The 115,052-nt window shown below is 64.5% G+C and carries 95 protein-coding genes and 1 pseudogene (2 of these 96 running past the window's edge); 43 read left to right on the top strand and 53 right to left on the bottom strand.

Going from position 1 to position 115,052, the window contains the following annotated elements; genetic code table 11:
- The 4 genes and pseudogenes from R6258_RS12390 to R6258_RS12375 form a co-directional block, all read left to right on the top strand.
- Nucleotides 1-223, top strand: the final stretch of a protein-coding gene (locus R6258_RS12390; RefSeq protein ID WP_318450700.1) for a TRAP transporter substrate-binding protein. 794 nt of this gene lie to the left of the window's left edge; the window shows 223 of its 1,017 coding nt (coding positions 795-1,017); its start codon lies beyond the left edge, outside the window; its stop codon occupies nucleotides 221-223.
- Nucleotides 223-783: a TRAP transporter small permease gene (locus R6258_RS12385; RefSeq protein WP_318450699.1), complete on the top strand. Its 561-nt coding sequence runs from the start codon at nucleotides 223-225 to the stop codon at nucleotides 781-783. Before R6258_RS12390 ends, R6258_RS12385 begins: the two co-directional genes overlap by 1 nt.
- Entirely contained in the window at nucleotides 784-2,094 is a 1,311-nt protein-coding gene (locus tag R6258_RS12380; protein WP_318450698.1) for a TRAP transporter large permease subunit, read from the top strand.
- A pseudogene (locus tag R6258_RS12375) lies at nucleotides 2,061-2,219 on the top strand (putative quorum-sensing-regulated virulence factor); the annotation flags it as partial. The gene R6258_RS12380 and the pseudogene R6258_RS12375, both read left to right, overlap by 34 nt.
- On the opposite strand, the gene R6258_RS12370 reads toward R6258_RS12375, so the two are convergent.
- From R6258_RS12370 to R6258_RS12360, 3 genes are read right to left on the bottom strand one after another with little or no spacing between them, the layout of a single operon-like run.
- On the bottom strand, nucleotides 2,196-3,605 hold the full coding sequence (locus R6258_RS12370) for a Na+/H+ antiporter NhaC family protein (RefSeq protein WP_318450696.1): 1,410 nt from the start codon (nucleotides 3,603-3,605) through the stop codon (nucleotides 2,196-2,198). The pseudogene R6258_RS12375 and the gene R6258_RS12370 overlap by 24 nt on opposite strands.
- Before the next feature lie 32 nt (nucleotides 3,606-3,637).
- A complete protein-coding gene (locus R6258_RS12365; RefSeq protein ID WP_318450694.1) occupies nucleotides 3,638-4,927 on the bottom strand; it encodes an FAD-binding oxidoreductase in 1,290 nt (429 codons plus the stop codon).
- A 5-nt stretch (nucleotides 4,928-4,932) separates the two neighbouring features.
- A complete protein-coding gene (locus R6258_RS12360) occupies nucleotides 4,933-5,730 on the bottom strand; it encodes an IclR family transcriptional regulator (protein ID WP_318450692.1) in 798 nt (265 codons plus the stop codon).
- 285 nt (nucleotides 5,731-6,015) lie between these two features.
- Between R6258_RS12360 and R6258_RS12355 the strand changes: the two genes are divergently transcribed.
- Nucleotides 6,016-6,366, top strand: a complete 351-nt coding sequence (locus R6258_RS12355) for a VOC family protein (RefSeq protein ID WP_318450690.1) — start codon at nucleotides 6,016-6,018, stop codon at nucleotides 6,364-6,366.
- An 82-nt stretch (nucleotides 6,367-6,448) separates the two neighbouring features.
- Here R6258_RS12355 and R6258_RS12350 read toward each other — a convergent pair whose 3' ends face one another.
- Together R6258_RS12350 and R6258_RS12345 are read right to left on the bottom strand one after the other, a co-directional pair.
- Nucleotides 6,449-7,696 carry an AGE family epimerase/isomerase gene (locus R6258_RS12350; protein ID WP_318450688.1) on the bottom strand — a complete coding sequence of 416 codons (1,248 nt, stop codon included), beginning with the start codon at nucleotides 7,694-7,696 and terminating at the stop codon, nucleotides 6,449-6,451.
- A 36-nt stretch (nucleotides 7,697-7,732) separates the two neighbouring features.
- A complete protein-coding gene (locus tag R6258_RS12345; RefSeq protein ID WP_318450686.1) occupies nucleotides 7,733-8,596 on the bottom strand; it encodes an SDR family oxidoreductase in 864 nt (287 codons plus the stop codon).
- A gap of 532 nt (nucleotides 8,597-9,128) precedes the next feature.
- Between R6258_RS12345 and R6258_RS12340 the strand changes: the two genes are divergently transcribed.
- Entirely contained in the window at nucleotides 9,129-11,195 is a 2,067-nt protein-coding gene (locus tag R6258_RS12340) for a cellulose binding domain-containing protein (RefSeq protein WP_318450684.1), read from the top strand.
- A gap of 72 nt (nucleotides 11,196-11,267) precedes the next feature.
- Here the strand turns inward: R6258_RS12340 and R6258_RS12335 are convergent, their stop codons facing one another.
- Complete coding sequence (locus tag R6258_RS12335; protein WP_318450682.1) at nucleotides 11,268-11,564, bottom strand: YciI family protein; 297 nt, start codon at nucleotides 11,562-11,564, stop codon at nucleotides 11,268-11,270.
- Between the two features lie 168 nt (nucleotides 11,565-11,732).
- Between R6258_RS12335 and R6258_RS12330 the strand changes: the two genes are divergently transcribed.
- Entirely contained in the window at nucleotides 11,733-12,512 is a 780-nt protein-coding gene (locus R6258_RS12330; protein ID WP_318450681.1) for a sulfite exporter TauE/SafE family protein, read from the top strand.
- On the opposite strand, the gene R6258_RS12325 is transcribed toward R6258_RS12330, so the two are convergent.
- Entirely contained in the window at nucleotides 12,496-13,287 is a 792-nt protein-coding gene (locus tag R6258_RS12325) for an IclR family transcriptional regulator (protein WP_318450679.1), read from the bottom strand. The genes R6258_RS12330 and R6258_RS12325 overlap by 17 nt on opposite strands.
- A gap of 129 nt (nucleotides 13,288-13,416) precedes the next feature.
- Between R6258_RS12325 and R6258_RS12320 the strand changes: the two genes are divergently transcribed.
- The 7 genes from R6258_RS12320 to R6258_RS12290 all read left to right on the top strand — a co-directional run bounded on the left by R6258_RS12320 (nucleotide 13,417) and on the right by R6258_RS12290 (nucleotide 19,303).
- The gene (locus R6258_RS12320; RefSeq protein ID WP_318450677.1) at nucleotides 13,417-13,941 is read left to right on the top strand and encodes a 2,4'-dihydroxyacetophenone dioxygenase family protein; all 525 of its coding nucleotides are present in this window, start codon (nucleotides 13,417-13,419) and stop codon (nucleotides 13,939-13,941) included.
- A gap of 62 nt (nucleotides 13,942-14,003) precedes the next feature.
- Nucleotides 14,004-14,978: a tripartite tricarboxylate transporter substrate binding protein gene (locus R6258_RS12315; RefSeq protein ID WP_318450675.1), complete on the top strand. Its 975-nt coding sequence runs from the start codon at nucleotides 14,004-14,006 to the stop codon at nucleotides 14,976-14,978.
- Between the two features lie 30 nt (nucleotides 14,979-15,008).
- A complete protein-coding gene (locus R6258_RS12310) occupies nucleotides 15,009-15,479 on the top strand; it encodes a tripartite tricarboxylate transporter TctB family protein (RefSeq protein ID WP_318450673.1) in 471 nt (156 codons plus the stop codon).
- Nucleotides 15,479-16,984: a tripartite tricarboxylate transporter permease gene (locus R6258_RS12305; protein WP_318450672.1), complete on the top strand. Its 1,506-nt coding sequence runs from the start codon at nucleotides 15,479-15,481 to the stop codon at nucleotides 16,982-16,984. Before R6258_RS12310 ends, R6258_RS12305 begins: the two co-directional genes overlap by 1 nt.
- Before the next feature lie 22 nt (nucleotides 16,985-17,006).
- Nucleotides 17,007-17,705, top strand: a complete 699-nt coding sequence (locus tag R6258_RS12300) for an SDR family NAD(P)-dependent oxidoreductase (protein WP_318450670.1) — start codon at nucleotides 17,007-17,009, stop codon at nucleotides 17,703-17,705.
- Between the two features lie 69 nt (nucleotides 17,706-17,774).
- Nucleotides 17,775-18,563: an SDR family oxidoreductase gene (locus tag R6258_RS12295; protein ID WP_318450668.1), complete on the top strand. Its 789-nt coding sequence runs from the start codon at nucleotides 17,775-17,777 to the stop codon at nucleotides 18,561-18,563.
- A 50-nt stretch (nucleotides 18,564-18,613) separates the two neighbouring features.
- Nucleotides 18,614-19,303 carry an RraA family protein gene (locus R6258_RS12290; protein WP_318450666.1) on the top strand — a complete coding sequence of 230 codons (690 nt, stop codon included), beginning with the start codon at nucleotides 18,614-18,616 and terminating at the stop codon, nucleotides 19,301-19,303.
- 76 nt (nucleotides 19,304-19,379) lie between these two features.
- Here R6258_RS12290 and R6258_RS12285 read toward each other — a convergent pair whose 3' ends face one another.
- The 7 genes from R6258_RS12285 to R6258_RS12255 form a co-directional block, all read right to left on the bottom strand.
- The gene (locus R6258_RS12285; RefSeq protein WP_318450664.1) at nucleotides 19,380-20,396 is read right to left on the bottom strand and encodes an amidohydrolase family protein; all 1,017 of its coding nucleotides are present in this window, start codon (nucleotides 20,394-20,396) and stop codon (nucleotides 19,380-19,382) included.
- A gap of 47 nt (nucleotides 20,397-20,443) precedes the next feature.
- Entirely contained in the window at nucleotides 20,444-21,322 is an 879-nt protein-coding gene (locus tag R6258_RS12280) for an amidohydrolase family protein (RefSeq protein ID WP_318450663.1), read from the bottom strand.
- 14 nt (nucleotides 21,323-21,336) lie between these two features.
- Nucleotides 21,337-22,398: a 4-oxalomesaconate tautomerase gene (locus R6258_RS12275; protein ID WP_318450661.1), complete on the bottom strand. Its 1,062-nt coding sequence runs from the start codon at nucleotides 22,396-22,398 to the stop codon at nucleotides 21,337-21,339.
- On the bottom strand, nucleotides 22,391-23,062 hold the full coding sequence (locus R6258_RS12270) for a 4-carboxy-4-hydroxy-2-oxoadipate aldolase/oxaloacetate decarboxylase (protein WP_318450659.1): 672 nt from the start codon (nucleotides 23,060-23,062) through the stop codon (nucleotides 22,391-22,393). The genes R6258_RS12275 and R6258_RS12270 overlap by 8 nt, the downstream gene beginning before the upstream one ends.
- A complete protein-coding gene (locus R6258_RS12265) occupies nucleotides 23,059-25,044 on the bottom strand; it encodes a TRAP transporter fused permease subunit (RefSeq protein ID WP_318450657.1) in 1,986 nt (661 codons plus the stop codon). Before R6258_RS12265 ends, R6258_RS12270 begins: the two co-directional genes overlap by 4 nt.
- Nucleotides 25,045-25,068: 24 nt before the next feature.
- Complete coding sequence (locus R6258_RS12260) at nucleotides 25,069-26,004, bottom strand: TAXI family TRAP transporter solute-binding subunit (protein ID WP_318450655.1); 936 nt, start codon at nucleotides 26,002-26,004, stop codon at nucleotides 25,069-25,071.
- A gap of 85 nt (nucleotides 26,005-26,089) precedes the next feature.
- A complete protein-coding gene (locus R6258_RS12255; protein WP_318450653.1) occupies nucleotides 26,090-26,734 on the bottom strand; it encodes a TetR/AcrR family transcriptional regulator in 645 nt (214 codons plus the stop codon).
- 366 nt (nucleotides 26,735-27,100) lie between these two features.
- Here R6258_RS12255 and R6258_RS12250 point away from each other — a divergent pair, with 366 nt between their 5' ends.
- The 4 genes from R6258_RS12250 to R6258_RS12235 all read left to right on the top strand — a co-directional run bounded on the left by R6258_RS12250 (nucleotide 27,101) and on the right by R6258_RS12235 (nucleotide 31,694).
- The gene (locus R6258_RS12250; RefSeq protein ID WP_318450651.1) at nucleotides 27,101-27,730 is read left to right on the top strand and encodes a cell wall hydrolase; all 630 of its coding nucleotides are present in this window, start codon (nucleotides 27,101-27,103) and stop codon (nucleotides 27,728-27,730) included.
- 309 nt (nucleotides 27,731-28,039) lie between these two features.
- Entirely contained in the window at nucleotides 28,040-29,593 is a 1,554-nt protein-coding gene (locus R6258_RS12245; protein ID WP_318450649.1) for a DHA2 family efflux MFS transporter permease subunit, read from the top strand.
- 35 nt (nucleotides 29,594-29,628) lie between these two features.
- Entirely contained in the window at nucleotides 29,629-30,792 is a 1,164-nt protein-coding gene (locus R6258_RS12240; protein ID WP_318450647.1) for an HlyD family secretion protein, read from the top strand.
- A 152-nt stretch (nucleotides 30,793-30,944) separates the two neighbouring features.
- Complete coding sequence (locus R6258_RS12235) at nucleotides 30,945-31,694, top strand: siderophore-interacting protein (RefSeq protein WP_318450645.1); 750 nt, start codon at nucleotides 30,945-30,947, stop codon at nucleotides 31,692-31,694.
- A gap of 86 nt (nucleotides 31,695-31,780) precedes the next feature.
- On the opposite strand, the gene R6258_RS12230 is transcribed toward R6258_RS12235, so the two are convergent.
- On the bottom strand, nucleotides 31,781-33,049 hold the full coding sequence (locus R6258_RS12230; RefSeq protein ID WP_318450643.1) for a M20/M25/M40 family metallo-hydrolase: 1,269 nt from the start codon (nucleotides 33,047-33,049) through the stop codon (nucleotides 31,781-31,783).
- Between the two features lie 84 nt (nucleotides 33,050-33,133).
- Nucleotides 33,134-34,039: a LysR family transcriptional regulator gene (locus R6258_RS12225; protein WP_318450641.1), complete on the bottom strand. Its 906-nt coding sequence runs from the start codon at nucleotides 34,037-34,039 to the stop codon at nucleotides 33,134-33,136.
- Between the two features lie 119 nt (nucleotides 34,040-34,158).
- On the opposite strand from R6258_RS12225, the gene R6258_RS12220 reads away from it, so the two are divergent.
- The gene (locus tag R6258_RS12220) at nucleotides 34,159-34,908 is read left to right on the top strand and encodes an NAD(P)H-dependent oxidoreductase (protein ID WP_318450640.1); all 750 of its coding nucleotides are present in this window, start codon (nucleotides 34,159-34,161) and stop codon (nucleotides 34,906-34,908) included.
- A gap of 299 nt (nucleotides 34,909-35,207) precedes the next feature.
- Nucleotides 35,208-36,182: a stealth conserved region 3 domain-containing protein gene (locus tag R6258_RS12215; protein WP_318450638.1), complete on the top strand. Its 975-nt coding sequence runs from the start codon at nucleotides 35,208-35,210 to the stop codon at nucleotides 36,180-36,182.
- A 184-nt stretch (nucleotides 36,183-36,366) separates the two neighbouring features.
- On the opposite strand, the gene R6258_RS12210 is transcribed toward R6258_RS12215, so the two are convergent.
- Nucleotides 36,367-36,831, bottom strand: a complete 465-nt coding sequence (locus R6258_RS12210) for a hypothetical protein (protein WP_318450636.1) — start codon at nucleotides 36,829-36,831, stop codon at nucleotides 36,367-36,369.
- A gap of 143 nt (nucleotides 36,832-36,974) precedes the next feature.
- On the opposite strand from R6258_RS12210, the gene R6258_RS12205 reads away from it, so the two are divergent.
- Complete coding sequence (locus R6258_RS12205) at nucleotides 36,975-37,631, top strand: response regulator transcription factor (RefSeq protein ID WP_318450634.1); 657 nt, start codon at nucleotides 36,975-36,977, stop codon at nucleotides 37,629-37,631.
- Nucleotides 37,628-39,049 carry a sensor histidine kinase gene (locus R6258_RS12200; protein ID WP_318450632.1) on the top strand — a complete coding sequence of 474 codons (1,422 nt, stop codon included), beginning with the start codon at nucleotides 37,628-37,630 and terminating at the stop codon, nucleotides 39,047-39,049. Before R6258_RS12205 ends, R6258_RS12200 begins: the two co-directional genes overlap by 4 nt.
- A gap of 10 nt (nucleotides 39,050-39,059) precedes the next feature.
- Here R6258_RS12200 and R6258_RS12195 read toward each other — a convergent pair whose 3' ends face one another.
- Both R6258_RS12195 and R6258_RS12190 read right to left on the bottom strand, forming a co-directional pair.
- Nucleotides 39,060-39,668: a cyclodeaminase/cyclohydrolase family protein gene (locus R6258_RS12195; protein WP_318450630.1), complete on the bottom strand. Its 609-nt coding sequence runs from the start codon at nucleotides 39,666-39,668 to the stop codon at nucleotides 39,060-39,062.
- On the bottom strand, nucleotides 39,665-40,699 hold the full coding sequence (locus R6258_RS12190; RefSeq protein WP_318450628.1) for a ribonuclease Z: 1,035 nt from the start codon (nucleotides 40,697-40,699) through the stop codon (nucleotides 39,665-39,667). Before R6258_RS12190 ends, R6258_RS12195 begins: the two co-directional genes overlap by 4 nt.
- 113 nt (nucleotides 40,700-40,812) lie before the next feature.
- Here R6258_RS12190 and dauA point away from each other — a divergent pair, with 113 nt between their 5' ends.
- Complete coding sequence (dauA, locus tag R6258_RS12185; RefSeq protein WP_318450626.1) at nucleotides 40,813-42,543, top strand: C4-dicarboxylic acid transporter DauA; 1,731 nt, start codon at nucleotides 40,813-40,815, stop codon at nucleotides 42,541-42,543.
- A gap of 158 nt (nucleotides 42,544-42,701) precedes the next feature.
- Nucleotides 42,702-43,148 carry an SgcJ/EcaC family oxidoreductase gene (locus R6258_RS12180; RefSeq protein WP_318450624.1) on the top strand — a complete coding sequence of 149 codons (447 nt, stop codon included), beginning with the start codon at nucleotides 42,702-42,704 and terminating at the stop codon, nucleotides 43,146-43,148.
- A gap of 52 nt (nucleotides 43,149-43,200) precedes the next feature.
- Here the strand turns inward: R6258_RS12180 and R6258_RS12175 are convergent, their stop codons facing one another.
- The 13 genes from R6258_RS12175 to R6258_RS12115 form a co-directional block, all read right to left on the bottom strand.
- The gene (locus R6258_RS12175) at nucleotides 43,201-43,911 is read right to left on the bottom strand and encodes a DUF3581 family protein (RefSeq protein ID WP_318450622.1); all 711 of its coding nucleotides are present in this window, start codon (nucleotides 43,909-43,911) and stop codon (nucleotides 43,201-43,203) included.
- A gap of 170 nt (nucleotides 43,912-44,081) precedes the next feature.
- Entirely contained in the window at nucleotides 44,082-44,804 is a 723-nt protein-coding gene (locus R6258_RS12170; protein ID WP_318450620.1) for a glutathione S-transferase, read from the bottom strand.
- A gap of 123 nt (nucleotides 44,805-44,927) precedes the next feature.
- Nucleotides 44,928-47,156, bottom strand: a complete 2,229-nt coding sequence (glgB, locus tag R6258_RS12165) for a 1,4-alpha-glucan branching protein GlgB (protein ID WP_318450617.1) — start codon at nucleotides 47,154-47,156, stop codon at nucleotides 44,928-44,930.
- On the bottom strand, nucleotides 47,153-50,488 hold the full coding sequence (treS, locus tag R6258_RS12160) for a maltose alpha-D-glucosyltransferase (RefSeq protein WP_318450615.1): 3,336 nt from the start codon (nucleotides 50,486-50,488) through the stop codon (nucleotides 47,153-47,155). Before treS ends, glgB begins: the two co-directional genes overlap by 4 nt.
- A 20-nt stretch (nucleotides 50,489-50,508) precedes the next feature.
- Nucleotides 50,509-52,542, bottom strand: coding sequence for an alpha-1,4-glucan--maltose-1-phosphate maltosyltransferase (locus R6258_RS12155; RefSeq protein WP_318450613.1), 2,034 nt, complete (start codon nucleotides 52,540-52,542; stop codon nucleotides 50,509-50,511).
- Nucleotides 52,543-52,623: 81 nt separating this feature from the next.
- Nucleotides 52,624-54,816, bottom strand: a complete 2,193-nt coding sequence (gene glgX, locus R6258_RS12150) for a glycogen debranching protein GlgX (RefSeq protein WP_318450611.1) — start codon at nucleotides 54,814-54,816, stop codon at nucleotides 52,624-52,626.
- A gap of 92 nt (nucleotides 54,817-54,908) precedes the next feature.
- A complete protein-coding gene (locus R6258_RS12145) occupies nucleotides 54,909-55,466 on the bottom strand; it encodes a DUF2934 domain-containing protein (RefSeq protein ID WP_318450609.1) in 558 nt (185 codons plus the stop codon).
- Nucleotides 55,467-55,551: 85 nt separating this feature from the next.
- Nucleotides 55,552-58,350: a malto-oligosyltrehalose synthase gene (gene treY, locus R6258_RS12140; protein WP_318450607.1), complete on the bottom strand. Its 2,799-nt coding sequence runs from the start codon at nucleotides 58,348-58,350 to the stop codon at nucleotides 55,552-55,554.
- Complete coding sequence (gene malQ, locus R6258_RS12135) at nucleotides 58,347-60,476, bottom strand: 4-alpha-glucanotransferase (RefSeq protein ID WP_318450605.1); 2,130 nt, start codon at nucleotides 60,474-60,476, stop codon at nucleotides 58,347-58,349. The genes treY and malQ overlap by 4 nt, the downstream gene beginning before the upstream one ends.
- Complete coding sequence (gene treZ / locus R6258_RS12130; RefSeq protein WP_318450602.1) at nucleotides 60,473-62,284, bottom strand: malto-oligosyltrehalose trehalohydrolase; 1,812 nt, start codon at nucleotides 62,282-62,284, stop codon at nucleotides 60,473-60,475. The genes malQ and treZ overlap by 4 nt, the downstream gene beginning before the upstream one ends.
- Nucleotides 62,281-63,570: an alpha amylase C-terminal domain-containing protein gene (locus tag R6258_RS12125; protein ID WP_318450600.1), complete on the bottom strand. Its 1,290-nt coding sequence runs from the start codon at nucleotides 63,568-63,570 to the stop codon at nucleotides 62,281-62,283. Before R6258_RS12125 ends, treZ begins: the two co-directional genes overlap by 4 nt.
- An 88-nt stretch (nucleotides 63,571-63,658) precedes the next feature.
- Nucleotides 63,659-65,269: a glycogen synthase GlgA gene (glgA, locus tag R6258_RS12120; protein WP_318450599.1), complete on the bottom strand. Its 1,611-nt coding sequence runs from the start codon at nucleotides 65,267-65,269 to the stop codon at nucleotides 63,659-63,661.
- Nucleotides 65,270-65,714: 445 nt separating this feature from the next.
- On the bottom strand, nucleotides 65,715-66,575 hold the full coding sequence (locus tag R6258_RS12115) for an SHOCT domain-containing protein (RefSeq protein WP_318450597.1): 861 nt from the start codon (nucleotides 66,573-66,575) through the stop codon (nucleotides 65,715-65,717).
- A 686-nt stretch (nucleotides 66,576-67,261) separates the two neighbouring features.
- On the opposite strand from R6258_RS12115, the gene R6258_RS12110 reads away from it, so the two are divergent.
- From R6258_RS12110 to R6258_RS12090, 5 genes are all read left to right on the top strand, one after another.
- The gene (locus R6258_RS12110; RefSeq protein WP_318450595.1) at nucleotides 67,262-67,672 is read left to right on the top strand and encodes a hypothetical protein; all 411 of its coding nucleotides are present in this window, start codon (nucleotides 67,262-67,264) and stop codon (nucleotides 67,670-67,672) included.
- Complete coding sequence (locus tag R6258_RS12105; protein WP_318450593.1) at nucleotides 67,638-68,849, top strand: hypothetical protein; 1,212 nt, start codon at nucleotides 67,638-67,640, stop codon at nucleotides 68,847-68,849. Before R6258_RS12110 ends, R6258_RS12105 begins: the two co-directional genes overlap by 35 nt.
- A 48-nt stretch (nucleotides 68,850-68,897) precedes the next feature.
- Nucleotides 68,898-71,774, top strand: a complete 2,877-nt coding sequence (locus tag R6258_RS12100) for an EAL domain-containing protein (RefSeq protein WP_318450591.1) — start codon at nucleotides 68,898-68,900, stop codon at nucleotides 71,772-71,774.
- A 100-nt stretch (nucleotides 71,775-71,874) separates the two neighbouring features.
- Nucleotides 71,875-72,645 (top strand): PEP-CTERM/exosortase system-associated acyltransferase, encoded by a 771-nt coding sequence (locus tag R6258_RS12095; RefSeq protein ID WP_318450590.1) that lies wholly within the window; start codon nucleotides 71,875-71,877, stop codon nucleotides 72,643-72,645.
- 102 nt (nucleotides 72,646-72,747) lie between these two features.
- Nucleotides 72,748-73,974 carry an EAL domain-containing response regulator gene (locus R6258_RS12090; protein WP_318450588.1) on the top strand — a complete coding sequence of 409 codons (1,227 nt, stop codon included), beginning with the start codon at nucleotides 72,748-72,750 and terminating at the stop codon, nucleotides 73,972-73,974.
- A 28-nt stretch (nucleotides 73,975-74,002) separates the two neighbouring features.
- Here the strand turns inward: R6258_RS12090 and R6258_RS12085 are convergent, their stop codons facing one another.
- Together R6258_RS12085 and R6258_RS12080 are read right to left on the bottom strand one after the other, a co-directional pair.
- Nucleotides 74,003-76,351, bottom strand: coding sequence for an ATP-binding protein (locus R6258_RS12085; protein WP_318450586.1), 2,349 nt, complete (start codon nucleotides 76,349-76,351; stop codon nucleotides 74,003-74,005).
- Between the two features lie 17 nt (nucleotides 76,352-76,368).
- On the bottom strand, nucleotides 76,369-76,881 hold the full coding sequence (locus tag R6258_RS12080) for an oxidoreductase (protein WP_318450584.1): 513 nt from the start codon (nucleotides 76,879-76,881) through the stop codon (nucleotides 76,369-76,371).
- A 122-nt stretch (nucleotides 76,882-77,003) separates the two neighbouring features.
- Here R6258_RS12080 and R6258_RS12075 point away from each other — a divergent pair, with 122 nt between their 5' ends.
- Both R6258_RS12075 and R6258_RS12070 read left to right on the top strand, forming a co-directional pair.
- Nucleotides 77,004-77,684, top strand: a complete 681-nt coding sequence (locus R6258_RS12075) for a response regulator transcription factor (RefSeq protein WP_318450583.1) — start codon at nucleotides 77,004-77,006, stop codon at nucleotides 77,682-77,684.
- 340 nt (nucleotides 77,685-78,024) lie between these two features.
- Entirely contained in the window at nucleotides 78,025-78,780 is a 756-nt protein-coding gene (locus R6258_RS12070; RefSeq protein WP_318450582.1) for a Crp/Fnr family transcriptional regulator, read from the top strand.
- A gap of 97 nt (nucleotides 78,781-78,877) precedes the next feature.
- Here the strand turns inward: R6258_RS12070 and rmuC are convergent, their stop codons facing one another.
- Nucleotides 78,878-80,449, bottom strand: coding sequence for a DNA recombination protein RmuC (gene rmuC / locus R6258_RS12065; RefSeq protein WP_318450580.1), 1,572 nt, complete (start codon nucleotides 80,447-80,449; stop codon nucleotides 78,878-78,880).
- A 249-nt stretch (nucleotides 80,450-80,698) separates the two neighbouring features.
- On the opposite strand from rmuC, the gene R6258_RS12060 reads away from it, so the two are divergent.
- A complete protein-coding gene (locus R6258_RS12060) occupies nucleotides 80,699-82,651 on the top strand; it encodes an FAD-binding monooxygenase (RefSeq protein ID WP_318450577.1) in 1,953 nt (650 codons plus the stop codon).
- A 37-nt stretch (nucleotides 82,652-82,688) separates the two neighbouring features.
- On the opposite strand, the gene R6258_RS12055 is transcribed toward R6258_RS12060, so the two are convergent.
- Nucleotides 82,689-83,159, bottom strand: a complete 471-nt coding sequence (locus R6258_RS12055) for a MarR family winged helix-turn-helix transcriptional regulator (RefSeq protein WP_318450576.1) — start codon at nucleotides 83,157-83,159, stop codon at nucleotides 82,689-82,691.
- Between the two features lie 125 nt (nucleotides 83,160-83,284).
- Nucleotides 83,285-84,238 carry a DUF808 domain-containing protein gene (locus tag R6258_RS12050; RefSeq protein ID WP_318450574.1) on the bottom strand — a complete coding sequence of 318 codons (954 nt, stop codon included), beginning with the start codon at nucleotides 84,236-84,238 and terminating at the stop codon, nucleotides 83,285-83,287.
- A gap of 188 nt (nucleotides 84,239-84,426) precedes the next feature.
- Here R6258_RS12050 and R6258_RS12045 point away from each other — a divergent pair, with 188 nt between their 5' ends.
- On the top strand, nucleotides 84,427-85,380 hold the full coding sequence (locus tag R6258_RS12045; protein WP_318450572.1) for an aldo/keto reductase: 954 nt from the start codon (nucleotides 84,427-84,429) through the stop codon (nucleotides 85,378-85,380).
- Between the two features lie 172 nt (nucleotides 85,381-85,552).
- On the top strand, nucleotides 85,553-86,566 hold the full coding sequence (locus R6258_RS12040) for an SDR family oxidoreductase (RefSeq protein WP_318450570.1): 1,014 nt from the start codon (nucleotides 85,553-85,555) through the stop codon (nucleotides 86,564-86,566).
- A gap of 46 nt (nucleotides 86,567-86,612) precedes the next feature.
- On the opposite strand, the gene R6258_RS12035 is transcribed toward R6258_RS12040, so the two are convergent.
- Both R6258_RS12035 and R6258_RS12030 read right to left on the bottom strand, forming a co-directional pair.
- Nucleotides 86,613-87,104, bottom strand: a complete 492-nt coding sequence (locus R6258_RS12035) for a GNAT family N-acetyltransferase (RefSeq protein WP_412176375.1) — start codon at nucleotides 87,102-87,104, stop codon at nucleotides 86,613-86,615.
- A gap of 53 nt (nucleotides 87,105-87,157) precedes the next feature.
- Nucleotides 87,158-88,051, bottom strand: coding sequence for a LysR family transcriptional regulator (locus R6258_RS12030; protein WP_318450566.1), 894 nt, complete (start codon nucleotides 88,049-88,051; stop codon nucleotides 87,158-87,160).
- Nucleotides 88,052-88,187: 136 nt separating this feature from the next.
- Here R6258_RS12030 and R6258_RS12025 point away from each other — a divergent pair, with 136 nt between their 5' ends.
- A complete protein-coding gene (locus R6258_RS12025; RefSeq protein ID WP_318450564.1) occupies nucleotides 88,188-88,772 on the top strand; it encodes an NAD(P)H-dependent oxidoreductase in 585 nt (194 codons plus the stop codon).
- Between the two features lie 34 nt (nucleotides 88,773-88,806).
- Here the strand turns inward: R6258_RS12025 and astB are convergent, their stop codons facing one another.
- The 5 genes from astB to R6258_RS12000 are packed head-to-tail and all read right to left on the bottom strand — an operon-like array spanning nucleotide 88,807 to nucleotide 95,067.
- A complete protein-coding gene (astB, locus tag R6258_RS12020) occupies nucleotides 88,807-90,198 on the bottom strand; it encodes an N-succinylarginine dihydrolase (RefSeq protein ID WP_318450563.1) in 1,392 nt (463 codons plus the stop codon).
- A complete protein-coding gene (gene astD, locus R6258_RS12015; protein WP_318450561.1) occupies nucleotides 90,195-91,676 on the bottom strand; it encodes a succinylglutamate-semialdehyde dehydrogenase in 1,482 nt (493 codons plus the stop codon). The genes astB and astD overlap by 4 nt, the downstream gene beginning before the upstream one ends.
- 21 nt (nucleotides 91,677-91,697) lie before the next feature.
- Nucleotides 91,698-92,735, bottom strand: coding sequence for an arginine N-succinyltransferase (gene astA, locus R6258_RS12010; RefSeq protein ID WP_318450559.1), 1,038 nt, complete (start codon nucleotides 92,733-92,735; stop codon nucleotides 91,698-91,700).
- The gene (locus R6258_RS12005) at nucleotides 92,735-93,799 is read right to left on the bottom strand and encodes an arginine N-succinyltransferase (RefSeq protein ID WP_318450557.1); all 1,065 of its coding nucleotides are present in this window, start codon (nucleotides 93,797-93,799) and stop codon (nucleotides 92,735-92,737) included. Before R6258_RS12005 ends, astA begins: the two co-directional genes overlap by 1 nt.
- A gap of 53 nt (nucleotides 93,800-93,852) precedes the next feature.
- A complete protein-coding gene (locus R6258_RS12000) occupies nucleotides 93,853-95,067 on the bottom strand; it encodes an aspartate aminotransferase family protein (protein WP_318450555.1) in 1,215 nt (404 codons plus the stop codon).
- Nucleotides 95,068-95,797: 730 nt separating this feature from the next.
- Here R6258_RS12000 and R6258_RS11995 point away from each other — a divergent pair.
- The 4 genes from R6258_RS11995 to R6258_RS11980 are packed head-to-tail and all read left to right on the top strand — an operon-like array spanning nucleotide 95,798 to nucleotide 103,141.
- Entirely contained in the window at nucleotides 95,798-97,297 is a 1,500-nt protein-coding gene (locus tag R6258_RS11995) for an ATP-binding protein (protein ID WP_318450553.1), read from the top strand.
- Nucleotides 97,294-100,059: a Z1 domain-containing protein gene (locus tag R6258_RS11990; protein ID WP_318450551.1), complete on the top strand. Its 2,766-nt coding sequence runs from the start codon at nucleotides 97,294-97,296 to the stop codon at nucleotides 100,057-100,059. Before R6258_RS11995 ends, R6258_RS11990 begins: the two co-directional genes overlap by 4 nt.
- Nucleotides 100,052-101,035 (top strand): PD-(D/E)XK motif protein, encoded by a 984-nt coding sequence (locus R6258_RS11985; protein WP_318450549.1) that lies wholly within the window; start codon nucleotides 100,052-100,054, stop codon nucleotides 101,033-101,035. Before R6258_RS11990 ends, R6258_RS11985 begins: the two co-directional genes overlap by 8 nt.
- 3 nt (nucleotides 101,036-101,038) lie before the next feature.
- Nucleotides 101,039-103,141 (top strand): AIPR family protein, encoded by a 2,103-nt coding sequence (locus R6258_RS11980; RefSeq protein ID WP_318450547.1) that lies wholly within the window; start codon nucleotides 101,039-101,041, stop codon nucleotides 103,139-103,141.
- 75 nt (nucleotides 103,142-103,216) lie between these two features.
- Here the strand turns inward: R6258_RS11980 and R6258_RS11975 are convergent, their stop codons facing one another.
- Nucleotides 103,217-104,899, bottom strand: coding sequence for a DNA cytosine methyltransferase (locus tag R6258_RS11975; RefSeq protein WP_318450546.1), 1,683 nt, complete (start codon nucleotides 104,897-104,899; stop codon nucleotides 103,217-103,219).
- A 42-nt stretch (nucleotides 104,900-104,941) separates the two neighbouring features.
- On the opposite strand from R6258_RS11975, the gene R6258_RS11970 reads away from it, so the two are divergent.
- From R6258_RS11970 to R6258_RS11960, 3 genes are all read left to right on the top strand, one after another.
- Nucleotides 104,942-105,409 (top strand): DNA mismatch endonuclease Vsr, encoded by a 468-nt coding sequence (locus tag R6258_RS11970; protein WP_318450545.1) that lies wholly within the window; start codon nucleotides 104,942-104,944, stop codon nucleotides 105,407-105,409.
- A gap of 177 nt (nucleotides 105,410-105,586) precedes the next feature.
- Nucleotides 105,587-106,381 (top strand): SDR family oxidoreductase, encoded by a 795-nt coding sequence (locus R6258_RS11965; protein WP_318450543.1) that lies wholly within the window; start codon nucleotides 105,587-105,589, stop codon nucleotides 106,379-106,381.
- An 88-nt stretch (nucleotides 106,382-106,469) separates the two neighbouring features.
- On the top strand, nucleotides 106,470-107,120 hold the full coding sequence (locus R6258_RS11960) for a class I SAM-dependent methyltransferase (protein ID WP_318450783.1): 651 nt from the start codon (nucleotides 106,470-106,472) through the stop codon (nucleotides 107,118-107,120).
- 10 nt (nucleotides 107,121-107,130) lie between these two features.
- Here the strand turns inward: R6258_RS11960 and R6258_RS11955 are convergent, their stop codons facing one another.
- Genes R6258_RS11955 through fabV form a run of 3 tightly spaced genes read right to left on the bottom strand, consistent with a single transcriptional unit; the run spans nucleotide 107,131 to nucleotide 109,996 of the window.
- A complete protein-coding gene (locus tag R6258_RS11955) occupies nucleotides 107,131-108,096 on the bottom strand; it encodes a GlxA family transcriptional regulator (RefSeq protein WP_318450541.1) in 966 nt (321 codons plus the stop codon).
- Nucleotides 108,086-108,745, bottom strand: a complete 660-nt coding sequence (locus tag R6258_RS11950; protein ID WP_318450539.1) for a DUF2959 domain-containing protein — start codon at nucleotides 108,743-108,745, stop codon at nucleotides 108,086-108,088. The genes R6258_RS11955 and R6258_RS11950 overlap by 11 nt, the downstream gene beginning before the upstream one ends.
- A 45-nt stretch (nucleotides 108,746-108,790) precedes the next feature.
- Nucleotides 108,791-109,996 carry an enoyl-ACP reductase FabV gene (gene fabV, locus R6258_RS11945; protein WP_318450537.1) on the bottom strand — a complete coding sequence of 402 codons (1,206 nt, stop codon included), beginning with the start codon at nucleotides 109,994-109,996 and terminating at the stop codon, nucleotides 108,791-108,793.
- Between the two features lie 219 nt (nucleotides 109,997-110,215).
- Between fabV and R6258_RS11940 the strand changes: the two genes are divergently transcribed.
- A complete protein-coding gene (locus R6258_RS11940) occupies nucleotides 110,216-110,626 on the top strand; it encodes a hypothetical protein (RefSeq protein WP_318450534.1) in 411 nt (136 codons plus the stop codon).
- Nucleotides 110,627-110,642: 16 nt separating this feature from the next.
- Here R6258_RS11940 and R6258_RS11935 read toward each other — a convergent pair whose 3' ends face one another.
- From R6258_RS11935 to pcaQ, 5 genes are all read right to left on the bottom strand, one after another.
- Nucleotides 110,643-111,137, bottom strand: a complete 495-nt coding sequence (locus R6258_RS11935) for a glutathione peroxidase (protein WP_318450532.1) — start codon at nucleotides 111,135-111,137, stop codon at nucleotides 110,643-110,645.
- A 230-nt stretch (nucleotides 111,138-111,367) separates the two neighbouring features.
- On the bottom strand, nucleotides 111,368-112,018 hold the full coding sequence (gene pcaG / locus R6258_RS11930) for a protocatechuate 3,4-dioxygenase subunit alpha (protein WP_318450530.1): 651 nt from the start codon (nucleotides 112,016-112,018) through the stop codon (nucleotides 111,368-111,370).
- Nucleotides 112,015-112,767, bottom strand: a complete 753-nt coding sequence (gene pcaH / locus R6258_RS11925; protein ID WP_318450528.1) for a protocatechuate 3,4-dioxygenase subunit beta — start codon at nucleotides 112,765-112,767, stop codon at nucleotides 112,015-112,017. Before pcaH ends, pcaG begins: the two co-directional genes overlap by 4 nt.
- A 280-nt stretch (nucleotides 112,768-113,047) precedes the next feature.
- Complete coding sequence (gene fdhA / locus R6258_RS11920; RefSeq protein ID WP_318450526.1) at nucleotides 113,048-114,235, bottom strand: formaldehyde dehydrogenase, glutathione-independent; 1,188 nt, start codon at nucleotides 114,233-114,235, stop codon at nucleotides 113,048-113,050.
- Between the two features lie 118 nt (nucleotides 114,236-114,353).
- Nucleotides 114,354-115,052: the 3' portion of a pca operon transcription factor PcaQ gene (pcaQ, locus tag R6258_RS11915; RefSeq protein WP_318450525.1), read on the bottom strand. The gene runs 225 nt beyond the window's last position; only the last 699 of its 924 coding nucleotides appear in the window; the start codon falls outside the window, past its right edge; its stop codon occupies nucleotides 114,354-114,356.

The raw sequence follows: 115,052 nt of genomic DNA, 5'->3' as shown, positions 1-115,052 counted from the left end.
CAAGGAAACCGACGTCCACAACTGGGAAGTGGTGAAAGCGCGCCTGGAACAGAACTACGCCCAGCTGCGTGACCATCAGGTTGCCATCCATGACCCCATCCCGGCCGAGTTCCAGGCCGGCCTGGAGAAGGCGGCCAAGCCGGTGGTCGAGAACTGGGTCGAGACGGCCGGGGATCGCGGCAATCGCATCCTCGAGCAGTATCGTAGCCAAGAGAGCGAGTGATGGCGGCCTCAGAGTCGCCCGGGGACGCCGCAACCGGCGGCAATCTCAACCCCGTCGTCGCGCTACTGAGCCGGCTGTCCAGCGCCCTGGCGGCGCTGGGCGCCGGTGTCGCCATGCTGCTGGTGGTATATATGCTCGGGCACATCCTGTTCGAGATCGGTCTGCGCCTGTTCGGCCGTTCCACATTCATCCTCGACGAGTACATCGGCTACAGCGTGGCGGCGATGACCTTTCTCGGCATGCCCTACGCCCTAGTAAAGGGCGGGCTGATCCGTGTGTCTCTCGTCCTGGAGCGTCTGCCCCAGGGCTGGCGCTGGCCGCTGGAGCTATTCGCCAGTATGTCTGCGCTGCTCGCCTTCGGCTGGCTGGCCCGATACTGGACGCTGGCCGTGGAGCGCAGCTATGCACGCGGCATCATCAGCGAGACGATGGCCAGAACCCCGCTGTGGATCCCCCAGTGCGCAGTCCTACTGGGCTTGTACCTGCTCTGCTTCACGCTCGCCGTGCGTGCGCTGCAAATCCTGGCACAGCGCCAGATCTTCAAGCCCGGAGGCCAATGAATGGACATGCTACTCACTGGCGCCGGAGTCATCGCCTTGTTGCTCGGCGTCCTGGCCTTGGGCAGTTGGGTGTTTTCCGGCCTGGTCATCGTGGCCATGCTCTCGCTATGGGGGCTGGGCGACTTCGACGCCCAGCGGATCGGCCTGATCCTCTCCAAGATCCTGTTCCGCGCCGCCAACAGTTGGGAGCTCTCGGCTATCCCACTGTTCATCCTGATGGGCGAGCTGATCTTTCGCTCCGACATCTCCGAACGGTTGTTCCGGGGCCTGACGCCGCTCACCCGGCACCTGCCCGGCGGCATTCTGCACACCAACGTGCTGGGCTGCACCCTGTTCGCCGCCGTTAGCGGCTCCAGCGCCGCCACCACTGCCACTGTCGGCAAGATCACCACCCAGGAGCTGGCCAATCGCCACTACGACCGCAACCTGTCGATCGGCTCCCTGGCCGGCGCCGGCAGCCTGGGGCTGCTGATACCGCCGTCGATCGTGATGATCGTCTACGGCGTCCAGGCCGAGGTCTCGATCAGCAAGCTGTTCATGGCGGGAGTACTTCCCGGGCTGCTGATCGCCGTGCTGTACATCGGCTACGTGGCCATGCGCAGCTTGATCGACCCGAGCGTGGCGCCCCGCGACGATGGCGATGCGACCGGCATCGGGCGCGCCCTGCTGAATCTGGCACCGGTACTGGGACTGATCGTGATCGTCCTCGGTGCCATCTACAGCGGGATCGCCACGCCATCCGAGGCGGCCGCGGTCGGTTGTGCCGCTACCTTGGTGCTACTCCTGTGGGAACGCCAGCTGACCCTGAGCCTGTTCATCGACGCCCTGCGCGGCGCGCTGATCAGTTCGGTGATGGTCTGCAGTCTGCTCATCGCGGCCGCCCTGCTATCCACCGCCATGGGGTACCTCCACCTACCGCGCGATTTGGCTAGCTGGATTGCCGACCAAGCGTTCTCGCCGGTGGCCCTGCTGCTGGCCATGGCCCTGTTTTACGTGGTGCTGGGATTGTTTCTGGATGGAATCTCGATCACGGTGATGAGCCTGCCGATCACGCTGCCGATTATCGTCCAGGCCGGTTACGACCCACTGTGGTTCGGCGTCTTTCTGGTGATCATGGTCGAGCTTGGACAGATCACGCCGCCGGTCGGCTTCAATCTGTTCGTGCTGCAGGGGCTGACGGGGGAAAGCATCGGCCGCGTGGCGCTGGCGGCTGCGCCGTTTTTCGTCCTGATGTGCATCGCGGCCTTGCTCATCTGCCTCTGGCCCTCGATCGCTCTTTGGTTGCCGACCGTGCTCTCGGGCCGTGCCTGAACTGGTTCGCGCGGGAGGGATTCCCGCGCGATGAGGTCGGCCAGCTGCTCGAACTGATGCACGAGATCGATCATAACGGCCTGAGCGAGCTGCTCGATCCGCTACGTCAGCGTGATGCCGATTAGCAAATAGGCGGCGAGGGACAGCAGTGCCACCGCGAGCGCGAAGGGAATCTGCGTCTTGATATGGTCGATGTGATCGGAGGCTGCGCCGGTCGATGCGAGCACCGAGGTATCCGACAGAGGTGAGCAGTGATCGCCGAACACCCCGCCCCCGGCGACTGCCGAGACGGTGACGTAGACCAGCGGGGTGATGGCGTCAGCGCTGAAGTTGAAGGCCAGGGGCACCGCCAGGGGCATCATGATGGCGAAGGTTCCCCACGAGGTGCCGGTGGAAAAGGCGATCAGCGAGGCGATCAGGAAGGTCATGGCCGGCAGCAGCGAGGGTGTGAGCCAAGCGGAGGTGGCCTCGACGATATAGTTGGCCGTGCCCATGTCCTTGGAGAGCTGATTGAGCGAATAGGCCAGAGCCAGGATTATTATCGCGGGCATCACCCCTTTCATGCCCGAAATAGAGGTCTTCATGATGTCGTTGAAGGGGATGCCCTGCAGCCGCATGACGATGCCCAGGAACACGGCGGCGGCCAAGAAGGCTTCCATGGTCTTGGCCGAGCCCATGACGATGAACGTGCCCACGGCGACGCCGATCACGATCAGCACCGGTGCGAAGAAATTCAGCAGCAGGCTGGTACGCGCCCCTTCGTAGGCGGGGATTTCGGTCAGCTCTTCACCGATCAGCGGCTCGGCGCCGTCGCGCAGTACCTTGCCCTCCTCCTGGGCGCGCCTTTCCGCCTTGCGCATCGGCCCGAAAAGCGGAATCACGCCGATGATCACCAGGCCGACGACCAGCACGGAAAGCCAGGCGTAGAGATTGAATGGAATGGCATGGAGAAAGACGCCCATCGCCTGCGTGGCATTCTCGATGGGGCCCATGCCGATCAACAGCCCGGAAATGAACACCGCCCATCCGGTAATGGGCACCAGTACGCTGACCGGCGCCGAGGTGGAGTCGGCGATGTAGGCGAGCTTCTCGCGGGAGACGCGATAGCGGTCGGTCAAACCGCGCATGGTGCTGCCGACGAACAGCGGGCTGAAATAGTCGCTGAAGAACACGAACATGCCCATCAGCCAGGCGATCAGCTGTACGCGGACGCGTGTCAGGGCGCGGCGTTCGACCCAGGCGGTGAAGTTCTGGATGGCACCGGTACGCTGGAAGAAGGCGATCACCGTACCGATGAACAGTTCCAGCAGCAGTATCCAGGAAAAACTGGTGGTCCCGAGGGTTTCCTTGAGCAGGGTCGGAAAGCCCATCAATCCGTTGCCCAGGGCGATGACGCCCGCGAAGCACGCCACGGCCAACGAGAACACCGTATTGCGCGTCATAAACGCCAGCACGATGGCCAGCGCCGCCGGCATGATCGATATCAGCCCAACATGATCTTGAGGATCCATTGCAGTCTCACTTTTTATTGTGGTCGAGGGGTTCAGGTCTCGCTTTGCGCCTTGCGACGCTCTATTTCACTGGTCAGATAAAAGCCGAGGCGACGCACGGGATCGGGCGGCATCCAGCTGGCCGTGCCGAATAGCGACGCGATGTCCTCCACCGGCAGGCCCATGGCATGGCGGGCCAAGGCGTCGCCAAGATAGGTGCCCTTGACGATCCCGCCGCCGTTGCAGCCTGCGGAGACGTACAAGCCCGGCTGGATCTCGCCCCATAGCGGCGCGCCGTTATGGGTGAAGCCGGTGGTGCCGCCCCACATCTTGTCGAAGTGGAGCGGTGCGAGTTCGGGGTAACGCGCCTCGAGGCTCGCGCGCAGCTTTGCCTCGATGCGCGCGTTGTCCGCTTCGCGCTCGTAGCTGTAGCGCGAGCGAATCATCAGGCGCCCGTCGCTGGTAGTGCGTAGCGTGCAGCCCAGCCGGTGCGCCGGAAGCAGGCCCCAGGTCTCGGCCGCGATGCGCTCGCGGTGCGGTGATGCCAGTGGCGGCGTGACGGCGGCGTAGGTGTAGATGGCGGTCAGCCGCGCCCGGTCGGCGCCGAGGGCACGCGAGAAGGCGTTGTTGGCGAGGATCACCCGGGTGGCTCTCACCTCGCCCTCGGGGGTCGTGATTCGCCAGTCCTTGCCGTCGGCGACGATACCCGTGGCCGGGGTCCGCTCGTGAAGCTCGATTGCTTCGTCCAGGCTATCGGCCAGCCCGGTGATCAACGCCGCCGGCTGGACCAGGTAGCAGTCCGGCGAGTAAAGGCCTTCCTGGTAGTAGCGAGTGCCGATGCGCGCCTCGAGCTGCTCGCCATCCAGCGGCTGATAGCTGAGCCCGGCGGCCTCGAGGAAGTTGCGGTACTGGCGCAGCGAGCGCCGGCCGACATCGCTACGCGCCGCGCGATAAGTGCCGCTATGGCGAAGCTGGCAGTCGATGCCCTGCCGCTCCACCCGCTCTCGCAAAGTGGCCATCGTCTGGCGACTGAGCGCGTTCAGTTTGGCCATGCGCGCCAGTTCCTCCGGGCGCGCATCGTTGGCGAGCGCCACCTCGAGCATGAACCCCGAGTTGCGCCCGGGGCTGCCCTCACCGACCACGTCGGCTTCCAGAATCTTGATGCGGTCTTGAGGGCGCTCCCGCTGCCAGGTCATGGCCGCGGAGATACCGGTATAACCGGCACCGATCACCACGACGTCCGCCACCGCCTCCCCGCGCAACGGCGGATGCGGTTTACGTTCCGCTAGCCAGTCGTTCCAGCCGCAGGTGCGTTGATGAGAGGGATGGGTGAGGCGTGGCATCGGGTTCAATCCAGGTAAAGCAGGCCATGGGCCTGATCGATCATCTCGCCGACTTCTTCCCGCATGCCTTGCAGCACCTCCTGGCGGTGCGTGTCGGTCATGCGCGACTTGAGCATCGAGCAGCTCATGGCGCCCAGCGGGTGGCCGCTGTGGTCGAGAACGGGGACCGCCAGGCCGGTGTACTCGGGCAATTGGGAGCCCTCGACGCCGCGGGCGAAGCCGTGGGCGAGCACGTGATCGATCTCCGCCTCGATGCTGGCGATGGACAGCGAGAACTCGTCACGCAGGCGCTCAGCGTTGTTGACGAGAATTTCCTGGCGCTCGGCCTCACCCAGATAGGCGAGCAGGGCGATCGAGGCCTGCCCGACGCCGAGCGGCAGGCGACCGCCCGTGGCCCGCACGAAGCTGCCCACGGGATAGGCGCCGTTCTGCACTTCCAGACAAACGGCATTGACGCCATCGCGAGCGAACAGATAGAAGCTGTCTCCCAGGCGCTGGGCCAGGGCCAGCAGTCTCGGCCGCGCCAAGTCGCGCAGCCCCGCGCCGTTGCCCGCCTGAGCGCCCAGTACCAGCAATTCGTAACCGAGCATGTAACGGCCACGAATCGGCGCAGAACGCAAGAAACCTTGCGCCTTGAGCCCCTTCAGCAGGCGATAGAGCGTGGGGCGGCTGAAATCCATGGCGTCCAGATAGTCGTCGACGCTCGCACCGCGATATCCGCCGCGTGCGGTGATCTGCAGAATCTGCATGGCATGGGCCAACGTGCTCGGCCCCTGGGCGGGGGCGCTATCTTTCGCAGACATGGCTTTCGCGGGCATGGCTTTTGTCGTTATTGGTTGATGTGCCGAAGAACATAGCAAGACAAATTTCCGACTTCATCTCATTAAGTGAGACAAGACGATATTGGCAGACGGCAGCGTTGTCTCAGCGGCAGTTATTGTCAGCATCTCAAGAAAAGCTGATCTAGGCTGGATAGCGTTTCGAGTTATCCAAAAACAGATTTGAGTCGAAGGCGAATCACTGGAATGGCTCGCTAATCCGATAATGACGATTCGAATAACGAGACAATTAAAGGCCAGGTTAAAAGCATGAAAGTGAAACGCATCATGTCCAATGCCGTGACATCCGACCTCAGCAAGGCGAAGGCCTTTTACGGCGATCTATTGGGCCTTGAACTGCTTATGGATCATGGCTGGTTTCAGACTTACGGTTCAGATGAAAAGATGACGCTTCAGGTGAGTTTCGGGTCCGAAGGCGGCTCGGGGACGCCCGTGCCCGATCTGTCCATCGAAGTCGACGACATCGAGGCCGCATTGGCACGATTCAAAGAGGCGGGTGTGACTATTGAATATGGGCCCGCAAGCGAGCCTTGGGGCGTGCGGAGATTCTATGTTCGCGATCCTTATGGAAAGTTGCTCAATATTCTGCAGCACGAATAGCCGATCCTGACGAGCGCTGCCGTCACGCGCTCGAGTGCGCGTGGCGGCCTTAGTCGATCTCTCCGAATGGGCTCGCCTCGCCCTACAACCCCTCGGCGGCCAGCGCCAGGTTGGGCGCCAGGGGCAGCCGCGGCAGCAGCGTGGCCTGGTAGGCGTGGTAGAGATCCGGCTTGACGTCTCCCTCGTCGGGGTCGATGGCCAGTTGGCCGTCGAGCTCCTGCTGCCAGCCGCCCCGCGCGCGATCGATGAAGGTGACATCGACGAAATCCCAGAGTTGCCGGTACCAGCGCTCATAATGGGCCTCGTTGGTGCGCCGGAGAAACGCGGCCGCGGCGGCCAGCGCCTCGGCGTGGGTCCAGTGGCGCCGGCGGCGGGAATTGGGCCGGCCCTGCCAGTCCACGGTATAGACCAGACCCGGGGCGTCGTCGCTCGCCCAGCCATCGCGCAGGCTGGCATCAAACAGCGCGGCGGCGTCGCCGAACAGCCAGGGCGGTGCCGCCCGGCCGCGGGACTCCAGCGCCGCTTCCAGATGCAGCATCAACCGCGACCACTCGAAGCCGTGCCCCGGCGTGGCGCCATAGGGGTAGAAACCGTCGTCGGGCCGGTCGGCGTTGTAGTCCGGGCGTTCGGTCCAGTCGCCGTGGAAGTGTTCGAGGATGCGGTAATCGCGGGCGGCGGCGTGACGATGGATCAGCCGCTCGACGATGGCCAGCGCGCGGTCGAGCCACACCGGCTCGTCGCGCACATCGGCCAGCGCCAGGCACAACTCCACGCCGTGCATGTTGCTGTTGCCGCCGCGGTAATCGCTCAGTTCGCTCCAGTCCTGGCTGTAGCGCTCGACGAAGGCCTGCTCGTCGGTCGACCAGAAGCGGGTATCGATCACCCCGACGGCCTCGTCGAGCAGCGTGGCCGCGCCGGGGATGCCGGCGTGCGTCGCGGTGGCGGCGCCGAGGGCGACGAAGTGATGGATATAGCACTGCTTGGTGTGATCGCCGGTGGTAGCGGGGTCGGCCGCGAACCAGCCGCCGTGACGCTCGTCGCGCAGCACGCCGGCAAGCGCCTGGATGGCGTGCTCGGCCAGCGCCGCGGCCCCCGGCACGCCCTGCAGCGCCGCCAGGGCGTAACTGTGCGCCATGCGCCCGGTGATCATGGTATCGGCCTCGGCGCCCTCGGGTATGCGTCCGTTGCCATCGAGCGCCGCGAAACCGCCGGACGCCAGGCGCGCCTGACGGTGGAAGTCGAGCAGCGCGAGCCCTTCGCAGGTCAGCCAGTGGTGATGGGTGGCGCTATCGAGCCAGCGCCGGGGCTTTTGAGCAGTCTTGTGGGTCATCGAACCATGCCTTGTGTCGTCGAGCGGGGCTCGGCCTTAGCCGTTGACCACGGTACCACCGTTGGGGTGGATCGTCTGGCCGCTGATGAACGAGGCGTCCTGGCTCGCCAGGAACACGAAGACCGGACCGAGTTCGCTGGGCTGGCCGGCGCGCCCCATCGGCGTCTGCTGACCGAAGCCTTCCAGCATTTGCGGGTCGTGAGCACCCAGGGTGGCGGGTTGCAGCGGCGTCCACACCGGGCCGGGCGCCACGGCGTTGACGCGGATGCCCCGCCCCACTACCTGGTTCGACAGGCTGCGGGTGAAGCTGACGATGGCGCCCTTGGTGGCCGAATAGTCGACGAGGATCTCGGGGCCGATGTAGGCATTGATCGAGGCATTGTTGATGATCGAATCGCCTTCGCCGAGATGCGGCAGCGCCGCCTTGGCCAGATAGAACTGGCTGTGCATGTTGACGTCGAACATCCGGCGCCACTGCTCGTCGGGCAGTTCGGTAAGATCCTCGCTGACCCATTGCGTGCCGGCATTGTTGACCAGGACGTTGAGGCCACCCAGGGTGCGCAGCGTCTCGTCGACGCAGCGGCGACAGAAGTCGGCTTGTGAAAGGTCACCCTCGATCAGATGGCAGCGGCGCCCTTCCGCCTCGACCAGGCGCTTGGTCTCGGCGGCGTCCTCGGCTTCGCTCAAGTAGACGACGGCCACGTCGGCCCCCTCGCGGGCGAAGTGGATCGCCACCGAGCGGCCGATGCCGCTGTCGCCGCCGGTGATCAGGGCGACCTTTCCAGCGAGTTTGTCGGCGCCCTTGTAGCCGGCGCGGATCATCTCTGCCGGTGGGTCCATGGCGGCCTCGCTACCGGGCAACGCCTGAGACTGGGCGTGAATCTCGAGCTTGCTGGCCATGCTCACCTCCCTGTGGTGCGCTGTGATGCGTGAAAGCACGGCGACAGGCCGCGCCTGCGCTCAACGTAGACCTTGGTCTAGAGGTCGGCAAGCTGGGCGATGCCGCAGGAAGATCCCTTCTAGTGCCGGAGCCCCCGACCGGCGGCCAATGCGTCGCCAGCGCATATCTACAAAACGCATCTTCCAGTAACCAAGGCTGACATTCGCGATCGATCGCTCTGTTTAATTCACTTAAGTTAATAAAACTAAAGTTTAAACAAGCATTTACTAACCTGCCGAATGTCGCCATCCACCGACACCGCCTCTCCTCGCTTCCATGCCCAGCCTGAACGCAGCCGCCGCTCGCTTGCTTGGCATTTCCTTCGCTGGGTAGCATCCCGCCTCGCTTGATCCCGACATAGAAAGGCAACCCTCGGCAACAAGGATTCCGGTACGCAGTGTCTCACCGGGGCTGCCACCAATAGCGGGGCCTGGCATGGCTTCAGGAGCAACGGATCTGCCAGAAGCGTTTGAGGCTTATTGGAGACATTGCATGAGCAGCACCCTGACTATCGATAAAGACATTACGGCCCGGCAGCTCGAAGCGCAGATCGACGCCGCCCCGGCAGGCGCCAAGCTGGTCTTCGGCGCGGGCGACTACAAGTTCGACGAAGCCATCACCATCACGCGCTCCGATATCTCCCTGATCGGTGCCGGTTCGGACGAGACCACGCTGACCTTCACCGATGAGGCGCTGGACAACAGCGACGAGAAGTTTGCGCTTCGCCTGGACGGCAGCCATGCCGACACCGTCGGTACGCTGACCTCGAGCGTCGACGAGGGCGAGCGTCGAATCCGTCTGGATGACGGTCACGACCTCGAGCCGGGCGATACCCTGCGCCTGTGGCAGGACAACGACGCGCAGTTCTTCGAGGCGATCGGCGACAGCTCGTGGCGCGAGCAGGACGCGCCGCTACGCACCAGCATGGCGCAGGTGGACGATGTCGAGGGCGATACCGTGACCCTCGACCGCGGCGTGCACTTCGACTTCGACGGTGGCAAGACCCATGTCGAGCGTATCGACGCATTGGAAAACGTGAGCCTCGAGGGCTTCAGCGTCGGCTTCGAGCTGGGCGATGCGAATAACGACGTCTTCGAGAATACTTTGTCCGGTCTCGAGGATTATCTCGCCGTCTCGCTCGAAGGCACGGTGGCCAGCCAACTCAGCGACATTCAGGTGCTTGACGGGCCTTCGGTGGCCTTTCATTTTGCCAAGACGCTGGATACCCACGCCGAGGCCATCGAGGCGCATGGCGCCTTCAACAAGGGCGGCGGCGGAAACGGCTATGCATATGAATTGCGCGAGAGCTACGACGGCAGCTATACCGACCTGGCCGACAGCGGCATGCGCCACAGCCTGCTATTCGCTTCCTGGCGCTCCTCGGTGGGCAACGAGGCCGAGGTCCGCTCCACCGATCGAGACATCAATTTCCACGGCGGGCGCGATCACGGCAACGCCGTGCACGTCTTGGAGTCGGTACGCGGGGCCGACAACATCTCCACCTCGCTGTGGGTCAACAAGGGCGGAGTCAGTTGGGGGGCCGTCACCAATGACGAGGCCAATCAGGTCACCTTCGACTACGTGATGGGCTCGCGTCGCGACGATGTACTGCAAGGCAGCGACAGCGGCGTCTTCTTCAACGGCCAGCTAGGCAGCGATACGCTCACCGGCGGCAAGGGCAGCGACATCCTCCAGGGCGGGCCGAGCGACGACTGGGGCAACGACCTGCTCAATGGCGGCAGCGGCATCGATACGGCGCTGTTTTCCCAGGAATACGCCGCCTACGATATCGATTTCGACGGTGACCGGGCCGTCGTCGAGACCAGCGGCAAAAAAGACACGCTGGTGGATATCGAGAAAGCCATCTTCGCCGATGGCACTGAACTCGACATTGCCAGCGGCGACACCTCGAGCGGTGGCAATTACGAAGCGCCTTCCGCCGAAGCGATTCTCGGCGATTCCGCTTCGGGCGATACCGAGACCGGGGAGAACACCGAAACGCCCGACCAGGCGCCCGCCACCGAGCCACCCCTCGAGGACAGCGAGGATGGTGGTGAAAGCGTCAACGTCGACGCGCCCGACCAGGCGCCCACCACCGAGCCACCCGCCGAGGACAGCGAGGATAATGGTGAAAGCGTCAACGCCGACGCGCCCGACCAGGTGCCCGCCACCGAGCCACCCGCCGAGGACAGCGAGGGCGGCGGTGAAAGTGTCAACGTCGATGCGCCGGCACTGGCCATCGACAGCGAAGTGCACAGCGCTTGGCATGACGGCTATACGGCCGAGGTTCTCGTCGAGAACACGTCGGACGCCACGCTCAGCAACCCCGAGCTGCACTTCGGGTTGTCGGACGATCTGGACAAGCTCTGGAACGGCCGGGTCAGTGAAACCGACGACGGCTACCAGGTGACGCGCGATGACTCGCTGGCCCCCGGCGACGTCTGGCGCTTCGGCTTCAAGGCCGAAAACGCCGAGGGTAGCGGCGAGGACTTGGCCACTGGCGAGGCGGCCCCGCTGATCGGTCTGGAGACTCCCTCGCCCGATACATCGATCCTGTAAGCCTACCTGCGAGCGAAGCCCCCGCGCTTCGCTCGTATCGTTCCCCTCCGCCTTTTCATGAGCGGTCGCCGCTCAGCCGTGCGGGTCGAACAACCGGACTTCGCGGATATCGAGGCGACCCCAGACCCGTCCGGCCATGTAGGGCTCGGTTTCCAGCCAGGCATCCAGCGCCTGGCGATCGGGGAAGGCGAAATGCGCATTGGAGCCGACCATTTTGCCGGCCTCGTCGAGAATCGCCCCGCCGCTGAGGAAGTGCCCCTGGGCGGCGAGTCGGCGGATGCCTTCCAGATGCGCTTCGCGATTGGCCAGGCGCCGCTCGAGCGCTTGATCGTCGGTGTAGTCGTAAGCCACCACGGCGTATTGCTTCATGCTCGCGTATCCCGTGCTTTAACCATGAATGGATGTGCCGGCTATCATAGCGCTCTAACACCGCAACAACGCACCGTCGTCGTGCCTCAGCGCGTTTTTCGGCTTCATCGCGCCGCGGCTCACGCTATAGTCGTCGTTCATTCATTGGCCGCTTGATTAGGGGAACGTATGGCGGATCTGTTGTGGTACCAGTATGCGCTGATCGGCTTGATCTTCGCCTGGAGCGGTTTCGTGCGCACCAGCCTGGGGTTCGGTGGCGCGGTACTCGCCCTGCCCTTCCTGTTGCTGGTCGTCGACGAACCGCTGCTATTCCTGCCGATCATCGCCATACACCTGCTCATTTTCTCGAGCTGGATCGCCTGGCGTGGCCATCGTCAGCTGCGCGCCACCAGCGGGGCGACAGCGCCTGAAAGCAACATCGACTGGCGCTACCTGTTCAAGGCACTGAAGATCATGATCGTGCCCAAGCTGATCGGCGTGGTAGGCCTGTTGACGCTGCCGGGCAATATCATGACCACGGTGATCTTCGTGATCGTCATCGTCTACGGGGCGAGCTATGCGCTGAACAAGCCGTTTCGCAGCCAGAGCAAGACCCTGGATTGCGTGTTGCTGGCCCTGGGCGGCTATGTCAGCGGCACCTCGTTGATCGGCGCCCCGCTGATCGTCTCGGTGTTCGCCAGCCATGTGGCCAAGCATCAACTGCGCGATACGCTGTTCGCGCTGTGGTTTATCCTGGTGGTGATCAAGATGGTGTCGTTCGTGATCGCCGGCGTGGATCTGCAATTGATCCACCAGCTATGGCTGCTGCCCTGTGCGCTGGTCGGCCACCTGCTCGGCGAGCGCGTTCACCGCTACATGCTTTCGGCCGATGCCTCGGTGTTCTTTCGCGTGCTGGGGGCGGTGCTGATTGTGGTCAGCGTGGTGGGGCTGATCAGCGGCGTGGGGTAAGAGTCGCTCGCTCGATCAACCGGAACAGGGCGTCGATGACGCCTTGCCTGACGTCGTCGTGCAGCCGATAGCGCGGCACGCTCACGCTGATCCCGCCGGCGGGCGTACCGTCGGCGGCGCGGATGGCACGCCCGAAGCAGATGATGCCCGGCTCGTTCTCCTCGTCGTCGATGGCGTAGCCGCGCTCCCGGGTGCAGGCAAGCTCGTCGCGCAGCGCATCCAGTGAGATCAGCGTGCGCTCGGTGACTGGCTCCAGGCGCAGTTTCTCCAGATATTGCTCGCATTCGGCAGCGTCCAGCGCGGCGAGATACGCCTTGCCCACCGAAGTGGAATGCATGGGGATCGGCATGCCGATGTAGGAGGCCATGCGTACCGCGTCGGTGGATTCGACCTTGTCGATGAACGTCATGTGGCAGCCGTAGGGCACCCCGAGATGGACGGTCTCGCCGGTGGCCTTGCCGATTGCCTGCAGCGTGGGCCGAAAACGCGCCTGCAGGCTGCCCTGGGTCAACGACTGCTGGGCCAGACGCAGGATCTGGCGGCCCAGCACGTACTCGCCACCGAGCGGGTTGCGCTCGATGAAGCCTTCCTGCTCCAGCGTGTTCAGTAACCGATAGACGGTCGGCCTGGGCATTTCCAGGCGCTGCTGGATGGCCCGGGCGCTCGCCTCCGGCCCCAGCTCGGGAATCACCTGCAGGAGCCGCAGGCCCTTGGTCACGGCCGCCGCACCCTGCACCTGGGCGGGCCGCGATCGCTCGCTTCTTTTCGAGTCCACGTGGGCTTCACTACGAATGTCTATATCCAGGCCCTCCGGGATGAATTGACGGAGTGGGGGTTCGCGCTTACCTTGATTTCAAATTGTCCATATTGTGAATCGTGTGTCCATATAGTGGACGGAGGAAGCATGTCAGTCAATGACGACCAACGCAAGCGAATGCCCTATCAGTACCCGCAACCGGCGGAGGCCTCCGCCGATATCGTGGTGCCCAACGCATTGCCGGACGATGAGCGGATCTGGGTGCCACAGGCGGAGAACGTCGACTTCCGCCCGCTGTGCCTCAACGTCTCACAGGGCTACTGGGTCAATCTGCTGCGCGTTCGCAAGTCGGGGGTCCTCAGTCGCCACCGCCACCCCAACCCCGTCCACGGCATGGTGCTCAAGGGCAAGTGGCGCTACCTCGAGCACGACTGGGTCGCCACCGAGGGCAGCTATGTCTACGAGCCGCCCGGCGAAACCCACACCCTGGTCGTGGACGACGACGTGGAAGAGATGATCACCCTCTTCCAGGTGAACGGCGTGATGTATTACGTCGACCCCTGGGGCGAGCACCTGGGCTTCGAGGACGTCTTCACCAAGATCGACATGTGCCGCAAGCACTACGAGGCGTGCGGCCTGGGAAGGGAGTACGTCGACCAGTTCATCCGTTGAGTGTCCGGTACAGGCACTCTTTCCTTCGTGGGAAATACAACAAGTAACCAGGAGACGCTCTGATGACCTTCAAGAAAACCCCGCTCACCCTCTCCGCCGGCCTGCTCGCCCTGGGACTGTCGATCGGCGTCGCTTATGCCGACTACCCGGAAAAACCCATCCAGTTGATCGTGCCCTGGTCCGCCGGTGGCGGCACCGATGCCGTGGCGCGCCAGTTGGCCAACGGCCTGCAGGAACAGCTCGGCCAGCCGATCAACGTGATCAACCGCACCGGCGGTGGCGGCATCGTCGGTCACACCACCATGGCCATGGCCAAGCCGGATGGCTACACGCTGGGGCTGGCTACCGCGGAAATCAGCACCTATCGCAACATGGGCACGTCGGATATCTCCTACGAGGACCTGACGCCCATCGCCATGATCAATTTCGACTCGGCGGCCTTCAACGTCAGTGCCGACTCCGAGTGGGATACCCTGGACAAGGCCCTGGCCGACATCAAGGCGAACCCCGGCCAGTACACGGTCTCCGGCTCCGGCCCGGGGGCGGCTTACCATCTGGCGTTCGCCGGTTTCCTCGATCAGCAGGGCATCGACCCCACCAGCGTTCCGCTGGTGCCCAGTGAGGGGGCCGCGCCGGCCTTCCAGGAACTGGCCGCCGGCGGCGTGGATATCGTCTTCTCATCGTTGCCGGAGGCCGAATCGATGCGCCAGGCCGGCCGCATCGACACCCTGGCGGTATTCTCCGACGAGCGCCTCGCGGCCTTCCCCGACGTGGCCACCGCCAAGGAACTGACCGGTCAGCCCTGGGCCGCCGGCACCTGGCGCGGGCTGGTGGGACCGGACGGCCTGCCCGGCGATATCGTCGAGACCCTGGCCGAGGCGACCCACAAAGTGTGGGAGTCCGAGGAATTCCAGTCGTTCATGGACAAGCGCGGCTTCGGCACCAAGTGGCGCGGCCCGGAGGAGTTCGCCGACTTCATGGCCACCCAGGACGAACAGAACGGCAAGATCATCGACAAGCTGGGGCTTGCCGAGTAGGCCCGGCCACCGAGAGAGACAGGAGCCGTCATGCGCGTCAATGATCTTTTGCTCGGCGTGGTGATGGCGCTGTTGGGCGTCGTCGTCATCTGGGCTTCGCGAGACTTTTCCGCTCTCCCGCGCCAGCACTACGGCGCGGGAACCTTTCCCACCCTGATCGGCAGCCTGCTGATCGCGCTCGGCGCCCTCATGGCGCTGCGCGGCTGGCAGTATCAAGGCGCCCTCATCACCTGGCAGGGCGAGCTCTCGGCGCGGCGCGTCACGGCCTGCATCGCGGTGGTCATCGCCGCCGTTGGCGGCTATGTCTTGCTGACCCCGGTACTGGGCTTTCCGGTCGTGTCGCTGGCGATGCTGACGCTGATGATCGGCTGGCTCACCGCGGGCCGCTGGGTCCTCGCCGCGTCCGTGGCAGTGGTAGCGACCGCCCTGGTGTGGCTGACGTTTTCCGAGCTGCTCCACGTGCCGCTGTCGCTGGGCATACTGGAGAAGGTGATCTACTGATGGCGGAACTACAACAAGCCCTGTCGATGGTCTTCGCCTGGGACGTACTGGCGGTGATCCTGGGCGCCTCCCTGTTCGGGCTGTTCATCGGTGCCATTCCGGGGCTGACGGCGACGATGGCCACCGCGCTGCTGGTGCCGGTGACCTTCTTCATGGAGCCGCTGCCGGCGATCGGCGCCATCGTCTCGGCCACGGCGATGGCGATCGTGGCGGGCGACATTCCCGGTGCGCTGCTGCGCATCCCGGGCACCCCGGCCTCGGCCGCCTACACCGACGAGGCCTACCTGATGGGCCGCGAAGGCAAGGTCGGCCAGGCATTGGGAATCAATCTCCTCTGTTCGGTGGTCGGCGGATTGATCGGGGTGATCATGCTGGCCTTCTTCTCGCCGCTGATCGCCGAATTCGCGCTCCAGTTCACCAGCGACGAGTACTTCTGGCTGGCCCTGTTGGGGCTGTCCTGCGCGGTGCTGGTTTCCGGCGGCGATGCGCTGAAAGGGGCGATCTCGATGCTGCTGGGCCTGCTGATCTCGATGGTCGGCATGAGTTCGGTGTCGGGCCAGGTCCGCTTCACCTTCGGCATCACCGACCTGCTGGGCGGCATCTCGATCCTGCCGGTGCTGATCGGGCTGTTCGCGGTCGCCGAGCTGATGCGTCGAATTCCCGAAGTCGGCAAGATCTCGATTCCCCGACCACCCAAGGTCAGCAAGCCGTTTGCCGGCGTGGGCAAGGCCATGTGGCAGTACAAGGGCGGGGTCGTGCGCAGCGGCTTCCTGGGGACGCTGATCGGCGCGTTGCCCGGGGCCGGCGCGGACATCGCTTCGTGGATCTGCTACGCCCTCGCCCGCAAGCTGTCGCGCACCCCCGAGAAGTTCGGCACGGGGCATCCCGAGGGGCTGGTCTCGGCCAGCGCGGCCAACAACGCGGCGCTCTCCGGGGCCTACATACCGGCGCTGGTGTTCGGCATTCCCGGCGACACGATCACCGCGATCATCATCGGCGTGCTGATGATGAAGGGCATCACCCCGGGGCCCGACGTCTTCACCACCGATGCCGCGCTGGTCGACGCCATCTTCATCGTCTTCCTGCTGGCCAACCTCCTGCTGCTGCCGCTGGGCCTGCTGGCGGTGCGCGGCGCTAGGCACATCCTGTCGATTCCCTCCGGGGTGCTCTACCCGCTCATCCTGCTGTTCTGCATCGTCGGGGCCTACGCCACCAACAACAGCATGCTGGACGTGTGGATCATGCTCGGCCTGGGGGTGCTGGCCTACTTCATGGCGGAAAACGACTTCCCGATCGGTCCCATGATCCTGGCCGTGATTCTGGGCCCGATCATCGAGAGCAACTTCCTGCGCTCGATGATCAAGGCCCAGGGCGATCTGCTGGTGCTCTTCGATCGCCCCATCGCCGCCACCCTGGGCTGTCTGGCCCTGCTGGTCTGGGCGGGCATTCTCTTCTCCAGCGTGTGGGGCATAGGCAAGTCACGTCACGGGACCTATCCCACCTGAGCCGGTACAAGGAAGCAATCCTATGAAAACCGTCATCATCGTCGGCGGCAGCACGGGAATCGGCCGCGCGATCGCCCAGGCGTTCGCCGACCAAGGCGCCGAGGTGCACGTCACCGGGATCGAAGCGCCCGAGGCGATGTCCCTCGCGGGAGTTGCCGGCAAGCACCGGCTCGACGTCCGCGATCCAGGCGCGGTTGAGGCGCTCTTCGCCGGTTTCGCGCGGATCGACGTGCTGATCAACTGCGCCGGAGTCATTCGCCGCGGTGGCGAGGAGTTCTCCCCGCAGGGCTTCGCCGATGTCGTCGACATCAACCTCAACGGCACCCAGCGCTGCTGCCAGGCGGCCTACCCGGCGCTCAAGGCTGCCCGCGGCTGCATCATCAACACCGCCTCGATGCTGTCGTTCTTCGGCAGCGGCTTCGTGCCCGCCTACTCCGCCTCCAAGGGCGGCGTCGCCCAGCTGACGCGCTCGCTGGCCATCGCCTGGGCCGAGGACGGCATTCGCGTCAACGCCCTGGCGCCCGGCTGGATCGCCACTGAGCTGACCTCGGCGCTGACCGCCAATGTGGAGCGCTCGGCCGAACTCATCGGGCGTACCCCGCTGGGCCGTTGGGGCACCCCGGAGGATCTGGTCGGCCCGGCGCTGTTCCTCGCCTCCAACGACGCTCAGTTCGTGACCGGCAGCATCCTGCCGGTGGATGGCGGCTATTCGGCCCGCTGAACACTTGCGCCTTCCGGGAACGACACGGCCCCGGACACAGCCATCGACATTCTATTAAGGAGCTTTCACATGGATCTGGGAATCGACGGCCGCTGGGCCGTGATCGGTGCCGCCAGCCGCGGCCTCGGCCAGGGATGCGCCAAGGCGCTGGCCCGGGAGGGCGTCAACCTGGTGATCAATTCGCGCAGCGCCGAGGCGCTCGACGCGACGGCCCGCGCGTTGCGACAGTCGAACGCCGGCATCGAGGTTCGCGCCGTCGCCGGCGACATCGGCGATGAGGCGGTGCGCACGGCCATTCTCGATGCCTGCCCGCAGATCGATATCCTCGTCACCAACAACGGCGGTCCGCCCCCCGGAGATTTTCGCGACTGGACGCGGGAGGATTGGCTGCAGGCCGTGGAGGCCAACATGCTCACCCCGATCGAGCTGATCAAGGCGACGGTGGACGACATGGCCGCGCGCGGCTTCGGCCGGGTGGTGAACATCACCTCGGGCGCGGTCAAGGCGCCGATCGACGTACTCGGTCTCTCCAACGGCGCGCGCAGCGGGCTGACGGGGTTCGTTGCCGGCCTGGCCCGCCAGCCGCAACTGGCGAGCCGCAACGTCACCATCAACAACCTGCTGCCGGGCGCCTTCGACACCGAGCGCCTGCGCGGCGGGCTCGATGCAGCCTCGAAGGCCTCGGGGCAGGACGTGGCGCGGATTCGCGAGCAGCGCCTGGCGGGCATTCCCGCCCGGCGCTTCGGCTCGGCCGAGGAGTTCGGCGAGGTCTGCGCCTTCCTGTGCAGCCAGCAAGCCGGCTATCTGACGGGACAGAACATCCTGCTCGACGGCGGCGGCTATCCGGGCACGTTCTGAACCCCGGTCGACGCGCCTTTTCATCCATCCCCTCGCATAAGGAGCGGGCCATGATCCCCGATGACGACGCGACGCTGTTGGCGCAGATGCGGGAGCGACTGACGTCGTCCCTGATCGGCGACATCCTCGACAACCTCGGTTATCGCCAGCAGTTCCTGCCGCCTCGGCTACGCGCGCTGGATCCGGACAAGCCCTTGGCCGGCCGGGCGATGCCGGTGCTGGAAAGCGACTACCTGACGCCCGAGGAATCACCGGGCGCCAGCCCGCTGGGCGAGAAACCGTTCGGCCTGATGCTCGAGGCATTGGATGATCTGCGTCCCGACGAGGTGTATATCGCCTCCGGCAGCTCGCCCCGCTACGCCCTGTGGGGCGGGCTGATGACGTTGCGCGCCCTGCAACTCGGCGCCGCCGGCGCGGTGCTCAACGGCTATTCCCGCGACACCCAAGAGATTCTCTCGACCCCGTTCCCGGTCTTCTCCTACGGCAGTTACGGCCAGGATCAGGGGCCGCGGGGCAAGGTCATCGACTACCGGGTGCCGATCGAGATCGAGGGGGTCCGGGTCGATCCGGGCGATCTTCTCTTCGGCGATGTCGACGGGGTCGTCGTCATCCCGCAGGCCATCGAGAAGGAGACCGTTGCCCGGGCCCTGCAGAAGGGCGACGCCGAGGATCGGGTCAGGAACGCGATCCTCGAAGGCATGAGCACGGTCGAGGCGTTCAGGACCTTCGGCGTCATGTAGTCAGTTCGCCGGTCCGGATTCTCCGAGCGGGTGTACGAAACAAGGCGCCGGGAACGAACCGGCGCCTCGCCCATCGTCACAGGTAGCGGTCCAACCGCGGGAAGACGCGTCGCGCGTTGCCCTCGAAGATCGCTTGCTTCTGCCCCGCATCCAGGGCCCGGTTGGCATCGATGTAGCGCTTGGTGTCGTCGAAGTAATGGCCGGTCTGGGGGTCGACACCGCGCACCGCGCCGATCATCTCCGAAGCGAACAGGATGTTCTTGTCGGGAATCACCTCGAGCAGCAGGTCGATGCCCGCCTGGTGGTAGACGCAGGTATCGAAGTAGATGTTGTCGAGCACCCGCTGTTCGAGATCGCCGAGTTTCAGGTCCTGGGCCATGCCGCGAAAGCGCCCCCAGTGATAGGGCACGGCGCCGCCGCCATGGGGAATGATGAAGCGCAGCTCGGGAAAGTCCTTGAACAGATCGGACATCATCAGTTGCACGAACGCCGTGGTGTCGGCGCTGAGATAGTAGGAACTGGTGGTGTGGAAGGCCTCGTGACAGGCGCCGCTGACGTGGATCATCGCCGGTATGTCCAGCTCGACCATCTTTTCGTAGATGGGATACCAAAACCGGTCGTGCAGCGGCTTGTCCTTCCAGAAGCCGCCGGACGGGTCGGGGTTGAGGTTGCAGCCGACGAAGCCCATCTGGCCGACGGTGCGCTCGAGCTCAGCGACGCACGCTTCGGGTGTCACCAGCGGACTCTGGGGCAACTGGCAGACCGGCGCAAAGTTCTCGGGAAACAGGTCCACCACCCGCTTGATCAGGTCGTTGCAGTGCTCCGTCCAGGCGAGGCTGGTGCTCTCGTTGCCCAGATGGTGGCCCATCCAGCTGGCGCGCGGCGAGAAAATCGTCATGTCGGTGCCGCGCTCGCGCTGCAGCCTCAGCTGATTGTTCTCGATGCTTTCGCGGATCTGGTCGTCGGATATGGCCAACCGGCCTTTCACGGAGCGATGATTCGGGTCCGCCTCGAGCGCCCGACGCTGCTGTTCGCGATAGTCGCCCAGGCTCTGGGGCGCGGTGGTGTAGTGGCCGTGACAATCGATGATCATGAGAAATCCCTTGTCGATGGCGGGACGGGCAGACTCGCCAGGCGGCGCTAGCCCGCCTCGTTCCAGTAAAGGCGCATCGGGTTGTCGACCAGCAAGCGCTGCTGGAGCTCGGCGGTGACGGCGATCCGCGGGATCACTTCCACCAATTCGCCGTCGTCGGGCATGTGGCTCTTCATGTTGGGATGCGGCCAGTCCGTGCCCCACAGCACGCGCCCGGGAAATGCCTCGACGAGTGCGCGCGCGAAGGGCACCACGTCGGCGTAATCCGGCCCCTGACGAGTCAGCCTCTCGGGGCAGCTGACCTTGGTCCAGATGTTGTCGTGCTCGCCGAGCAGCGCCATGAACGCCTGGAAATCGGGATGATCGACGCCCTTGGCGACATCGGGTCGGCCCATGTGATCGATGACCACGAGGGTCTCCAGGCGCCGCAGCAGCGGCTTGAGCTCCTCGAGATCGTCGGCCTCGAAGTACACCACCACGTGCCAGCCCAGCGGCTTGATCTTGTCGACGATGCGTAGGCAGTCATCCCACGAGGTGTTGTCGACCAGGCGCTTGACGAAGTTGAAGCGCACCGCCCTCACCCCCGCGGCGTGCATCGCCTCGAGCTCGTCCGCGCCGATGCGCGGATCGACCACCGCCACGCCGCGCGCCCGGTCACCGGCGGCGGCCAGCGCATCGAGCAGCGCCCGGTTGTCGGTGCCATGGCAGGAGGCCTGGACGATGACGTTGCGCGCGAAGCCGAGATGATCGCGCAGGGCGAATAGCTCGTCCTTGCCGGCGTCGCAGGGCGTGTACTTGCGGGCGGGCGAAAACGGGAACTCCGACGCGGGGCCGAAGACATGACAGTGGGCGTCCACCGCCCCGGCCGGCGGCTGAAAAGCCGGCTTTTTGGGATTGGCGTGAAACGCCAGGTAATCGGTATCCATAACGACTCCAACGATCAGTGCGCAAAGACCACGCCATCAAAGAGTTTGCGCGCCGTGCGCAACACCGCCGCGGACGCCACCTGGCCGGCAGCGTCCCGCGTCAGCACGATCTCGGTGCGCCCGCTGGGCTGCTCGATGTACAGCGGCTTGGCGTCATCGCCACTCATGATGGCCAGGTCGTAGGCCACCGAGCCCGGAATGGCGCAGGCCGTGGCCACCGAGACCGCGCACAGCACGCCGATGGAGGCGTGGCAACGGTGCGGAATGAAGGTTCGCGTGCACAACGTGCCGTCCGTCTCGTTGGGCGGACTGACGATGACCATCTTGGGCACGGTCGAGTCATGCACCTCGCCCAGGTTCATCAGCGGCCCGGCCTTGAGGCGGATCGCCTCCAGGCGCGCTTTCAGCGCCTCGTCGGCATCGAGTGTTTCGCGATCCTCCCGCCCGCTGATGCCCAGATCCTCGGCGCGCAACAGCACGCTGGGCATGCCGTTGTCGATGCAGGTGACCGGCGTGGCATCGATTTCGTCCCGGGCATTGCCGGTGGGCAGCAGGGCACCGCAGCTGGAGCCGGCGGTATCCTCGAAGGTGATGAGTATCGGGCTCGCCGTGCCGGGCACACCGTCGATCGCGGTGTCGCCGGCGTAGGCAATCCTGCCGCCCGGCGTCTGCACCCGACTGGTCGCGACCTGGCCGGTATTCTTCATGTAGACGCGCACGTCGGTCGTTTCGCCCCGCACCGCGACCAGCCCTCGTTCGATGGCGAACGGAGCAACGGCGGCAAGCATGTTGCCGCAGTTCTGGGTGTCGGAGACGAGGGCCCGGTCGACATGGACCTGTAGAAAAAGGTACTCGACGTCCGCATCGGGTCGGTTGGACGGCGCCACCACGGCGACCTTCGAAGTGAGCGGATCGGCGCCACCCATGCCGTCGATCTGGCGCGGATCGGGCGAGCCCATGATGCGCAACAGGCAGGCATCGCGGGCGTCGCTGTCGGCGGGCAGATCGCTCGCCAGGAAGAAACCGCCCTTCGAGGTGCCGCCGCGCATCCATAGGCAGGCAATACCGTCAGACATACTTGAGCCCCCTCTCCTTCAAGCGTTCGCGCATGGCGTAGATATCCAGGCCCAATTCGCCGGCGGCAAGTCGCTGACGCATCTCTTCCTCGCGGGCCAGGCGCTCGCGGGCGTTCTCCAGCACCTCCGCCGCTTCTTCACGACGCACGACACAGACGCCGTCGTCGTCGGCGACAATGACGTCGCCGGGGCTGACCAGCGCGCCGGCACAGACGACCGGTACATTGACCGAGCCCAGCGTTTCTTTCACCGTGCCCTGGGCGAAGATCGCCTTCGACCAAACGGGAAAGCGCATCTCGGTGAGATCGCGGATATCGCGAACCCCGGCATCGATGATCAGCCCGACGCCGCCGCGCGCCTGCATCGAGGTCGCCAGCAGGTCGCCGAAGTAGCCGGCGCTCGATGGCGAGGTCGGCGCCAGCACCAGAATGTCCCCCGGCCGTACCTGCTCGATGGCGACGTGAACCATCCAGTTGTCCGCTGGCGCGGCGGAGATCGTCACCGCCGAAGCCGCCACTTGCGCGCCCGAGTAGATGGGACGCAGATACTCCGCCAGCAATCCCTTGCGCCCCTGGGCCTCATGCACCGTGGCGACGCCGCATTCGGCGAGCCCCTGGATGATCCTGGGATCGGCCCGTTCGATATCCTGTACGACTACGTTCATGACTCTTTCCCCAATGATGTCTTGTCGAGCGCACCGTCGCGGGCCCCCAGCGACGGCGCCGGTGAGGGCGTTACGGCCCGGTGGGAGAGTTGGATTCTCGCCAGTATCACGACCAGCACGGCCAGGCCCACGCCCCGAATCGCCAGGATCAGCGGGTCGAAATCCGTGGCCGGCACCGGCCAGGCCACCGCGACCGAAGCGGCGAGCAACAACAACCGCTCCGCCACGGCCAAAGGCCGTGACAGCCAGCCGGCAAAGGCGATGGTGATGCCGATCACCGCGGGGAACGACAGGACGATGGCGACGCCGATATCCAGCGGCTCGCCGAGCATCAGAAGCCCCGGCATGTTGACGAACAGGAAAGGCACCAGCAGCTTGACGAAGCCCAACCGCATGGCTTCCACGGCGGTCGCGTTGGCCGGCGATCCGGCAATGCTCGCGGCTGCGTAGGCGGCCAGCGCCACGGGCGGGGTTATCGCCGACACCAGCCCGAAGTAGAAGATGAACATGTGCGCGGCGATCGGCTGCATGCCCAACTGGGTCAGCGCCGGAGCGACCAGCACGGCCAGCAGTAGATAGGCCGCCGAGGTCGGCAGCCCCATGCCCAGCACGAACGACGCCACGGCCGTCAGCAGCAGCACCGCCCAGAGGCTCTCGCCACCCGCTTCGACGATCAGCCCCGAGACCATCAGCCCCATGCCGGTGAGGTTGAGCACGCCGATGACCGTGCCCGCGGCCGCCACGGCGGCGACGATCGGCAGCGTGGCCAGCAAGGTGTCCTTGCACACTTCGGCCAGATCGACCGGGCCGATCCGGGTCAGCTTCTGCCAGGGACTGATCAACAGGCCGACGACGATCGACAGCACCGCCGCCTGGGTCGGCGACTTGCCCATGACCATCAGCGCGATCAGGCAGATCAGCGGCAGCAGCAGATAGCCGCGCTTGCGCAGCGTGTCGGCCAGAAAGCGCAGGCCGCCCGTGGTGTCCCGCGCCAGCTTCAGCCGGCCGGCCTCCAGGTACACGGCGGTCATCAGCGCCGCCACGTAGAGCAAGGCCGGGACCAGCGCCGCCAGCGCGATGGTGCCGTAGGGAACGCCGATGATCTCGGCCATCAGGAAGGCCGCGGCGCCCATCACCGGCGGCATGATCTGCCCCGCCGACGAGGCGGCGGCCTCGATGGCGCCGGCCAGTGTCGGACTGTAGCCGACCCGCTTCATCAACGGGATGGTGAAGGTGCCGGTGGTGACCACGTTGGCCACGGCGCTGCCGTTGAGCGATCCCAGCAGGGTGCTCGACAGCGCCGCCGACAGTCCCGGACCGCCCTGCACGCGCCCGGTCAGTCCGCGTGCGATGTCGACGAACACCTCGCCGGTACCGATCTTGGTCAGCAGCGCCCCGAACAGCGCGAACAGGAAGATGTATTCGGCGGCCACGCCCATGGGCACGCCATAGAAGCCTTCGGTCGACAGCAACAGCGTCGAGGCCAGCCGGGACAGGCCGTAGCCGCCATGCCCGTACTTGCCGGGAATCAGGTAACCGAAATAGGCGTAACCCAGCGCGGCGACGATCAGTACCACCAGCGCCCAGCCCACGTACAGGCGCACCAGCATGATCACCACCAGCATCAGCCCGACGAACAGGTAGCGATCCAGCGCGGTGGACATGGCGCCGCGCATGATGATGTCCATGTAGGTCTGCCATAGATAGGGCCCCGGAATCAGCGCGATGACCACCAGGACATAGCAGAGCAGCTTCAGGGCGATGGGCTTGGCGCGTAGCCCGGCGTACAGCAGGCCGGCCGCCGCCACCGCCGAGAAGAACAGCGAGCGCAGGATCAGGGCGGTGATGCCGCCGTAATAGGCGCCATAGATGACCAGTGCCGTGACGGCCACGGCCAGCAGGGAGAACAGCAGTGAAATCACCACTCGCTCCCCCCGCCGGGATGCGCCGTCGTCGAGCAACAGTTTGTCGATGAGTTGCATGGCTACGCCTCGATCACATCGTGATCATTGCTGGGCTTCTTCGAAGTAGCGCTTGGCGCCCGGGTGCAGGTCGACCGGCGTGTTCTCGGCGGTCTCCAGGGAAATCTTCTTGGCCTGCGGGTGCACCTCGCCCAGCTCGTTGAGATGGCTGAACAGCGTCTTGGTCACGCGATAGATGGTGTCCTCGGCGACATCCTTGGCGGTAAACAGGACGGCGGGGTCATTAATGGCGGTAACCGGCTGATCCTGGTCGTCGTAGGTACCCGCGGGAATGTCGTACAACTGGTAGTAGGGGTACTGGTCGAGCATCGACTGAACCTGCTTCGCCTCGATCGGCAACAGACGCATGTCGCGCTGCGAGCTCAGGTCGATCAGCGCCGCGGTCGGGGCGCCGGCCAACACGGCCGTGGCATCGATCTGCTCGTCCATCAGCGCGCCGACCCCTTCGGTGTACGACAGGAACTGCGGCTCGATCGAATCGAAGACGCCGTATGCCTCGAGGATACGCTTGGCGAGCACCGCCGAGTTGCTGCCGGGAGGCCCCAGGCTGACGCGCTTGCCCGCCAGGTCGGCGATGTTCGCGATGCCGGTATCGGCGGTGGTCGCGAGCTGCAGCACCGCGGGGTACAGGTAGGCGATCCCTTGGACCGCTTGCGGGTCGCCGTCGAACGGCCCCTCGCCGTGGGCGGCTTCGTAGAGCGTGGACGAGGACGAGAAGCCCAGGGCCATCTGCCCGGCCGCGACCCGACGCACGTTCTCGATCGAAGCGCCGGTCACTTCCGCACGGGCGGTAGTGTCCTGCATGTGCTTGTTCAGGGTGTCCGCCACCCCGGCGCCGATCACGTAGAACAGCCCGCCGGTGCCGCCGGTGCCGATGGAAAGGCGCTCGTCGGCACTGGCGGCGCCGCTGGCCAGCATCAGACCCGCCGTAAGCATGGCGATGGATTTCCAGAATTTCATGACGTACTCCTCTCGATTGTCGCGCTCGCGATTGCATTGCTCGCGTTTGTTGTACTCGGTCGGTCTGGTTTATCTGGCAGGGATCTCACCGAGGCGACAGGTTTCGGAAACTCGCGAAGCTGGCGTTGACCAACTCGTCGATGGCCGTGTCGCGGTCGTGGCCGTCGACTTCGCCGCCCGATAGGCGCGTGATGCGCTCGGGGTTGATCAGCGCGTAGTACAGCGAACCGAGCAGGAACTGGCTGCACCACAGCAGGCCTTCCTTGCTGGCGCCGGGCACGCAATCGGCAATGGCGCGCATGAAGGCATGGCTGGTTTCATCGAAGGAGTCGGCGATGATCGCGCTGGCGTCCTTGTTGCCTTCCGCCGACAGCACCGCGCGCATCCGCGTGAACTCGGCACCGCCCCCGACGCTGTTTTCCGACATGGAGAACGCCGGAAGGATGTAGGCCCGCAGCACGAACCTGAGCCGCTCCTCGTCATCCTTGATCAGCACCGCCTGCTCCAGTAGCTCTCTGCGCCGCTGGTTCATGGGCGCCGTATGGCGCATGTAGATCTCGCGCAGCAGGCTCGCCTTGGAGCCGAAGTGATAGGTCAGGCTGCCCACGTTGGCATCCGCTTCCTTGGCGATGGCACGCATCGAAACGGCGTTGTAGCCGCTTTGCGAAAACAGCCGCTGCGCCGAAGCGAGCAGCCTTTCCTTGACTGATGGGGTCGCTACTGTAGTCACCAAGTCCGCCTCGTGTTCGATCGTATTATCTTCTTGTACAGTTGTATAAGAGCGACTCGAGCAATGCAATTTACAGGGAGCTAGACATTGGTCGCAGCCCTGCGCGCGCGCCGCAGCGAAACGCCACCACGCGATATCGAAACGAAAGAGATCAGGTCGATGAGGTTATCCCGGCTCAGACAAACGACCGATCCGCCATCACGTTCGTCAGTCTTTGGTCGCCGGGCCGTTCGCCTGTAGGCCGCAGGGTATAAGCTCGGCGGACCGGCGAGGGCGCGGTCTTCAGGGCAACGAGCGTTGGCAGTGCGGATGGCCGTCGGCCACCGGGCCACGTAGGATTGCGCTACGCCTCGACGAGAACCCGACATGCACGTGCGCCATTATTCCGTGATGCTGACTCTGAGCCTGAGCGCGGCTTTGATGTGGACGGCTATCGCCCCCACCCGCGCCAGCGATACCCGAATGGCCGAAGTCGCCGAGCAGAAGGCCGAGGTGCTCGAGCAGAAGGCCTCGGCCGAACCCAGCGAGGCACCCACTGTCCCCGTCCAGGCATTGACGCCGACCGGCGTACAGGCCGTCGACCCGCAGGGTAACGCCCCGCTCGACGATCCCATTACCTGCCTGTCGCGCAGTATCTATTGGGAGGCCCGCGGGGCCGGCACCGCCGAAATGGAAGCCGTCGCCAACGTGGTGATGAATCGCCTCGGTCACCCCGGTTTTCCCAACACGGTCTGCGAGGTCGTCCGCCAGGGCTCCGAGCAGGGCAACTGTCAATTCTCCTGGTGGTGCGACGGCCGTTCGGACATCGCGCACGAGGAGCAGGCCTATGCCGAATCCAAGGAGATAGCCCGTCGCGCGCTCAACGGCTCGCTCGCCGACGCTACCGACGGCGCGCTGTTCTTCCATCACAAGCAGGTCTCGCCCAGTTGGTCGGACGAATACATCAAGACCGCCGAGACGAACGAATTCGACTTCTATCGCCCCGATGACAGCTAATCCTCGGTAACTCCCCTCTCTGCCCACTCTCTGCCCCCATGGCCGTCCATGTCGACGCCTCCCGCTTCGCGCCTGTCGGTCCCGGCAGTCGCCGGGTTAATTTCTTAGCCAACAAACGATATACTCACTAGCGACTAGCGCGTTACCGGCAACGCTGCCGGAGCGTCAGCGACTGAAATACGCTCCACGGCCCGACCAACAAGGCGTGGAGCTTCGCTTACGTCGGCCCATTCCAGCCCTAAAACGCCAAAGGAAGATCGTGTTCGTTCCCGATACGCATGTGGCGCCTCCGCGCCGCAGATTCCCCTCATGAGTCAGGTGGAGCAGCTTTTCGAGCACTACGGCCCACGCTACAAGTTGTGGGTCACGCTCACCGTGATGCTGGGCCTGGTGGCGCTGGGCATGTCGATCACCATCGTCAACGTGGCGATTCCCTACATCAAGGGCGCCTTCGGCATGAGCGATTCCCAGGTGCAGTGGCTCTCCACCGGCTTTCTGGCCTCGACCACGGTATCGCTGCTGATCGCGCCCTGGCTGGTTGCCGCCGTCGGTCAGCGCGCCACCTTCATCGGCTTGCTGGCGGTATTCATCGGTGCGTCGATCCTCGGCGGCCTGGGCCAGGGGATGATGGCGCTGATCGCCGCGCGGGTCGTTCAGGGGGCGATGACCGGACTGATCCGCCCGGTCGCCATGCAGGCACTGTTCGCGGCCTACCCGCCGGAGGGGCGCGGCATGGCGGTGGCCATGTACGGCATGTGCCTGGGCCTGCCGCTGACGCTGGCTACCGTGATCGGCGGCTGGCTGGTGGAAAACTTCACCTGGCGCTACGTGTTCTTCATCACCCTGCCGATCTGCGCCGCGGCGGCGGTGATGGGCTACTTCTTCCTGCCGGGACGCGAGCAGAAGGGCCCGCGCCCGCCGTTCGACTGGGCCGGCGTGGTGCTGCTGTTCGCGGCGGTGTTCGCTCTGCTGACGGCGCTCTCCAACGGCCAGCGTTGGGGCTGGTACGACCCGCGCGTACCCGAACTGGTGCTGTTCGCGCTGGTCTGCGCGGCGGTGTTCGTGGCCTGGCAGAAGCGTACCGCGCATCCGTTGCTTGACCTGGCGATCTTCCGCTATCGCATCTTCGTGGTCGGCACCCTGGCGATGCTGCTGTTCGGCGGTTCCTTCTACGGCATCATGTATCTGCTGCCGCAGTTCGTGCAGTCGGTCCTGCACTACAGCCCCATCACCGCCGGGCAGATATTCCTGCCGTCCACGGCGGTGCTGGGCGTGCTGGTGCCGCTGGTGGGCTGGCTGAGCGATCGCTACCCGCCGCACTGGATCACCCTGCCGGGGCTGGCCTGCACGATATTCTCGGTATGGCACATGGCGCAGATGGACTGGAATACCTCGTTCGCCTACCTGGCGGGCGCGATGGCGGTGATGTCGGTGGGCATGGCCTCCTTTCCCCCGCCGACCCTATCGAACGCCATCGCCGCCCTTCCGCGCCACCTCACCGGCCACGGCTCGGGCACGATCAACTTCGCCATGCAACTGGGCGGAGCGTTGGGCACCGCGGGGCTGGTGATCCTGCTCGACCGCCAGACCGTCCAGCACGGCCAGCACCTCAACGCCGGCGTGAATGCCGGCAATACCGTGGCCCAGCAGCAGCTCGGCGAGCTGGCCGAGCTGGCCGGCCGCCTGGGCGTGCCGGCCACGCACCAGCAGGCCATGGCCGGCTACCTGATGGAGCGCGTGGAGACGATATGGGCGTCGATCCTGGCCTATCAGGACGGCTTCTGGCTGCTGGTCGCCAGCCTGATGATCGTCGCCATTCCCTCCGTCCTGCTCAGCCGCTGGCAACGGACCGGTCAGGCTTGACCCGCACTCGTGATCGTTTCAAGGATTCCTCGCACATGACATCGTCGAACACCCCGCCACGTCGTTTCACCACAAAGGCCAAGTACAAGCTCGCGGGCGTCGCGATCGTTCTGCTACTGGTGTTGCTGTGGGGCGCCCGGGCCATCTACCACGGCATGACCCACGTCAGCGCCCAGGACGCCCGGGTGATGGCCAGCCAGGTCACCGTCAGCAGCCGCCTGTCCGGCTGGGTCACCGGCTTTTCGATCGTCGAGGGCGACCGGCTCGCCGAGGGCGACACGGTGGCCCGCTTCTACAGCGAGCCCGACGAGCAGCAACTCGCGACGCTCAAGGCCGGTGTCGCGGCCATGCAGGCGCGCCGCGACTACGAGCAGGCCCGGCTGGAGCTCGCCGAGAAGCAGTTCCAGGGCGGCTTGAACATCACCAACCAGGAGCTCGAGTCCTCCAAGGCCGCCGAAGCCGCCGCCAAGGCGCGGCTCGTCCAGGCCCGCAAGGATTATCAGCGTTCGGACGCGCTGCTCGACAAGCATTCGGTCTCGCAGCAACAGCGCGACGAGGACTACTACACCTATCTCGCCGCCCAGGCCGAATATCACCAGGCCCAGCAGGAGGTGGCGGTCAGCCAGGCGCAAGCCGACAACGCCCACGTGGGTTTCCTCAATGGCGCGCAGATGCCCTTGCCCAACCCGTCGGTGATGCGCATCCAACTGGAGATCGCCGAGCAGGAACTGGCCCAGGCCCGGGCCAGGCTCGCGGAGGCCAAGCTGCGCATCGCCGACCTACAGGTACCCAGCCCGATCGACGGCGTGGTCAACAAGACGCTGATCGACGAGGGCGAATACGTCAGTGCCGGCCAGCCGATCCTGATGATGCACGACCCCGACAAGCTGTGGGTCGAGGCCAATATCAAGGAAACCGACATCGCCGAGCTGCGTGCCGGCCAGCCGGTGGCGATCAGCGTCGATGCCTACCCCGATGCGACCTTCGCGGGCCACGTCAGCGTCATCGGGCGCGCCGCCACCAGCCAGTTCGCGCTGCTGCCGAACCCCAACCCCTCGGGCAACTTCACCAAGATCACCCAACGCATTCCGGTACGCATCGCCCTCGACGACGGCCCCACCGAGCTGATCGGCCCGGGGATGATGGTGGAGGTGGATATCGACGTCAGCGGCGCGACACCGCGTCCATCCGCAAGCTGAGCGACGCGTCACGGCCATCCGCGCGTCGTTGAACGCATGACAGCCGGCTTGAGCGAGGGCAAGATCGTTCAGTTGCTGCAGTTGATCAATCACCTGTCCAACAATCTGGCGCCCGACATGCGGCGTCACGGACCACAACGGGAGCCCCGCCCATGAGTCGACCCGCGCCCCGCGAACTGACCGTCGTCGGACGTCGCTTCGTCACCCCGCACATGCTGCGCATCACCCTGGGCGGCGACGGCATGGCCGATTTTCCGGCCGACCAGGAAAGCGCCTACATCAAGCTGGTCTTCCCGCGTGACGAGGGGCAGCGACCGCTGATGCGCACCTACACCGTGCGCCACCAGCGCCCCGCTGAAATCGACGTGGACTTCGTCATTCACGAAAGCGCCGGCCCGGCCTCGCGCTGGGCGCTCGAGGCCAAGCCCGGCGAGCGTATCCTCGTCGGCGGCCCCGGTCCCAGAAAGCTGATTCACGACGATGCCGATTGGTTCCTGCTGATCGGCGACATGACCGCCTTGCCGGCGATCAGCGTGAACCTGGCGATGCTCCCCGCCGACGCGAGCGGGCATGCGATCGTCGAGGTCCTCGATGAAGCCGATATCCAGCCGCTCGACCATCCGGCGCGCCTGAACCTGCACTGGCTGGTCAATCCGAGCCCCGATCCCGAGGGCAACGCCCTGCTCGACCGCTTATGCGGATTGACGCTGCCCGCCGGACAACCCGCCGTGTGGGGCGCCTGCGAGTTCGCCAGCATGCGCAAGTTGCGCAGCTACTTGAAGCAGACGTACACGCTGAACAAGCAACAGCTCTACCTGTCCAGCTACTGGAAGATGGGCAGCAGCGAAGACCAGCACAAGCTGGCCAAGTCGCAGGATGCCGCGGAGCACGACACCGCTTGAGGCCGGCGGCAAGCAAAAGGCCACGCTAAAGGCGCCCATCGAGCGCCTTCGGCGTGGCCGTGGCTCAGCGAGTCATGCCTGTTGCGTTAGGCGTTCTTTTCCTCGCCCTTCTCTTCACCCTCGGGCTTCGCCGAGCCCTGGTGTTCCAGCGGCGTGGCCCGGTCGAGACGCGGATGGTTGTTGCGGAATTCCTGATGCGGATCGTCGAGGGCGTCCAGCGCCTGGATGGTGTAGGTCAGCGCATGGATCGCCGCCAGCACGTCCTGGGTGTTGCCGGTCTCGGAGATGGTGTGCATGTTGCGGATTGGAAAGCCGATCGAGGTGGCGGCGCAATCCACCGCCGCCAGCACCCCGGCCATGCCGTCGGTACCGGTGTCGGCGCCGACCATGTCGCGCTGCATGGGGATATCGTGCTCCTTGGCGGTGCTCTCGATGATCCGGTTGAGCTGCTCGCTGACGATCGCGCCCACCGCCATGGTGAAGCCCTTGCCCATCTCCAGCGGCTGCATGCGCCGGTCGCCGATGCCCGGCGCCGCCACGTAGTCATGGTTGACGTCGACGCCGATCAGCACGTCCGGCTCGAGCTCCCCCGCCAGCACCCGGCTACCGAAGCGGCCGATCTCCTCGTAGCTGGCGATGGCGAACAGCACGCGCACCTGCCGGGTGCCGCCCGCCTCGGCAATCAGCCGCGCGACCTCGCTGGTGACGAAGCAGCCCAGGCCGTTGTCCAGGTAGGCGCCGTAGAAGGTGTCGGGGCTGAAGCCCGGGCGGATGGGGCGATCCATGATGATCGAGTCGCCGGGGCGCACGCCGAGGTTCAAGACCTGCTGCTTCTTGTTCTCGCCGTGGATCTGCAGATCCAGGTAGATCTGCTCCTTCTTGATGCCCCGGTCGCCGGAGCGCACCGCCGGGTCGGCGAAATGGATGGCGCCCAGCGCCTCCACCGTGCCGCCCTGGATCACCCGGTAGCTGCCGGGGTTCTCGGGGTCTTCGCTGAACAGCTTGACCTCGTGGCCGATCAGCACGGTGGGCAGGAAGGAGTCGCTATTGATCCAGATCTTGCCGTCGTCGCCGATCGAGCGTACCTGCATGCGGATCTTGTCGGCGTGACCGATCAGCATCACCTTGAACATGTCGTCGCGGCCGGGATGGGTGTCCAACACCACGCCGGCGTGGCCCTGGTACTGGTGCAGGTGCCAGTCGCTGGGCGCGAACGACTCGAACTGCGGCTTGAGCACGCCATAGGTCATCGCGGCCTCCAGCCCCACCGGGCTGGGTGCGTCGAGGATCTCGCGCATCAGTTTGAACTGCTGCTCCGGCATGGGCCGGTTCCAGGGTCGGTTCGTCTCGCTCATTGCCTCACTCTCTTGTGAATTCCAGCTCGCGGATTTAATGGGTATATGAGATCAGTCTGGCAGATTTAACGCCGCTAACCGAGATCAAACATCACAATCCTCTGCGCGGCGGTCGATTCCCGCCAGGCGCTCGCCGTCGGCGTCGAGCGCCGTGGCGAGGCTGTCGAAGAATGCCCGGACCCGCGCCGTGCGACGCAGGTCCGGGTGGGTAAGCAGCCACAGGTCGGTGGCCAGTTCCGCGATGGGCTCGCCGAGGCGCCGCAGATCAGGCTGGTCGTCGGCCAGGTAACAGGGCAACACGCCGCGCCCGAGGCCGCTACGGATAGCGGCCTGCATGGCGAGCATGCTGTCCACCCGATAGCCGGCATGCGCGTCGACGCCCTGACGAACCATCCAGGCTTCCAGCGCCGGGTACCCCAGGTGGGGGTCCGGCCCGACCCACGCCTGGCGGGTTATGTCATCGTGGCGATCCGCCCGTGCATAGACCGCCTGGGCGATGCGCCCCACACGGCGGCCGACCAATGTCTCGGGCGGCGCCGAGGTGGGACGAATGGCGATATCCGCGTCGCGGCGGCTGAGGTTCAGGGTGCGATTGGACACCACGACCTCCAATACGATCCGTGGATGCTTCGCGCGAAATCGCGCGAAGTGCGGCGTCAGCAGCCCCATCAGCAAGGTATCGGTGGTGGTGATGCGCAGCGTGCCCGAAAGCGCCAGATCCTGGCCCAGCACGCGGCGCTCGGCGTCGGCGATGTCCCTGGCGACGCGTGACGCCGACGCGGCCAGCTCCTCGCCGGCGGGCGTCGGCGTGTAGCCGCCCCGCGAGCGCTCGAAAAGCCGCACGCCCAATTGGCGCTCGAGCTCGCCCAACCGACGAAATACGGTGGCGTGGTTGACTCCCAGCCGGCGCGCCGCGCCGGCGAGCGATCCCGACTCGGCGATCGCCAGCACGATGCGCAGATCATCCCAACGCGCCAGCCGCTCCGACATGCTCCCTCCCATTGCCACCCGCACATTGCATTATTGCAAACCTGGCTTTCAGCTTTCGCGGATTCACGCTAATTCATGCAAACGCTAGCGTAGAGCGATCATCAGCGCGAGGAAACGCCATGCACATCCTGATCGTTCACTGCCATCCCGAGCCCCGCTCGTTCAATGCCGCGCTCAAGGACGTCGCCAGCGAGACGCTGGAAGGCGACGGCCACCGGGTCGAGGTCTCCGACCTTTACGCCCAGAACTTCGATCCAGTCGAGCGACCCGAGCATTTCGCCTCGCGCGCCGATGCGGCTTACTTTTCGGCGCTGACCGAGCAGCGCCATCACTATCGGCGCGACGAACTGGCGACCGACGTGCGCCGCGAAATCGAGCGCCTTGAGCGCGCCGACCTGGTGATTCTGCAGTTTCCGCTGTGGTGGCACGGGCCGCCGGCGATGCTCAAGGGCTGGTTCGACCGGGTCTTCGTCTACGGCGGGCTGTATTCCGGTCAACGCCGCTTCGATCGTGGCCCGCTGCGCGGCAGGCGCGCCATCTGCTCGGTCACCACCGGCGCCCCGGGGACGACCTTCTCGACCTGGGGCCGCAGCGGCGATATCACCGCACTGATGTGGCCCATTCACTGCTCGCTGTACTACGTCGGGTTCGAAGTACTGGCCCCGCAGTTGACCTACGGCGTCCAGGGCGGAGGACTCAGCTACCAGGTCGATGCGGTTTTCCGCCGGCAGCTCGAAGCCGACAAACAGCGTTGGAGTGGGCGCCTCGAGGGGCTCGCCAACGAGGCGCCGATCCCCTTCACCGGTTGGCAGGACTGGGACGACGACGGCGTACTCAGCCAGACACACCCGTTACGCTGGCGCGTCTGAATCGGCCCTCGCGGTTCCCGCTAGCAGGCAAACCTGACAGCGACAGCCATGTGCAGCACGTAGCTTGACAGCGAATCCCAGTGAATGATCTTTTGATGACAGCTTTAAGAAAAAAGCGTTTTATTGGCGCAATTAGCATTATTTTGTGAGCTGCCAAATTGTCCAGGATGCCGCTACACGAAGCGAATTGGTATAAATAATTATAACTACACAGATAAACCGGACAGGGAAGGGGTGCACCATGAAAATGACCTGAGACGAGAGATAGGCGAATGAGTGCGATAAATATAGATTTCGTCATGACGTGGCTCGATCCTTCAGACCCCGAATGGCAGCGACAATACAAGGAAACCGCCTGCTCCGATAAATATCGCGATGTCGCAGACTTCAGCCCCGGGCGTTACCGGGATTGGGACAACCTTCGGTTTTGGTTTCGTGGTATCGAGAAGTATGCGCCCTGGGTCAATCGCATCCATTTCGTGACCTACGGCCACCTGCCGACTTGGCTCAACCCACAACACCCCAAGCTGAATATCGTCCGGCACGCCGATTATATCGACGCGCGTTACCTACCGACCTTCAATTCACGGGTACTGGAACTCAACCTCATTCACCTCGAGTCACTAGCCGAACATTTCGTGCTCTTCAACGACGATTTTTTCGTGATCGACCGGTTGGATCCGGAAATGCTCTTCAAGGGGGGGCTGCCTAGAGATTTTGCGATCCTCAATGCCTATTCCGGGGATGGGCTATCGCCGGTCTTGATGAACAATATCAAGCAACTCAACCGCCGGTTCGACAAGCGCTCGGTGATGAGAAACCACTTCAGCAAATGGTTCAATCCGGCTTACCGCCAATATCTCGCCAGAACCCTGCTTCTGCTCCCCTGGCCACGCTTTACCGGCTTCCTGGAGCCGCACCTCCCCCAGCCCTATCTGAAGTCTAACCTGCAAGAAACCTGGGCCGTCTTCGGCGAGGAGATGGCCAAGACCTGCCGGTCGAAATTTCGCCTGACCAGCGATATCAACCATTATCTGTTTCGCTATCATCATTTAATCAACGGCAGGTTCAGCCCGGCAACGCCACGCAAGGATGGCACGTATTATGAAATCTCCAACGACAACTACCGCGAGGTAGCGGCTTTCATCGAGTCGCAGAAGACGGCCCTCATCACTATCAACGATGCCGATATCAGCGATTTCGAGACGGTCAAGGCCAGTATCAATGCAAGCTTTGCCAAACTGTTCCCCGACAAGTCCGCGTTCGAGGTCTAGCACCATGCAAAGCGTGGCCGCCAGGCAGACAGACAGACAGACAGACAGACAGACAGACAGACAGACAGACAGACAGACAGACAGACAGACAAAAAGCGTAAAGGCCGAGTATGGACTCGGCCTTTACGCTCGGTACATGCATGCTTTTCGAGGCCAGCGTACTTAAGGCCGACCGCGATGTCGGTTAGATGTCGAACAGACCAGCGTTGCCGGCATCGTCCCACTCGCCATCATCCCAATTGCCATTTTCATCAGCATCGAAATTGGTGAAGATGCCGTCATAGAACTCACCGGAGTCGACATAGTTGTCGCCATTGGCGTCCCATTCACCGTAGGTCCAATCGTTGTTCAGCTTGCCGAATTCGTTATCGTCGATCAGGCCGTCGTCATTGAGGTCCCAGTCGGAGTAGGTGCCGATATCAGAGACCGAGCTGTAAAACTCGTCCTTGCTGAGCTTGCCGTCACCATTCGCATCCTGGCTTTCGAACGATGCTGCAAACGCGCCAGTGGAACCCAGTGCCAGTGCAATACCAAAGATCAATTCCTTACGCATAACGCTCTCCATATTCCATGTCATGATTGAACGGTAGTTGCAGTCGATCAAGCGGCTCTTGCCCTTGTCGACGTATTGAGCATCGGCGGCGAACATTAATCGAACCTTAGTCACGGCAGGTCGTTTGCCGTTGGATCCATTCGGCAGCCCGGCTACGTCCCGATATCCGAACAGACCATGCCAGGGAGTGCTAGAGTCGGGGGTCAAGCGGTACGGAAAGGCGCAAGCAAGGAGGCGATGTGCGCATTCTAGTCATCGAAGACGATGTGATCCTGGGCGATGGGCTCTGCGAAGGACTCAGGCTGGACGGACATACCGTGGACTGGCTGACCGATGGTGACGACGCCCTACATGCCCTGGAGGCCGACGAGTTCGATGTCGCGGTACTCGACCTCGCCCTACCCGGCTGTTCGGGGCTGGAGGTCCTGGCACACTGGCGGCGAGCAAACCAGCAGGTCCCCGTCCTGGTGCTGACCGCCTACGGGGACACCCATGACTGCATCACCGCTCTCGACCAGGGCGCCGACGACTACGTCAGCAAGCCCGTCGATCTGGCGGAGCTCGAAGCACGCTTGCGAGCCCTGTTGCGGCGCGCCAACGGCCACGCCGACAACTGCCTGCAGTGTGGCGCCGTCAGCCTCGACCGCAGCGACCGAATAGTCCGAATAGATGAGACGAGCGTCGAGCTGTCCGCTTATGAATTCGCCGTTCTCGAAGCGCTACTGGAGCGCTCGGGGCGGGTCATCAGCCGTGAGCAACTCGAATCGCGGCTGTACGGTTGGGGCGACGGCCCCGAGAGCAATAGCCTGCATGTACTGATCCACAAGCTGCGCTCACGAATCGGTGCCCGGCGCATCGAGACGGTTCGCGGCCTCGGCTATCGCATCGTGCCATGAACAGGTTAACGAAAGGCTTCGCCATTGGCCTGCATGCGCGACTGCTGATATGGCTGCTGATCTTGCTGGCCATGCTCTGGCTGACTCTCTGGACGCATGCCCGACATACCATCGAAGACAACGCCTCGCGAGAGCTGGACCATCGCCTGCAATCGACCGCGACGCTGTTGCTGCGCATCTATGTCGGCAATCTACAAACCGCCGACGCGGATGCCCGGCCCCGAGCAGCGCTGAACCAGCCATTTCTTGCTCAGCTCATGGCCTTGCCGAACAGCGCAACCGGGCCACAGCCTCCCAGTTTCGAAGTGCTTTCGGCCGAGCATGGCGTCTTGGCAAGTTCGAGCGATTTTCCCGCCGCCGCCCGCTTTTCATCGCCCGGGTTCGATAGTCGTTTCATCGCCAACCAGCAATGGCGAATCTTCACCCTGAACGATCTCTGGCATGGCATCACCATCCGGGTCGCCCTCAATCAGCACGTCGGTACCGCCCATGCCGCCATGCTCAATCACGACGTCACGCAATCGCTGCTCTGGCTGCTGCCCGCATTCACCCTGCTGGCGTTCGTTTCGGTATGGCGTGGACTGGCGCCATTGAGAAGAATCGAGCACGCCATCGCGCGCCAGAACCCGCTCGCTCCACGCCCCTTGAACATCGATCGTCGCCGCGTTCCCGTCGAACTGCGCGAGTTCATAGCCACGCTCGACCGTCTCATGAACCGAGTGAGGGAAGTGCTTACCCGTCAGCGCGCCTTTACCGCCGGGGCCGGCCATGAGCTGCGCACGCCCCTGGCCGGCTGCCGGGCGCAGTTGCAGGTCGCGCGCCGCAGTCGCAGCGCCGAGGGAAGAGAACGCGCGCTGTGCAAGGCCCAGCAATCCATCGATCACATGACGACCCTGGTCGATCAATTGCTCATCCTGGCGCGGCTCGATCCGGTGGCCCCCCGACTCGACACCCATCCGATGGATTTCAGCGAGGTTATCCGCCGTGTCGTCGAGCGCATCGGCACCCCCCGTGCCGTGCAACTGCGCCTCGCCATGCCCGACGAGCCGGTCACTGTCATCGGCAACGCCCCGCTGATCGAAACCCTGGTGACCAACCTGATCAACAACGCGATTCGCTTCTCGCCCCGTCAAGGCACAGTCCACGTCGCGCTGGCCTGTCACGACGGCCGGGCGCTCCTACGGATATGCGACCAGGGGCCCGGCATTGCCCCCGAGAGGCACGAGCGAGTGTTCGATCCATTCCAGCAAGGGCATGGCAAGGCCGATGAAGGCAGCGGGCTGGGGTTGGCGATCGTCCGGGCGGTCGCCCAGGCCCATGGCGGCCAGGCCATGGTGCATTCGCCCCGCGATGGCGGCACCGAAATCCGGGTGACCCTGCCAATCGCCGACCGGGACTCCGCTCAGGCGACGGCCTGAGCGGTGCAGGTCAAGCGCTCCGCAACCGTTGCAGGTGCCGATCGGCATCCCGCTGCAGCGCATGGCGCTCCGCGGCCATGGACTCGCGCTCGGCGGCGTCATGCAAGCTGGCCAGGTTGGCATCGACATTGATCAATACGGACGAGAGCGCGGCATGCAGCATCAAACCGCCCGCCAGGGTGTCGCTGCGCAGATTGTCGGCGGTTCGTGTCAGTGCCTCGACGCTCAGCCTCAGCGCCTCGAGACAACTGCGCGCCGTCGCCAACGGCACCCGGTTGGCGCGTTCGGCGGCGGCCTGGATGGCCCGCTCACGCGCCCGTCTCTCGACGTCGCTATCCTGGGGCCGCTTGACGGCGGCGAGGTAGGCGTCGAAGGCCTCGACGTCCTCGTCGGCGTAACGCCCCAGCTCGGCCAACCGGGCGTCGCCACGGGCGATCAGTTCCCCGCGCTCGACATCGGGATGCTTGCCGTCGGTGATGCGCAGCCCCTTGAGCACCAGGGCCAGCCCCATGCCGGCCGATGCCGCCGCGGCTGCGCCGCAGCCCGGCGTAGAGCGCGATTCGACGGCATCGCGAAAATCGCCAAGCGTCATGGCCCAGATGCTGGTCGATTGGCTCATGGCGCTCCCTGTTCGTCATTATGCCGAGTGTCTTGCAGCGCAGCGTAACGTGAGGCCTTCCGTCCCGTACACGGCTGGCCCAGCACGCCCTCCCGCGACAGCGAGTAGACGTCGAAATCATCGGCCAGCGCCAGGTGCCCGGCGTAGTGCCCCCGCGCCTCGCGTTCGACGTCGCCGATCGACACGGCGGCGTCGCGAGCATAGACGTAGCGCGGACTGAAGTGCGTCAGCAGCAGATGGGGCACGCCCTGCGCCTGGGCGAAGGCGGCGATACGCGCCGCGGTACTGTGCCGGTTGTCGGTGCCCAGCCGGGCAACGACCACTTCAGTGTAGGTCGCCTCGTGGACCAGCACATCGGCTCTCTCGCACAATCGCGCGAGCCGCGCCGGCGTGGCGTTGTCGCCACCGATCACGACCTTGCGGGGCCGGCGGCCCGCCAGCAGCACCTCGGCGCTGGCGAGACGCGTACCGTCGGCCAGCTCGACATCCTCGCCCTGCTGCAAGCGCCCCCACAGCGGCCCCGGCTCGACCCCCAGCGCTTGCAGCCGTTGGCGATCCAGCTTGCGCTCGACATGGCGCTCGCTGAACGCATAGGCATAGCAGGCGACGCCGTGGGAAAGCGCCGCGCAGTCGACACTGAAGTCGGCCAGCTCAAGCGGCCCGTCCAGCGTCTCGACATCGACGAAGACCAGCGGAAAGCTCAGGTGCAAGCCGGTGGTCGCCTGCACGGCGTCGAGGAAATCGCCGATCGCCTGCGGCCCGACGATCGTCAACGGTTGCGTGCGACCGGCCATCGAGGCGCTGGCCAGCAGCCCCGGCAGGCCATAGCAGTGATCGCCATGCTGGTGGGTGATCAGGATCGCTTCGAGCTTGACCAGGCTCAGCGAGGTACGCAGCAAGCGATGCTGGGTAGCCTCGCCGCAGTCGACCAGGTACCAGCGCTTGCCGCTGTCCAGCCGCAACGCCACGGCCGAGACGTTGCGCGTCCTGGTGGGCACTCCGCCGGAGGTGCCGAGAAACTGAAGTTGCATATCGCTCGTTATTTCCATGTGCCCGATGGCGTGCGTGAAAGCGTCACAGGCCGCTAGCGGACGGCGCCATGCTAGGATTGTGCCTCCCAGCATATTGCCTCAAGGAGCCCACGATGGCCGATCCCCAGCCCTTCATGAAATGGCCGGCTCTGGGCACGGGGCTGAGGGACGCCTGGCAAGCCGGCTACCGTCTGGGCGACCTGCGACGCGATATCCTCGCCGGCGTGACCATCGGCATCGTCGCCGTGCCGCTGTCGATGGCCCTGGCCATCGCCACCGGCGTAGCGCCGCAGCATGGGCTCTATACAGCCATCGTCGCCGGCATCGTGATCGCCTTGACCGGCGGAACCCGCTACAACGTCTCCGGGCCGACCGCCGCCTTCGTGGTCATCCTGTTGCCCATAGTCCAGCAATACGGGCTGGGCGGGCTACTGGTCGCGACGCTGATGGCCGGGGCGATACTGGTCGGGCTGGGCGTGGCCAGGCTGGGCGTACTGATCCAGTATGTACCCTACCCGGTCATACTGGGCTTTACCGCGGGCATTGCCCTGGTGATCGCGACGCTCCAGGTTCCGGACTTTCTCGGCCTGAGCGTATCAGCGGGCGAAAGTTATGTGGACAACGTGGGCCGAATCGTCGCCGCCCTGCCGTCGACCCAGCCCGCCGAACTGGCGGTTGGCGCACTCACGCTGGCCGTGCTGCTGGTGTGGCCGCGCCTCAAGCTGCCGCTGCCGGCCCCGCTGGCCGGCCTGGTTATCGGCGCCCTGGCGGGCTATGCCGTCAACCACTGGTTGCCCATCGACGACGTCGACACCATCGCCTCGCGCTTCAGTTGGTCACTGGATGGCGCCAGCGGCCAGGGCATTCCGCCGATAGCTCCCTCGCTCAGCCTGCCCTGGCATTGGCCGGGCCCCGATGGCCAGCCACTGACGTTGAATTTCGAATTGATCCGCGTGCTGCTGGGCCCGGCCTGCGCCATCGCCATGCTGGCCGCCATCGAGTCGCTGCTCTGCGCGGTGGTCGCCGACGGCATGACGCGCGGCCGCCACGATCCCAATGCCGAGCTGATCGGCCAGGGCCTTGGCAACCTGGCCGCCCCCTTCTTCGGCGGCATCACCGCGACCGGCGCCCTGGCACGCACCGCGACCAACATACGCAGCGGCGCCCACTCGCCGGTCTCGGCCGTCGTCCATGCGTTGGTGGTATTGCTGGCCGTCGTCAGCCTGGCCGAACTGCTGGGCCAGGTTCCCATGGCCTCGCTGGCTGCGCTGCTGTTCGTCATCGCCTGGAACATGAGCGAAGCCCACCATTTCCTCAGGACCCTGCGCACTGCGCCGCCCGGCGACATCGCCATCCTGGCGATCTGCTTTCTGCTGACGGTGCTCTTCGACATGGTCTTGGCCGTTGCCGTGGGTGTCGGCCTGGCGGCGGTGCTGTTCATCCGCCGCATGAGCGGCCTGACCCGCAGCACGCGACTGGACGATAGCCATCCCGGGCTGCTGGATAGCCTACCCGAACAGGTGGCGGTCTATGCCATCAATGGACCGATGTTCTTCGGGGCCGCCGAGAAGGCGCTGGCCTCGCTACGCATCGTCGATCCCGGGGTCAAGCTGGTCATCGTCGACATGCATGACGTGCCCAGCATCGATGGCACCGCCTTGGTGGCATTGCGAACGCTGGTCAACGAGATGCACCGTCAGGGGATCGCGCTGATCTTCGTGGGCCTCTCGTCTCGCCAGATCGTCAAGCTGCGGCGCACCGGCATCCACACCGCAACCCGTCGGCTGACCCATTGCGCGACCCTGGAACGCGCCCGGCACGTCGCCCGACGCTGGCTGGCTTGAATGTTCCTCTGGACTGTCGATCTCGCCGTATGCCGAACGACTAGGGAGGCGAGCACCGCAGCGGGTGCTTAACGGAGCCGGCCGACACCGGCCCTTCCCTGAACCGGTCTCACCCCGAGTGGCCTCTCCGAACCGGTTCCCCTAGAGGAGCATGCCGAATGAGTACCGCGACTTCCCCCATCAACGCCGAGAGCGCGATCCGCGAGCGGATCGATAGCTGGGTCGCTGCTGCACTGGCCAAGGACCTGGACACCCTGATGACCCATTACGCGCCGGACGTCGTCGCCTTCGACGCCATCGGCGCACTGCAGTTCAAGGGCCTCGACGCCTACCGCGAGCACTGGGCCAAGTGCTTCGAACTCTGCCCTGGAACGATGAAGTTCACCCTGCATGAAGTACAGATTCAGGTCGGCGACGATATCGCCTTCAGCCATGCGCTGAGCCACTGCGGCGGGACGAACGATCAGGGCGAGGAACAAGCCTGCTGGATGCGCGGCACCACCGCCTATCGCAGACGCGCCGGCGAGTGGCTGATCGTGCACGAGCATTTCTCGGCGCCCTTCGACATGCAAAGCGGCAAGGTGCTGTTCGACCTGGAACCCTGACCAAGGCAACCCGGGAGACGCGGTCGTGTTCGTGTCTCCCGGTGTGAGCCGTTCAGCTTGCCTCGTACTCGGCCTTGCGCCGTGAGAAGGTCTCGACGAAGCTGTCCATCACCTCGGCATCGTAGGGCTGCAGACCGCTGACCACGAGTTTCTTGGCGCCGGTGCCCAGCGGCTGGCCACCGGCGCTCATGCGAAAGGCCAGGCGGGCTTCGCCGCGCTTGCCCTGGATGTCGAAGCTGGCGCCGTCGAAGGCCACCTCGAGCCCCTCGCTGGGCAGCGCATCGAGCCGGAAGCCCATGCTGTCGTAGATCACCAGCGGCCGCTGCGGATTGAACATGACCCCGCTGTCTTCCATCAGCGGCTTGAGATAGTGCGGGAAGTTCCGCCCCGAGAAGGCGATATAGCGCCGCGTGAAACGCTCGACCACCGCCGGATCGTGGGTGATCTCGCCACTGCGCTCGACGTACAGGTACTCCTTGCCGGCATCGTCGACCACGCTCAGCTCGCCGCTCTCCCCGAGCACGAACTTGAGCGGCACCCCGTCACCGACCATGCCGCGAAAGTGGAAGGTCATCCGCTGGGCCAGGCCATGGCGAGCCAGCACCAGGGCAAACAACAAATCCCCCGGTACGCAGAAGCGTCGGGCATCGGGATCGTGAATAGGGTTGTAGTCGCCGGCCATGCGCTTGGCAAAGCGACTGGCCTGCTGCGCGCCGATACGCAGCCAGCCGTCGGCTTGGGTGTAAAATTCGTCGAGAAACATGTTAGCCCTGGTACCTAGATGAACGCTTGAGTGAACGAAAGCGCCGGCAAACGAAGAATTGTTATATTGCGTAAAAGCGGTGCCGGTAGCAGCGTTCTACCATCGAACGCGCGCCCTGACCAGTCGCAACGTCATCGCCACGAACCGGACTGCATGATTGCTGTCGCCGCTCAATCTGCGTCCAGCTCCGGATAGTGGCGGAACACGCCGCTTTCGTTGAATGGCAGCCGCCGCGACGAGGCCAGATAGGCGGCGACGTTGGGCCGCTCGGCGACACGCCGGACAAGCTCGATGACGCCCGGGAAGGCCTCCTCATGGCCGGCCATGGCACGCGGAAAGGCGTAGCGCAAGCCGCTTACCACCTGAAACAGCGACAGATCGACGTAACTGTGCTCGTCACCGACCAGGCAAACGTCGCTATCGGGGTTGAGTTCGAGCACCTGCTCGAAGTAGCCGAGAAACTTGGGCAGCCGTTCGTCGATGAAGATCGCCGCGCGTTGCTTGGCCTCCTCCTGCTGATCCTCGTAATACAGGCTCGATCCGATCGGATGATGCACGTCGTGGATCTCGGCGACGAAGTCGCTGAGTGTCAGTTGCAGGCCATGGGCCCAAAGCCGGCTCTGCTCATCGTCGGGCACCAAACCCAGTCGCGGACCGAGAAACTGCAGAATATTGGCGACATGCGAGACGACGGTCTCGCCGGCCTTCAGGAACGGCGGCGCGAAAGGCGGCCTGAAGGTCGCCTGCCCTTCCAGGTAATAGGAGATCTCGGTAATCCCGGCGTCCGCCTCGTTGCCGACGTCCTCGTAGTCGGCACCGGCGTCTTCCAGCGCCAGGCGCACGAATTCGCCGCGCCCCTGGATGGTTGGCCAGTAATAAAGTTCGTAGCGCATGGGCCCTCCTTGCCGCCATTCTCGAGGTTCTTCGACTGGCTTTTCAGGATAGCCCAATGAGCGCGGCCCTCCATTTCGGAGCCGTAATCGCCGGTTGGCGAGGGCACTCGAGCCGGGCGGCGCTTATCGCGTTGGACGCAGCATGATCACGCCCAGCGGGGGCAATGTCAGCGAGACACTGGCCGTCTGCCCGTGCAGCGGCGTATCGAGGGCCTGGAGCTGTCCCATGTTGCCCAGGTTGGTTCCGCCGTAGCGCTGCGCGTCGCTGTTGAAGATCTCTTCCCAACTCCCCATGATCGGTACGCCGAGCCGGTAGTCGTAGCGCGGCACCGGCGTCATGTTGGCCACCACCAGCAGCGGCTCGCCGATCAGGTCCCAGCGCAGCCACGCGAATACGCTGTTGGTGTCGTCGTCGCCGACCACCCAGGCAAAACCCTCCGGCTCGGTATCGCGCTGATGCAGCGGCGTCTCTTGCTGATAGAGACGATTGAGGTCGCCGACCAGGCGCTGTATCCCGGCATGGTGGGCCTCGCCGAGCAGCGACCAGTCGAGCTCGCGGTCGTGACTCCATTCGCGCCACTGGCCGAACTCGCAGCCCATGAACAAAAGCTTCTTGCCGGGCTGGGTCCACATGGTCGAGAGATAGGCGCGCAGGTTGGCGAACTGCTGCCACTCGTCGCCGGGCATCTTGCCGATCAGCGAGCCCTTGCCGTGCACCACCTCGTCGTGGGAAATGGGCAGCACGTATTTCTCGGAGAAGGCGTAGACCATCGGGAAGGTCAACTCGTGATGGGCGTACGAGCGATAGACCGAGTCCTTGGCGATGTACTCCAGGGTGTCGTGCATCCAGCCCATGTTCCACTTGTAGGCAAAACCCAGGCCGCCGTCGCGGGTCGGTTGGGTCACCCCGGGCCAGGCGGTGGACTCCTCGGCGATCACCGAGGCGCCCGGCACTTCCTCATGGACCACATCGTTGAGATGGCGCAGGAACTCGATCGCCTCGAGGTTTTCCTGCCCCCCGTACTGGTTGGGAATCCACTCGCCCTCGTTGCGCGAGTAGTTGCGGTAGAGCATCGACGCCACGGCGTCGACCCGCAGTGCGTCGACATGATAGTGACGCAACCAGTGCAGCGCCGAGGCCAGCATGAAGCCGTGCACCTCGCGCCGCCCCAGGTTGTAGATGTAGGTGTTCCAGTCCTGGTGGAAGCCCTCGTAGGGATGCTCGTACTCGTAGAGCGCCGTACCGTCGAAGCGCGCCAGGCCATGCGGATCGGTGGGAAAGTGCGCCGGCACCCAATCGAGGATCACCCCCAGTCCGGCCTGGTGGCAGGCGTCCACGAAGTAGGCGAAATCCTGCGGCTTGCCGAAGCGACCGCTCGGCGCGAACTGCGACAGCGGCTGATAGCCCCAGGAGCCGCCGAACGGGTGCTCCATGATCGGCAGCAGTTCGACATGCGTGAAGCCCATCTCGAGCACGTAGGGAATCAGGTGCTCGGCCAGGTCGCGCCAGCTGTAGGTGACCCCGTCGTGTCCACCGTGCTTGCGCCACGAGGCGGCATGCACTTCGTAGGCGGAGATCGGCTGGTCGGGCCCCTGTCGCTCACCGCGCTGGGCGATCCACTCGGCGTCGTGCCAGGCGAACGGCGTGGTGTCGGCGACCACCGAGGAGGTGTGCGGCGGCGTCTGGGTGGCCAGCGCCACCGGGTCGGCCTTGAGCGCGATGGCGCCATGCGCGTCGAGGATTTCGTACTTATAGGACTCGCCCGGCCCCAGGCGGGGCAGGAACAATTCCCAGACCCCGGCGGGATGGCGCAGCCGCATCACGTGGCGGCGCCCGTCCCAGGCGTTGAAGTTGCCGACCACCGAAACGCGTCGCGCGTTCGGCGCCCAGACGGCGAAGCGCACCCCGGACACGCCGTCGATTTCCATCGGCTGGGCGCCCAGGCAATGTCCCAGATTACGGTGATTGCCCTCGCCGATCAGGTACAGATCCGTCTCGCCGAGCAGCAGATCGAAGGAGTAGGGATCCTCGGTTTCCTGCTCACCGCCCGACCAGCGGATGCGCAGCGTGTACGGCGCGACATGGGGCAGCCGACCCGCGAACAGCCCCGGAACCTGGATACCGGTCAGGCTGCAGCGTCGTTGGCCGGTGTCGCGGTCGAGCACGTCCACCCCCAGTGCCCCGGGCAGGTAGACGCGCAGCAGGCAGGACTCCGTATCCTCCGCGCCACAGGCATGCACGCCGAGTACGGAAAACGGATTGCCGTGCGTGCCACGGGTCAGCGCCTCGGCGTCATCGGGAGACAACCAGAGGGCATCGTCCTTGACGGTGTTGACGTTCAGATCGGTCATGGGGCCCCTCTCATGGACAGTTGGTCGACGATGGCTGCCAGGCCGCGCAGCGGCACGCCCAGCCAGGCGGGACGATTGGCAGCTTCGTAGGCGATCTCGTAGACCGTCTTTTCCAGCACGAACAGTTCCAGTGCGGCGCTAGCGCCTTCCGGAGAAGCCCAGCGATGGGCAATATCGCCGGTACTTTGCCAATAGGCGTCGAGGAAGGCGCGCCGGCTGACGAGCAGGTAGCGCTCGGCCACCTCGTGGGCCAGCTCGACGGCACTCTCGTCGCTCGACTTGCCGACAGCGGCCTCGTCCAGCTTGGCGCCGGCATAGTCGAAGGAGCGCAGCATGCCGGCGACGTCGCGCAGCGGGCAGTCCTTGGCGCGCCGCTCCGCCAGCGAGCGGGCCGGCTCGCCCTCGAAGTCGATGATGTAGGCATCGTCGTGGGCGACCAGCACCTGACCGAGATGCAGATCGCCGTGGATGCGGGTGAGCAGGCTGCCCTCGGCCCGTTGCGCCAGCGGCTCGACGGCGGACAGCAAGGCATCCCGCTCGGTGAGTACCCCGTCGGCCAATGCCTGATCGGCTTCACCGGCATTGCCCTTGTGGCGCGCCAGCAGGTCGAGCGCCTTCTCGATCTGCTCGCGGACACGCTGCGACCAGGCCTCGACATGCGACGTGCCGGCCTGCTCCGGTGCGAAATCGGGATTTTCGCTCGCCAGGGCCAGCACCCGGTGCAGCTCGCCCAGGCGCTGTCCCAGGGTCGTGGCGAACTCCTCGAGTTCGTCGAGGGCACGGTAGCCACTCTCCTCGTCGCTGGCCTCGCTCTCCTCGCCCGCCTCGCGGATCGCCCGTTCGAGCACATTGCGCGTCCACGACCAGGCATCGCCCTGATTGGCAATGAAGCCCTGCACCAGCATCAGGGTCTGCGACTCGCCATCGGCATTGCGACGCGCCACCTCGCCGTACAAGGGCGGCACATGCTCGAAGCCGTGCTCGCTCAGGTAGCGGCCGATCTCGGCCTCGGGGTGTATGCCCGGTTCCAGACGCCGGAACAGCTTGAGTACCACCTTGTGATCGATGATCACCGAGCTGTTGGACTGTTCGACGTTGTTATGGGCGACATCGACGTCCTCGGGCAGTTCCAGCTCGCCCAGCGCCGAGGTCGGCAGGAAGCGGATCTCGCCCTCACCGCACGGCAGGCTGCCCCCGCTGCGCAGCAGGTCGAGAATGCGCAGGGCAAAGGCATCCAGCCCCAGGGCATCGGTCAGCAGGCCGACATCGCGTCCGCGGCGCACCCGCGCCAGGGCGAGTTGCTGGGCCATGGCCCCACTGCGGTCGTCCTCGCCGAGAAAGCCCAACGGCAGCAGGTAGCGGTCGCTGCCCTGGGAGTGCTGGATCTCGAGTTCGCTGAGCAGCATGGAATGCTGCTCGTCCTCGATGCGCACGGCATAAAGAATATTCACCCGGTCGATGCGCGCCTGCTTGGCGGCAAACCAGCGCCGCTTGGGCAGGTACTTGGGCAGCGCCTCGTTCTCGAGCATGCCGCGCGATGGGGCGTCGAGGATCTCCTCGAGCTGGCGCTTGACGATCAACGTCACGTAATCCGGCATCGCTTCGGGGGCCGGCACGTGCCATTCGGGCATCGCGGTCTCCGGCGCCAGCAGGAACCAGTAGAAACCGTAGGGCGGCAAGGTCAGCAGGTAGGGCAGCTTGCCGATCGGCGGGAAGGCACTGCCGCCGACCATCTCGACCGGCACCTGCCCGGCGAAGGCCGACAGGTCGAGCTCCACCGCCTGGGCGTTGCGCGCCACGTTGGCCACGCACAGCAGGACCTCGGCCTCGCCGTTGTCCAGCACCAGCTCGCGCAGATACGCCAGGATATGGCGATTGCTGGGATACAGCGGGCGCATGGTGCCGCGGCTGAACACCCGGTGCTGGCTGCGCACCGCGAGCAACCGGCGCATGCTGTTGAGCAGCGAATGCGGATCGCGGGTCTGGGCCTCGACGTTGACCGACTGGAAGCCGTAGAGCGGGTCCATGATCGCCGGCAGCACCAGCTTGGCGGGATCGCTTCGCGAGAAGCCGCCGTTGCGATCCATCGACCATTGCATCGGCGTGCGCACGCCGTCGCGGTCGCCCAGATAGATGTTGTCGCCCATGCCGATCTCGTCGCCGTAATAGAGCACCGGCGTGCCCGGCATCGACAGCAGCAGGCTGTTGAGCAGCTCGACACGCCGCCGGTCGCGCTCCAGCAGCGGCGCCAGGCGGCGTCGGATGCCAAGGTTGATCCGCGCGCGGCGATCGACGGCGTAGTGGTTCCAGAGATAGTCGCGCTCCTTGTCGGTGACCATCTCGAGGGTCAGCTCGTCGTGATTGCGCAGGAAGATCGCCCACTGGCAAGTGGCGGGAATCTCCGGGGTCTGGCGCAGGATATCGGTGATCGGAAAACGGTCCTCCTGGGCCAGCGCCATGTACATGCGCGGCATCAACGGGAAGTGGAACGCCATGTGGCATTCGTCGCCGTCACCGAAATAGGGACGCGTATCCTCCGGCCACTGGTTGGCCTCGGCCAGCAGCATGCGGTCGGGATAGCGCTCGTCGATCACCTTGCGGATCTGCTTGAGTACCACATGCGTCTCGGGCAGGTTCTCGTTGTTGGTCCCCTCGCGCTCGACCAGATAGGGGATCGCATCCAGGCGCAGCCCGTCGACCCCCATGTCCAGCCAGTACGCCATGACCTTGAGCACCTCCTCGAGCACCTGCGGGTTATCGAAGTTCAGGTCCGGCTGGTGGGAATAGAAGCGGTGCCAGAAGTAGGCGCCCGCCACCGGGTCCCAGGTCCAGTTGGACGACTCGGTGTCGAGAAAGATGATCCGCGTACCGGGATACTTCTGGTCGGTGTCCGACCATACGTAGAAGTCGCGCTCGGGCGAGCCCGGCGGCGCGCGGCGGGCGCGCTGGAACCACTCGTGCTGGTCCGAGGTATGGTTGATGACCAGCTCGGTGATCACGCGCAGGCCACGCTTGTGCGCCTCCTCGATGAAGCGCTGGGCGTCCTCGAGGGTGCCGTAGTCGGGGCTGACGCCGGTGTACTCGGCAATGTCGTAGCCATCGTCGCGGCGCGGCGAGGGGTAGAACGGCAGGATCCAGATGGCGTTCACCCCCAGGCTGACGATGTAATCGAGCTTCTCGATCAATCCCCGGAAATCGCCGATCCCGTCATCGTTGGCATCGAAGAACGACTTGACGTGCACCTGGTAGATGACGGCGTCCTTGTACCATAGCGGATCCTCGAGAAAGTCGATGGTCTCGACGGCGTGCGACTCGCTGCTGGCATCCATCATGGGCCTTCCTCCTTGACTGATCAGCGCACCGGGTGGATGCGCCAGATGGCGAACGGCAAGTGCCACGGCTCCAGCCGCATCGACTGCCACTTGCCATGCCATGTCCAGCGATGGCCGGACATCAAATCTTCCACGTGCAGGGCCGCATCGTCGGGTAGTTCGAACTCCCATAGCGGCAGTTCGAAGGGCCCCTCCTGGGCCTCGAACGGGTCGAGGTTGATCATCACCAGAATGAAATTGCCCCGGTCGTCGGTGCGCTTGCCGAAATAAAGCAGACGCTCGTTGTGGGCGGGGTAGAAGGCGATCCCCAGATGGGTCTGCAGCGCCGGATTCTCGCGGCGGATGCGGTTGAGCTGGGCGATCTCGTAGGTGATGTTGCCGGGCGCGGTATAGTCGCGCGGCTTGATCTCGTACTTTTCCGAGTCGAGATACTCCTCCTTGCCCGGTACCGGTTCGCCCTCGCAGAGTTCGAAGCCGGAGTACATGCCCCACAGCCCCGACCCCATGGTCGCCAGCGCGGCGCGGATCAGGAATCCCGGGCGCCCCGAGGACTGCAGGAAGTAGGGATTGATGTCCGGCGTATTGACGAAGAAGTTGGGCCGGTAGCACTCGCGCATCGGCGACTCGTTGAGCTCGGTCAGGTACTCGGTCAGCTCGGCCTTGGTGTTGCGCCAGGTGAAGTAGGTGTAGCTCATGTTGAAGCCGATCTTGCCCAGGCGCTTCATCATCGCCGGCCGGGTAAACGCCTCGGCCAGGAACAGCACCTCCGGGTCGCGCCCGCGTATGTCGGCGATCAGCCACTCCCAGAACGGCAGCGGCTTGGTGTGGGGGTTGTCGACGCGGAATATCTTCACGCCTTCGTCCACCCAACCCTGCACCACGTCGCGCAGCGTCAACCACAGCGAGGGCACCGCGTCCTCGGCATAAAAGTCGACGTTGACGATATCCTGGTATTTCTTGGGCGGATTCTCGGCGTAACGGATCGAGCCATCCGGTCGCCAGGAAAACCAGCCCGGGTGCTCGTCGAGCCAGGGATGGTCCGGCGAGCACTGGATGGCGAAGTCCAGCGCGATCTCCAGGCCGTGCTCGGCCGCCACCTTGACCAGGCTGCGAAAATCCTCGCGGGTGCCGAGCTCGGGATGGATCGCCTCGTGACCGCCCTCAGGACTGCCGATGGCGTACGGACTGCCGGGATCGTCCGGGCCGGGTGTGAGTGTATTGTTGCGGCCCTTGCGGTGGGCGCGGCCTACCGGATGGATGGGCGGGAAATAGAGCACGTCGAAGCCCATGTCGCGGATCATCGGCAGCCGCTTGTGGACGTCTTTGAACGTGCCGTGCCGGCCGGGATCGTCGGTCTCCGAGCGCGGGAACAACTCGTACCAGCTGGCAAACTGGGCCGCCCGGCGTTCGACCTCGAGCGGATATGTCGCCTCGCTGCGCGTCAGGTGCGGCCGGGCATCGGCGGCATGCATCCACTGGGCGGTCCGGGTATCGAGCATGACGCCGACCCGCTCGCCATCGCTGCCACACGCCTGGAAACGCTCGAGCACACTTTCCAGCGCCTCGCGCAGCTCCCCTTCCGAGCGCTCGGCGGCGGCCATGATCAGGCGTCGGCCCTCCTCGAGTTCGAGGCCGACCGGAACGCCGGCCTGGTGCTTCTTGAACAGTTCGTCGCGGTAGGTGCCGAACACGTCCCACCACGCCTCGATCACGAAGCTGTGCCGGCCGACGCGCTGGGGGGTGAAGCGCGTCTCCCAGATGTCCTTGCCCAGCGGCCGCACCAGGTGCATGGGTTCGCGTCGGCACTGGCCCTGGTCATCGCACCAGGTCACGGCGGCGGCCAGCACATCGTGACCATCGGCGAAAATCACCGCGGAGACGTCGACCGGCGCGCCGGCAATCGCCTTGGCGGCAAAACGCCCCAGTTCGAGCGAGGGTTGAACGGACTCGATGGCAATGCGTGGCGATTGCGCCGCCGCCAAGGCACCGTCGTCGCGCTGAGCTGGCGTAGCGGCCGCATTCGGGCTCCGATGCGGGGATGAACTCGTCGTCATTGGCGTCTCCTTCCGTCCCTGGGGCGGAGTTGCAGTCTGTTCGATGCCACCGCGCGGACCGCGCCGCACGGTCATGCCGGATTACGGCGCGGCCGAATCCTGAATCAGTTCCAGCAGAGCCAGTGAGCGTCCCATCAGGCGATGACCGTCGCCGAAGGCGCGTCGGCAGACGGTCTCCTCGAGGGCCAGGGCCGTGTCCAGCCGGCACATCCAGCCGCTGCCGCGCGGCACTTCGGGTAATTGGAAGGTCATCGCCTCGGGATGCGCGTTGAGCAACAGCAGCAGGGTCACGTCGGCCCCGGCACGGCGAATGCCGCTGGGCCGGGCGCGACCGTCGAGCAGCACCCCCAGGCTGCGCGCCTCGGGATCCTCCCAGCGCTCGACATCCATCTCGTGGCCATCGGGGGTCAGCCAGGTGACTTCCTTGAGCCCCAACTCCTCGTTGTAGTCGCCACTCAGAAAGCGCCCACGACGCAGGATCGGGTAGCGGTGGCGCAGGGCGATGACATGCCGCAGATAGTCGATCATCGACTGGGCATCGCCGCTCAGGTTCCAGTCCAGCCAACTGATCTCGTTGTCCTGGCAATAGGCGTTGTTGTTGCCCCCTTGGGTACGCAGCATCTCGTCACCGGCGAGCATCATCGGCGTGCCCTGGGAGAACATCAGCGTGGCGAAGAAATTGCGGATCTGGCGCAGACGCAGTTCATGGATGTCCGGATCGTCGGTGGGGCCTTCGACACCGTGATTCCACGACAGGTTGTTGCCGTGGCCGTCGTTGTTGTCCTCGCCGTTCGCCTCGTTGTGCTTGTCGTCGTAGGAGACCAGGTCATGCAACGTGTAGCCGTCGTGGGCGGTGACGAAATTGACCGAGGCGAACGGACGCCGCCCGCGGCGATCGAAGCAGTCCGCCGAGGCCATCAGGCGCGTGGCGAGCTCGGCCAGCTGGCCCTCGTCGCCGCGCCAGAAGGCCCGCGTGGTGTCGCGGTAACGATCGTTCCACTCCGCCCAGCCGGGCGGGAAGCCCCCGACCTGATAGCCACCGGGCCCGCAATCCCAGGGTTCGGCGATCAGCTTGACCTGGCTGAGCACCGGATCCTGGCGACAGGAGTCGAGGAACCCGCCGCCTTCGTCGAAGCCATGCGGCTCGCGACCGAGGATGGTCGCCAGATCGAAGCGGAAGCCGTCGACGCGCATTTCGGTCGCCCAGTAGCGCAGCGAGTCGGTGACCATCTGCAGGACCCGCGAATGACTGAGATTGGCGGTATTGCCGGTGCCGGTGTCGTCGATGTAATAGCGCAGGTCATCCGGCATCAGCCGGTAGTAGGTGGCATTGTCGATGCCCTTGAGGGAGAGCGTCGGGCCCAGCTCGTTGCCTTCCGCCGTGTGGTTGTAGACCACATCGAGGATCACCTCGAGGTCGGCGGCATGGAAGCGCGCCACCATCTCCTTGACCTCGTTGATGCTGTCGCCGGCCAGGTAGGCCGAGTGCGGGGCGAAGAAACCCAGCGTGTTGTAGCCCCAGTAGTTGCGCAGATCCTTTTCCAGTAGATGCTGATCCTGCACGAAGGCATGGATCGGCATCAGCTCCACCGACGACACGCCGAGCGAGCGGATGTGATCGATCACTTCGTTGACCATCAGCCCCGAGAAGGTGCCACGTTGCGCTTCGGGTACCGCCGGGTGATGCATGGTGTAGCCACGCACATGGGTCTCGTAGATGATCGTACGGTCCCAGGGTATCTGGATGCGTTGTGAGCGCCCCCAGGTGAAGGCCGGATCGACGACTCGGCAGCGCGGCATGAACGGGGCGCTGTCGCGTTCGTCGAAGCTCAGGTCCGCCTCGGGGTGGCCGATGGTGTAGCCGAACAGCGCCTCGTCCCAGACCAGTTCGCCGACGATCTGCCGGGCATAGGGGTCGAGAAGCAGCTTGTTGGGATTGAAGCGGTGGCCTTCCTCGGGAGCGTAAGGCCCGTGCACACGGTAGCCGTAAAGCTGACCCGGACGGGCATCCGGCAAGTACCCGTGCCAGACCTCGTCGGTGTATTCCGGCAGTTCGATGCGCTCGATCTCGTGCTCGCCCTCGGCATCGAACAGGCACAGCTCCACCTTGGTGGCATTGGCCGAAAACAGCGCGAAGTTAACGCCGAGTCCATCCCAGGTCGCCCCCAGCGGAAAGGGCAACCCCTCGTGCACCCGCGACCGGTCCCTGACGAGCGGTGGCTCGTTGTTGGTTGATGATTCATCGTTCTGCTGCGGCGCTTCCTTGGTCGTCATTCCACATATCCTTGGCGCAGAAGGCAGGCTGGCGAAACGCTCCGTCGCCAGCCCTGCCTGCCGTCATCTCGCAGGGTTTGGCCGAGCCAACGTCACTTCTTCGGCTTGCGTGACGTGTCGCTGGCTTTGGTCTTCTTTTCGGCATTGCCGTCGGTCGAGCGGGACTTGGTCGTTTTCTCGCCCGCTGTCTTGCTGCTCGTCTTGGCGGTCGAGGACCGGGTCTTGTCAGCGGTCTTGGCCGCCCCGGCCCGCGAACGCGTGGTCGCGCTCCTGCCCGGCGTGGCGGTATCGGTGGCGTTGGGCGTGGATACACTGTCTTCGGTGCGCCGCGGCCTGCGAGCGCGCTTTACCGTGGCGGATTCCTCGGGCAGTGGCGTAGTAGCACTCGATGCCTCGCTCTGCGTGTCCGGCACGCCTTCCTGGTCGCGACCTTGGTCGCGATCGGACACATCGTCGTGCACGGGCAGATCCGGATCCGTGTCATCGGGCTCGGTTTCCACTTGGGGCCGCGCATCGCGCCCCGACTCGCGCTCGGCGGCCACGATCTTGCGCGCCATTTCCCAGTGGCGCTGCTCCTGCCCTTCGGGACGTCCCTCCGATTCCCAGATGCGATAGGCCAATTGGCGTATACGCAGTTCGTCGTCAGCCATCCTTTAGCTCCCCCCTTAACTCTCGTTACGGCTCTCGTTACGCACCTCGTGATTGCTTTCTCAATGCGATCATTGCGCATGTGCGTCACGCCGCCCCGCCATCCCTGACCAGGACCGCAACCGGGAACACGCCCAACAACTCGCCGATCGGGACCGGCCCTTCGCCTAGCCGCAGCGAGGCATTCGACAGCACATCGCGCCATTCTCCCTGCATCGCCGACGTCACCTGCAGCTGGGTATCGCTCCAATTTTCCGCCGGTATATGGGGTAGCGTAGCCGCTTCCAGCAGGTTCGCGGGCAGTCGCGGCACTACGACCAGCACACTTTGGATCAGCCCAGCCTGTTCGGCGTGCTGACGCATGAAGCCCAGCACATGTGCCTCACGACCGCCGGCGACGGACAGCGCTTGATAGTCGCCTTCGGCAAACAGCGCGGGGCATTGTTCGCGCAGCAGCATCAGGCGATGAACGAGGGCCTGCTTGACGTGGCCGTCGCGCCAGTGCGCCAGGGCCTCGGCCGGCGACTCGCCTCGCTCCAGCGACGACCGGCGCGCCGCGTAGTCGACGGGCCGCCGGTTGTCCGGATCGACGAGACTGAAATCCCAGTACTCGCTCCCCTGATAGAGATCGGGAACGCCGGGGACCGTCATGCGCAGCGTCACCTGCGCCAGGCCATTGATGGCCCCTGGCAGATCCAGCTCGCGGGCCGCGGCCATCAACGCATCGCGAAGCGCCGGCTCGCCGAGCAGTTCCTCGAGAAAGGCGCGACAGGCCGCTTCGTAGGCTTCGTCGGGCCACAACCAGTGGCTGCGCAGTTTGGCCTCGCGCAGCGCTTTCTGCTGCCACTGGGCGAGGCGCTCGATGAACTCGCGCATGGCGTCGTCATCGCCTGGGTCGAGCGACGGCGACCAGGCACCGAGCAACAGCTGGTAGAGGATCAATTCGTCACCCGGCGACGGTGCCACGCCACTGGCCACGCTGCGTCGCAACGGGCCCGCCTGGGCGCGCCATTGCCGTACGCGCTCGGCGAAGGCGTCGCCCCGCTCGCTCAGGGCCGCCAGGCGCGCGCGCACGTCCTCGCCCCGCTTGTGGTCATGGGTCGCCGTGGTCACCAGCGAGTGCGGAAAGAGGCGCTGGCGAAACGCGCTGGCGGCATGGAATTCAGCCGGGGAAACGCAGAAGTTCTGGGGATCGAAGCCCACGTCGTTGCGCGAAATGAGCACCGCGCTGCGGTAGCCCGCGGTATCCTCCACGGCCTTGGCAGCCACCGGCGAGGTCAATTGCTGGAAGCGCGTGATCGCGCGCTGGCGCAGCGCACGCTCCTCGTCATCCCGGCAATCGTGGGGCGCCTCGCCCCCCAGCCAGCGCTCCAGCCGATCGAGCACCGCCACGTCGGGCGGATTCAGGTCGTCGCGCGCCCCGGCCATCGCCTGCCGAAAGAACGGCTCGTCCTGCGCCGGGCGGCCATGCTCGTCGGCATAGCTACGATAGACCGGGAAGTGCACGACCAGTGCCTTCAGGGCCCGCTTGATCGCGCCCAGCGTGACGTCGCGGGTCTCGCGGCGGGCCCGCGCCACCCGATGCAGGGCCAGGCCGCAGGCCTCGAACTCGCTGGCCAGGGCGGTGTCTAGCATCTCGCCCCGCGCCCGGCGGACCTCGGCCAGGAAGTCATCCGCGCGGCCGCTCACCTCGCGCCACAGGCGACCCAGAGGGATGGCGCCGGCGGGGTCGTGCTGAACGCCCGAGACCTCGTTCATGAACTCGTAGCCGGTGGTGCCGTCGACACCCCAGTCGGTATGCAATTGCTCGCCTTCGGCGAGGATCTTTTCCACGTATAACGGAACCCGGGCGGGCACCTCGGCAGGTCGTTTTGCCTGCAACGTGTCGAGACGCTCGCGCAAGCGCAGGCAGTAGCCGCGCGGATCGGCCAGGCCGTCGACGTGGTCGACACGCAGGCCGTCCACCCACCCCGCCTCGACGAGCTGCAGGATCAACACATGCGTCGCCTCGAACACCTCGGGCAACTCGACACGCAGGCCACCCAGCTCGGTGATGTCGAAGAAGCGTCGCCAGTTGATCTCGTCGGAGGCCGTGCGCCACCAGGCCAAGCGATAGTTCTGGCGCTCGATCAACGCGTGCAGCTGCTCCGCCCCACCCGGTGTATCGCCGGCGAAGCGCTCCAGCGCCTGGTCCAGCGCGGCCCTAGCCGACTCGTCCTCGAGGGCGTGGCGCAGCCGACGGCGCAGTTCCTCGATGGCGGTATAGGCGTCCTGACGCGCCTGCAAGTCTTCGAACCGCGCCGCCAGGTCGTGCAGTGCGCCCTGCTCGGCGTGGCGCAGGATGTCACCGTAGCGGCGCGGATCGATGGGGAAGCGATGTTCGTGATAGGCGAGGCTGAAACTCGCCGACTCGGGCACGTATTCCAGCTTGAGCAGCCCCGAGGTCAGGACCTCAGCGTAAGGCGCGCCCAGGAACGGCACCAGCAGGCGCCCCTCGAGCAACGGGTCGGGCGATTGCCAGTCGATGTCGAAGAAATCGGCGTAGGGGCTGTCGCGTCCCCACGCCAGCACCTCCTGCCACCACGGATTCTCCGAGCCGCCCACCGCCACATGGTTGGGCACGATATCCAGAATCAGGCCCATGCCCCGCGCCCACAGGCTCGTCACCAGTCGCTCGAGCGCCGCCTCGCCGCCGATTTCCGGGTCGATGCGCGTCGGGTCGATGCCGTCGTAGCCATGGGTCGAACCGGCCCTTGAGGCCAGTAGCGGCGAGGCATAGACATGGCTTGCGCCGAGATCGGCAAGATAATCGACCCATTGCACCGCGTCGTCGAGGGTGAAACCGGCATGAAACTGCAGTCGTACGGTCGCACGAATGTCCTTCATGACTTGGGCTCCGAAGGCGCGTTTGCGAGCTGTCGCGAAATGTCTCGAGCACGCTGCAATTCACCGAGACGATGGCGCACCTCGTCAGGCGCCAGCAAGGCATCGGCCTCGGCCATCCAGCGCCGCCGCCAGTTGGGGTGTTCGTCCAGCGTGCCGGGCAGGTTGGCCTGCTCCTCGAGCCCCAGCGCATCCTCCACCGGCAGGATCGCCAGTGGCGAGGGGGTGCGTCCGATATGCCGGGCACAGGCATCCAGTACCTGCGAGGCCGGCAGGTCCGCCGCTTGCAGAGCGGTGGGACGCGACACGTTGCCGAGCAGTTCCAGGGTACCAGCTAGCTTGGCACGCGCCTCGCCACGCGCCTGGCGCTCGCTCTCGGCATCCTGATCGTCGCCGAGTAGATCAAATCGGCTGCGCCAGTCGATGTCGCGCCCGGCCCACCAGCCGGCCACGGTGGGCAAATCATGGGTCGAGGTGGTCGCCATCGCCGAATTCGACCATTGTCGGGCGGGCTGGAAGTCACCGTCGTCGTCCTGCTCGAACCACAGCACCTGCATGCCGAGGATGCCGCGTTCGGCGAGCTTTTCGCTGAACCCCGGCGCCACGGTGCCCAGGTCCTCGCCGACGACGATGCCGCGATGCCGCCAGGATTCCAGCGCCACCAGCCGCAGCAGGTCGTCCAGCGGGTAGCTCACGTAGCCGCCTTCGGCGGGCGACGCGCCATGCGGCACCAGCCACAGGCGCAGCAGGCCGAGGATATGATCGATGCGCAGCCCCCCGGCGTAACGAAAGCTGGCGCGCAGCATGTCGATGAAGGTGCGAAAGCCGGAGCGCACCAGGCCATGCGGCGAGAACGCCGCCAGCCCCCAGTCCTGGCCATGCACGTTGAAGGTATCGGGGGGCGCGCCGATCGACGCGCCTTCGAGCATCTCGCCCTGGCGACTCCACGACTGGCTGCCGGCATCGTCGGCACCCACCGCCAGGTCGGCGATCAGGCCGACCGCCATCCCGGCGTCGCGTGCCACGGCCTGGGCCTGGGCCAGCCCTTGTGTCACCTGCCACTGCAGAAAGGCATGAAAGCCCACTTCATCGGCGTGCTCCTCGGCGAAGCGTTCCACCTCGACGCCGGCCGGATCCTGCAGCGGCGCCGGCCAGTCCCGCCAGTAACCGGGACCGCGGACGGCCTGCAGTGCCTCGAAGCGACAGTGGTCCTCGAGCGTCTCGCCACCCGCCTCGCGGAAGTCATCCAGTTGCCGGCGCAGCGCCAGCGCCTCGGCGTCGTCGCGCCTCACGAGGTCGTCGTAGAGCCGGCGCAGCCAGGCGAGCTTGGCGCGTCCGGCTGCGGGCCAGTCGAGCTCGTCATCGGCTTCCAGGCGTCGCAGTTCGCCGTCCAGCCCACAGGCTGAGATAGCCCTGGCGACGGCCTCCTCGCCCAGCAGCCGTGCGGGTGAGCCGTACAGCGCGTTGCCGAGCAGGCGGCTGGACGGCGAATAGGGGCTGTAGCGCTCGGTATCGGCACTGAACATGGCATGGGTCGGACTGATCGCCAGCGTGGCGGCGCCCTGCTCGGCGGCGCGGCGGACGAACTGCTCCAGCGCCAGCGTGTCGCCGATGCCACCATCATCCGGACGGCGCAGCGCATAGAGCTGCACGGCCATGCCCCACAGCCGCGGCTCGGGCTGGCCACTGGCATCCGCCGGGCCGAAGCATTGGCTGGGCGCCGCGGCTACGGTCAGCTCGGTACCGGCGATCTGCAGGCGGTGATAGCCCATCTCGCCGATGACCGGCAGTCGGCCGTCCTGCTCCAGCTCGCCGCGCTGCTGCGCCCCGCTCTCCAGATTCAGCACGAAGGCCGTGCCCTGGGGCAGCGGGCCGGGCAGCGTTACCGGCAAGTCGCAGTCGGCGGTGATCAGCGGCGGCCATTGCGCGGGCTCGCCAGGACTTCGCCCCTGCGAGAGACGCGCCAGGCTGGCCTCGATCGCGGCGGCGTCATCGGCGGGAAAGCCCAATACGCCGAGCAGCGTGCGCTGGGTCTCGGGCGACAGCTCGCAGGGCTGGCGGGCGCTGTTCTCCCACTCGACGAGTATGCCCGCGGCGTCGGCAAGCTCACGGAGTCGAGCGTCGCTCATGGGGTGGCCTCCTCGGCATCCAGCCAGGCTGCGGCGCCATGGTGCATCAGGCGCCCTTCCTTCGCGGCGCTTTCCATGTCCGGACGCGATTCGAACAGGCAACGAGCGCCGCCAAGATCCTGCGCCGCCAGGTCATTCCCGCCGAGATTGATGGCAATGGTCAGCCGGCTGCCATCGCCCAGCCGCCAGCGAGCCACGACGGCCTTGTCGCCCAGCGCCTCGGCACCCAGGGAGCGCGTACCGGGCAGGCGCGGCACGATGTGCTGGTGACGCAGACTCAGCAGGGTTCGGGTCCGCTCCAGCCAGGCGTCGTGCGGCGGCGTTTCACGCAACTCGTAGTCGGGGATCGAGGCCTCGAAGGTCTCGAGCGCATTGGGGTCGGGAATGCGACTCCGCGTGGCCTCGTCCTGGAAGGCGCTGAAATCGGCGAACTCGGAGCGCCGCCCCTCGCGCACCGCATCGGCCAGCGCGTCGCGGTGCTCGGTGAAGAACAGGAAGGGCCGTGTCGAGCCCCACTCCTCACCCATGAACAGCAGCGGCATCATCGGCGACAGCATCAGCAGCACGTTGGCGGCGGCCAGGGCGTCGGGGTCGGCCAGTACGCTCAGGCGCTCGCCGAGAGCCCGATTGCCGGTCTGGTCATGGTTCTGCAGGAAGATGACGAAGGCGCTGGTCGGCAGGTGCGCGCTGGGCTCGCCGCGCACATGGCCATGGCGCGAGCGCTCGCCCTGATAGATGAAGCCCTCGCTCAGGCAACGCACCAGCTTGGCCGTGGCGTCCTCGACGAAATCCGCGTAATAGCCTTCGTACTCGCCAGTGAGCAGTACGTGCATGACGTTATGCCAGTCGTCGCTCCACTGGGCGGTGTAGTGGTCGGCATCGAGCAGGCTGGCGTTGTTGCCCTCGTTCTCCAGCACCAGGTGCACGTGGCGCTGGGGATCGACATGGCTGCGTATCTCGCGGACCATCTCGACCAGGAAGTCGCGCTCGCTGATGGCGTGCACGGCATCGAAACGCAGCCCGTCGAGGCGATATTCCTGAAGCCACATCAAGGCGTTGTCGATGAAGTAGCGCCGCACCTGGGGGCCGCGGAAATCGATAGACGGCCCCCAGGGGGTCTGCAGGTCGTCGCGAAAGAAGGTGTCGGCGTACGTCGCCAGATAGTTGCCGTCAGGCCCGAAGTGGTTGTAGACCACGTCGAGAAAGACCTGCAGGCCATGCGCGTGGGCCTCGTCGATCAGCGCCTTCATGTCGTCGGGGCTGCCGTAGGAGGCTTCCACGGCATACGGCAGCACGCCGTCGTAGCCCCAGTTGCGGCCGCCGGGAAATTCCGAGACGGGCATGAGTTCGATGGCCGTGACACCCAGGTCGGCCAGGTAAGCCAGCTTCTCGCGTACGCCGTCGAAACCGCCCAGCGTGCCGATGTGCAGTTCGTAGAGCACCGTCTCCTGCCACGGACGACCCTGCCAGTCGTTGTGCCGCCAGCGATAATGCCGGGGGTCGACGACCAGGCTGGGCCCATCGATGTCGCCGTGCTGGGCCCGCGAGGCGGGATCGGGCACCGGCGTGCCCTCCTCGTCGGCCGCGCCGAATACCCGATAGCGGTAGCGCGCGCCATGCCCGCAGGCGACTTCGGCCTCGTAGTGGCCGTCCGTGGTCGCCCGCATCGCCTGGCTGGGCAGCCCTTCCACCTCGACATTCACCGCACGGGCGCTGGGCGCCCAGAGCACGAAGCGGGTGCGTTCGTCGTCGATCGGCTGGGCACCGTAGGTCGGCGTGAACGTGGCCTGTGGTAGCTCGTCTCTCATGCGGGCCAGTCCCCTTGTCTGAGTAGCAGCGTGGCCAGCGGCGGCAAGGTCAGCTCCAGCGAGGCCGGATAGCCATGGCTGGACGAAAGTTGCGCCCTGACACCATGCGCATTGCCGACGTTCGAGCCGCCATAGAACGTGCTGTCGCTATTGAGTACTTCGTACCAGGTCCCCAGGGCCGGCACGCCCAGGCGATAGCCCGTCAGGACACGCGGCGTGAAATTGGCGATCGCCAGCAACGGGGCCGTTCCCTCGGGACCATAGCGCAGGAAGGCGATCACGCTGTTGGTGGCATCGTCCCCCACCACCCAGGCGAAGCTGCCGGGCTGCGTGTCGCGGACATGCAGGGCCGGCTCGTTCACGTAGAGCCGATTGAGATCCGCCACCAGACGCAGCATGCCGGCGTGGGAGGGATCGTCGAGCAGCCCCCAGTCGAGTGTGCCCAGCGCCTGCCATCCCCGGCCCTGGGCGAACTCGGCCCCCATGCCCAGGAGCTTCTTGCCGGGATGCGTCCACATGAAGCCCAGCCAGGCGCGCAGATTGGCGAACCGCTGCCAGGTGTCGCCGGGCATCCTGCCGAGCCAGGAGTCGCGTCCCTCGGCGGAGTCAGCGTCGGCCAGCGGCAACAGCCAATGCCTATCGAAAGCCCGCGAGAGGCTATCGACGAGTACGGCGTGTTGCCGTCCGCGCTGTTCGGGCGGCTCGCTCAGGTAGGTCAGGGTCACTTGCGGCCAGGCCGTCGCGCAGATCAGCACATGCGCCGACGAAACCGCCGATGCGCTGTCGGCAAGCAACAGAAGGTCCGGATAGCGCTCGATGAGCGCCTGTATCAGCGCATCGCGTGACCGGCAGGCAGCGTCCTCGCCATCCGTCGACAGATGCAGGCCGTCGAGATGATAGTCCTCGATACGAGTCAGCACCCGTTCGAGCGCCGTCTCGTCAGCCGCAACGACACGCCACTCGGGAAGCACGCCGATGCCCCCTTCGTGGCAGGCATCGACGAAGCCCGCGAAAATTGGACCAAGCGTCGCCGTGTCGATATCGACATGCGCCAGCTCGACATGCGTGAAGCCCAGGTCCGCCACGTAGGGCACCAGCCGCTCGGCCAACGCCTCCCAGGCAAGCGGCGCGCCCTGGTGGTTCAGCCGCCAGGCGGCAGGATCGAGCCGATAGATCGACACCGGCGACGTCGCGGCATCATCGCGGCTGCGCTGGCGCAACCAGACCTCATCATGCCAGCGGTACTGCACTGGCGGGCGATGCAGCCGTTGCGGCTCGTCGACCATCGCCCAGCACCCACCGGCAAAGCACGGTGGCGTTGCTAGCCCCGGATGGCCTGCCCCAGGATGGCCTGCCCCAGGATGGCCTGCCCCATCAACCAACAGCCTGAGCATGAACGACCTCCGTCTCATTCAGAGTCGCACGGTACAGCTCGCTGTAAGGGGTTATGGATTGGCGCCAATGGTAGCGACCGGCCATTGCCGCGCGCCGCATGGCGTAGAACAGGTCGGTCGCACGGAAGACGCGGAAGGCCCGGTTGATCGCCTGCATGTAGCTGTCGAGGGTCAGGTCGCCGAACAGGAAGCCATTGACCCCGTCCTCGATGGTATCGGCCAGGCCCCCGGTGCGGTGGGCGATCGGTAGCGAGCCGAAACGCTGGGCATACATCTGGCTGAGACCGCAGGGCTCGAAGCGTGACGGCATCAGCAGGAAGTCGCTGCCGGCATAGATGCACCTCGCCTCGCCCTCGTCGAAACCGATGTTCACGCCGATCGCGCCGGGAAAGCGCGCGGCAAGGTTGCACAGGGCGCCCTCCACGCTACGCTCGCCGCGTCCGATGAAGACGATCTGTCCGCCTGCGCGGACGATCGATTCCGCCGCGCCGATGGTCAGGTCGAGTCCCTTCTGGTGCACCAGGCGCGAGACGACGGCGAACAGCGGCCCCTGGCTAACCGTCAGGCCGAACAGGCGCCGTACGTGCTCGGCGTTGGCGCGCTTGCCTCGCCAATCGTTCATGGCGAAGGCCTGGGCAAGGTGCGCATCGGTACGTGGATCCCAGGAATCATCGATGCCGTTGGGGATACCGCGCAATCGACCCTCTTGCGCCTTGCGTGCCAGCAGCGACTCGAGTCCATGACCGAACGCCGGGGTGGTGATCTCACGCGCGTAGGTCGCGCTCACGGTAGTGACGTGAGCGGAATAGACGATGCCCGCTTTCATGAACGACAACTGGCCATAGTATTCGAGTCCCTCGAGGGTCATTGCCTCCTCGGGGATACCCAGCGCCCGGCAGCGCGAGGCCTCATAGACGCCCTGATAGGCCAGGTTGTGGATGGTGAAGACGCTCGGTATGGTCTCGCCCCGCCAGCGCAGATAGCCTGCCGCCAGCGCGCTCGGCCAATCGTTGAGGTGCAGCAGTTGCGGACGCCAATCGAGCTCTAGCCGGCCCGAGGCGATATCCGCCGCGGCGAGGCCCAGGCGCGCGAAGCGGATGTCGTTGTCCTGCCAGCCGATACCCAGCTCATCGCAGTAGGGGTTGCCTTCGCGCTCGTAGAGTTCGGGACAGAGCAGAACGTAGATCGTCAGTCCATCGGGGCAGCTGATCCGGCCGAGGTCACATGCGGGGATGTCGGCATGGCCAGGCAGCCTGCCGACCGGCTCAATGGCATGGCCCGCCTGGAGCACTTCACGATAGCCGGGCACCAATACCCGCACGTCGTGCGCCGCACGGCTCGCCCTCAGCGCGCGTGGCAGCGCCGAAGAAACGTCTCCGAGCCCCCCGACCTTGACCAGATCGGCGATCTCGGGCGTTACGAAAAGAATTCTGTAACTTTCTTCACCCTTACCGTCATATTTGGTTGGTTGCGCGTTATTTATACTTGCGCGCGTAACTTCCTGAATAATCTCCGTAAGGGGATAAGGTGCTTCTTTTAATGTTGCGGAACAAACTTTTCGTGAAACGCCGTCTAAGACCACACTGCCCATCAGAGGCTACCTCCCTGTTTAACCCCTACAACCAAGGCCCATTTAACAATGGTTCAGTTTTCAGCGAGCATTAATCACCGTCATGTCGACGCATGATTTTCGATGCAGCGCTTGCCGGTTTCCCTTTATAAGCGGATTCCGAAGCCACCCCAGTATTCAAGTAGCGACTGTCCAAGTAAGCGACAAGGCAACCTGTGCGCTATCGCCGCAACGAAGAGGCTGGCCCCATGACCGTCCGCGGCTTACTCGGGCGTCAGGCGCAGGGATTCGCCGCGCCCTGAATGGTTGGCCATTGATAGAGTTCGAACGCATGGGCTCTCCTTGCCGCCGTTCTCGAAGTTCTTCGATGCTGTCTTTTAGAATAGTCGACTGAACGCGACCCACCATGTCGCGATGAGCAGATCGTTCTCATCCCGACGGCCTACGCGGCTGAGACGCGCCTCGGTCACAAGCGTGCCAGCAGCTCGGCCTTTTTGGCGGCGAACTCCTCTTCGCTGAGGATGCCCTTGGCCTTGAGATCGCCAAGACGTTCCAGCGCCGTGAAAATCTCGTCATTGCCGGCAGGGGATGCGCGATCGGAGGGGTCGTCGTCCTCGGCCGGCTTCGCCTGGGCAGCTGGCGCCGGCTCGGTCGACATCGGCTGACCGTTGCGGGACACGACACGCAGCTGGGCCAGGTCGACGGTGCCGTACTGGCTGGTCAGGGTGATCGACCCGCTGCCCCCCCGCTGCTGGGAAGAAAAACCGCCGATGCGATGCTCGCCGGTATCGTAGACCCAGACGACACCTCCCACCTCGATGGCCAGTCGCCTGGCATCGGCGAAGTAGGCATAGCGCATGTGGTTCTGCGCGCAGGTCGCGTTGGGCGTGCCCAACTCGGCGGGCCACCAGTGGCGTGCCGGGTCGGCGGCGAACAGGCCAGTATCGTCGTCCTCGCCGGCGGCCCGGGCCGGCCGTGCCGGGTCCGCAGACTGGCTGGAGCCTGGCGCCGCCCCCGCTTCCTGACGCTGCGACTGGAAACTGCCGCCCCGCATCAGCTCCGGTTCCATCGCGAGCCGATCGGCAATCTCGGCACACAGGGCGTCGACCCGTGCCTTGAGGGTATGATTGAACATGTCGCCCAGCATCAGCATCCCGCCGCGCATCCACTGACCGTAACCACCGAACTCGGGATGCGAGAACTGCGCCATGCCGGCATTGCCATCGCGCAACGCCATCAACATATGAGTGACCGCCTCGTTGCTGAAACCATGGCGCTGGGCCAATTCCTCGACGAAACGCTCTCCCCGGGGGGTCAGACGGGACATGGCAACACCCTCCTTGGAATGATCGCGCCCTGGGCGGTCTCGATAGTCTAGTCAATAAACCCGAGGACATTCGCCCTCCTCAGGCACCGCCGGTCCGGCTCGCGATGCGGAATGGCCGATGCGTCATATTGATGGCAACCGAGCCTTTCTTGCTAAACAAAATTCACATCATTGCCGGCAAACTGGTAAGTTTCGCCTCGCCAAGCGATCACGAAGCGAGCGCCACGCTCGGAAAAACGACGCCCTACGGCGAATCGCGCTCATGATAGTTAGGAATTAACGCCTGACATACATTCTCTATTGCCAGCGTCCCGAGCGGCAGGCAAGGTAAATTCAAGCTGTTCAATAATTAGCCGATGACGAAATAAAACGACAGCCCGCTGGCCTTTTACGCGACCCAAGTCATCGGCCGGCCGAAGCATGCCGAATTCAACGCGGGAGACACCGCGGCTGAGTGCGAAAACATTACAAAATCGAGCGCCCTACAGGGCACACCGATCGCGCTTCTTTTGCAGACTCAGGGCCCCAGCATGTCGTCCAAGCGTCAAGGGAACCACTGGCGACGAGACTCGCCGCACAGAATAACCAAACGCCCCGCCTCGAGGCCTGCAGCCTTGCTGGCAAGGGTGTTGACCCCAACGGGGCGAGGCCATCCCGCGTGGCTGGCGAAACTGATCTGCGGCGTCTTGGCCATCGCGCTGCTCGGCCATGCCATAGCCGCCCTGGCCGCCGACGAGGAGGTGGTGATGATCGCCAATCCGCAGCTCGCCATCGACGCCATACCACGCGATACGGCACGTGCCATCTTCGCCATGCGCCAGCGCACCACCCCCAACGGCGAGGCGATCCACGTGATGGTTCTGCCCGACGATCATCCGGTACATGCCCGGTTCGCCAAGGGCCTGCTGGACGTCTACCCACATCAGCTCAGGCTCGCCTGGGACCGGATGGTGTTTTCCGGCACCGGTCAGGCTCCCGAACGCGTCGCCTCGCAGGCCGAAATGTTGCAGCAGGTCGCCACGACACCGGGCGGATTGGGTTATATCGAACGAGGTTATCTAGATGACAGTGTCCAGGTCTTGCCGCTGGCAGAATAGTTTCCGGGTCCGCGGATCGCTGGCAGCCCTGGCGGGGCTCGCCTGTCAGCCGGCCCTGGCCGCCGATGTCATGGACACCTTGCAGGTTCATGGCTTCATCAGCCAGGCCTGGCTGATCAGCGATGACAATGATTTCTTCGGCCCCAGCAGCGAGAGCGGAGGCAGCTACCAGTACACCGAACTGGGCGCCAACCTGTCGTTTCGCCCGCACCCGGACGTGCTGGTGGCCGCCCAGGTCCTGAGCCGACGCACCGGCGGCGGGGCCAGTGACCTGCAGCCGGTGCTCGATCACGGGGTCATCGACTATGAGTGGCTTTCCAATAACGAGCGACGCCTGGGTGTGCAACTGGGACGCTTCAAGAACCCGTTCGGCTTCTACAATCAGACCCGCGACGTGGCCTTCACTCGCCCCAGCATCCTGCTGCCGCAGTCGATCTACTTCGAGCGCACCCGCTCGCTGGCTCTCGCCTCCGATGGCCTGTCCATCTACGGCGAGGAGTATCTCGACAGCGGGACGCTGCGCCTGCAGGCCGGCGTCGGCAATCCGCAGGCCGACCGCGACCTCGATGACGCCCTGGGGCTTGGCGGTCGCCCCGGCTCATTCGACGGCGAGACCTCGTACATCGGCCAGTTGCTCTATGAGCACGAAGCGGGGCACGTCACCGCCGCGCTCAGTGCCGCCGACGTCGAGGCCGACTATCGGAACGGCGACCCCGGGCCGGGCAACGGCACTTTCCACTTCCAGCCCTGGGTCCTCTCGTTGCAGTACACCGATGAGTTATGGAGCCTGACCGCCGAATACGCGTTGCGCCGGATCGCGCTCGAAGGATTCAGCGATCCAAGAGGCAATTTCGATATCAACGGAGAGAGCTGGTACCTGCAATACACCCGGCGCTTCCAGGACGATTGGCAATGGCTGTTGCGCTACGACGTGCTGACCAACGACCGCGACGACCCGAGCGGCACGCGCTTCGAAACCGCGGGGGCCGGGCCAGCCTATACTCGCTATGCCAAGGACCTGACGACCGGGATACAGTGGCGCCTTCACCCGCAGGTGCTGCTGGCCGCCGAATACCACGCGATCGAAGGCACCGGCTGGTTGCCGGCGTCGGATAGCGATGCCAGCCCGGAAAAGTATTGGAACCTGTTCCTGATGCAGGCTTCGTTCCGTTTTTAAACGTCCCTGTAGCCAGTTCCTGACAGCAAGAAGAGGCAAACGCTCACCTTGAGACCCCGCTACAACGCGCCATCCCGCCGGGAACGCCCGCGTCTCAGCCTGACCTGGCGCGCGATCATTCTCAACAGCCTGCTGTTGCTGGGCATGGTGTTGACCTTCACGGCCATCAGCCACGACAGCCTGACGCACCAGTTCAAGGAGTCGCGGGAGGCCATCTTCAAGGCACGCCAGCGCGAGCTGCGCCTGGCGGTCGAGCGCTCGGCCGATGCGTTGACCCAACTGGCCGGCATGGCGGCGGCCAGTAACGAGCTCGGACGCGCCGTCGCCAACGCCGACCCCGGGCAGGCCGCCCGGGCGATCGCACCGATCTGGCCGACGCTACAGCTCGACGCCGGTAGCGATGAGATCCTGATCCTGGACAGTCGGGGCCAGCGACTCACCTCGCAGGGACAACCGCTGGCGGGCGACGATCTGCCCCTGTCCAACTGGGCCGAAACCGTCATGGCCCAGGAAGCGCCGCTGACCACGCTGCGCTGCGTACGCGATTGTCGCCAGTACGTCGCCGTGCCGGTGCTGCTGGACGGCACCAGCGTGGGCATTGTGGTGGTGTCGCGCTCGCTGGCCGATATCACGCGTTACGCCCAGAGCATGGCCGATGCCGACATCGGCCTGCTGGTGATCGACAACCAGGGCGACGCGACGCTGAGCCGAGCCGAGCGTTACCTGCCGGCCTGGAACGGCGCACTGGTGACGCTAACGCGCCAAGCCTCGAGCCTGCCGGTGATCAGGGCCGCCTCGCGGCGCTTCGCCTTCCAAGAGATCGAGACTCAACCGCGGGATTTCGAGCTCGCCGATCACACCTACGAGCTGGCGACGATCGCCATGAACGACAGTGCCTGGTTCCCTACCAGCGGCCACCTGTTGCTGATTTCGGACGTGACCTCGCAGGTCGCGGCGATCAGTCGCGACACACGCTCCACGCTGCTGATCGCCCTGGCCGGCTGGCTCGCCGCGGAAGCGCTGCTACTGATGATCCTGTGGCCGCCGATGGTGCGCCTGCGCCATCTCGCCGGCCTGTTGCCGCGACTGGCGCAGCGCGATTTCGCGTACGTCCGCCAGGCGATAACGCCGCGCCGGGCACGCTTTAACGACGAGATCGACAGCCTGGAATACACCACCCTGGAACTCGCCGAACAGCTGGGGTCGCTGGAAGCGGCGGTGCTCAGTCGCGACCGCGAGCTGACCCAGCGGCTTGCCGAACTCGGCGCCGAACGCGACTTCATCAACGGGCTGCTCGATACCGCCCGGGTACTCATCCTGACCCAGGACCGCGACGGCAAGATCACCCTGATCAACCGCTATACCGAGATCGTCAGCGGCAAGCCCGAAAGGGCCCTGATCGGCAGCCGCTTCACGACGCTCTTCGCCCGTGACGCCGATCTGGGCGAACGGCCCTTCGACCGTCCCAGCCAGGAAGAGGGCACGATGCTCACCGCCGAGCGCGATCAGCGCACCATCGCCTGGTACCACGCTCCGATGCCCGGCGAGTACCGCACCAGCGCGGCATTGATCTCGGTGGGACTCGACATCACCGAGCGCAAGCGCGCCGAGGAGCGCCTGGCCTGGCTGGCCCATCGCGATCCCTTGACCAACCTCTACAACCGGCGCTTTTTTCAGGACGCCCTGGAGCGCGCCTTCAAGCGCTCCCGTCAGGGGGCGGTGCTGTTCCTCGATCTCGATCAGTTCAAGGAAGTCAACGAACTCAGCGGGCACAATTCCGGTGACCAGTTGCTGCGCCTGGTCGGTGACGCGCTGCTCGAAAAGCTCGACAGCAACAGCGTGGTCGCCCGCCTCGGCGGCGACGAATTCTCGCTGCTAATCGAGGATGCCGATACCGCCCAGGCCATCGCCGTCGCCGAACGGGTGGTCCAGATCCTCGAAGACATCGACTTCTCGGTCAACGGCCGGCGCCATCGCGCCATCGCCAGCATCGGCATCGCCCTCTACCCCCAGCATGGCACCAGCGTGGCGGAGCTGATGGCCGGCGCCGACTTTGCCATGTACAAGGCCAAGGAGAGCAGCGCCCAGCGCTGGCACCTGTTGTCGGCGGCCAAGCATTCCCGCGAGGAACTGCAGCACCGCGTGTACTGGGTCGAGCGCATCCGTGAAGCGCTCAACAACGGCGAATTCGAGCTCTACCTGCAGCCGATCGCGCGTCTCGACGACCTCAGCACCCAGCACTACGAGGTACTGCTGCGCATGCACGGCGACGACGGCTCGCTGGTCATGCCGGGGCTGTTCATCCCCATCGCCGAGCGCAGCGGGCAGATCGTCGCCCTCGATCGCTGGGTGTTGCAGCAAAGCCTGGCGCTGCTCGCACGCCTGCAGTCGCAGGGCGTCAAGCTGGCGGTCAACCTGTCGGGGCAGTCGCTGCACGACACCGAACTCAGCGCCTTCCTGGCCAACGAACTGCACGTCGCCGGCGCCGATCCCCAGCAGTTGATCCTCGAGGTCACCGAGACCGCGGCGGTCACCGATTTCTCCACCGCCCGCGGCGTGCTGCAGGCCATACGCCAGCTGGGCTGCCAGACGGCGCTCGACGACTTCGGCGTGGGCTTCAGCAGCTTCCATTACCTGGGCCAGTTGCCGGCCGATTACATCAAGATCGACGGCTCCTTCATCCAGAAGCTGCTGACCAGCTCCGAGGACCGCCTGGTGGTCAAGGCGATCGCCGACATCGCCACCGGCTTCGGCAAGGAAACCATCGCCGAATTCGTCGACCAGCCCAGCATGCTGCCGTTGCTCCAGCAGTATGGCATCACCTTTGCGCAGGGTTACCATATCGGTCGCCCGGTGCCGGTGGCGACCATCCTCGCCCGCTACGGCCTGGCCGAGGAAGAAGCGTCCGGCGATACCGAAGGCTGACTTTTATTGGCAAGACGCTACCATGAGCGACACGCAGGCAGGGCACACCCGAGCGTAAGCCTCGGGGCATAACGATAAAATCCAGGGAACCGGAGTCAGTATGTTGGACCATTTCTCGGCAAGCTTTCGCTTTTGTCTCGCCACGACCTTTGAAGCCAGGAATCGTGCCTATGCGCTCAGGCACAGCGTCTTTCGCCGCGAGCTCGACTACCAGATGAGCGAAGATCCGCTGCAGCAGTTGGAGAGCGACGAGTACGACGAAAAATCGCTGATCGTACTGCTCGAACACCCGGCCAGCGGGCTGGCCGCCGGCAGCATGCGGCTGGTCTACCCCTGCGAGTCCGCCGCCCAACCGCTGCGCCAGCTTCCTCTGGAGGCACACTGCCTGTCGAGCCTGACCCACCCGTCCCTGCATCCCGGCAAGCTGCCCCGCGAGCGGATCTGCGAGATCTCGCGGCTCGCCGTCCCGCACTACTTCCGGCGACGCTCCCCCCGCGAGTCGGGGCCGGTGAGCGAGCCACCGCCCACCGATTACGCGTTCAGCGAGACCGATCGCGCCACCTTTCCGCTGATCGGCGTCGGCCTGTTCCTGGCGGCCACGGCGCTGGTCGGGCTGTCCGGGCACCATCACGTGTTTGCCATGATGCAGGAGCGCCTGCCCCGCCTGTTGGCGATCTACGGCCTGCGCTTCACCTGTGTCGGCGAGCCGATCGTGTTCCACGGCAAGCGACGCGCCTTCTATATCGACCAGCGCCAGGCCGTCGTCGACATGCAGCCCGGCCTGCGCGATCTGTATCGTCACATCGAGACCGAGCTCGCCGGACAGTATCGTTCGCCGGCGGTACCGAGCGGCCACTACGACAACGCCTGAACGCCAACTGCAAACATCTGTCACAACTGCGCCCCGGGGTCTGCTAGCGGCATCGCGGCTGGGCTATGCTGCCGTCATCCCAGCCAGCCGGTGCGGCTCTTGATGCCTGATTTCGATGCCTCCCCAAACGCCGCCCCGAGAGTGGCCGAGCGCTTCCTGCCCGCACCGGCGATAGCCGGCAAACGCGCCCTGATCATCGACGATGACCGCGAAATGCAGACATTGCTGGCCCTGTTGCTGGAACGACAAGGCTATGCGGTGCATATCGCCAGCGGTCTTGAAGACCTGGCCCATGCCCCCGAGCAGTTGCAGGCCGAGCTGATCCTGCTGGATTTCCATCTCGGTGAGTTCACCGGTATCGATGTGCTGCAACTTCTCGAAGAGAAGCGCAGCCAGGCCGCCATCATCCTGGTCAGCGGATGCAACGCCGCCACTGGCGAGGCCGCGTTGGCGACCGGCAAAAGCCACGGTCTGAACATGCTCGGTTTGCTGCCCAAGCCCTTCAAGGCCTCGATGCTGGCGGCGCTGCTGGCGCGGCAGGGGCAAGCGCCTCAGCCACTCGGTGCCGCCGACCTGGCCGAGGCGCTGCGCGAAGAACGCCTGTTTCTCGTCTATCAGCCCAAGCTCGAGCTGGCCAGCGGCCGGCTGGTCGGGGTCGAGGCGCTGGTGCGCTGGCAGGACCCGCTACGCGGGGTCATTCCGCCGGACCGCTTCATCGCGCTCGCCGAGGACAGCCGGCAGATCGTGGCGCTGTCCTGGCAGGTGCTCGACCTGGCATTCGCTCAGCAGGCGCGCTGGCAAGCCGCCGGTCACACGTTCGACCTGGCGATCAACGTGGCCCCGCAGATGCTGTACGAACCCCGCTGCCTGACGCTCTTCGACGCGCTGGCCGAGCGTCATGGCGTCGATCTGACGAGGATCAATCTGGAGATCACCGAAAGTGCGACGATCGATTGCTTGAGCTACACGCGCCACCGGCTCAACGGGTTGCGCGAGCGCGGCTGTAGCCTGTCGATGGATGACTTCGGCACCGGCTACTCGTCCATGTCGCAGCTCTATCGCCTACCCTTCGATCAGCTCAAGGTCGACCGGACCTTCGTCGGCGCCAGCGATCGCTGCTCTGAGGCGCGGGCCATCACCACCACCATCGTCGAGCTCGGCCAGCGGCTCAACCTCAAGGTCGTCGCCGAAGGTATCGAAACCCCGTCCCAGCGCGTGCTGCTCGAAAGCCTGGGCTGCGATTATGGCCAGGGCTATCTGTTCGCCCGGCCGATGCCCACCCATCAGTTGACCGGCTGGCTGGCGCGGCACCACCTGGATGCCTTCTGAGCGGGGACCGGTCAGCGTTGCAGCCTCGTCAGCGCCCGGCCGGGGCGAGCGCGAACCCGGGCAGCGTGTCTATCAGTCCGGCCGCCAGCAGCGCCTGGCCGGTATTGGCGGCCAGCCCCGCCAGTTCCGCCACGCGTGATTGCAAGCGATGCGGCGATTCCTGCGGGGCCAGTTTCTCCAGGTCCGAGGCGGCACGCGCGATGGCGACACAGCCCAACGACGCGGAGGCGCCCTTCAGCGAATGCGCTTCGCGGGCCAGACCCGACCGGTCGAGGCTTTCGAGCAACACGCCAAAGCGCCGCAGACGCTGTTCGAGGCGGCCGAGATAGGTCGCCAGCAGATTGGCGAGTGCCTCGGCGGGCAACGCTTCGCGGAGCTCTTCGCAGATGGCCGCATCGAGCAACTGGCGAGTCGTGGCTGCGAAGGACGCTTCGCTCGCCAGCACCAGCGATGCATCGCCCTGGTCCGCTGATGCCGCTTGAGAGCGGCCCACCAACACCTCTCCAGACCGGCCCGCCGGCGCCTCTTCGGGGCGCTCCGTAGGCACCGGGGCGCGGGAAGGCGCATCCGGCGCGAACAGGCGTCGCAGCAGTGCCTCCAGGTCGGCCCGGGTGAACGGCTTGAGCAGTACGTCGTCGATGCCCGCCTCGCGACAGCGCGCCAGATCCTCGGCCATCACGTTGGCGGTCATCGCCACCACCGGCAGATGGCCGCCGTCGCCGCGCTCGAGTGCGCGCCAGCGGCGGGTGGTCTCGAGCCCGTCGAGCACCGGCATCTGGATATCCATCAACACCAGGTCGAAGCGTTCGCGGGCCAGCAGGACCAGCGCATCCTCGCCGTTGTCGGCGACCCGGAAGCGCTGGCCCAGCCGTTCGAGCATGGCGCACGCCAGGGTCTGGTTGATGGGATTGTCCTCGACGATGAGGACGTGACGCTGCTGCGACAGCGACGGCGCGTCGTGGCTCACCACGCCGTCCGGCATGGCGCTTTCGGCGGGCAGTGGAATGCTGAACCAGAACAGGCTGCCCAGCCCGGGGTGGCTGTCGAGGCCGATCTCGCCGCCCATCGCGCGCACCAGCCGCTGGCAGATCACCAACCCCAGCCCGGTACCCGAATGCCGACGGGAGATCGAGCTGTCGACCTGGGTGAACGGCGCGAACAGCCGGGTCTGCTCGGCGGGCTCGATGCCACAGCCGGTGTCGCGCACCTCGAAACGGATATGACCGTCGTCTTCGACCCAGGCCTGCAGGCTGACCAGTCCCGTATCGGTGAACTTGAAGGCGTTGTTGAGCAGGTTCATCAGCACCTGGCGCAGACGGTTGACGTCGCCGCGAACCCAGGCCGGGAGCCGAGGGTCCTGGTGGCAATCGAACTGCAGCGTGCCGGCATCGCCGCGCAGCCGATAGCTGGCGCACAGCTGGTCGAAGAAGCTGCGAAGCGCGAACGGCTCGTGCTCCAGATCCAGCGAGCCGGCTTCGATCTTCGAATAGTCGAGCACATCGGTGATCACCGCCTGCAGCCCCAGCGCGCTCTCCTTGAGGGTGCCGACCAGCGAGCGTCCGCGCTCGCCCAGCGGCTCATCGGCGAGCAGGTCGGCGACGCCGACCACGCCATTGAGCGGGGTGCGGATCTCATGACTCATCACCGCCATGAATTCGGACTTGGCACGGCTCGCCGCCTCGGCCCGCTCGACCGCCTGATCGAGCTCGCCGGTACGCACCTCGAGTTGCCGGGCCTTGCGGCTGTGCTCGCGCCCCTCGCGCGCCAGCGCCGCGACCAGTATCGCTCCGGAAGCCATCAACAGCAGAATCAGCCCGAACACCATCGCGTAGAGACGCAAGAGAGTCGTACTTTCCGAGGTACGCAATTCGGCGATATGGGCATTGGTTTCGATCAGCATCGCTTCAGTGAACTGCAAGAGCGCCTCGCTTTGCAGCGACAGTTGCCGATGCAGTACTTCCCTCCGCATCCCCTCCTTCGCACGCAGCTCAGCAAGCCGCGTATCCATCGAATCGATGAGCGCCACGGCTCGTTGCAGCGAATGATGCACGTGAGCAGACGAATGGATCGAATGAAGCGCACTGAGCGCCACCGCCACCTCGCCCTGACGGAACACCCGCATGCGGCTGTAGAGAATGTCGAAACGCAGTTGCAGTTCCTCGAGGTCGAGCCTGGCCGTCGCGGGTGCCAGGCTGAAACGCACCTCCCGCGCCTCACGGTCGAATTGATAGACCGTCCAGGTCAGGCTCTCGAGCAGGCGATTCTCCAATGCGTTATGCCGGTGGTAGATCAGCCAACCCGTGATCAGCGCCGCCAGAAAGAACAGGATCACCGCGAACGAGGCGACCCGAAAACGCAACGCAAGCAAGGAATGCATGGCAGGGATCCGGCGTATCAATCGATCACGATGCGTTCGACCTGCCACACCGAGCGCGACAGGATCAGCTTGTTGCTTAGATCGGGCTCGTCGTCGAAGGGATAGATGACGAACAACGGCCCCTGGTCGCGCACGCTCAAGGGCTCGCCATCGGCCGCCAGCGCCAGGATCACGTCATGCTCGTGGAAGTCGGCGACCGGAATGGTCGAAGCGTAACCGTTGAGCGCGGTCACCCGCATCCGGGAGCCCCGGGCATCGACCGCCTGCAGCAAGGTGCGTCCCAGCGGGCCGGAAAATCGAATGCGGTCGTCGTGCCAGGGAGTATGGGTCAGCGTGTCGTGCTGCGGCAGCGCCGCCAGCATGGCGCGATCGAAATGCGCCTCGTCGCCGACGTTGGTCGTCCCGATGGCGCCGCTGACCACCAGGATCACCGGGCCGCTTGGCGCATCCAGCGCCAGGGCGTCCGACGCAGCCAGAGCGCCCAGGCCGATTACGCAGATTCCGAGCGATCGAGCGAAACGATTGAACATACGGTAGGTCTCCGGGTGCCGCTTTAGGCAACGAGGCAAATGCAATGACGACTCTTGGTCTTCCAGTCATCGGCCGCTTATGCTGAAACCTGAGCATTCTCATACTCGAGACGAGGCGCCCGATGCATATTGGTGTACTGGAAGACGACCCCGATCAGCAGGATTTCATTCGTCAGTGCCTGGGCGACGAAGATAGTCGGATCAGCGCCTTCGCTCGCGCCAGCCAGTTCGAGCGCGCCATGCGCGAGGACGCCTTCGATCTGTTGATCATCGATTGGCACCTGCCCGACGCCTCGGGCATGGACGTGCTGGCCCAGTTGCGCCAGCATCACGGCTGGAGCGGGCCGATCCTGTTCATCACCGCCAGCGACGGCGAGGACGACGTGGTGACGGCGCTCGAACGCGGCGCCGACGATTTCCTCGCCAAGCCGCTGCGTCCGGCCGAGCTGCGCGCCCGTATTGCCGCGCTCGGGCGCCGCGCCGGGCTACGCACCAGCGCCAGCAAGGAACGGATCGGCCCTTTCGAGCTCAACCACGAGCAGCGCTGCATTGCGCTCAGCGAGCGCGAGGTGAAGCTGACCGACCGTGAATTTCGCCTGGCCAGCCTGTTCTTTACCCAATTGGGCCAGTTGTTCTCGCGCGGACATCTGCTGGAATTGATCTGGGGCATCAGCGCCGACGTCACGACACGCACCGTGGACACACACGTCAGCCGCCTGCGCCAGAAGCTCGAGCTCGACGGTCGCCACGGACTGCGGCTGCGCAGCGTCTACCAGCACGGCTATCGGCTGGAACAGCAATAAGCAATAGAGGGTTTTTTCGATTTAATACGCGATACTACTAAAGCATTAATTCATTATTGGAATCACGAACTACCAAGCTAGCGCCGCCAGCACGGACCCTTGCCGTTTCTTATACTTAATCCGACAAATAATTAACAATTGTCCGGTTTGGCACCTATACTTGTATTCTTAATACACCGCTACCAAGCAAGGCCAGCCCATTAGCCAGCCAGGCGATAAAAAAGAAAAACCTCCCTACCGACAGCTACTGTCGCCTCCTTATCCCATCCAAGCTTGCGGTTGGCCACTGGCTTTCCGTGTGCTTTTTATTCAGCTCTGCGAAGCCAAAAAGGCGATTTTAATGCACCGACATGAAAGTTGCATACTGGCCAATTTGAACCGGTATTTACCGCTTGGAGACTCGGACCAACAATTGCTCCAGGAACTCGAGAAAGCCCCCTGTCACGTCACCGAAAATCAGCTGCTATGGTCGGCCGGCGACAAGGCGGATCAGCTCTATACCATCAAAAGTGGCTGGGCTTGCACCTTTCGCGATCATCCCGATGGCGGCCGACAGGTCGTCGATGTCCTGCTTCCCGGCGATGTGATCGGCTTGCGTGAACTCACGTTTGCGAAGCACCTCTCCGAAGCCCGGATGATCTGCGAGGGGATCGTCTGCCCATTTCCCAACCACAAGATCGTCGATTTCATCGAAGAGTCGACGCCGCTGATGGTCGCCCTGCTGGCCTCATTGGCCCGGCAGGAATCGATCCTGACCGAGCGCATGCTGATCAGGGCCAATCGCGACGCGCGCTCATGCATCGCGCATTTCATCGTCGAGACTTACACTCGTCTCAGTCGCGTTCGCGACACCGACATCCACTCTTTTTCCCTACCTATCTCACAAAGGATCCTGGGCGAAATACTCGGCCTTACCTCGGTACATATCAGCCGTTCGCTGACCACCCTGGAGAAAGATCGCGTGCTGATAAAACATCGTCATCATATCGAAATCATCGATCCTGAAAAGCTGTTCGAAGAGGCGGACTTCGACGGGCGTTATCTCAGCGATGACATGAACGGGCTGCGCGAACGCCTGAAGCAGCATCATCAATAAATCCACTGCCGCTATCGCCGACGCTCGCTAACACGACTGAATCCACACTGGCACCTTCCACCCTAGCGAATCGCTGGTGCAATGAGCGCGCCCGCGGTCACGGTATCGTTTGCCGATGCAACCGCGACGCCGGGTCGGAGGCGCCATCCGCGGCGGCGTCGGTCGCCACGCCACTGTCGAGCTCCAGCCGGGCGCGATCGACCAGCTCGGCGGGCAGCTCCTTCTTGACCGCCACGCCCAGTTCCTTGAACTCGGCGGTCTGCTTGATCAGGTTGCCCTTGCCGCTGACCAGTTGGCTCATCGCCCGGTCGTAGCTGCCCCGCGCGCCGTCGAGCTTCCTGCCCACGTCCTCCATGCTGCCCAGGAAGGTCGCCAGCTTGGAGTAGAACTTCTCGGCACGATTGGCGAGCTCGGCGGTGTGCTTGCTCTGGTCCTCGAAGCGCCACAGCTGGCGGACGATATTGAGACTGGTCAGCAGCGTGGTCGGCGTGGCGACCAGCACGTTGCTCTCGATGGCGCGTTGGTAGAGTCCCTCGTCGTACTTGAGCGCCTCGACGTAGGCCGACTCCACCGGCACGAACATGATCACCACTTCCGGCGAGTTGAGTCCCGGCAGGTCGTAGTAGTGGCGATCGGCCAGCTCGGTGATGCGCTCGCGCACCGCCTGGCAGTGCTCGGCGAGCGCCTGGCGGCGTTCGACATCGTCGTCGCAGTTGACGTAGCGGGTGTAGGCGGCCAGCGAGGTCTTGGCATCGATCACCAGATGCTTGCCCTGTGGCAGGTAGACGATCGCGTCGGGGCGCTTGCGGCCGTCCTCGGTGGTAAAGCTGACCTCGCGCTTGTAGTCGGTACCCAGCCGCAGCCCGGCGCCGTCGAGCACATTCTCGAGCATCAGCTCGCCCCAGTTGCCCTGGATCTTCTTCTGGCCCTGCAGCGCGGTGGTCAGCTTGTCGGCCTGGTCGGTGATCGCCCGGTTGAGGTTCTGCAGCTGCTGCAGTTCGGTACGCAATTGCACGCGCTGCTCGCTCTCCTGCTGATGGATCGACTCGACCTTCTCGCGAAAGCCCTTCATCTCGGACTGAATCGGCTGCAGAAGCCCACCAATGCGTTCCGAGGAAAGCTCCGAGAAAGCCTTGCCCTTGCGCTCGAGGATCTCGTTGGCGAGGTTCTCGAACTCTTTCTTGAGGGTGTCGCGGCTCTCCTTGAGCAACTCGAACTGCTCGCGAAAGTGCTGCTGCTTGGCGTCGAGCTGGGTGGTCGCCGACTTGAGCGCCTCGCGCAGCTCGGCAATCTTCTCCTGGCTAGCCTCGAGCGCCAGTTGCGCGTCGCGGCGCTGGCCCTCCAGGCGCTGACGCTCGGCGTCGCGCTCGCGCAGGCGCTCGTCGAAGCCTTCGCGCAGATTGGCCTGATGCGCCCGGACCCCGGCCAGCTCGGCTTCCAGCCGCGCCTGGGCGAGCTGCGCCTGCGCTAGCGCCTCGCGCCGGGCATCCAGCACCGCTTGCGTTTCGTCCAGTTGGCTCGCCCGCTCGGCCAGCTGTTTCTCGAGCTCGGCCTTGGCCTCTTGCAAGGGCGCCAGGCGACGCGCACCGCGCCAGGCGGCCAGGCCCCAGCCGGCGAAAAAGGCGATCAGCGCCGCCAGCAGCGCCATCGGGATCGGTTCAAGAGTCATGTCGAACGGGTCCGCAGTGTCATGTACACGCCATGGTAGCGCGTAAGCGCAGGCCGAGGGAAAGTCGCTGAGGAGCCGAGAGAGCCCGTGGCGTCGCGGTTCGCGCGCGACGCGCCGGCCCCGTTGGAAGAAAGTCTAATTGCCCGACCGGGAAATCGTCACAACACTGATCGTCACAATAGTGATCATTTTGCGACTCAGCGCTTCCAGCCGGCCGCATGACCTCAACTCGCTTCGATAGGGTGTCCCATGCAATTTCATCTCAATGGTTTTCGCAGCGGCGATCCGGCCGTTCACGAACCCGCCGACGCTGAAGCAGGCAGCGGCGGCGACCTGCCCGAGCGCGTCGACGTGCTGATCGTGGGCTGCGGGCCGGCGGGGCTGACCCTGGCGGCACAGCTCGCGGCCTTCCCCGACATCACCACGCGCATCGTCGAGCAGAAAGATGGTCCGCTAAAGCTGGGCCAGGCGGACGGCATCGCCTGCCGCACCCTGGAGATGTTCGAGGCCTTCGGTTTCAGCGAGCGCGTGCTGAAGGAGGCCTACTGGGTCAACGAGACGACCTTCTGGAAGCCCGATGGCGACCGGCACCGCAACATCGTCCGCAGCGGTCGCGTCCAGGACACCGAGGACGGCCTTTCCGAGTTCCCCCACGTGATCCTCAATCAGGCCCGCGTCCACGACTTCTACCTGGAGGTGATGCGCCACTCGCCGTCGCGGCTGACGCCCAATTACTCGCGGCGTCTGCGCGATCTGACCATCGATGCCGGTCCGGCCGACGCCGCGAGGAGCGACGCTGCCGACTACCCGGTGACGGCCACCCTGGAGCGTCTCGCCCCGGGCCACGAAGGCCGTCTGGAAACCGTCAAGGCGCGCTACGTGGTGGGCTGCGACGGGGCCCGCAGCCGGGTGCGCCAGGCGCTGGGGCGCTCGCTCGAGGGCGACTCGGCCAATCAGGCCTGGGGGGTGATGGACGTGCTGGCGGTCACCGACTTTCCCGATGTACGCATGAAGGCGGCTATCCACTCCGCCAACGAAGGCAACATGCTGATCATCCCTCGCGAAGGCGGCTACCTGGTGCGGCTGTACATCGAGCTCGACAAGCTCGACGCCGGCGAGCGGGTGGCGAGCCGCAACATCACTTCAGAGCAGCTGATCGCCGCGGCGCAGCGGATCCTGCATCCCTATACGCTGGAAGTGAAGGAAGTCGCCTGGTGGTCGGTGTACGAAATCGGCCAGCGACTGTGCGACAAGTTCGACGACGTGCCCGCCGAGCAACTCACTACTCGCCATCCGCGCGTCTTCATCGCCGGCGACGCCTGCCATACCCATAGCCCCAAGGCCGGCCAGGGCATGAACGTGTCGATGCGCGACGCCTTCAACCTGGGCTGGAAGCTGGCGGCGGTGCTGCGGGGACAGGCCTCAGCGAAGCTGCTGCACAGCTATTCCGCCGAACGCCAGACCGTCGCCAAGGAGCTGATCGACTTCGATCGCGAGTTCGCCAAGATGTTCAGCGCGCCGCCCAAGGGCTCGCCCGAGGATCGGGGCGACGGCGTGGACCCGGCGGACTTCCAGCGCTACTTCGTCAAGCAGGGGCGCTTCACCGCGGGCACGGCGATCCAGTACCACCCTTCGCTGCTCACCGCCGAGCCCACCCATCAACAGTTGGCCAGGGGCCTGACGATCGGCATGCGCTTTCATTCGGCGCCGGTGATCCGCCTGGCGGACGCCAGGCCGATGCAGCTCGGCCATGCGGTCAAGGCCGATGGGCGCTGGCGGCTGTTCGCTTTTGCCGACGGGCGCGATCCGGCCTCGGCGGACTCGGGTCTCCAGGCGTTGTGCCGCTTCCTCGACGAAGCGTCGGAGTCGCCGCTCAAACGCTATACCCCGGCGGGTGCCGACAGCGACGCCGTGATCGATGTGCGGGCGATTCTCCAGCAGGGCCATCGCGAGCTATCGCTCGATGCGCTGCCCCGGCTGTTGTGGCCACGCAAGGGCCGTTATGGGCTGCGCGATTACGAAAAGGTGTTCTGTCCCGATCTGAAGAACGCCCAGGATATCTTCGATCTGCGCGGCATCGATCGCGACCGCGGCTGTCTGGTCATCGTGCGCCCCGACCAGCACATCGCCAACGTGCTGCCCCTGGAGGACCATGCGGCGCTCGCGGCCTATTTCGACGGTTTCATGCTCGACGCCCGATGAGCGTGTACCGCGACGCCCCCCGGCGAAGCGCCGGGGGTCACTTGACCACCGGCACCCGACTCAAGTCGTTGTTCTGATCGGCGATCTTCTGCAGCAAGGCACGCAGCGTCTCACGCTCCGCGGCCGACAGCGGCGCCATCAACTCTTCCTGGGTATCGACGGCGACGGCTTCGGCCCGACGGCGCAGGTCACGGCCCTGCGCCGACAGCGTGACCAGCATCGAACGCCGGTCACGTGCGTTGCGCTCGCGCGTCACCAGGCCCCGCGTCTCGAGCTTCTTCACCACCACCGCCGTGGTATTGCGATCGAGGGCGGTCAATCCGCCCAGGCGGCTCTGGTCGAGCGTACCCCGCTCTTCCAGTGCCGACAGCACGATGTATTGCAGTTGGGTCAGCTCCAGCGCCCTGCCCTTATTGAGGAAGATGGCCACGCTGATCTGGTGGCAGCGTCGCAGCAGGTTCCCCGGAAAGCTACTGGCCTGACGCAAGGGGGACTGGGGGTCGTTCACCGTCTCTCCTGGAAATCGTTGGTCCGATTGTCTCGTCTCGGTCGGTCATCGCCGACGAAAGTAGCGATTGCTGCTGGCGCGGGCAAATGCGCTTGCAGTTCGGCGCGGCATGGCGATGCCCTCCCTCAGGAGGATTCGCTGTCGTCGTGCCGCCGTTTCCCGCCGCCGAACAGACGCCCGATCAGCGTCACCGCGCCGAGTGCCAGCGCACCTACGACCAGCCCGATTAGCATATTGAGCAGCGACGGGCCGAGGCCGTGGATCACCGCGTCGAGGCCGGGCACGGCGGTATCGGTGTCGGCGACGCCCTCGACCAGATGATGCAACACCGGGATGCCGTGGGTGAGGATGCCGCCGCCGACCAGGAACATCGCCAGCGTGCCGATCACCGACAGGCTCTTCATCAGATAGGGCGCGCCGGCGAGCAGGCCGCGCCCGACGGCGTTGAGCAGGCCCTCGCGGCGGCTCAGGTAGAGCCCCAGGTCGTCGAGCTTGACGATGCCGGCGACCAGCCCGTAGACCCCGACGGTCATCAAAAGGCCGATGCCCACCAGCACCGCGACCTGCTGACTCAGCGAGACGCCGGCCACCGTGCCCAGCGTGATGACGATGATCTCGGCGGAGAGGATGAAATCGGTGCGCACCGCGCCCTTGATCTTGTCGCGCTCGAAGGCGCGCATGTCGACCCGCTCGTCGGCCATCGCCTCGACCCGCCGCCGATGCTCGTCGCTGTCCTCGTCGCGATGCAGGAACTTGTGCGCCAGCTTCTCGACACCCTCAAAGCAGAGATACGCACCGCCGAGCATCAGCAGCAGCGTCACCGCCCAGGGCAGGAAGGCGCTAATCAGCAGCGCCGTGGGGATCAGGATCAGCTTGTTGAGCAGCGACCCGCGGGCTACCGCCCAGACCACCGGCAACTCGCGATCGGCCTTCACGCCGGTGACCTGCTGGGCGTTGAGCGCCAGGTCGTCGCCCAGCACGCCGGCGGTCTTCTTCGCCGCCACCTTGGTCATCAACGAGACGTCGTCGAGGATCGTGGCGATGTCATCGATCAATGTGAGCAGGCTGCTTCCGGCCACAGGCATACCTCCGAGTGGTGACGGGCGTCAGCTTACCGGCTGGTCGCCCCTGTCGTCGCGCTGTTTCGACACTCCATTGCACCATGCGGCGATCGATTCCGCAGCCCCCGGCGGGGTCGTCTACGCTTGGGCGTAGCGACATGGGCACGTGCGTGTCCGGCCCGGAATTCACGATGCAAGGAATCGCAATGAGTCAACGCCCCCTCGGCCACAGCGGCCTGAAAACCGACCCGCTGATCTTCGGCGGCAACGTCTTCGGCTGGACCCTCGATGAGCGTCAGTCGTTCGAGATGCTCGATGCCTGGCTGGACGCCGGCTTCTCCACTGTCGACACCGCCGATGTCTATTCGCGCTGGGTCGACGGTCACAGCGGCGGCGAGTCCGAGCGCGTGCTCGGCGCGTACTTCAAGGCGCGCGGCAATCGCGACAAGGTGCTGCTGGCCACCAAGGTCGGCATGGACATGGGCGACGGCGACAAGGGACTTTCGAAGGCGTATATCCAGCGCGCGGTGGAGGCTTCGCTCGAGCGGCTGCAAACCGATTACATCGATCTTTACCAGTCGCACCTCGACGATGCCGACACGCCCCTGGAGGAGACCCTCGAGGCCTACGACCGGCTGATCGAGGCCGGCAAGGTGCGCGTCATCGGCGCCTCGAACTACACCGCCGACCGCCTCGACGAGGCCAGCCAGGTCGCCCAGAGGCATGCTCTGCCGCGCTACGAGACGCTGCAGCCATGCTACAACCTGTACGACCGCGACGATTTCGAGACCGAACTGGCTCCGCTGTGCCTGAAGTACGATATCGGCGTGATCCCCTACTTCTCGCTGGCCAGCGGCTTTCTCACCGGCAAGTACCGCTCCCGCGAGGACGCCCGGGGCAAGGCCCGCGCAGGCTTCGTCGACAAGTACTTCGATGAGCGCGGCATGCGCATCCTAGCCGCGCTCGACGACGTCGCCAAGCGCGTCGACGCCACCCCGGCCGCGGTATCCCTGGCCTGGCTGATGGCCCAGCCGGCGGTTACCGCGCCGATCGCCAGCGCCACCTCGCGAAGGCAGCTCGTGCAGTTGATCACCGCCACCCGGCTGGAGCTCGACGATGCCGCCCTGCGTCAGCTCAGCGAGGCCAGCGCGCCGGACTGAGCGTCATACGCCGGCTCTGCATGCCTGCAAGTGGCCATTGGCATTCCGCGAGCGCCTTCTATGCTTAGCGAAGCACTCGCTGGGCCCGATACCGGCCTGGCGAGGCACTGGGACGCAATAGACGCCAAGCTGCTCATGCCGGGGATCGGGAGCAGCCAGCAAGGAGAGCATCATGGCACTGCCTTTGAAGAAACTCGGGGATCAAACGATCGTCATCACCGGCGCGACCACCGGCATCGGCCTGGCGACCGCCCGCCTGGCCGCCGAGCACGGCGCACGTCTGGTGCTGGCGGCGCGTGACGAGGGCGCGCTGCGCCAGTTGAGCGAGGAAATCCAGCGCCAGGGCGGCGAGACCGCCTATGCGGTGGCGGATGTCGGCAACGCGGGGCACGTGCATAACATTGCGCGTATCGCGATCGACCGCTTCGGCGGTTTCGACACCTGGATCAACAATGCCGGCGTGTCCATCTTCGGCAACATGCTCGACATCAAGCCGGAGGATCATCGGCGCCTGTTCGAGACCAATTACTGGGGGGTCGTGCACGGCTCGCTGGAAGCGGCACGCCACCTTCGCGAGCGAGAGGACGAGTACGGCGGCGCGATCATCAACCTGGGCTCGGTCGTCTCGGATCGCGCGCTGCCCATCCAAGGCATGTATTCCGCCTCGAAGCACGCCGTCAAGGGCTTTACCGATGCACTGCGCATGGAACTCGAGGCCGCCGGCGCGCCGATCGCCGTCACCCTCGTCAAGCCGAGCAGCATCGCCACGCCCTTTACCGAGCATGCCGAAAACTACATGGACGAAGAACCCAACCTGCCGCCGCCGCTCTACGACCCGCAGGTCGTCGCGCGCAGCATCCTGCACTGCGCCGAGGTGCCAAGGCGCGACATCTACGTCGGCGCGGGCGGCAAGATGATCGCGGCCCTGGGGCAATATGCCCCGCGCCTGGCCGACAGGATCATGGAAGCCTCGATCATCCGCCAGCAGAAATCGGGACGCCCGGAGCATCGCCAGCACTTTGCACTGCGCGAGCCCGCCACGGACAACCAGGAAACGATCCACTACCCGCATCATGTCGCGAAATCGAGCATCTATACCCGAAGTTCGATGCATCCCGTGCTGACGGCGACCGTGGTCACCGGCGCCCTACTCGGTGTCGCGGCACTGGCTAGACGGCGGCGGTAGGCCGGCACCCGAGCGGAGCGAGATCGCCGGCGCAGGCGGGTCCGGTTCAGGCCGTGGTGGCATCCAGCCGCCGGCTCATGACGGTCACGGACTCGCCGCGATAGATCAGCGCCTCGCGCTCCCGCCAGCCCAGCCGGCGATACAGCGCCTGCCGATCGGGCGTATAGAGATAGAAGTGGCGGATACCCTGGGCCCGCGCTTCCGTCTCGACCCGCCGCACCAGGCGCGAGGCGATACTGAGGCCGCGCCATTCGGGCAGCACGAATACCGAGGCCAGCCAGGGCGTCAGCTCGCGGCGCGCGCTCATGTCGTCTGCGACCAGGCTCGCCGTGCCCACCGGCAGTGCGCCGTGCATCGCCACGAACACCGAGGGCACGCCGCCCTCGCCGCACTGCGCGTAGAATTCCCGCCGATACTCCTCGGCCGAGGTCTCGGGATGCAGATGGCCCCAGGTGTCATGGGTCCAGCCCGCCACGGTCCCGGCGTGGGGCGAGTCGGCATGCAGCCTGATGATAGCGATGTGCTCGGTCACGCACATTCTCCTTATCGTTGCTTGATCGGTGCCGTCAGTTTCTGCCAGCCCACGCTTCGTCATAAGCGCCCGGCGAGGCGCTGGGTCAGGAAGTCGAGAAACAGGGTGATGCGTAGCGACAGCGCGGTATTGCGATAATAGACCGCTTGGATGACCTGATGGACGCGCTGAGTCTGGTCTTGCAGCACCGGCACCAGCCGCCCCTGCTCGCGATCGCGACGGGTCATGAAGTCCGCCAGACAGACGATGCCGTGCCCTTCCAGCGCCAGGGCATGCAGGGTGGCCCCGCTGGAGGCCGCGATATCCGGCGTGACCTGCAGCGGTTGGCCCTGGGCATCGAAGAGTGGCCAACGGTTGAGTTCGTCCAGCTGGTTGAAGCCACATAGCGTATGCCGAGCCAGATCGCCGACGTCCTGAGGTTCGCCGTGTGCCGCCAGATAGTCGGGACTGGCCAACAGGCGCAGCGGGGTGTGACCCAGCAGCCGCGCGTGCAGTGTCGAGTCGCGCAGCTCGCCGATCCGGATGGCGATGTCGGTGCGCTGTTCGAGCAGGTCGATGTAACGGTCATGGGTATCCAATTCCAAGCTGATACCCGGATAGTGGCGCCGGAATTCGCCGACCAGCGGCACGACGATATGCTGCATGAAACTCGGCGCCGCGTTGACCCGCAGGCGCCCGGTGGGCTGCTGGCGGCGTAGCGCCATCTGTTCCTCGGCGGATTCCACGGCATCGAGGATCGAGCGCGCCCGGACGAGGAATTCCCGCCCTTCGTCGGTGAGTTCCAGCTTACGCGTCGTGCGCCGCAGCAGGGTTGTGTCCAGCTTGTCTTCCAGACGACGCAACGCGCGGCTGACCCCCGAGGTGGTCTGTCTGAGCTGGTCGGCGGCTGCGGTGATCGAACCGGCCTCCACCACCGTGCGAAACACCAGGTACTCTTCCAGGTTGGTCTTCATCGTCTCGCTCGCCGTGGTTGCTGCATTGTTGCCTGTAAGGCAATTATCTTTCCCAGTTTACTGGCTTTTTGGGAAAGGCAGCACAGGCCAAACTCGGTGCAATTCAGCACACGCTAATGACAGGCACCGAAGCAACATGAAGATTCTACTCATCAATGGCAGCAAGGCTTACGCCCACTCCGGCGGACGCTACAACGACACCCTTCACGACACGGCACGCGGCGTGCTGGCCGAGATGGGCCATGTACTGAAGGAAACCCGTATCGACGACGGTTACGATCTCGACGAGGAAGTCGGGAAGTTTCTCTGGGCCGACGTCATCGTCTATCAGATGCCCGGCTGGTGGATGGGCGCGCCGTGGACCGTCAAGCGCTACATCGACGAAGTGTTCACCACCGGCCACGGTTCGCTCTATGCCAGCGACGGCCGCTCGCGCCAGGATCCGAGCCGCCATTACGGCAGCGGCGGGCTGTTGCAGGGTCGCCGCTACATGCTTTCGCTGACCTGGAACGCACCAAGCGACGCCTTCGACGAGCCGGGCAATTTCTTCGAGGGGCGCGGGGTGGACGCGGTGTACTTTCCGTTTCACAAGGCGCAGCAATTCGTCGGCCTGGACGCCCTGCCCAGCTTTCTCGCCAACGACGTGATCAAGGCCCCCGACATCGAGGGCCATGTCACGGCCTATAGCGAGCATTTGCAGCGCGTCTTCGCCGCGGCCTGACAGCGATACCCGGCGGCTAGATCAGCTGCCGGGCTCAGGCCTCGAGCTGGAAGGGATACACCGAGCCGATCTCGAGAATCCGCGTCAGTTCGTCGAGCGCGGTCAGCGTCTCGTCGGCCAGCTGCGGGTCGGCGAGATCCGCCGGGGTCAACGAATTGCGATAGTGACGCTCGACCCAGCCGGTGAGCGCGCCATACAGCGCTTCGTCGAACAGCACCCGGCCCGAGAGTCCGGCGCGTTCCACCTCCGAGAGCGGCACCCGCAGGCGCAGGCAGGCCGGACCGCCGCCGTTACGCATGCTCTGCTTGACATCCTTGACCATCACCTCGTTGATCGGGTTGTGGCCGGCCAGCAGCAGGTCCTGGATCGTTCGCCACACCGCCTCGTTCTCCTGGCATTCGCCGGGCACCACCAGGGTCATCGCCCCCGAGCCGTCCGGGTCGGAAAGTAGCTGCGAGTTGAACAGGTAGGTGCTCACCGCGTCGTCGAGGCTCACCGCCTCGCTGGGCACGCGTACCGGGATCAACGGCGCAGCCATCTTGCGGCGCAGCTCGTCGAGAGTGCGTTCCTCGTCGAGGAAGGCCATCTCGTGGTAGAGCAGCACCGGACCATTGCCCACCGCGATCACGTCGTTGTGGAACACCCCGGCATCGATGGCGTCGGGATGCTGCTGGGCGAACACCACCTGGTCCGCGCTAAGGCCGTGCTGGCGAGCCACCGCTTGGCTGGCTTCCAGCGTCTGGCGCGCCGGGAAGCGCTTGGGCTCGCGCTCGGCGTCGCCACCGAATGCCTGACGGCCGTAGACGTAGAGATGCACGCCGGCATCGCCATGCGCGCCGGCGAGCCGGGTGTGGTTGGCCGCGCCCTCGTCGGCGAACGCCGGGGTCGCCGGCAACGCCGGGTGGTGGGCGAAGCGCACTTCGTCGCGAAAGATCGCCGCGAGCACCCGCCCGGTGGTCTGCGGCTCGAGGAAGCGATGAAAGCTCGACTGCAGGTTGGCCGGGGTGAAATGCGTCCGGCCGTCGGCGGCGTCGCGACTCGGGGTGATGGTGGCGGCGTTGGCCGTCCACATGCTCGAGGCCGAGCACACCGCACGCAACAATTGCGGCGCCTCGCGCGCGGCACGTTCGAGCACCTCGGCATTGCTGCCGGTGAAGCCCAGATCGCGCAGCGCGCCGAGATCGGGGCGCTGCTGCGGCGGCAACACGGCCTGGGCGTAGCCGGCGTCGGCCAGCGCCTTCATCTTGGCCAGCCCCTGCAGCGCAGCCTCGCGGGGGTTGGAGGCCAACCCGCCGTGGCGCATCGACGCCACGTTGCCGTGGGCCAGCCCGGCGTAGTTGTGGGTGGGGCCGACCAGGCCGTCGAAATTGACCTCGCGCACCCCGCGCCGGGTATCGAGCGCCGCGTCGTTCGCCGTCACGCTCATGCCCCGTCTCCCAAGGTCACGCCCGGAGGCAGGTTGTCGGGCATCGCCAACGCTTCCGATTCCATCGAGGCGATCGGGTAGGCGCAATAGTCCGCCGCATAGTAGGCGCTGGGGCGATGATTGCCGCTGTCGCCAATGCCACCGAACGGGGCGTCGCTCGATGCCCCGGTGGTCTGACGGTTCCAGTTGACGATGCCGGCACGGATGCGCAGCAGGAAGTCGTCCCAATCGGCCGGGTCGCCGCCGATCAGCCCGGCGGAAAGCCCGTAGCGGGTGTCGTTGGCAAGTGCAATCGCCTCGTCCCAGTCGCGGTAGCGGTGCACCTTGAGCAGCGGGCCGAAATGCTCCTCGTCGGGCACTTCGAGGCCGGTGACGTCGATCAGCGCCGGCGACACCAGGCTGGTATCGCCGACCAGGCGCTTCATGCGCGCGAGCACGGTTCCGCCCAGCGCCTCGAGATCGTCCTGCGCCTTGAGCAGGCCGTCGGCCGCCGCCACGCTGACCAGACCGCCGTAGAACGGCGCCGGCTCGCTGAACGGCGCGGCGACATGCAGCCTGGCGATGGCATCGGTCAGCGCCTCGAGCAGCCGATCGCCGGCCTCGCCTTCGGGCACCATCAACCGCCGCGAGCAGGTGCAGCGCTGGCCGCCGGAGAGAAACGCCGACTGCAGGATGGTCAGTACCGCGGCGTCCTGATCCGCTACGTCCTTGACCACCAGCGGGTTGTTGCCGCCCAGCTCGAGTGCCAGGATCTTGTCGACCTGGCCGGCGAACTGCTCGTGCAGCAGCTTGCCGATCTTGGCGCTGCCGGTGAACAGCAACCCGTCGATGTCGCTTGCGCCGGACAGCGCCTGACCCACCGGCGCGGCGCCCTGGACGAGGTTGATCACGCCGTCGGGCAGCCCCGCCGCCTGCCAGCACTGCAGCGTCAGGTCGGCGGTCATCGGGGTCTGCTCGCTGGGCTTGAAGACCACGCAGTTGCCGGCCAGCAGCGCCGGCACCATGTGCCCGTTGGGCAGGTGACCGGGGAAGTTGTAGGGGCCGAACACCGCCAGCACGCCGTGCGGGCGATGCCGCAGCACGGCCTTGGCGCCGGCCACGTCGCGGCTGCGCTCGCCGGTGCGCTCCTGATGGGCGGTCGCCGAAATGGCCACCTTGCCGATCATCGCGCCGACCTCGGTGCGCGCCTCCCAAAGCGGCTTGCCGGTTTCATGGGCGATGCTCTCGGCGAGCTCCTCGCGGTTGGCCTCGAGCTCGTCGCGAAAGCGCTCGACGATCGACAAGCGGGCATCGAAGCCCAGCCGCGCCCAGCCGGGAAACGCCGCGCGGGCGGCGGCTACCGCCTCCTCGACCTGGTCGGCGTCGGCGGCACTGGCCTGCCACAGGGTATCGCCGGTGATCGGGTCGGTCTTGACGAGCCGTTCGGCGTCGCCGTCGACCCAGCGACCGCCGATGAACAGTTGTTGCTTGGCTTGCATAAATACTCCTAGGACTCGAGCTTACGATTCCAGAACCCGCAGGGAATCGCCGGTGGTGACGCCCAACCGGCGCGCCTCGGCGTCGGTCAATGCCAGGCTGCCGTCCGCACCGGGGCCACGGCCGACCCAACTGGCACGGAAGTCGGCCATGCGGGTGGTCGACACCAGCCAGGTCGGCCGCTCGCTTCCGGCGTTGGCCGCGCGAGCCTGCGAATCGCCGACCACCTCGACCGGGCACAGCCGGGAGTGGCGCACCGCGCGCACGTCGTCGATATAGGCCTCCACCGTGGGGCCGGCATCGAAGATGTCGATGTAGCCCTCCCAGCGCAGGCCCTCCTTCTTGAGCATTTCCAGTGCCGGACGCGTGTGCGCATGGACCTCGCCGATGCAGGCGCGCGCCTCGTCGTTCAGGAAGGTGGTGTAGATCGGGAACTTGGGCATCAGCTCGCCGATGAAGCTCTTCTGACCCAGCCCGGTAAGGCGATCGGCCTCGTTGAAGTCCATGGGGAAGAAGTGGCTGCCCAGGCACTGCCAGAAGGGGCTCACGCCGTTGTCGTCGAATTTGCCGCGCATCTCGGCGAGCACCTTGTCGGGGAAGCTGTCGCGGAACTGGGCCATGAACAGCCAGCGCGCCTGGGAGAGCAAGGCGCCATTACGCTGCCCCCCACGGTACTCCGGGCGCAGGTAGAGCGAGGCCACCTCGGCGTCGCCGGTATGATCCGAGCTCAGAAACAGCGTGTCGATGGTGCGGTGCAGGTCGAGCTGCACCGAGGAATGGGCCAGCGTGCCCAGCCGGTAATGATAGAACGGCACCTCGCGACCCACCTGCGCCTCGATGGCGCAGCAGCCGGCCAGTTCGCCGTTCTCGTCGTCCTCGAGGACGAAGAAGTACAGCCGGTCGTCGACCGGCGTCTTCTGCTCGAAGGCGCGTATCGCCGACTCGATCTTGCCGGCCAGGAAATCGCGGTTATCGGGCAGCGAGGTGAAACCCACGCCGGTTTCCTGGGCGATCTGCTGCAGGCCGTCGATGTCGCCGCGGGCAATCGGACGAATGCGCATCACAGTTCCCCCTCGTCGAAGGTGTCTTCCGCATCGGGCAGCGCCAGAGGCGTGGCGAGCACCGCACGCCCCTCCTCGACACCGAGTACCGCGGCGTGCTCCGGCGAGAGCACCAGTTGGCCGGTGGGCGACAGCGCGTAGCGCGCCACCACGCAGCGGAACCCGCCGAGCTTCTGATTGGCGATGAGCGCCGGCTCGGCATCGGGCAGCGCGCTGGCCGGGCGGATGCGCACCGGATGCCAGGTGCTATGGCGGAAGGTCGCCAGGCGTTCGCGGTCGGCCTTGACCAGCGGGCCGGCGTCGAAGATGTCGACGTGGCGCGAGCGCGAGAAGCCCTCGGCGAGCATCTCGGCGAGCGCCGCTTCGTGCGCCGAATGTTCCTGGCCGATCGCCGCGCGGGCCGCGGGCGTGAGCAGCGGCAGATACAGCGGGAACTGCGGCATCACCTCGGCGATGAAGCTCTTCGAGCGCACCCCGGCGAGGTGATTCATCTCCTGATAGCCGCGGGCGAAGAAGTGCCGGCCGACGCTGTTCCAGAACGGCGATTCGCCGTCGTCGTCCAGGTAGCCGGGGAAGGCGATCGCCAGGATCTCGGCGAAACGCTCCGGGTACTGGGCGATGAACATCAAGCGCGAGCGGCGCAGCAGGCTCTCGGCGCTGGTGCCCTTGTAGCGCGCGTCGAGCGACAGCGCGCACAGCAGGCTGGCATCCGAGACCTCGTGGGACAGCGACAGCGTCTGCACCTCGCGGCGCACGTTGAGCTGCTGCGAGGCGTGGATCAGCGTTTCCTGACGATAGGTGTAGTACGCCTCGTGGGCGCCGGCGTGGGCGCGGATGGTCGCGGTGCCCACCACTTCGCCGCGCTCCAGGTCCTCGAGCACGAAGGTGTAGCTCTCGTCGCCGGGAAAGTCGACGTCGCGGGACAGCGAGCGCTGCGAGCGGGTGATCCGCTCCTCGAGCCGGTCGCGGTGCGTCGGCAGGTTGGTCAGGCGTGGCGTGGCGCTGCCCGCCAGGCGCTCGAGGCCCGGCAGGTCGGCCGGCTTGGCGGGACGCACGACCAGCATGGCATTTCCTCTCGTCGGTGACATCGGCGAACTCATCGATGACGGCTGGACGTTCATGCGGACTCGACGAAGCGTGCGATGGCCCGATCGAGACGCGCCATGCCCTCGTCGATGTCGGCCTCGGGGATCACCAGCGACGGCGCCATGCGCAGCACGTTGGGCCCGGCGATCAGCGCCATCACGCCCTCCTCGATGGCCAGCGGCAGGATGTCCTTGGCGCGACCCTCGTACTCGGGCGCCATCTGCGCGCCGATCAACAGGCCCATGCCGCGCACGTCCTGGAACACGCCGTACTTCGAGTTGAGCTTGTCGAGATGCTCGCGGAAGCGCTCGTGACGCTGCTGGACGCCCTCCAGCACTTCCGGGGTGTCGATGTATTCGAGTGCCGCCAGCGCCACCGCCGAGCCCAGCGCATTGCCGCCGTAGGTGGAGCCGTGGGTGCCCAGCTTGAGGACCGGGGCAATGCGATCGGTGGTCAGCATCGCGCCGACCGGGAAGCCGCCGCCCAGCGACTTGGCGCTGGTCAGGATGTCGGGCGTCACGCCGTAGCGCATGTAGGCGAACAGCGTGCCCGGACGGCCCATGCCCGACTGCACCTCGTCGAAGATCAGCAACGCCTGGTGCTCGTCGCACAGCGCGCGCAGGCCTTCGAGGAATTCTTGGGTGGCCGGGACGATGCCGCCCTCGCCCTGCAGCGGCTCGACGATCACCGCGCAGGTATCGGCGTCGATCAGTTCGCGCACGCTGTCGAGATTGTTGAACTCACCGTGGACGATGCCGCCGGGCACCGGCCCGAAGCCCTGCGAGTACTTGGGCTGGCCGCCGACACTGACGGTGAACAGGGTGCGCCCGTGGAACGACTGGCGGAACGAGACGATCTTGGCCTTGCGCTCGCCGTGGGTGTCGTGGCCCCAGCGCCGCGCCAGCTTGAGCGCGGCCTCGTTGGCCTCGCCGCCGGAGGAGCACAGATAGACCTTGTCGGCGAAGGTGCGCTCGGTCAGCGCACGGGCCAGCTTGAGCGCCGGCTCGTTGGTGTAGACGTTGGACAGGTGCCAGAGCTTGTCGGCCTGGGCCTTGAGCGCCTCGACCAGCACCGGATGACAATGGCCCAGCGAATTGACCGCGATACCCCCGGCGAAATCGACGTACTCGCGCCCCTCCTGGTCCCACAGGCGGCTGCCCTCGCCGCGCACCGGGATTCTCTGCTGCGGCGCGTAGTTGGGCACCATGTAACGGTCGAAGTCGGCGCGGGTCGGGGTGTCGGTCATGGGATTCTCCATCCGGTGGCAGTGATCGATTCATCGGGAATCGCTGGATAAATCGCCGAACGGCGCAAGACGACCGCGCGTACCGGCGTTTATGCAGAACTCATTCGAGTATAAGGAGCGCGCGCCATTCGGGCTTACAGCAATGGGACGGCGAATTATGAAAAGCGGCGGCCACGGTCTATATAAGGCTGGTTGTGCGTGACCGACGCCACACGAGTCCACGCGCATCACTACACATCAGATACCACAGCGGATCGTTGCGCTGTGGTGTCCGCTCAGATCAATCCAACCCATGGCACGCCGAGATGATCGTACGCAGCTGGCTGGCCAGTGAATGATGGTCTCGCAACGGATCACGTGGGTCGACAAGGTCGGTCTTCCATGGGCTCGATGGTGCCGCTGCGATCGAGGGCTTCGCACAACAAGTAACATGCCGAATCACGGCTTGTGGCGTGGCCACTCAGCTGATCGCTGCTACTGCCATTGCAGGAGAAAGTCTAAGGAGGATACGCTTTCAACCATGGCGAATGGTCGCATGGAGCCTGTTATTACCATCACTGACTGATCAAAATAGAGAATGTCATTCGTCTTCTTCTTTTCCAGGCCCCTCTTGTGAGTCACCCGGGATATAGGCAACGCCATCTCCAACTTTGCCACTCGGCTCAGCTACCCAATATGGACATTATAATGCTGTTTCCCTCATTATGGATTAAATAGTAAGGCAATTTCATTGGTTGACGACGATTTGACAAAAAAAGCAGATGCAACACCTCGAGCTTCTGCATTGATAGAGAGCTTGAGAGATATAGGGTATACACTGGCCACCGCGCTCGCTGACGTCGTCGACAACTCCATAACTGCAGGTGCATCCGCTGTGCACGTTTATGCAGACACCCTTACTGACGATCCATCGATTGCCATTATCGACAACGGCGGCGGCATGGATAAGGAGGAGTTAATCGAGGCGTTGCGCCTAGGCAGTAGGAACCCACTTGAGGCAAGGGCGTCATCTGACCTTGGGCGGTTTGGTCTCGGCCTCAAGAGTGCCAGCTTTTCTCAATGCCGGAGGTTGACCGTCCTGTCGCGGCGCAATGGCGTGTTGGCAGGTGCGAGATGGGACCTGGACGAGGTTGCTGAGACGGACCGCTGGGAGATATCGCTGATCAATGACGCCAGCCATATTCCTCAAGCTGACTTTTTGAGTGGCGACGGAACCTTGGTTCTTTGGGAGAAGCTTGATCGGGTTGATGGTGGTTATCGGCATGATGCTCACAAACGTGCCCAGAACATCAATCATGCGTTGTCGGGCGCGGAGAGGCATCTGCGAATTGTCTTTCACCGCTTTATGGAGCGAGGCGGTAAAGGCAAGCTTTCGATCTCCATCAACGATCGCGTCCTGAATCCGATCGACCCGTTCGCAAGTAAACATCCGGCAACCCAGGTTGACCCCGAAGAAACATTGTCTCTCGCGCATGGTGTCGTGCGTATTCGCAGCTTCACCGTTCCCCACCACAAGGCCCTGCACCGGGACGAGTGGGATGAGCTCGGTGGTCCCGAAGGGCACCTCAGATCACAGGGATTCTACATCTACCGGGGTGACCGCCTGATTATAAGCGGCAGCTGGCTCGGCCTCGCGCGGCAGACCGAGCTGACAAAGCTGTGCCGTATTCGGGTGGACATCCCGAACACGATGGATGCTGACTGGAAAATCGACGTCAAGAAGGCGTCCGCCCAGTTGCCACCGGCCGTGCGTGAGCGGCTCAAGAAAATCATCGAACGCTTTGTCCAGACATCCAAGCGGACCTACAGAAGGCGGGGGCAGAAGCTTACGGACGAGACCCGAGTGCCGATGTGGAAACGGGTACTGAAAGATGGGGCGATCGTATATCAGCCGAACACCGACCATCCAGCCCTTGTCGAGTTCGAGGAGCGCCTTCCTGAAGCCCAGCGGCGGGAATTCAGGAACTGCATCTTGCTTGTCGGCGCAGGCCTGCCGATGGACTCATTACACGCTGACATGCTGGGTCATGCCGAAACCGTCAAGGTGTCAGATGCCGAGGTGGATGCGCTGGAGCAGGCCCTGCACTCGATGGTTCCCCATCTTCTCGAGCAGGGCATCTCGAAGGCAGGCGTGAGTACCATGCTGAAGACTACAGACATGTTCCGCAACGAGTGGGAGCGGGTTGAGCCCGTGCTTGCCAGAATTCTCCAACAGAGAGACTCGGAATGACGAACCAGCTCGACACGCTTGACAACATGGTATCCCAAGGGCTCGCGGACAGCGCTCGACGGACACCGGAGGGGATCAGAGAACTTATCGGCTCATTACGCCAGGCGCCGCTGATCTTCAAGGATGTTACCGATGATGACGCCGAATTTCTGGCTCGCGAGATCGAGGAACGAATTGGCGTCAGCATGGGGCTCGGATCAGTAGTGGACTCTGAAGACTTTGAACAGTGGCTCGAATCCGTCCGACCGGAAATCGAAAGCGGCTCAGACCCTTGGTACTACTGGACCCGCTACAAGAAGCTGCTGTTCAAGAAAAAGCTACCCCAGGACGTCATTTACGGGACAGATCAAGTGACGGATACGATCCTAGGGCGACTTGGGAACCCTCACGACAAGCGGACCTGGGATCGCAAGGGTATGGTCGTAGGGCACGTCCAGAGCGGAAAGACAGCCAATTATACGGGGCTAGCCTGCAAGGCCGCCGACGTCGGCTACCGGTTGATCATCGTGATCGCCGGGCTTCACAACAATCTGCGCAACCAGACGCAAGGCCGGATCGACGAGGGCTTCATCGGGCGCGACACCAGCCGCCTTGCCCAAATGGGCACTCGTGAAAGGCCCAAGCTGATCGGGGTTGCCGAGTTCGATGACAGATTCACGCCAGTCAGTCTCACCAACACGATCCGGGATTTCAACAAGGCCACCGCGACTTCGAACACGAGCCAGATCGCTTCCTACGCGGTCCCTGTGGTACTCGTAATCAAGAAGAACATGCATACCCTGCGCAACCTGACCGAATGGCTGCGAGAGCACAGTGCGAACCACTCGTCCGAAATGGTCGACCAGCCGATGCTGCTGATCGATGACGAGGCGGACAACGCATCCATCAATGTAAAATACGGGAAGAACGAGGTCTCCCGGATCAACGGGCAGATCCGGGAACTGCTCGGCCTTTTCCGCCGGAGCTGCTATGTAGGCTACACCGCGACCCCGTTCGCGAACATCTTCATCGACCCCGAACAGGATGAGGAGATGGAGGCGGAAGATCTTTTCCCTCGGGATTTCATCATCGGTCTCGATGCTCCGGGCAACTATTTCGGGCCTCGCAAGGTGTTCCTCGACGGCATGCCTGACGAGGAAGAACCGCTCTATCTTCGCAACATCATCGACAACGAGGATGTGCTGCCGATCCGACACAAGAAAGACGATGAACTCGTTTCGGTCCCCTCCAGCATGATCGAGGCACTCCGTGCATTTCTTGTCGCGCGGACTATCCGCGACTTACGGGGGCAGCGCCATCAGCATGCCTCGATGCTGGTCAACGCAAGCCGTTTCACCCGCATACAGGGTCTGATCCGCAATAGACTTCAGGAAGTGCTCGACACGATACGAGATTCCATCCGCGTTAACGCATCTCTGGGTGAGAGGGGCATTCGGGATCCTGAGATTGCAGCGTTGCGCGATATATGGGCCGCCGAGTTCTATGAAGCATGGTCGGACTGGAGCGAGATCCAGGCGCAGATGCTCAACTCGATAGGTGCCGCGAAGGTCGTCGAGGTAAACAGTCGGGTCAATGACCTCGACTACTCCGCGGCGGGTGAGCGCGGGCTGAGCGTGATCGCGGTCGGGGGCTTCTCGCTGTCGCGAGGCCTCACCCTCGAAGGGCTGACCGTCTCCTACTTCCTGCGCAACTCGATGATGTATGACACTCTCATGCAGATGGGGCGCTGGTTTGGCTACCGAGGTAACTATGAGGATCTGTGCCGGATCTGGATGCCGCCTCAGGCGACCGCCTGGTACGCCCATATCGCCGAGGCCACCGAGGAACTTCATGAGGAGCTCCGGCGCATGCAGAGAGATAGGGCGACGCCCCTGCAATTCGGGCTGGCGGTACGAAGCCACCCTTCGTCCCTTCTGGTCACAGCGCGAAACAAGCTTGGGTCAGGCGAGAAACATGTGAGAATCGGCCTTTCGAATGGTTATGTCGAGACGTACAAGCTTAGCAATGTTCCTGATGTTCTCGAGGGCAACATGAGCGCGGCTCGAGACTTTGTGACCGCTCTGCGTGAAGATGGTCATGAACCGGGTGATGCCAAACTTGAGAAAGGTGGCTATCTTCTGCGAGGCATCGATGTTGCCCACGTCGATGACTTTCTGCTGCGGTTCCGGAATGCACGGGAATGTGTCGGAACGACCATCGACCCGCTACGAAGATATATCGATCAGCGAGCCCATGACGAACTGGGCAAATGGGATGTTTTCTTCGCTAGCGTGAGTGAAAACGAAGAAACTAGCGATGTCCTTGGTTGGCCGATCGGTCCCGCGCGGCGAAGTATAGGGCCGGACAAGCTCGAGGACGGCATATTGGCGATCAGTGGTCAACGTGCGCGGGTTGCCTCGAGAGGAGTTGAAAAGATTGGTGTCGCTCCAGAAAATGTAGCCCTTGCTGAGGCTGACTTTATGTCGGCTCATCGTCTGGAGAAATCCGGCAAGATAAATTTCCCAGACTATATTTATCGGCGAGTACGCAAGAGGCCACTATTGGTGCTTTTCCTGCTTTCAGTGAGACTGCCCGAAAAGACCGAGGCCCGCGAGAGATTTGAGCGCCTCCTGCCGAAGGAACCGGTTGTTGCATTCGGGATCAGCTTTCCCGTCTCATCGCGCCCGGATGAGAAGGTGGAGTATGTCATGAATACCACCATGCTCCGTGAGCTATTCGGTGAGGAAGACCTCGATGAGGATGCGGAGATGGAAGATGTCTGAAGTACATCCTTGGGATGGTCTAGGATTTGATGAGGCTCGTCGGGTCGACAAGCGAGGGCGCCACGATTTTTTCTGGGCCGTTGTCGAAAACGACAGGGTGGCGCTCGCTCTCGCGCTGCCGGACGGTACCGAGAGGGTCCTGCCCCTTCCGAAGATCAAGAGCCTCGATATCAGATATCGTAAACTCGGTGCGCGAGACGCGCTGCTCGTGGCGCTCTGCGATCCGGAGCAGGTCGATCTTTTCGCTAACCTCTGCATGGACATCGTCTCGGCAGGTGAGCAAGGAGAAACGCCGCTCGATGCCTTGGATCGCACCGTGCGGCGTACCCTGCGATGGCACCATCTGCTGCGGGGCGGCTCTTCGGAACGCTTGAGTATCGAGGAACAGAGAGGTCTGGTCGGGGAGCTTCAGGTACTCCAGCTCCTTTGCGCAGAGATCGGGGCAGAAGCGGCGATCGAAGCTTGGCGTGGCCCCGAAGATGGAGTGAAGGACTTCGAACTTTATGGTATGTGCATGGAGGTGAAGGCACGCCGAGGCGCAGCAAGGCCACAGGTCCAGATTTCATCCTCTGATCAACTCGCTGATGTAGCGGGCGCCGATGTTTTCCTGCTGGTTTATGACGTCGATGCCGCAATCAAACCCGAGGGAATGACTCTCTCGGATCATGTCCAGGTCGTCGAGGACACCTTTCGGTCCGCGACCTTGGACGCCTATGGCACTTGGGAGCGGCTTCTAAATGCGTCCGGATTCGACTGGGCGCACGATTATAGCGATAGGCGTTGGAGCGTCGGCAAGCGCGCTGCGTTTCGCGTCGAGGATGGATTTCCTCGCATCCCCTCGCCCGTGCCCATGGGCGTTCACAATGTGAAGTATGCGATCGCAATTGATGCCTGCGCTACGTTCACGGTCGAGGATGACATGCTTTTGGCAGCAATCGAGAAAACACAATCCGCTATTAATAAAGATAAGATTTGATACATGTCGGAACTCGAAGAATTTCACAGAGAACTTATCGCCGACATCCAGGGTGAAGCGGATGTTGGCGGGACCTACACAACGGAGGCCTTCTTCGAGAAGATGGGCGACATTCTGACCGAAGCAGGTGAACTGGATGGCGCGGATTACGCGTATTTCGAGGGAAACGGACATAAAAATGTTGCACTTCAGGTGGACGGCTACGGGGGCGATCCACGCGACGCTCAGAGTATTCTGAGCTTGGTAATCTGCGATTTCCAGGTTACGGAAGATGTACGCATTTTCTATGCAGATGACCTGAAGCCAAAGTTCAATCGTTTGATCGGTTTTGTTCGACATGCGCTCAGTGAGGATTTCCGGGAAAAACTTGAGGAAACCAGCTCAGGGTTCATGCTTGCTGATCTCATTGCAACGACGTGGCCCAGCATTACAAAAATCAAGCTGATCGTGATCACAAACGCGGAAAAACGGGCAAAAGCGGACGGCCTTCCAGCGGGGGCGGTGGAAGGAAAACCTGTTACATACAGCGTTTGGGACTTAGCGCGGATTGAAAAATTTATTCGTTCTGGTCAAACCCGGGAAGATCTTCAGATCAACTTCGAGAACGATTTCGGTGGCGCCATCCCAGTTCTTGGGGCGTCGATGGGAAACGCGGCGCTAGAGAGTTACATGGCAATCATTCGTGGCAGCCAGCTGGGAGACATCTACGAGAAATGGGGAACGCGCCTTCTGGAGGCGAACGTGCGCAGCTTCCTACAGGCGCGTGGAAAGGTTAATCAAGGCATCCGGAATACGCTCGAAGATCAGCCAGAGATGTTCTTCGCCTACAATAATGGCATCACGGCAACCGCTGATGACGTAGAAATTCGGCAGACGGAAAATGGCCCGGTCCTTGTCTCCGCTAATAATTTGCAGATCGTGAATGGGGGACAAACCACAGCGTCGATACACTCCGCGAGAAAACAACGTCCCAAGAGGCCTAAGGCGCGCCTCGACGAAGTCTATGTTCAGATGAAACTGAATATCGTGCCACCTGAGGCAGCAGAAGAAGTCATCCCGAATATATCGCTCTATGCAAATAGTCAGAATAAGGTGAACGATGCTGATCTGGCATCGAATCATCCGTTTCAGATGCGACTGCAGGAGTTTTCTCGACGAATCCTTGCGCCAAAAAGCGAAAGTGCATACCAAGAAACAAAATGGTTCTACGAAAGGGCGCGAGGGCAATATCCGGACGAGCGGGCTCGGCGTACCGACGCCGAACGCAAGAAATTCGATCTCGAGTATCCTCGCTCGCAGTATTTCAACAAGACGGATTTGGCAAAGTTCGAGAACTCATGGTCCGGGTTACCATATATAGTCAGCGCAGGCGCGCAAAAGAACTTCGTCGCTTTTCAAAAGGAAATTGCCAAAGAGTGGAAAAAGTCTGATAAACGCTTTGACGAGACATGGTTCAAGCGGATGATCGCAAAGGCGATCATATTCCGCCGCCTCGAAAAGACAGTACCGCAGCAGCCTTGGTATGAAGGTGGCTACAGGGCGAATATCGTCACCTACTCCATGGCCAAGCTGGCCTACGACATCGAAGAACAGGACAAGTTTGTCGACCTAGACAGAATCTGGCGTCAGCAGTCTGTTCCGGAACCTGTGGAGCGCGCGCTCCTCCATGCGGCTGAAGGCGCCCATGACGTCATCACTCACCCTCCGGAAGGGGTTAGGAACATGAGTGAGTGGGCCAAGAAGCAGGCCTGCTGGGCCCAAGTGCAACAGCGGAAGACAGGATATCCATCAGAGTTAAAAAAGTATCTTGCAACACCTGGCGAAGCCGCGTCCGTGGTTTATGAGGAACGTAGGGAGCAATCTGAAATTTCAGAGGTTAATACCTATATATTTGTGGTTGAGTGCGGTGGCTTGTACTGGAAGAAGGCGCTTGAGTGGGGGATGAAATATAAGCTTCTTACACCAATAGAAGCAGGGGTTCTGGAAAAGTGTAGCAAGATCCCCAACTCCCTTCCATCCGAGAGGCAGTGCACTATGGCTATGAAAGCTCTTGAAAAATTGAAAATTGATGGCTTCAAAATAGGTGTTCAGAGCGATACTGGGTAATCAGCCAGCTGGTGTTCTGGAGGCGCAAACTCCTGAACCTGATTTTGGTCCGCAGGATTCCCAAGCAGGCCTGTATCAAGCCTGCATGGCTTTTGTTTGCATCTGCTCGAGCTGCAAAACCTCCATTACCTTCTCGGCGATCTTCCTCGCCAACATTGGAGGCACCGCATTGCCTACCTGTACGTATTGCTCGGTGCGATTGCCCTCAAAGTAGTAGTCATCCGGAAAGGTCTGCAGGCGTGCCGCCTCGCGAACGGTGAGGCTGCGACATTGGAAGGGATCATAGTGGATGAAGTAGTGACCATCCTTGGATATGTGGCTCGTGATCGTCTTCGAAGGCTGCCCAGAAAGTACAACCTTGAATCGATCGGCGAACTTCCCTGTCGTCCAGTTTGCATGCTTTGGTGCCAGGGAATCGAGATAGATCTCCTTTGAACCCAGGGGCGAACGTCCCATGATATTGGCAAAGGTTGCACAATAGAGGTACCTGGCCAGATCTTCTTCCATGTGGCTCCGAGCATAGTGGTTATACCATAACCCTTTCTCGTTCCGGTTGTGGTCGCCGTGATACCACTGTTCAAGCTCGGAGGTAGGAGCGACAGGTCTAGGTTTAGCCAAGGGTTCGTGTTGCCGCTTTAGCCCCTCTCTTGGCTCTCTTGCTATCTCGAGAAGCTCTTCAGCGATTGCTGTTCTGTCTTGTTCCTGAAGGTGTTCGCTTTTGTGTATGAGCAGATCATTCGCCACCCTGGCTGCCACCCGCTTGATACTGCCATACCATGCGTCGTCGCTGTCGTTGCGACTTAGTCCACTTCTGAGGGGTGGCAGATCTGCCAATACATCTCTGACGGTGACCTTATCCTTGTTCTCGGTCCTCGCCATATGCAATTGTCGTGCCATGGCCGGAGCTCCGGCACGAGAAACGATGTCGTTTCTTACTCCCACCAGAATGACACGGTGCCTGGCTTGGGGAATGCCATGATCTTCTGCCTTGACAATGAACATGTCATATTTCTCTTCATCAAGGGGGACGGGTGTGAACAGGCCATATTCCAAGGGGAAATAAACACTTTCATCCTCAATCGAGAAAATGGTGTACCCGTCCTCTCTTTCCGCCATGGCAGCGGGTCCCTTCTGTCCGGTTGCCGTAGTGGGGTCATGAAGGTCCTCGAGGATCTGGCCGAAGATCCTCTTCTCGCCAACCCGAGACGTCAGCATTCCCCTGACATTTTCCATGACAAAGACGGCAGGACGGTGTCTTGCGATCACATCCAAGTACTCGCGATACAGGAAATGCCGATTATCCTCTTCTGCTCGGTAGCCCTTGACGCCTAGATTACGGACGCGCCCCACCACGGAATACGCCTGGCAGGGCGGTCCTCCGATAAGCACCCAGTCACTATCATCTCTAAGGGAAGCCTGTAGTCGAGCCTCCAATGCATTGTTGCCCTCCCCGGTACCCAGTTCGAGTTGCATCGCTTCCTGCTGAGCCTCCTTCCACAGGTGTTGGACATCTTCGCGTTTCGATGGATGCTCACCGCCTTGCAGGTAGTCAAAGTAGGCTGAAGTGCCATGGTCACTGTCTTGCAGAAGCCGATAGAACGCGCGAAGTGTCAGGGTGCGGTGGGCTGCAGCATCCTTCTCGATCGACACGAGCGTCCTGAAATGACGACTGCCGTCAGTTCTCCTTAGAGAGTTGAACCCTTCTCCGAGCCCCCCGGGGCCCGCGAAGAGGTCAACCACTTGAATCTGCTTCGTCATCAATGCAAACCTGAGCTTACGATCATAGTAGTGGGAAAAATCATGGCCGATGTCGTCGATCGCTCGACTCGATCACGCATGATGCGGGGCATTAAAGGGCGAGACACCCAGCCCGAAGTCCTTCTGCGCAAGCATCTTCACTCTATTGGGTATCGGTATCGCCTTCATCGCAAGGACCTTCCCGGCTCTCCGGACCTGATACTCCCGCGTCACAGGCTGGCCATTTTCGTGCATGGCTGTTTCTGGCACCGCCATGCGGGCTGCCTTTACACGACGACCCCGAAGACGCGTCAGGCGTTCTGGGAGGAGAAATTCCTCGGCAACGTTCGTCGAGACAACAGTGCCTATGTGGAGCTTGAGCAAATGGGGTGGCGTGTCCTTGTGGTGTGGGAGTGTGGTTTCAAGCACTGCAAGGATTCCTTATCCGACATCCCTCGAATGATCGAAGTAGCCAACCAGTACCAGGAGTGGCCAGCCATGCCCCCGAGGATACGATTTCCCGATGTTTGACCTTGCCTTTTTGCTACTAATGGCTATTGGCACTCCGCAGCCGCTGTCTCGATTATGATACCAGGTTGTTCACAGCCATGCAGGTTTACAATAAACCGCAACCATCAGCTATTGTCGGACTGCAAAGCCTTGAGTTCATATGGAAATAGCGAAAGCAACTAGATCAAGGAGAGCTTCATGCAGATCGATCTGACCGGCAAGCATGCCATCGTCAGCGGTTCCACCGCCGGCATCGGCTTCGCCATCGCTCGCGGCCTGGCCCAGGCCGGCGCCGAGGTGACCGTGACCGGGCGCACCCAGGCGCGCGTCGATGCCGCGATCGCCGCCATCAAGCAGGCGGTGCCCAATGCCGGCGTATCCGGTGTGGCCGCCGACCTGGGCAGCGCCGAGGGCTGCCAGGCATTGATCGAGGCCCATCCCGAGACCGATATCCTGATCAACAACGTCGGCATCTTCGGCCCGCAGGACTTCTTCGACATCGACGACGCCACCTGGCAGCAGTTCTTCGACGTCAATGTGATGAGCGCGGTACGCCTGTCGCGGCATTACGCCCAGGGCATGAAGCAGCGCGATTGGGGACGCATCCAGTTCATCTCCAGCGAATCGGCGCTCAACATCCCCAGCGAGATGGTCCACTACGGCATGACCAAGAGCGCCGTCCAGTCGATCTCGCGCGGGCTGGCCAAGGTGCTCAGCGGCACCAACGTCACCGTCAACGCCATTCTGCCGGGGCCGACCCGCTCGGAAGGCGTGCTCGACATGATCGAGCAGGCCGCCGAGCAGGAAGGTATCTCCCCGGCCGAGATGGAAGCGCGCTTCGTCAGCGACAATCGTCCCTCGTCGATCATCCAGCGCCTGGCCACCCCCGAGGAGGTCGCCAACATGAGCGTCTACGCCGCCTCCACGCAGGCCAGCGCCACCACAGGGGCGGCGCTGCGCGTCGAGGGCGGGATCGTCGACACCATGGCCTAGGCAGCGAAGCACCGTTGACACGCAACTAGCGCTATCATCCCCATGAGGCTCATGGAGTCGCATGCGCCATGCACCGGGGATGATCGCCATGTTCAACACTACCGCCTGGAACCGCCTGCGCTATTCGCTGTACGCCCCGGTCTACGACCTGATCGCCGATCGCGCCTTTCGTCGCGCGCGGCGGCGGGCGCTGGAAGCCGTAGACTGGACGGGTAGCCGGTGCGTGCTGATCGTCGGCGCCGGGACCGGGCTCGACCTGTGCTACCTGCCCCGCCATATCGAACTCCACGGGATCGATCTCAGCCCGGCGATGGTGACGCGCTTTCGCGCCCGCGCCGAATCGCTGGGCTTCGACTTCGTCGCCCGCGAGATGGATGCCGAGCGGCTCGACTTCCCCGACGGCCATTTCGACGTGGTGGTCATGCATCTGATCCTGGCGGTAATGCCCGATCCCCAGCAGGGACTTCGCGAAGCCTACCGAGTGCTCGCCGACGACGGCCAGCTGTGCGTGATGGACAAGTTTCAACCCGACAGCCATCTCCCGGGGCGGGGCCGTCGCGCGCTGAACGCGCTCACCAGCGCCATCGCTACCGACATCACCCGTCAGGCCGGGCCGCTGCTGAACGAAGCGGGGTTCGTCGTCGAGGAGGATCAGCCGGTAATGATGGGCACGCTGTTTCGGGCGCTGCTGGCGAGAAAAGCGCCGCCACCGTGTGCCGACGCCGGGCCGCGCGGCTAGCGACGAAGAACTAGCCCAGGCGCTCCTCGCGCGGGGTCATGCCGAAGTGGTTGCGATAGGCGGTGGAGAAATGCGCGCCGGAGGAGAAGCCGGTCTGCAGGGCGATGTCGCCGACCGCCTGGTCGGTTTCGCGCAGCAGCTTGCGGGCCTGCTGCAGGCGCAGGTCGAGATAGTAGCGGCTGGGCACCGCCTGCAGGTACTTCTTGAACAGCCGCTCGAGCTGACGTCGCGAGATGCCCAGGTGGGTGGACAGCTCGTGGGTGGTCAACGGCTCCTCGATGTTGGACTCCATCAGCGTGACGGCGTCGATCAGGCTCTGCGGGGCGTGGCCGAGGCGCGAGCGCAACGGTACGTGCTGCGGCTCGTCGCCCATGCGGATACGTTCGCAGACGAAGTGCTCGGATATCCGCTCGGCGAGCGCCTGGCCATGATGCTGGGCGATCAGCGTCATCATCATGTCCATCGCCGCGGTGCCGCCGCCGCAGGTCAGCCGATCGCGATCGATCTCGAACAGCTGCTGGCTGACGCGCACCGCCGGATGCGCCTGAACGAACGACTCGGCACTCTGCCAGGGCAGCGTGGCGCGATAGCCGTCGAGCACGCCGGCACGAGCCAGCACCTCGGTGCCCCCGGCGATACCGCCCAGCGCCACGCCGCGCCCGGCCAGCCGCGACAGCCACGCCAGCAGCGCATCGTGGGCGGCGTTGACCGCCACCGGCGCGCAGACGAACAGCATGTCGAGCTCGCCGGCATCGTCGCCGGCCACGCTGTGCGGCGTCAGCGCCAGTTCGGCGGCGCTTTTCACGGCCCGCTCGTCGAGACCGAAGGTCAACGGCGTATAGAGTCGCTCGCCGGCCAGCAGATTGGCGACATGCAGCGGCTCCAGGGCACACGCTTGGGCGAGCAGCGAGAACCCCGGCAGCAGCACGAAGCCGACCTGCCGGGAGACACCCGACGGGTTGCTCTCATGGGGCATCGTGGCGATCGAGCTCGGCGATGAAGGCGTTCGAACGCGCGATGGCGGCCTGCATGCGTTGGCGCAGCGCGGCGACGTCGCGCTCCATGCCGTCGACCTCGCCGCGCAGCGCGCCGATCGCCCGGGCGTTGAGGTTGTGCTTGAGGAACAGCATGTTGTCGCGCATCGCCGAGAGCACCGGCTGCATGCTCTCGGCGGCTTCGTGCATCGCCTCGCGCAGCGCCGCGTAGCGCTCGCGGGTCGCCTCGAGCTGTCGCTCGGAGAGCCGCCGGTATTCGTCGCTCTCGTAGAGCGAGAGTTCATCCTGCCACTCGTCGAACAGCGCCTCGGCGACATCCTCGATCGCCGCGATGCGCATCTCGAGGCGCTCGGCGGCGTTCTCGCTCTGCTCGTACTCGCTTTTCAGACGCTCGTAGGACCGCGACAATTCGCTGTCGGGCACCTCTACCACCGCGCGGAACTGCTCGAGCGCCGAGTCGAACTGCGCCTGCGCATCCTGCTGGGCGTCGCGGCCATCCTCGACGCGATCGACCAGCACATCGCGCTTGTGGATGCCGATCTCTTCCAGGGTGCCATAGTAGACGCTCTGACAGCCGGCCGCGCCGATCAGCACGCCCAGCAGCAGCGCCGCCAGCAACGTTCTCAGCACCCGGCGTCCCGCCCCATATCGCATTCGCCGAATCATGACCTCGCCTTACAGCTGCACGACGTCGTAGTCGGCGACCGGCTCGACCTCGGCGTCGTAGTCGACGTCGTCGCGCTCGAAGCCGAACAGCTTGAGGAAGTCATGCTTGTAGCCGGCGTAGTCGGTGATCTCGAACAGGTTGTCGCTGGTCACCTTCGGCCACAGCTCCTTGCAGGCCTGCTGGACGTCGTCGCGCAATTCCCAGTCGTCGAGGCGCAGGCGGCCGGCGTCGTCGGTCTCGGGGGCGGTATCGCCGTAGAGACGATCGCGGAACAGCCGGTTCAACTGATCGATGGTGCCTTCGTGCAGGCCCTGCTCCTTCATCACCTTGTAGACCATGGCGATGTACAGCGGCATCACCGGGATCGCCGCGCTGGCCTGGGTGACCACCGACTTGAGTACCGCGACATTGGCCCCGCCACCGCTCTCGGCGAGGCGCTTGTCGATCGCCCCGGCGGCGCGGTCGAGATCCTCCTTGGCCTTGCCCAGCGCACCGTGCCAGTAGATCGGCCAGGTGATCTCGGTGCCGATGTAGCTGAAGGCCACCGACTTGGCGCCCTTGGCGAGCACCCCGGCCTTGTCGAGCGCGTCGATCCACAGCTCCCAGTCCTCGCCACCCATCACCTGGATGGTGTCTTCGATCTCCTGCTCGCTGGCCGGCTCGACCTCGGCCTCGATGATGGCGTCCTTGTTGGTGTCGATGGCGGTGGCGCGGTAGGTCTCGCCGATCGGCTTGAGCGCGGAGCGCTTGAGTTCGCCACTGTCGGGCAGCTTGCGCACCGGCGAGGCCAGCGAGTAGACCACCAGGTCGATCTCGCCAAGATCCTGCTTGATCATCTCGATCGCCTTTTCACGGGTCTCGTGGGCGAAGGCGTCGCCATTGATCGCCTTGCTGTAGAGCCCTTCCTCCTTGGCGAAACGGTCGAAGGCGGCCGAGTTGTACCAGCCCGCGGTGCCCGGCTTCTTCTCGCTGCCGGGCTTTTCGAAGAACACCCCCAGGGTGCTGGCGCCGTAACCGAACGCCGCGGTGATCCGCGCCGCCAGGCCATAACCGCTCGAGGCGCCGATCACCAGCACCTTCTTCGGCCCCGCGTCGCTCTTGCGTTCGCCGAGCGCAGTGCGCGTCGCCTGGATCTGCTCGAGCACGTTCATCGCGCAGCCGGTGGGATGAGTGGTGGTGCAGATGAAACCGCGTACCTTGGGTTTGATGATCACGTCAGACCTCGACTTACATTGTGAATCTTGCTTTGAAAAGAAACGGAGCGTTCCTTGCCAGGCCCGGTTCACCGGGGCCGGCCGATGCGGCTATTCTAGCGGTTTGCCGCCGCACTGTCCGCCCTGCGCCGTGGACGCTCGATGAGCGCTCCAAGCCGCGCGCCGCGCGTGGACGGCGCCTACCCTGCACACTCTATCGTCACCGAGGAGGCCCTTGCCATGAAGGATCCACAAATGAAGGATCCCCAGACCCTGGTCGACGAGCGTGGCGAACTGTGGCTCGCCCTGGCGACGCTATGGCGGGAAAGCGAGCCCCGCGAAACCGACTATGCGCGCATGATCGAAGTGATCGAACGCCACGACCTGAGTCTCGAGCAACTGGAGTGGATCTTCCGTCTGGAGCTCGCGCCGGTGCTGGCGCGCCAGCAGATGTCGGTCACCGACAGCTGGCGCGACTTCGACGAGAATCGTCTGTTGCGCCAGCTGGTCGGTCATAACCGACGGCTGCATGGCTGGCGCAAGGGCTTCTGGGCGCTGTTCTCGGGGCTGACGACGATGCTCACCCGGGCACGCTGGAATACCCTGATGACGCGCCTGATGGTCGCCCGCGGCCAGCAGCCGCCGCATTGAGCGGGCATAACGGCGGCTAGGCCGAGAAGGGAATCTGCAGGGCTCTTTCGAGTTCCGGCACGATACGCAGTCGGTCGGTACGCGGCGAGAAGCGGCGAATCACCTGGCCGTCGCGGCCGACCAGGAACTTGGTGAAATTCCACTTGATCGGGGTGCTGCCCAGCATCCCCGGAGCCTGGCGACGCAGCAGCACGAACAACGGATGCGCGTAACGGCCATTGACGCGAACCTTCTCCATGACCGGAAAGGTCACGTCGTATTCACGCTCGCAGAAAGCCCCGAAGGCGCGCGCCGATTCGGGACTCTGGTGGGCGAACTGGTTGCAGGGAAACGCCAGCACGGTGAAGCCCTGATAGCGATAGCGCCGATAGAGCCGTTCGAGCTCGGCGAGCTGTGGCGTGTAGGTACAGCGGCTGGCGACATTGACCACCAGCAGCACCTGGCCACGCAGGGCGCGCAGATTGAACGGCTCGCCGCTTGAGGTCCGGCAATCTTGATTGTAGATCTGCATAACCCATCTATTCGCTTCGCTGAACCACGAAAGATGACACGCCAGCCAGCAACGCGCCAGCACCGGACATGCCGAACCACGCTCCCAGAGGATAGCGGCCGGGATGCAACCTTCCGTGATTGTAGTACGCGAGCGAATCATTCGTGCAAGCGCCGGGCCCGGCGCCGAGCGCTAACGAAGAACCCCGCCATCTGCGGATGGCGGGGTTCTCCAGGCGACAGGGACTCGGTTCAGAATTCGAAGAATACCGTTTCACCGTCGCCCTGCAGGCGGATGTCGAGACGATAGCGGGGTGTGCCGTTGTCGCCCTCTTCACGCCGCGCGATCAGCGTCTGGCGGCGCGCCGGCGATTCGATGGCGCCTAGCACCGGGCATACGGCGTTGGCCTCGCCTTCGTCGTCGAAATACAGCCGCGTCTGCAGGTGCACGTTGATGCCGCGGGCGAATATCGCCAGGTTGATATGCGGCGCCATCGGCTGGCCGTTGGCTCCCGGCACCCGTCCGGGCTTGACGGTGGTGAACGACCATTCGCTGCCGGCTTCGGCGGTGGTGGCGGTGCGTCCGAAGCTGTTGAACGGCTTCGCCAGGTCGTAGTCGGGCTGGAACTCGCCGTGGGCATCGGCCTGCCAGGCCTCGAGGAACGCATCGCGCACCAGGTCGCCGTTGCCGTCGATCACCGTGCCGACCACCTCGATCAGTTCGCCGTCCGCCTCGGGCGTGGCCAGGCGGCTCCAGATCTCCTCGTCGCGCAGCGGTATCCCGGCGACGTCCAGCGCCAGGCCGATGTGCACGTAGGGGCCGGCGGTCTGCGACGGCGTCTCGCGATACAGCACGCAGCCGCCATGAGTCGGTTGCTGGCTCCGGATCGGTTGTTGGTTCATAGCGTCACCCCGGGTTCGAAGTAGGTCTGCAGTTCGCCGCGCGTGACGATGTCGAAGCGGTAGGCGAGATAATCCATCGACCGGCTGCGCGCCATGTCGAGCCGTCCGATGAGGGTCTCGACCGCGTCGGGATCGTTGAGCGTATTGACGATCGGGCACAGCGGAATCAGCGGATCGCCCTCGAAGTACATCTGGGTCACCAGCCGGGTGGAGATCGCCGGGCCCATCACCGACACGTGGATGTGCGCCGGGCGCCAGGAGTTGACGTCATTGGGCCAGGGGTAGGGACCGGGTCGGACGGTGCGGAAGTGATACCAGCCCTGCGCGTCGGTGATGCAGCGCCCCACTCCGCCGAAGTTGGGATCGAGCGGCGCCAGGTAGGCATCCTTCTTGTGCCGGTAGCGCCCACCGGCGTTGGCCTGCCACATCTCGACCAGGGTATCGGGCACCGGCTTGCCGAGCTGGTCGACCACGCGGCCGAACATGACGATCCGCTCGCCGATCGGCAGACCGGCCTGCCCAGCGAGCGCGGGGTCTTCGCGATAGTTAAGCAGCAGATCGTTGTCGTGCGGGCCCAGCCGCAGCGAGGCGAAGTTGGGCCCGGTGAGCTCGGAGCGCGTAGGATGCTGCATGCTCACCGGCGACTGGCGCGGCGAGCGGGCCACGGTGGTCTTGTAGCCAGGCGCGTAGGCCGGCGGATGCCAATTGCGCTCGCGCGGGATGAAGCGCCTGTTGTCTGGTTTTTTCATGACGGTCCTCGATGGCTGGCGTCTTGATGAGGCTCGGCCCGAAGGGCGACGGCCAACCAGTTTCAGTTCCCCGCGCGCGGTGGGGAATTGAAATCTTGCCCACCAGGCATAACCCTCAGGTTATGCCTGGTGGGCAAGCACAAGAGCGCAGCAACGAAACCACATCCGCGACAACCACCGACCGGCTCATACAGAACCTGGAAGGCCTGAGCCCTTTGCAATAAAGAGACTCAGGCCCGCGTCGCTACTTACCTCCGCCGCACCATCGGCGTCATTCGAATCAGGCCGCGCCCAGTAGGCCATGCGGATCCAGCACGAACTTGCTGGCTACCCCGGAGTCGAACTGCTGATAGCCTTGCGGCGCGTCTTCCAGCGAGATGACCTGGGCATTGACGATCTCGGCGATATTGAGACGGCCGTGCAGAATCGCCTGCATCAGTTGGCGATTGTACTGCACCACCGGGGTCTGCCCGGTATGGAAGGAATGCGCCTTGGCCCAGCCCAGGCCGAAGCGCAAGCTGAGGTTGCCGCTCTGGGCCGCCTGCTCGGCAGCACCGGGGTCCTCGGTGACATACAGCCCGGGGATCCCGATCGACCCCGCCTCGCGGGTGACTTCCATCATTTGGTTGAGCACTACCGCCGGCTGTTCCTTGCCGCCGTGCCCCACGGCCTCGAACCCCACAGCGTCGATGGCGCTATCGACCTGCGGCTCGCCGACGACCGCAGCGATCATCTCGCCCAGGCGGTCATGCCGGCTCAGGTCGATGGGTTCGAAGCCCATCTTGCGGGCATGCTCCAGGCGTTGCTGGTTGAAATCCCCGATCATCACGACCGCCGCTCCCAGCAAGCGTGCCGACGCCGCAGCGGCAAGCCCGACCGGACCGGCACCGGCCACATAAACCGTCGAGCCGGCGCCGACCTTGGCGTTCAATGCGCCATGGAAACCGGTCGGCAGGATATCGCTCAACATCGTCAGGTCGCGGATCTTGTCCATCGCCTGGTCGCGGTCCGGGAACTTGAGCAGGTTGAAGTCGGCATACGGCACCATGACATAGTGCGCCTGACCGCCGACCCAGCCACCCATGTCGACATAGCCATAGGCCCCACCCGCACGCTCGTCGTTGACGTGCAGACATACCCCGGTGTGCCCCTCCTTGCAGGTGCGGCAGCGCCCGCAAGCGACGTTGAACGGCACCGAGACCAGGTCACCGATATCCAGGAATTCGACATCCTTGCCCTTTTCGATGACTTCGCCGGTGATCTCATGGCCCAGCACCATCCCCGCAGGAGCGGTCGTGCGGCCACGGACCATATGCTGATCGGAGCCACAGATATTGGTGGAAACGACCTTGAGAATCACCCCATGCTCAATGGCCTTGCCATTGGGGGTCTGCATCTTCGGGTAGGCAATATCCTGCACTTCTACCGTGCCGGATCCCACATAGACGACACCACGGTTGTTAGCCATCTTCCACCTCTCGCTGCAAATGAGCCGAAACCTCGGCCGGTGTCGGCATGTCTGATCTGCACCTCCGATAACGCTTGAACTGTGCCTGGGCCTAACCCGTCTGGCCTGTTCCACTCGTTTACGGATCGCGCTTGCAGGATAGGTTACGCATTTGCTCGATCAAGCGTTCCGTCGCCGGTGACAACGCACGGGTCGCATTGATACACAGCCCCACCGAGCCACCGTGTGCCTCGATGTCGACGGGTAGGCGGACCAGGCTGCCTTCGGCCAGCTCGCTGCGCACGGCATCCAGCGGAGCGACCCACAGCGCCTCGCTGCGCTGCACGTAACGGCGACTCAGGCCCAGGGATAGGGTCTCCAGCGCGATGGGCGGCGGCGGACAGCCCTGCTCGACCCAGAAGCGCTCGACCTGTTCCCGGAGCGTGGTCGGCGCCGGCGGCACCACCCAGGGATGCTCGCCCAGCATTTCGGCACTCAGCCGCGTGCGCGGCAGATTGACCAGCGAGTGCCCGCTGCGGACCACTAGCACCAGCGGCTCGTGGTAGAGATGCTCGAAGCTGAAGCCACGACTTTCACGCGCCTCGCTCATGCGCCCCACGACCAGATCCAGCTCGCCCAGTCCGAGTTGCGAGAGCAGATAGGCGCTGGGTCCGGTATGCACCTGCAGGCGGATCTCGGGAAACAGCGCATGCAGTGCCTGGGCCGCTCGCGGCAGCAAGCCCTCCTCCACCGTCGATAGCGCGCCGACCCGAACCGCCGCCTCGCCGCTCGCCGGCTGACGCACGGCGGCCAATCCCTCCTGCAGCAGGTTGATCGC

Origin of the sequence: Halomonas sp. HP20-15 (assembly GCF_033446685.1) — a bacterium.
Taxonomy (GTDB): domain Bacteria; phylum Pseudomonadota; class Gammaproteobacteria; order Pseudomonadales; family Halomonadaceae; genus Modicisalibacter.
Note: the sequence above shows the minus strand (reverse complement) of the source record. Positions and strands in the feature narration are given on the sequence as shown.

What these genes read in the sequence shown, in the direction of transcription:
- R6258_RS12125 (WP_318450600.1), bottom strand. Translation starts at nt 63,570, where the DNA reads ATGGTCGACGAGCCGCAACGGCTGCATCGCCCGCCAGTGCAGTACCGC.
- R6258_RS12005 (WP_318450557.1), bottom strand. Translation starts at nt 93,799, where the DNA reads ATGCTGGTCGTGCGTCCCGCCAAGCCGGCCGACCTGCCGGGCCTCGAG.
- R6258_RS12300 (WP_318450670.1), top strand. Translation starts at nt 17,007, where the DNA reads ATGAAAACCGTCATCATCGTCGGCGGCAGCACGGGAATCGGCCGCGCG.
- R6258_RS12230 (WP_318450643.1), bottom strand. Translation starts at nt 33,049, where the DNA reads ATGAGCGAGACGAACCGACCCTGGAACCGGCCCATGCCGGAGCAGCAG.
- R6258_RS12215 (WP_318450638.1), top strand. Translation starts at nt 35,208, where the DNA reads ATGACGTGGCTCGATCCTTCAGACCCCGAATGGCAGCGACAATACAAG.
- R6258_RS12240 (WP_318450647.1), top strand. Translation starts at nt 29,629, where the DNA reads ATGACATCGTCGAACACCCCGCCACGTCGTTTCACCACAAAGGCCAAG.
- treZ (WP_318450602.1), bottom strand. Translation starts at nt 62,284, where the DNA reads ATGAGAGACGAGCTACCACAGGCCACGTTCACGCCGACCTACGGTGCC.
- R6258_RS12280 (WP_318450663.1), bottom strand. Translation starts at nt 21,322, where the DNA reads ATGGATACCGATTACCTGGCGTTTCACGCCAATCCCAAAAAGCCGGCT.
- treY (WP_318450607.1), bottom strand. Translation starts at nt 58,350, where the DNA reads ATGAAGGACATTCGTGCGACCGTACGACTGCAGTTTCATGCCGGTTTC.
- R6258_RS12265 (WP_318450657.1), bottom strand. Translation starts at nt 25,044, where the DNA reads ATGCAACTCATCGACAAACTGTTGCTCGACGACGGCGCATCCCGGCGG.
- R6258_RS12340 (WP_318450684.1), top strand. Translation starts at nt 9,129, where the DNA reads ATGAGCAGCACCCTGACTATCGATAAAGACATTACGGCCCGGCAGCTC.
- R6258_RS12000 (WP_318450555.1), bottom strand. Translation starts at nt 95,067, where the DNA reads ATGACCGACACCCCGACCCGCGCCGACTTCGACCGTTACATGGTGCCC.
- R6258_RS12385 (WP_318450699.1), top strand. Translation starts at nt 223, where the DNA reads ATGGCGGCCTCAGAGTCGCCCGGGGACGCCGCAACCGGCGGCAATCTC.
- R6258_RS11935 (WP_318450532.1), bottom strand. Translation starts at nt 111,137, where the DNA reads ATGCAGATCTACAATCAAGATTGCCGGACCTCAAGCGGCGAGCCGTTC.
- R6258_RS12155 (WP_318450613.1), bottom strand. Translation starts at nt 52,542, where the DNA reads ATGACGACGAGTTCATCCCCGCATCGGAGCCCGAATGCGGCCGCTACG.
- R6258_RS12200 (WP_318450632.1), top strand. Translation starts at nt 37,628, where the DNA reads ATGAACAGGTTAACGAAAGGCTTCGCCATTGGCCTGCATGCGCGACTG.
- R6258_RS11965 (WP_318450543.1), top strand. Translation starts at nt 105,587, where the DNA reads ATGCAGATCGATCTGACCGGCAAGCATGCCATCGTCAGCGGTTCCACC.
- R6258_RS11960 (WP_318450783.1), top strand. Translation starts at nt 106,470, where the DNA reads ATGTTCAACACTACCGCCTGGAACCGCCTGCGCTATTCGCTGTACGCC.
- R6258_RS12180 (WP_318450624.1), top strand. Translation starts at nt 42,702, where the DNA reads ATGAGTACCGCGACTTCCCCCATCAACGCCGAGAGCGCGATCCGCGAG.
- R6258_RS12095 (WP_318450590.1), top strand. Translation starts at nt 71,875, where the DNA reads ATGTTGGACCATTTCTCGGCAAGCTTTCGCTTTTGTCTCGCCACGACC.
- R6258_RS11980 (WP_318450547.1), top strand. Translation starts at nt 101,039, where the DNA reads ATGTCGGAACTCGAAGAATTTCACAGAGAACTTATCGCCGACATCCAG.
- R6258_RS12070 (WP_318450582.1), top strand. Translation starts at nt 78,025, where the DNA reads ATGCACCGACATGAAAGTTGCATACTGGCCAATTTGAACCGGTATTTA.
- R6258_RS11955 (WP_318450541.1), bottom strand. Translation starts at nt 108,096, where the DNA reads ATGCCCCATGAGAGCAACCCGTCGGGTGTCTCCCGGCAGGTCGGCTTC.
- R6258_RS12040 (WP_318450570.1), top strand. Translation starts at nt 85,553, where the DNA reads ATGGCACTGCCTTTGAAGAAACTCGGGGATCAAACGATCGTCATCACC.
- astD (WP_318450561.1), bottom strand. Translation starts at nt 91,676, where the DNA reads ATGCAAGCCAAGCAACAACTGTTCATCGGCGGTCGCTGGGTCGACGGC.
- R6258_RS12330 (WP_318450681.1), top strand. Translation starts at nt 11,733, where the DNA reads ATGGCGGATCTGTTGTGGTACCAGTATGCGCTGATCGGCTTGATCTTC.
- R6258_RS11970 (WP_318450545.1), top strand. Translation starts at nt 104,942, where the DNA reads ATGGCCGATGTCGTCGATCGCTCGACTCGATCACGCATGATGCGGGGC.
- pcaH (WP_318450528.1), bottom strand. Translation starts at nt 112,767, where the DNA reads ATGAAAAAACCAGACAACAGGCGCTTCATCCCGCGCGAGCGCAATTGG.
- R6258_RS12310 (WP_318450673.1), top strand. Translation starts at nt 15,009, where the DNA reads ATGCGCGTCAATGATCTTTTGCTCGGCGTGGTGATGGCGCTGTTGGGC.
- R6258_RS12295 (WP_318450668.1), top strand. Translation starts at nt 17,775, where the DNA reads ATGGATCTGGGAATCGACGGCCGCTGGGCCGTGATCGGTGCCGCCAGC.
- pcaG (WP_318450530.1), bottom strand. Translation starts at nt 112,018, where the DNA reads ATGAACCAACAACCGATCCGGAGCCAGCAACCGACTCATGGCGGCTGC.
- R6258_RS12220 (WP_318450640.1), top strand. Translation starts at nt 34,159, where the DNA reads ATGCACATCCTGATCGTTCACTGCCATCCCGAGCCCCGCTCGTTCAAT.
- rmuC (WP_318450580.1), bottom strand. Translation starts at nt 80,449, where the DNA reads ATGACTCTTGAACCGATCCCGATGGCGCTGCTGGCGGCGCTGATCGCC.
- glgX (WP_318450611.1), bottom strand. Translation starts at nt 54,816, where the DNA reads ATGACGACCAAGGAAGCGCCGCAGCAGAACGATGAATCATCAACCAAC.
- R6258_RS12305 (WP_318450672.1), top strand. Translation starts at nt 15,479, where the DNA reads ATGGCGGAACTACAACAAGCCCTGTCGATGGTCTTCGCCTGGGACGTA.
- R6258_RS12030 (WP_318450566.1), bottom strand. Translation starts at nt 88,051, where the DNA reads ATGAAGACCAACCTGGAAGAGTACCTGGTGTTTCGCACGGTGGTGGAG.
- treS (WP_318450615.1), bottom strand. Translation starts at nt 50,488, where the DNA reads ATGATGGATGCCAGCAGCGAGTCGCACGCCGTCGAGACCATCGACTTT.
- glgA (WP_318450599.1), bottom strand. Translation starts at nt 65,269, where the DNA reads ATGGGCAGTGTGGTCTTAGACGGCGTTTCACGAAAAGTTTGTTCCGCA.
- R6258_RS12370 (WP_318450696.1), bottom strand. Translation starts at nt 3,605, where the DNA reads ATGGATCCTCAAGATCATGTTGGGCTGATATCGATCATGCCGGCGGCG.
- R6258_RS12250 (WP_318450651.1), top strand. Translation starts at nt 27,101, where the DNA reads ATGCACGTGCGCCATTATTCCGTGATGCTGACTCTGAGCCTGAGCGCG.
- R6258_RS12190 (WP_318450628.1), bottom strand. Translation starts at nt 40,699, where the DNA reads ATGCAACTTCAGTTTCTCGGCACCTCCGGCGGAGTGCCCACCAGGACG.
- R6258_RS12335 (WP_318450682.1), bottom strand. Translation starts at nt 11,564, where the DNA reads ATGAAGCAATACGCCGTGGTGGCTTACGACTACACCGACGATCAAGCG.
- R6258_RS12285 (WP_318450664.1), bottom strand. Translation starts at nt 20,396, where the DNA reads ATGATCATCGATTGTCACGGCCACTACACCACCGCGCCCCAGAGCCTG.
- R6258_RS12115 (WP_318450597.1), bottom strand. Translation starts at nt 66,575, where the DNA reads ATGTCCCGTCTGACCCCCCGGGGAGAGCGTTTCGTCGAGGAATTGGCC.
- R6258_RS12360 (WP_318450692.1), bottom strand. Translation starts at nt 5,730, where the DNA reads ATGTCTGCGAAAGATAGCGCCCCCGCCCAGGGGCCGAGCACGTTGGCC.
- R6258_RS12045 (WP_318450572.1), top strand. Translation starts at nt 84,427, where the DNA reads ATGAGTCAACGCCCCCTCGGCCACAGCGGCCTGAAAACCGACCCGCTG.
- R6258_RS11990 (WP_318450551.1), top strand. Translation starts at nt 97,294, where the DNA reads ATGACGAACCAGCTCGACACGCTTGACAACATGGTATCCCAAGGGCTC.
- R6258_RS12225 (WP_318450641.1), bottom strand. Translation starts at nt 34,039, where the DNA reads ATGTCGGAGCGGCTGGCGCGTTGGGATGATCTGCGCATCGTGCTGGCG.
- R6258_RS12350 (WP_318450688.1), bottom strand. Translation starts at nt 7,696, where the DNA reads ATGACCCACAAGACTGCTCAAAAGCCCCGGCGCTGGCTCGATAGCGCC.
- astB (WP_318450563.1), bottom strand. Translation starts at nt 90,198, where the DNA reads ATGAGCGTGACGGCGAACGACGCGGCGCTCGATACCCGGCGCGGGGTG.
- R6258_RS12345 (WP_318450686.1), bottom strand. Translation starts at nt 8,596, where the DNA reads ATGGCCAGCAAGCTCGAGATTCACGCCCAGTCTCAGGCGTTGCCCGGT.
- malQ (WP_318450605.1), bottom strand. Translation starts at nt 60,476, where the DNA reads ATGAGCGACGCTCGACTCCGTGAGCTTGCCGACGCCGCGGGCATACTC.
- R6258_RS11975 (WP_318450546.1), bottom strand. Translation starts at nt 104,899, where the DNA reads ATGACGAAGCAGATTCAAGTGGTTGACCTCTTCGCGGGCCCCGGGGGG.
- R6258_RS12320 (WP_318450677.1), top strand. Translation starts at nt 13,417, where the DNA reads ATGTCAGTCAATGACGACCAACGCAAGCGAATGCCCTATCAGTACCCG.
- R6258_RS12380 (WP_318450698.1), top strand. Translation starts at nt 784, where the DNA reads ATGGACATGCTACTCACTGGCGCCGGAGTCATCGCCTTGTTGCTCGGC.
- R6258_RS12365 (WP_318450694.1), bottom strand. Translation starts at nt 4,927, where the DNA reads ATGCCACGCCTCACCCATCCCTCTCATCAACGCACCTGCGGCTGGAAC.
- R6258_RS12090 (WP_318450588.1), top strand. Translation starts at nt 72,748, where the DNA reads ATGCCTGATTTCGATGCCTCCCCAAACGCCGCCCCGAGAGTGGCCGAG.
- R6258_RS12275 (WP_318450661.1), bottom strand. Translation starts at nt 22,398, where the DNA reads ATGTCTGACGGTATTGCCTGCCTATGGATGCGCGGCGGCACCTCGAAG.
- R6258_RS12315 (WP_318450675.1), top strand. Translation starts at nt 14,004, where the DNA reads ATGACCTTCAAGAAAACCCCGCTCACCCTCTCCGCCGGCCTGCTCGCC.
- R6258_RS12260 (WP_318450655.1), bottom strand. Translation starts at nt 26,004, where the DNA reads ATGAAATTCTGGAAATCCATCGCCATGCTTACGGCGGGTCTGATGCTG.
- fdhA (WP_318450526.1), bottom strand. Translation starts at nt 114,235, where the DNA reads ATGGCTAACAACCGTGGTGTCGTCTATGTGGGATCCGGCACGGTAGAA.
- R6258_RS12075 (WP_318450583.1), top strand. Translation starts at nt 77,004, where the DNA reads ATGCATATTGGTGTACTGGAAGACGACCCCGATCAGCAGGATTTCATT.
- R6258_RS12085 (WP_318450586.1), bottom strand. Translation starts at nt 76,351, where the DNA reads ATGCATTCCTTGCTTGCGTTGCGTTTTCGGGTCGCCTCGTTCGCGGTG.
- R6258_RS11985 (WP_318450549.1), top strand. Translation starts at nt 100,052, where the DNA reads ATGTCTGAAGTACATCCTTGGGATGGTCTAGGATTTGATGAGGCTCGT.
- R6258_RS11940 (WP_318450534.1), top strand. Translation starts at nt 110,216, where the DNA reads ATGAAGGATCCACAAATGAAGGATCCCCAGACCCTGGTCGACGAGCGT.
- R6258_RS12060 (WP_318450577.1), top strand. Translation starts at nt 80,699, where the DNA reads ATGCAATTTCATCTCAATGGTTTTCGCAGCGGCGATCCGGCCGTTCAC.
- R6258_RS12270 (WP_318450659.1), bottom strand. Translation starts at nt 23,062, where the DNA reads ATGAACGTAGTCGTACAGGATATCGAACGGGCCGATCCCAGGATCATC.
- R6258_RS12035 (WP_412176375.1), bottom strand. Translation starts at nt 87,104, where the DNA reads ATGTGCGTGACCGAGCACATCGCTATCATCAGGCTGCATGCCGACTCG.
- R6258_RS12210 (WP_318450636.1), bottom strand. Translation starts at nt 36,831, where the DNA reads ATGTTCGCCGCCGATGCTCAATACGTCGACAAGGGCAAGAGCCGCTTG.
- R6258_RS12145 (WP_318450609.1), bottom strand. Translation starts at nt 55,466, where the DNA reads ATGGCTGACGACGAACTGCGTATACGCCAATTGGCCTATCGCATCTGG.
- R6258_RS12290 (WP_318450666.1), top strand. Translation starts at nt 18,614, where the DNA reads ATGATCCCCGATGACGACGCGACGCTGTTGGCGCAGATGCGGGAGCGA.
- R6258_RS12355 (WP_318450690.1), top strand. Translation starts at nt 6,016, where the DNA reads ATGAAAGTGAAACGCATCATGTCCAATGCCGTGACATCCGACCTCAGC.
- R6258_RS12080 (WP_318450584.1), bottom strand. Translation starts at nt 76,881, where the DNA reads ATGTTCAATCGTTTCGCTCGATCGCTCGGAATCTGCGTAATCGGCCTG.
- R6258_RS12025 (WP_318450564.1), top strand. Translation starts at nt 88,188, where the DNA reads ATGAAGATTCTACTCATCAATGGCAGCAAGGCTTACGCCCACTCCGGC.
- R6258_RS12105 (WP_318450593.1), top strand. Translation starts at nt 67,638, where the DNA reads ATGACAGTGTCCAGGTCTTGCCGCTGGCAGAATAGTTTCCGGGTCCGC.
- R6258_RS12245 (WP_318450649.1), top strand. Translation starts at nt 28,040, where the DNA reads ATGAGTCAGGTGGAGCAGCTTTTCGAGCACTACGGCCCACGCTACAAG.
- R6258_RS12170 (WP_318450620.1), bottom strand. Translation starts at nt 44,804, where the DNA reads ATGCGCTACGAACTTTATTACTGGCCAACCATCCAGGGGCGCGGCGAA.
- R6258_RS12235 (WP_318450645.1), top strand. Translation starts at nt 30,945, where the DNA reads ATGAGTCGACCCGCGCCCCGCGAACTGACCGTCGTCGGACGTCGCTTC.
- astA (WP_318450559.1), bottom strand. Translation starts at nt 92,735, where the DNA reads ATGCGCATTCGTCCGATTGCCCGCGGCGACATCGACGGCCTGCAGCAG.
- glgB (WP_318450617.1), bottom strand. Translation starts at nt 47,156, where the DNA reads ATGACCGATCTGAACGTCAACACCGTCAAGGACGATGCCCTCTGGTTG.
- R6258_RS12195 (WP_318450630.1), bottom strand. Translation starts at nt 39,668, where the DNA reads ATGAGCCAATCGACCAGCATCTGGGCCATGACGCTTGGCGATTTTCGC.
- dauA (WP_318450626.1), top strand. Translation starts at nt 40,813, where the DNA reads ATGGCCGATCCCCAGCCCTTCATGAAATGGCCGGCTCTGGGCACGGGG.
- R6258_RS12175 (WP_318450622.1), bottom strand. Translation starts at nt 43,911, where the DNA reads ATGTTTCTCGACGAATTTTACACCCAAGCCGACGGCTGGCTGCGTATC.